Origin of the sequence: Bordetella petrii (assembly GCF_017356245.1) — a bacterium.
Classification (GTDB): Bacteria; Pseudomonadota; Gammaproteobacteria; order Burkholderiales; family Burkholderiaceae_B; genus Bordetella_A; species Bordetella_A petrii_D.
This window is the reverse complement of sequence record NZ_JAFMZZ010000004.1, coordinates 845,940-956,899: the sequence shown is the minus strand read 5'-3', so window position 1 is coordinate 956,899 and position 110,960 is coordinate 845,940. Positions and strand designations below refer to the sequence as shown.

Annotated in this window: 117 protein-coding genes and 1 tRNA gene (2 of these 118 cut by a window edge); 79 read left to right on the top strand and 39 right to left on the bottom strand. The window is 66.6% G+C overall.

The window, feature by feature from the left end:
- Positions 1-321, bottom strand: the beginning of a protein-coding gene (glmS, locus tag J2P76_RS22645; RefSeq protein WP_207410251.1) for a glutamine--fructose-6-phosphate transaminase (isomerizing). The gene continues 1,512 nt to the left of window position 1, outside the view; the window shows 321 of its 1,833 coding nt (coding positions 1-321); its start codon is at positions 319-321; its stop codon lies off the left edge, out of view.
- 149 nt (positions 322-470) lie between these two features.
- Between glmS and J2P76_RS22640 the strand changes: the two genes are divergently transcribed.
- Positions 471-962, top strand: a complete 492-nt coding sequence (locus J2P76_RS22640; RefSeq protein WP_207410249.1) for an Lrp/AsnC family transcriptional regulator — start codon at positions 471-473, stop codon at positions 960-962.
- Here J2P76_RS22640 and J2P76_RS22635 read toward each other — a convergent pair.
- From J2P76_RS22635 to J2P76_RS22605, 7 genes are all read right to left on the bottom strand, one after another.
- Positions 959-2,014, bottom strand: a complete 1,056-nt coding sequence (locus tag J2P76_RS22635) for a glycosyltransferase family 4 protein (protein WP_207410246.1) — start codon at positions 2,012-2,014, stop codon at positions 959-961. The two genes, J2P76_RS22640 and J2P76_RS22635, sit on opposite strands and share 4 nt — an antisense overlap.
- On the bottom strand, positions 2,011-3,333 hold the full coding sequence (locus tag J2P76_RS22630; protein ID WP_207410244.1) for a UDP-glucose dehydrogenase family protein: 1,323 nt from the start codon (positions 3,331-3,333) through the stop codon (positions 2,011-2,013). Before J2P76_RS22630 ends, J2P76_RS22635 begins: the two co-directional genes overlap by 4 nt.
- Positions 3,334-3,394: 61 nt before the next feature.
- Complete coding sequence (gene hpaH / locus J2P76_RS22625) at positions 3,395-4,177, bottom strand: 2-oxo-hept-4-ene-1,7-dioate hydratase (protein ID WP_207410242.1); 783 nt, start codon at positions 4,175-4,177, stop codon at positions 3,395-3,397.
- A complete protein-coding gene (locus J2P76_RS22620; RefSeq protein WP_207410241.1) occupies positions 4,177-5,046 on the bottom strand; it encodes a fumarylacetoacetate hydrolase family protein in 870 nt (289 codons plus the stop codon). Before J2P76_RS22620 ends, hpaH begins: the two co-directional genes overlap by 1 nt.
- The gene (locus tag J2P76_RS22615) at positions 5,043-5,915 is read right to left on the bottom strand and encodes an amidohydrolase family protein (protein WP_207410240.1); all 873 of its coding nucleotides are present in this window, start codon (positions 5,913-5,915) and stop codon (positions 5,043-5,045) included. The genes J2P76_RS22620 and J2P76_RS22615 overlap by 4 nt, the downstream gene beginning before the upstream one ends.
- 7 nt (positions 5,916-5,922) lie before the next feature.
- Positions 5,923-6,303, bottom strand: a complete 381-nt coding sequence (locus J2P76_RS22610) for a RidA family protein (RefSeq protein ID WP_207410239.1) — start codon at positions 6,301-6,303, stop codon at positions 5,923-5,925.
- Positions 6,304-6,333: 30 nt separating this feature from the next.
- On the bottom strand, positions 6,334-7,296 hold the full coding sequence (locus J2P76_RS22605) for a Bug family tripartite tricarboxylate transporter substrate binding protein (protein ID WP_207410238.1): 963 nt from the start codon (positions 7,294-7,296) through the stop codon (positions 6,334-6,336).
- Between the two features lie 264 nt (positions 7,297-7,560).
- Here J2P76_RS22605 and J2P76_RS22600 point away from each other — a divergent pair, with 264 nt between their 5' ends.
- Positions 7,561-8,205, top strand: a complete 645-nt coding sequence (locus tag J2P76_RS22600) for a flavin reductase family protein (RefSeq protein ID WP_207410237.1) — start codon at positions 7,561-7,563, stop codon at positions 8,203-8,205.
- Positions 8,202-9,023: an IclR family transcriptional regulator gene (locus J2P76_RS22595; protein WP_207410236.1), complete on the top strand. Its 822-nt coding sequence runs from the start codon at positions 8,202-8,204 to the stop codon at positions 9,021-9,023. Before J2P76_RS22600 ends, J2P76_RS22595 begins: the two co-directional genes overlap by 4 nt.
- A 9-nt stretch (positions 9,024-9,032) precedes the next feature.
- On the opposite strand, the gene J2P76_RS22590 is transcribed toward J2P76_RS22595, so the two are convergent.
- From J2P76_RS22590 to J2P76_RS22575, 4 genes are all read right to left on the bottom strand, one after another.
- Positions 9,033-10,424: an MFS transporter gene (locus J2P76_RS22590; RefSeq protein ID WP_207410234.1), complete on the bottom strand. Its 1,392-nt coding sequence runs from the start codon at positions 10,422-10,424 to the stop codon at positions 9,033-9,035.
- Positions 10,421-11,791 (bottom strand): bifunctional UDP-N-acetylglucosamine diphosphorylase/glucosamine-1-phosphate N-acetyltransferase GlmU, encoded by a 1,371-nt coding sequence (gene glmU, locus J2P76_RS22585; protein ID WP_207410232.1) that lies wholly within the window; start codon positions 11,789-11,791, stop codon positions 10,421-10,423. The genes J2P76_RS22590 and glmU overlap by 4 nt, the downstream gene beginning before the upstream one ends.
- Positions 11,792-11,853: 62 nt before the next feature.
- Positions 11,854-12,531, bottom strand: coding sequence for a PhaM family polyhydroxyalkanoate granule multifunctional regulatory protein (locus tag J2P76_RS22580; protein ID WP_207410230.1), 678 nt, complete (start codon positions 12,529-12,531; stop codon positions 11,854-11,856).
- Positions 12,532-12,561: 30 nt separating this feature from the next.
- Positions 12,562-13,206 carry a glycine zipper 2TM domain-containing protein gene (locus J2P76_RS22575; RefSeq protein ID WP_207410228.1) on the bottom strand — a complete coding sequence of 215 codons (645 nt, stop codon included), beginning with the start codon at positions 13,204-13,206 and terminating at the stop codon, positions 12,562-12,564.
- Positions 13,207-13,330: 124 nt separating this feature from the next.
- Between J2P76_RS22575 and J2P76_RS22570 the strand changes: the two genes are divergently transcribed.
- Positions 13,331-13,558, top strand: coding sequence for a DUF3717 domain-containing protein (locus tag J2P76_RS22570; protein ID WP_207410226.1), 228 nt, complete (start codon positions 13,331-13,333; stop codon positions 13,556-13,558).
- A gap of 53 nt (positions 13,559-13,611) precedes the next feature.
- Here the strand turns inward: J2P76_RS22570 and J2P76_RS22565 are convergent, their stop codons facing one another.
- From J2P76_RS22565 to J2P76_RS22545, 5 genes are read right to left on the bottom strand one after another with little or no spacing between them, the layout of a single operon-like run.
- Complete coding sequence (locus J2P76_RS22565) at positions 13,612-14,220, bottom strand: SCO family protein (RefSeq protein ID WP_207410224.1); 609 nt, start codon at positions 14,218-14,220, stop codon at positions 13,612-13,614.
- A gap of 18 nt (positions 14,221-14,238) precedes the next feature.
- On the bottom strand, positions 14,239-15,132 hold the full coding sequence (gene cyoE / locus J2P76_RS22560) for a heme o synthase (RefSeq protein WP_207410222.1): 894 nt from the start codon (positions 15,130-15,132) through the stop codon (positions 14,239-14,241).
- Between the two features lie 25 nt (positions 15,133-15,157).
- A complete protein-coding gene (locus J2P76_RS22555) occupies positions 15,158-16,168 on the bottom strand; it encodes a COX15/CtaA family protein (RefSeq protein ID WP_207410220.1) in 1,011 nt (336 codons plus the stop codon).
- Between the two features lie 2 nt (positions 16,169-16,170).
- Positions 16,171-16,800 carry a hypothetical protein gene (locus J2P76_RS22550; protein ID WP_207410218.1) on the bottom strand — a complete coding sequence of 210 codons (630 nt, stop codon included), beginning with the start codon at positions 16,798-16,800 and terminating at the stop codon, positions 16,171-16,173.
- Positions 16,801-16,832: 32 nt separating this feature from the next.
- On the bottom strand, positions 16,833-17,606 hold the full coding sequence (locus J2P76_RS22545; protein ID WP_207410216.1) for an SURF1 family protein: 774 nt from the start codon (positions 17,604-17,606) through the stop codon (positions 16,833-16,835).
- Positions 17,607-17,640: 34 nt separating this feature from the next.
- Between J2P76_RS22545 and J2P76_RS22540 the strand changes: the two genes are divergently transcribed.
- Positions 17,641-17,841 carry a twin transmembrane helix small protein gene (locus J2P76_RS22540; RefSeq protein ID WP_207410214.1) on the top strand — a complete coding sequence of 67 codons (201 nt, stop codon included), beginning with the start codon at positions 17,641-17,643 and terminating at the stop codon, positions 17,839-17,841.
- 171 nt (positions 17,842-18,012) lie between these two features.
- On the opposite strand, the gene J2P76_RS22535 is transcribed toward J2P76_RS22540, so the two are convergent.
- The 5 genes from J2P76_RS22535 to coxB all read right to left on the bottom strand — a co-directional run bounded on the left by J2P76_RS22535 (position 18,013) and on the right by coxB (position 22,182).
- Positions 18,013-18,888, bottom strand: a complete 876-nt coding sequence (locus tag J2P76_RS22535; RefSeq protein ID WP_207410212.1) for a cytochrome c oxidase subunit 3 — start codon at positions 18,886-18,888, stop codon at positions 18,013-18,015.
- Between the two features lie 40 nt (positions 18,889-18,928).
- Entirely contained in the window at positions 18,929-19,153 is a 225-nt protein-coding gene (locus tag J2P76_RS22530) for a DUF2970 domain-containing protein (RefSeq protein WP_207410210.1), read from the bottom strand.
- An 8-nt stretch (positions 19,154-19,161) separates the two neighbouring features.
- Positions 19,162-19,287, bottom strand: coding sequence for a cytochrome oxidase small assembly protein (locus J2P76_RS23710; protein ID WP_012247198.1), 126 nt, complete (start codon positions 19,285-19,287; stop codon positions 19,162-19,164).
- A gap of 30 nt (positions 19,288-19,317) precedes the next feature.
- The gene (gene ctaD / locus J2P76_RS22525) at positions 19,318-20,928 is read right to left on the bottom strand and encodes a cytochrome c oxidase subunit I (RefSeq protein ID WP_207410208.1); all 1,611 of its coding nucleotides are present in this window, start codon (positions 20,926-20,928) and stop codon (positions 19,318-19,320) included.
- A 96-nt stretch (positions 20,929-21,024) separates the two neighbouring features.
- Entirely contained in the window at positions 21,025-22,182 is a 1,158-nt protein-coding gene (coxB, locus tag J2P76_RS22520; RefSeq protein ID WP_207410206.1) for a cytochrome c oxidase subunit II, read from the bottom strand.
- A gap of 238 nt (positions 22,183-22,420) precedes the next feature.
- On the opposite strand from coxB, the gene J2P76_RS22515 reads away from it, so the two are divergent.
- Positions 22,421-23,251 carry an NUDIX hydrolase gene (locus J2P76_RS22515; protein ID WP_207410204.1) on the top strand — a complete coding sequence of 277 codons (831 nt, stop codon included), beginning with the start codon at positions 22,421-22,423 and terminating at the stop codon, positions 23,249-23,251.
- A gap of 94 nt (positions 23,252-23,345) precedes the next feature.
- On the opposite strand, the gene J2P76_RS22510 is transcribed toward J2P76_RS22515, so the two are convergent.
- From J2P76_RS22510 to J2P76_RS22495, 4 genes are all read right to left on the bottom strand, one after another.
- Positions 23,346-25,130: an IlvD/Edd family dehydratase gene (locus J2P76_RS22510; RefSeq protein ID WP_207410203.1), complete on the bottom strand. Its 1,785-nt coding sequence runs from the start codon at positions 25,128-25,130 to the stop codon at positions 23,346-23,348.
- Positions 25,131-25,196: 66 nt separating this feature from the next.
- Positions 25,197-26,213 (bottom strand): TRAP transporter substrate-binding protein, encoded by a 1,017-nt coding sequence (locus tag J2P76_RS22505; RefSeq protein WP_207410202.1) that lies wholly within the window; start codon positions 26,211-26,213, stop codon positions 25,197-25,199.
- A 52-nt stretch (positions 26,214-26,265) separates the two neighbouring features.
- The gene (locus J2P76_RS22500; protein ID WP_207410201.1) at positions 26,266-27,546 is read right to left on the bottom strand and encodes a TRAP transporter large permease; all 1,281 of its coding nucleotides are present in this window, start codon (positions 27,544-27,546) and stop codon (positions 26,266-26,268) included.
- Between the two features lie 31 nt (positions 27,547-27,577).
- Entirely contained in the window at positions 27,578-28,126 is a 549-nt protein-coding gene (locus J2P76_RS22495; protein WP_207410200.1) for a TRAP transporter small permease, read from the bottom strand.
- A gap of 110 nt (positions 28,127-28,236) precedes the next feature.
- Between J2P76_RS22495 and J2P76_RS22490 the strand changes: the two genes are divergently transcribed.
- Positions 28,237-29,265: a LacI family DNA-binding transcriptional regulator gene (locus J2P76_RS22490; protein ID WP_207410199.1), complete on the top strand. Its 1,029-nt coding sequence runs from the start codon at positions 28,237-28,239 to the stop codon at positions 29,263-29,265.
- Between the two features lie 21 nt (positions 29,266-29,286).
- On the opposite strand, the gene J2P76_RS22485 is transcribed toward J2P76_RS22490, so the two are convergent.
- Entirely contained in the window at positions 29,287-31,845 is a 2,559-nt protein-coding gene (locus tag J2P76_RS22485) for a cation:proton antiporter (protein ID WP_207410198.1), read from the bottom strand.
- 149 nt (positions 31,846-31,994) lie between these two features.
- Between J2P76_RS22485 and J2P76_RS22480 the strand changes: the two genes are divergently transcribed.
- Complete coding sequence (locus J2P76_RS22480; protein WP_207410197.1) at positions 31,995-32,816, top strand: phosphodiesterase; 822 nt, start codon at positions 31,995-31,997, stop codon at positions 32,814-32,816.
- A 272-nt stretch (positions 32,817-33,088) separates the two neighbouring features.
- Here J2P76_RS22480 and rpoH read toward each other — a convergent pair whose 3' ends face one another.
- On the bottom strand, positions 33,089-33,976 hold the full coding sequence (gene rpoH, locus J2P76_RS22475; protein WP_207410195.1) for an RNA polymerase sigma factor RpoH: 888 nt from the start codon (positions 33,974-33,976) through the stop codon (positions 33,089-33,091).
- A 224-nt stretch (positions 33,977-34,200) separates the two neighbouring features.
- Between rpoH and J2P76_RS22470 the strand changes: the two genes are divergently transcribed.
- A complete protein-coding gene (locus J2P76_RS22470; RefSeq protein WP_207410193.1) occupies positions 34,201-34,467 on the top strand; it encodes a DUF1488 family protein in 267 nt (88 codons plus the stop codon).
- A gap of 11 nt (positions 34,468-34,478) precedes the next feature.
- On the opposite strand, the gene J2P76_RS22465 is transcribed toward J2P76_RS22470, so the two are convergent.
- Genes J2P76_RS22465 through J2P76_RS22455 form a run of 3 tightly spaced genes read right to left on the bottom strand, consistent with a single transcriptional unit; the run spans position 34,479 to position 37,203 of the window.
- Positions 34,479-35,171 (bottom strand): hypothetical protein, encoded by a 693-nt coding sequence (locus J2P76_RS22465; RefSeq protein WP_207410191.1) that lies wholly within the window; start codon positions 35,169-35,171, stop codon positions 34,479-34,481.
- Between the two features lie 47 nt (positions 35,172-35,218).
- Positions 35,219-36,064 (bottom strand): S-formylglutathione hydrolase, encoded by an 846-nt coding sequence (gene fghA, locus J2P76_RS22460; protein ID WP_207410189.1) that lies wholly within the window; start codon positions 36,062-36,064, stop codon positions 35,219-35,221.
- A gap of 32 nt (positions 36,065-36,096) precedes the next feature.
- Positions 36,097-37,203, bottom strand: coding sequence for an S-(hydroxymethyl)glutathione dehydrogenase/class III alcohol dehydrogenase (locus J2P76_RS22455; protein ID WP_207410187.1), 1,107 nt, complete (start codon positions 37,201-37,203; stop codon positions 36,097-36,099).
- Between the two features lie 194 nt (positions 37,204-37,397).
- On the opposite strand from J2P76_RS22455, the gene J2P76_RS22450 reads away from it, so the two are divergent.
- The 4 genes from J2P76_RS22450 (at position 37,398) to J2P76_RS22435 (ending at position 45,552) form a co-directional block, all read left to right on the top strand.
- A complete protein-coding gene (locus J2P76_RS22450; RefSeq protein ID WP_207410185.1) occupies positions 37,398-38,138 on the top strand; it encodes a hypothetical protein in 741 nt (246 codons plus the stop codon).
- 394 nt (positions 38,139-38,532) lie between these two features.
- Positions 38,533-43,269, top strand: a complete 4,737-nt coding sequence (locus tag J2P76_RS22445) for a glutamate synthase-related protein (protein ID WP_207410183.1) — start codon at positions 38,533-38,535, stop codon at positions 43,267-43,269.
- Between the two features lie 9 nt (positions 43,270-43,278).
- Complete coding sequence (locus J2P76_RS22440) at positions 43,279-44,745, top strand: glutamate synthase subunit beta (RefSeq protein ID WP_207410181.1); 1,467 nt, start codon at positions 43,279-43,281, stop codon at positions 44,743-44,745.
- A gap of 180 nt (positions 44,746-44,925) precedes the next feature.
- Positions 44,926-45,552, top strand: a complete 627-nt coding sequence (locus J2P76_RS22435; protein WP_207410179.1) for an OmpW/AlkL family protein — start codon at positions 44,926-44,928, stop codon at positions 45,550-45,552.
- Here J2P76_RS22435 and J2P76_RS22430 read toward each other — a convergent pair.
- Positions 45,549-46,424 (bottom strand): LysR family transcriptional regulator, encoded by an 876-nt coding sequence (locus tag J2P76_RS22430; RefSeq protein ID WP_207410178.1) that lies wholly within the window; start codon positions 46,422-46,424, stop codon positions 45,549-45,551. The genes J2P76_RS22435 and J2P76_RS22430 overlap by 4 nt on opposite strands.
- 64 nt (positions 46,425-46,488) lie before the next feature.
- Here J2P76_RS22430 and J2P76_RS22425 point away from each other — a divergent pair, with 64 nt between their 5' ends.
- From J2P76_RS22425 to J2P76_RS22310, 24 genes are all read left to right on the top strand, one after another.
- On the top strand, positions 46,489-47,670 hold the full coding sequence (locus J2P76_RS22425; RefSeq protein ID WP_207410176.1) for a YbfB/YjiJ family MFS transporter: 1,182 nt from the start codon (positions 46,489-46,491) through the stop codon (positions 47,668-47,670).
- Between the two features lie 192 nt (positions 47,671-47,862).
- Positions 47,863-48,699, top strand: coding sequence for an ABC transporter ATP-binding protein (locus tag J2P76_RS22420; protein ID WP_207410174.1), 837 nt, complete (start codon positions 47,863-47,865; stop codon positions 48,697-48,699).
- A complete protein-coding gene (gene mlaE / locus J2P76_RS22415) occupies positions 48,696-49,475 on the top strand; it encodes a lipid asymmetry maintenance ABC transporter permease subunit MlaE (RefSeq protein WP_207410172.1) in 780 nt (259 codons plus the stop codon). The genes J2P76_RS22420 and mlaE overlap by 4 nt, the downstream gene beginning before the upstream one ends.
- A gap of 12 nt (positions 49,476-49,487) precedes the next feature.
- Positions 49,488-49,964 (top strand): outer membrane lipid asymmetry maintenance protein MlaD, encoded by a 477-nt coding sequence (gene mlaD / locus J2P76_RS22410; protein WP_207410170.1) that lies wholly within the window; start codon positions 49,488-49,490, stop codon positions 49,962-49,964.
- A 105-nt stretch (positions 49,965-50,069) separates the two neighbouring features.
- Positions 50,070-50,903, top strand: a complete 834-nt coding sequence (locus tag J2P76_RS22405; protein WP_207410168.1) for an MlaA family lipoprotein — start codon at positions 50,070-50,072, stop codon at positions 50,901-50,903.
- A 33-nt stretch (positions 50,904-50,936) separates the two neighbouring features.
- A complete protein-coding gene (locus J2P76_RS22400; protein ID WP_207410165.1) occupies positions 50,937-51,569 on the top strand; it encodes an MlaC/ttg2D family ABC transporter substrate-binding protein in 633 nt (210 codons plus the stop codon).
- An 81-nt stretch (positions 51,570-51,650) separates the two neighbouring features.
- A complete protein-coding gene (locus J2P76_RS22395) occupies positions 51,651-52,460 on the top strand; it encodes an ABC transporter ATP-binding protein (protein ID WP_207410163.1) in 810 nt (269 codons plus the stop codon).
- The gene (locus J2P76_RS22390) at positions 52,457-53,266 is read left to right on the top strand and encodes an ABC transporter permease (RefSeq protein WP_207410161.1); all 810 of its coding nucleotides are present in this window, start codon (positions 52,457-52,459) and stop codon (positions 53,264-53,266) included. The genes J2P76_RS22395 and J2P76_RS22390 overlap by 4 nt, the downstream gene beginning before the upstream one ends.
- 5 nt (positions 53,267-53,271) lie before the next feature.
- Entirely contained in the window at positions 53,272-53,517 is a 246-nt protein-coding gene (locus tag J2P76_RS22385) for a BolA family protein (protein ID WP_207410159.1), read from the top strand.
- Positions 53,517-54,785 carry a UDP-N-acetylglucosamine 1-carboxyvinyltransferase gene (murA, locus tag J2P76_RS22380; RefSeq protein WP_207410157.1) on the top strand — a complete coding sequence of 423 codons (1,269 nt, stop codon included), beginning with the start codon at positions 53,517-53,519 and terminating at the stop codon, positions 54,783-54,785. Before J2P76_RS22385 ends, murA begins: the two co-directional genes overlap by 1 nt.
- On the top strand, positions 54,782-55,462 hold the full coding sequence (hisG, locus tag J2P76_RS22375; protein ID WP_207410155.1) for an ATP phosphoribosyltransferase: 681 nt from the start codon (positions 54,782-54,784) through the stop codon (positions 55,460-55,462). The genes murA and hisG overlap by 4 nt, the downstream gene beginning before the upstream one ends.
- Before the next feature lie 105 nt (positions 55,463-55,567).
- The gene (hisD, locus tag J2P76_RS22370; protein WP_207410153.1) at positions 55,568-56,875 is read left to right on the top strand and encodes a histidinol dehydrogenase; all 1,308 of its coding nucleotides are present in this window, start codon (positions 55,568-55,570) and stop codon (positions 56,873-56,875) included.
- Positions 56,872-57,972: a histidinol-phosphate transaminase gene (hisC, locus tag J2P76_RS22365; RefSeq protein ID WP_207410151.1), complete on the top strand. Its 1,101-nt coding sequence runs from the start codon at positions 56,872-56,874 to the stop codon at positions 57,970-57,972. The genes hisD and hisC overlap by 4 nt, the downstream gene beginning before the upstream one ends.
- A 15-nt stretch (positions 57,973-57,987) precedes the next feature.
- A complete protein-coding gene (gene hisB, locus J2P76_RS22360) occupies positions 57,988-58,575 on the top strand; it encodes an imidazoleglycerol-phosphate dehydratase HisB (RefSeq protein ID WP_012247164.1) in 588 nt (195 codons plus the stop codon).
- Between the two features lie 21 nt (positions 58,576-58,596).
- Positions 58,597-59,250 carry an imidazole glycerol phosphate synthase subunit HisH gene (gene hisH, locus J2P76_RS22355; RefSeq protein ID WP_207410149.1) on the top strand — a complete coding sequence of 218 codons (654 nt, stop codon included), beginning with the start codon at positions 58,597-58,599 and terminating at the stop codon, positions 59,248-59,250.
- A 64-nt stretch (positions 59,251-59,314) separates the two neighbouring features.
- Positions 59,315-60,055, top strand: a complete 741-nt coding sequence (hisA, locus tag J2P76_RS22350; RefSeq protein WP_207410147.1) for a 1-(5-phosphoribosyl)-5-[(5-phosphoribosylamino)methylideneamino]imidazole-4-carboxamide isomerase — start codon at positions 59,315-59,317, stop codon at positions 60,053-60,055.
- Positions 60,052-60,879 carry an imidazole glycerol phosphate synthase subunit HisF gene (gene hisF / locus J2P76_RS22345; protein ID WP_207410145.1) on the top strand — a complete coding sequence of 276 codons (828 nt, stop codon included), beginning with the start codon at positions 60,052-60,054 and terminating at the stop codon, positions 60,877-60,879. Before hisA ends, hisF begins: the two co-directional genes overlap by 4 nt.
- Positions 60,880-60,888: 9 nt before the next feature.
- Complete coding sequence (gene hisI, locus J2P76_RS22340; RefSeq protein WP_207410143.1) at positions 60,889-61,293, top strand: phosphoribosyl-AMP cyclohydrolase; 405 nt, start codon at positions 60,889-60,891, stop codon at positions 61,291-61,293.
- On the top strand, positions 61,290-61,637 hold the full coding sequence (locus tag J2P76_RS22335) for a phosphoribosyl-ATP diphosphatase (RefSeq protein WP_207410142.1): 348 nt from the start codon (positions 61,290-61,292) through the stop codon (positions 61,635-61,637). The genes hisI and J2P76_RS22335 overlap by 4 nt, the downstream gene beginning before the upstream one ends.
- A 13-nt stretch (positions 61,638-61,650) precedes the next feature.
- Entirely contained in the window at positions 61,651-62,019 is a 369-nt protein-coding gene (locus tag J2P76_RS22330; protein WP_012247158.1) for a histidine triad nucleotide-binding protein, read from the top strand.
- A gap of 18 nt (positions 62,020-62,037) precedes the next feature.
- Positions 62,038-62,265 (top strand): Sec-independent protein translocase subunit TatA, encoded by a 228-nt coding sequence (gene tatA / locus J2P76_RS22325; protein ID WP_207410141.1) that lies wholly within the window; start codon positions 62,038-62,040, stop codon positions 62,263-62,265.
- A gap of 75 nt (positions 62,266-62,340) precedes the next feature.
- Entirely contained in the window at positions 62,341-62,784 is a 444-nt protein-coding gene (gene tatB / locus J2P76_RS22320; protein ID WP_207410140.1) for a Sec-independent protein translocase protein TatB, read from the top strand.
- Positions 62,781-63,587: a twin-arginine translocase subunit TatC gene (gene tatC, locus J2P76_RS22315; RefSeq protein ID WP_207410139.1), complete on the top strand. Its 807-nt coding sequence runs from the start codon at positions 62,781-62,783 to the stop codon at positions 63,585-63,587. The genes tatB and tatC overlap by 4 nt, the downstream gene beginning before the upstream one ends.
- A gap of 96 nt (positions 63,588-63,683) precedes the next feature.
- Positions 63,684-64,046, top strand: a complete 363-nt coding sequence (locus J2P76_RS22310) for a helix-turn-helix domain-containing protein (RefSeq protein ID WP_207410138.1) — start codon at positions 63,684-63,686, stop codon at positions 64,044-64,046.
- Positions 64,047-64,060: 14 nt separating this feature from the next.
- Here J2P76_RS22310 and J2P76_RS22305 read toward each other — a convergent pair whose 3' ends face one another.
- Positions 64,061-65,206, bottom strand: coding sequence for a S1C family serine protease (locus J2P76_RS22305; RefSeq protein ID WP_207410137.1), 1,146 nt, complete (start codon positions 65,204-65,206; stop codon positions 64,061-64,063).
- A gap of 19 nt (positions 65,207-65,225) precedes the next feature.
- Here J2P76_RS22305 and J2P76_RS22300 point away from each other — a divergent pair, with 19 nt between their 5' ends.
- Positions 65,226-66,002: a Nif3-like dinuclear metal center hexameric protein gene (locus J2P76_RS22300; RefSeq protein WP_207410136.1), complete on the top strand. Its 777-nt coding sequence runs from the start codon at positions 65,226-65,228 to the stop codon at positions 66,000-66,002.
- A gap of 22 nt (positions 66,003-66,024) precedes the next feature.
- On the opposite strand, the gene mscL is transcribed toward J2P76_RS22300, so the two are convergent.
- Entirely contained in the window at positions 66,025-66,471 is a 447-nt protein-coding gene (mscL, locus tag J2P76_RS22295) for a large conductance mechanosensitive channel protein MscL (RefSeq protein WP_207410131.1), read from the bottom strand.
- 139 nt (positions 66,472-66,610) lie between these two features.
- Here mscL and petA point away from each other — a divergent pair, with 139 nt between their 5' ends.
- The 14 genes from petA to J2P76_RS22225 all read left to right on the top strand — a co-directional run bounded on the left by petA (position 66,611) and on the right by J2P76_RS22225 (position 75,753).
- On the top strand, positions 66,611-67,252 hold the full coding sequence (gene petA, locus J2P76_RS22290; protein ID WP_207410130.1) for a ubiquinol-cytochrome c reductase iron-sulfur subunit: 642 nt from the start codon (positions 66,611-66,613) through the stop codon (positions 67,250-67,252).
- A gap of 63 nt (positions 67,253-67,315) precedes the next feature.
- Complete coding sequence (locus tag J2P76_RS22285; RefSeq protein WP_207410129.1) at positions 67,316-68,704, top strand: cytochrome b; 1,389 nt, start codon at positions 67,316-67,318, stop codon at positions 68,702-68,704.
- 19 nt (positions 68,705-68,723) lie between these two features.
- Entirely contained in the window at positions 68,724-69,578 is an 855-nt protein-coding gene (locus tag J2P76_RS22280; protein ID WP_207410128.1) for a cytochrome c1, read from the top strand.
- 143 nt (positions 69,579-69,721) lie between these two features.
- A complete protein-coding gene (locus J2P76_RS22275) occupies positions 69,722-70,333 on the top strand; it encodes a glutathione S-transferase N-terminal domain-containing protein (RefSeq protein WP_012247147.1) in 612 nt (203 codons plus the stop codon).
- A gap of 18 nt (positions 70,334-70,351) precedes the next feature.
- Entirely contained in the window at positions 70,352-70,795 is a 444-nt protein-coding gene (locus J2P76_RS22270; protein ID WP_207410126.1) for a ClpXP protease specificity-enhancing factor, read from the top strand.
- A 62-nt stretch (positions 70,796-70,857) separates the two neighbouring features.
- Positions 70,858-70,933 (top strand) — tRNA-Thr (locus J2P76_RS22265).
- 95 nt (positions 70,934-71,028) lie between these two features.
- On the top strand, positions 71,029-71,478 hold the full coding sequence (locus tag J2P76_RS23865; protein WP_207410666.1) for an Arm DNA-binding domain-containing protein: 450 nt from the start codon (positions 71,029-71,031) through the stop codon (positions 71,476-71,478).
- On the top strand, positions 71,466-71,972 hold the full coding sequence (locus J2P76_RS23860) for a phage integrase central domain-containing protein (RefSeq protein ID WP_207410124.1): 507 nt from the start codon (positions 71,466-71,468) through the stop codon (positions 71,970-71,972). The genes J2P76_RS23865 and J2P76_RS23860 overlap by 13 nt, the downstream gene beginning before the upstream one ends.
- Before the next feature lie 64 nt (positions 71,973-72,036).
- On the top strand, positions 72,037-72,267 hold the full coding sequence (locus J2P76_RS23855; protein WP_207410122.1) for a hypothetical protein: 231 nt from the start codon (positions 72,037-72,039) through the stop codon (positions 72,265-72,267).
- 77 nt (positions 72,268-72,344) lie between these two features.
- The gene (locus J2P76_RS22245) at positions 72,345-73,076 is read left to right on the top strand and encodes a hypothetical protein (protein ID WP_207410120.1); all 732 of its coding nucleotides are present in this window, start codon (positions 72,345-72,347) and stop codon (positions 73,074-73,076) included.
- 99 nt (positions 73,077-73,175) lie between these two features.
- Entirely contained in the window at positions 73,176-74,219 is a 1,044-nt protein-coding gene (locus J2P76_RS22240) for a hypothetical protein (protein ID WP_207410119.1), read from the top strand.
- Positions 74,220-74,315: 96 nt separating this feature from the next.
- Positions 74,316-74,603, top strand: coding sequence for an AlpA family phage regulatory protein (locus tag J2P76_RS23850; RefSeq protein WP_207410117.1), 288 nt, complete (start codon positions 74,316-74,318; stop codon positions 74,601-74,603).
- A gap of 2 nt (positions 74,604-74,605) precedes the next feature.
- Complete coding sequence (locus J2P76_RS22230; protein WP_207410115.1) at positions 74,606-74,941, top strand: helix-turn-helix domain-containing protein; 336 nt, start codon at positions 74,606-74,608, stop codon at positions 74,939-74,941.
- Positions 74,942-75,552: 611 nt separating this feature from the next.
- Positions 75,553-75,753 (top strand): hypothetical protein, encoded by a 201-nt coding sequence (locus J2P76_RS22225; protein WP_207410114.1) that lies wholly within the window; start codon positions 75,553-75,555, stop codon positions 75,751-75,753.
- 582 nt (positions 75,754-76,335) lie between these two features.
- Here J2P76_RS22225 and J2P76_RS22220 read toward each other — a convergent pair.
- Complete coding sequence (locus tag J2P76_RS22220) at positions 76,336-77,082, bottom strand: sulfite exporter TauE/SafE family protein (protein ID WP_207410113.1); 747 nt, start codon at positions 77,080-77,082, stop codon at positions 76,336-76,338.
- A gap of 168 nt (positions 77,083-77,250) precedes the next feature.
- Here J2P76_RS22220 and J2P76_RS22215 point away from each other — a divergent pair, with 168 nt between their 5' ends.
- Positions 77,251-78,693: an MmgE/PrpD family protein gene (locus J2P76_RS22215; RefSeq protein ID WP_207410112.1), complete on the top strand. Its 1,443-nt coding sequence runs from the start codon at positions 77,251-77,253 to the stop codon at positions 78,691-78,693.
- On the opposite strand, the gene J2P76_RS22210 is transcribed toward J2P76_RS22215, so the two are convergent.
- Positions 78,683-79,600, bottom strand: coding sequence for a LysR substrate-binding domain-containing protein (locus tag J2P76_RS22210; RefSeq protein ID WP_207410111.1), 918 nt, complete (start codon positions 79,598-79,600; stop codon positions 78,683-78,685). The genes J2P76_RS22215 and J2P76_RS22210 overlap by 11 nt on opposite strands.
- A gap of 227 nt (positions 79,601-79,827) precedes the next feature.
- Here J2P76_RS22210 and J2P76_RS22205 point away from each other — a divergent pair, with 227 nt between their 5' ends.
- The 26 genes from J2P76_RS22205 to J2P76_RS22080 all read left to right on the top strand — a co-directional run bounded on the left by J2P76_RS22205 (position 79,828) and on the right by J2P76_RS22080 (position 108,486).
- Positions 79,828-80,784 carry a tripartite tricarboxylate transporter substrate binding protein gene (locus tag J2P76_RS22205; protein ID WP_207410110.1) on the top strand — a complete coding sequence of 319 codons (957 nt, stop codon included), beginning with the start codon at positions 79,828-79,830 and terminating at the stop codon, positions 80,782-80,784.
- Positions 80,785-80,786: 2 nt separating this feature from the next.
- A complete protein-coding gene (locus tag J2P76_RS22200) occupies positions 80,787-82,166 on the top strand; it encodes an MmgE/PrpD family protein (RefSeq protein WP_207410109.1) in 1,380 nt (459 codons plus the stop codon).
- Positions 82,167-82,177: 11 nt separating this feature from the next.
- Positions 82,178-82,984 carry an N-acyl homoserine lactonase family protein gene (locus tag J2P76_RS22195; protein WP_207410108.1) on the top strand — a complete coding sequence of 269 codons (807 nt, stop codon included), beginning with the start codon at positions 82,178-82,180 and terminating at the stop codon, positions 82,982-82,984.
- A 45-nt stretch (positions 82,985-83,029) separates the two neighbouring features.
- Entirely contained in the window at positions 83,030-84,430 is a 1,401-nt protein-coding gene (locus J2P76_RS22190) for an MmgE/PrpD family protein (protein WP_207410107.1), read from the top strand.
- A 48-nt stretch (positions 84,431-84,478) separates the two neighbouring features.
- Entirely contained in the window at positions 84,479-85,831 is a 1,353-nt protein-coding gene (locus J2P76_RS22185; RefSeq protein WP_207410106.1) for an MmgE/PrpD family protein, read from the top strand.
- Position 85,832: 1 nt separating this feature from the next.
- Positions 85,833-86,654, top strand: coding sequence for an N-acyl homoserine lactonase family protein (locus tag J2P76_RS22180; protein ID WP_207410105.1), 822 nt, complete (start codon positions 85,833-85,835; stop codon positions 86,652-86,654).
- Between the two features lie 48 nt (positions 86,655-86,702).
- On the top strand, positions 86,703-87,665 hold the full coding sequence (locus tag J2P76_RS22175; RefSeq protein ID WP_207410103.1) for a Bug family tripartite tricarboxylate transporter substrate binding protein: 963 nt from the start codon (positions 86,703-86,705) through the stop codon (positions 87,663-87,665).
- Between the two features lie 37 nt (positions 87,666-87,702).
- Complete coding sequence (locus J2P76_RS22170) at positions 87,703-88,701, top strand: NAD-dependent epimerase/dehydratase family protein (protein WP_207410101.1); 999 nt, start codon at positions 87,703-87,705, stop codon at positions 88,699-88,701.
- Positions 88,698-89,594 (top strand): NAD(P)-dependent oxidoreductase, encoded by an 897-nt coding sequence (locus tag J2P76_RS22165; protein ID WP_207410099.1) that lies wholly within the window; start codon positions 88,698-88,700, stop codon positions 89,592-89,594. The genes J2P76_RS22170 and J2P76_RS22165 overlap by 4 nt, the downstream gene beginning before the upstream one ends.
- A 25-nt stretch (positions 89,595-89,619) precedes the next feature.
- Positions 89,620-90,387, top strand: coding sequence for an SDR family NAD(P)-dependent oxidoreductase (locus J2P76_RS22160; protein ID WP_207410097.1), 768 nt, complete (start codon positions 89,620-89,622; stop codon positions 90,385-90,387).
- 23 nt (positions 90,388-90,410) lie between these two features.
- Complete coding sequence (locus tag J2P76_RS22155; RefSeq protein WP_207410095.1) at positions 90,411-91,565, top strand: ABC transporter substrate-binding protein; 1,155 nt, start codon at positions 90,411-90,413, stop codon at positions 91,563-91,565.
- A gap of 24 nt (positions 91,566-91,589) precedes the next feature.
- Positions 91,590-92,750, top strand: coding sequence for an ABC transporter substrate-binding protein (locus tag J2P76_RS22150; protein WP_207410093.1), 1,161 nt, complete (start codon positions 91,590-91,592; stop codon positions 92,748-92,750).
- 13 nt (positions 92,751-92,763) lie between these two features.
- Positions 92,764-93,633 (top strand): ABC transporter permease subunit, encoded by an 870-nt coding sequence (locus J2P76_RS22145; RefSeq protein ID WP_207410092.1) that lies wholly within the window; start codon positions 92,764-92,766, stop codon positions 93,631-93,633.
- Between the two features lies 1 nt (position 93,634).
- The gene (locus tag J2P76_RS22140) at positions 93,635-94,630 is read left to right on the top strand and encodes a branched-chain amino acid ABC transporter permease (RefSeq protein WP_207410091.1); all 996 of its coding nucleotides are present in this window, start codon (positions 93,635-93,637) and stop codon (positions 94,628-94,630) included.
- Entirely contained in the window at positions 94,627-95,406 is a 780-nt protein-coding gene (locus tag J2P76_RS22135) for an ABC transporter ATP-binding protein (protein ID WP_207410090.1), read from the top strand. The genes J2P76_RS22140 and J2P76_RS22135 overlap by 4 nt, the downstream gene beginning before the upstream one ends.
- Positions 95,393-96,106: an ABC transporter ATP-binding protein gene (locus J2P76_RS22130; protein ID WP_207410088.1), complete on the top strand. Its 714-nt coding sequence runs from the start codon at positions 95,393-95,395 to the stop codon at positions 96,104-96,106. Before J2P76_RS22135 ends, J2P76_RS22130 begins: the two co-directional genes overlap by 14 nt.
- Positions 96,107-96,110: 4 nt before the next feature.
- Entirely contained in the window at positions 96,111-97,007 is an 897-nt protein-coding gene (locus J2P76_RS22125) for an NAD(P)-dependent oxidoreductase (protein WP_207410086.1), read from the top strand.
- Positions 97,008-97,018: 11 nt separating this feature from the next.
- Entirely contained in the window at positions 97,019-97,810 is a 792-nt protein-coding gene (locus J2P76_RS22120; RefSeq protein WP_207410085.1) for an N-acyl homoserine lactonase family protein, read from the top strand.
- A gap of 178 nt (positions 97,811-97,988) precedes the next feature.
- Positions 97,989-98,987 (top strand): Bug family tripartite tricarboxylate transporter substrate binding protein, encoded by a 999-nt coding sequence (locus J2P76_RS22115; RefSeq protein WP_207410084.1) that lies wholly within the window; start codon positions 97,989-97,991, stop codon positions 98,985-98,987.
- A complete protein-coding gene (locus tag J2P76_RS22110; protein WP_207410083.1) occupies positions 98,980-100,989 on the top strand; it encodes an NAD(P)/FAD-dependent oxidoreductase in 2,010 nt (669 codons plus the stop codon). The genes J2P76_RS22115 and J2P76_RS22110 overlap by 8 nt, the downstream gene beginning before the upstream one ends.
- Before the next feature lie 37 nt (positions 100,990-101,026).
- Complete coding sequence (locus J2P76_RS22105) at positions 101,027-101,998, top strand: tripartite tricarboxylate transporter substrate-binding protein (RefSeq protein ID WP_207410082.1); 972 nt, start codon at positions 101,027-101,029, stop codon at positions 101,996-101,998.
- Positions 101,999-102,032: 34 nt separating this feature from the next.
- Complete coding sequence (locus tag J2P76_RS22100; RefSeq protein WP_207410081.1) at positions 102,033-102,908, top strand: isocitrate lyase/PEP mutase family protein; 876 nt, start codon at positions 102,033-102,035, stop codon at positions 102,906-102,908.
- Positions 102,909-103,406: 498 nt separating this feature from the next.
- Complete coding sequence (locus tag J2P76_RS22095) at positions 103,407-103,925, top strand: fimbrial protein (protein ID WP_242697644.1); 519 nt, start codon at positions 103,407-103,409, stop codon at positions 103,923-103,925.
- A gap of 105 nt (positions 103,926-104,030) precedes the next feature.
- Positions 104,031-104,774: a fimbrial biogenesis chaperone gene (locus tag J2P76_RS22090; protein WP_207410072.1), complete on the top strand. Its 744-nt coding sequence runs from the start codon at positions 104,031-104,033 to the stop codon at positions 104,772-104,774.
- 20 nt (positions 104,775-104,794) lie between these two features.
- Positions 104,795-107,425, top strand: a complete 2,631-nt coding sequence (locus J2P76_RS22085) for a fimbria/pilus outer membrane usher protein (RefSeq protein WP_207410070.1) — start codon at positions 104,795-104,797, stop codon at positions 107,423-107,425.
- A 2-nt stretch (positions 107,426-107,427) separates the two neighbouring features.
- A complete protein-coding gene (locus tag J2P76_RS22080; protein ID WP_207410068.1) occupies positions 107,428-108,486 on the top strand; it encodes a fimbrial protein in 1,059 nt (352 codons plus the stop codon).
- 15 nt (positions 108,487-108,501) lie between these two features.
- On the opposite strand, the gene J2P76_RS22075 is transcribed toward J2P76_RS22080, so the two are convergent.
- The 3 genes from J2P76_RS22075 to J2P76_RS22065 all read right to left on the bottom strand — a co-directional run.
- Positions 108,502-109,392, bottom strand: a complete 891-nt coding sequence (locus J2P76_RS22075; RefSeq protein WP_207410066.1) for an amidohydrolase family protein — start codon at positions 109,390-109,392, stop codon at positions 108,502-108,504.
- Positions 109,393-109,400: 8 nt separating this feature from the next.
- Complete coding sequence (locus tag J2P76_RS22070) at positions 109,401-110,375, bottom strand: tripartite tricarboxylate transporter substrate binding protein (protein WP_207410064.1); 975 nt, start codon at positions 110,373-110,375, stop codon at positions 109,401-109,403.
- A gap of 152 nt (positions 110,376-110,527) precedes the next feature.
- Positions 110,528-110,960, bottom strand: partial view of an IclR family transcriptional regulator gene (locus J2P76_RS22065; protein ID WP_207410062.1) — the 3' portion only. Its footprint extends 392 nt past the window's final position; only the last 433 of its 825 coding nucleotides appear in the window; its start codon lies beyond the right edge, outside the window; the stop codon is at positions 110,528-110,530.

The window sequence follows — 110,960 nt, the reverse complement described above, 5'->3', positions numbered from 1 at the left end:
GATGATGCCGTTGTGCACCAGCGCAATGCGCGGCTCGTCTTTGCCCAGGCGCGAGAAATGCGGATGGGCGTTGTGGGTGGCGGGCACGCCATGGGTGGCCCAGCGGGTGTGGGCGATGCCGGTAAAGCCGGCCAGCTTGTCCTGGGCGATCTGGTCGGCCAGTTCGGCCACGCGCTGGGTGCTGCGCGTGCGGCGCAGGTGGCCGTCAATGTACAGCGCCACGCCGCACGAGTCGTAGCCGCGGTATTCCAGCCGCTTCAGGCCTTCGACCAGGATGGGGGTGATGTCGCGCTGGGCGACGGCGCCAACAATGCCGCACATAAGGCAATCTCCGATGATTTGCGTATCGGCGCATTGTGCGCTTGCTGGCTTGAAATTTGATTTCTTTATTTAGCCATTTATGAAAGCTGATTTTCTTACATAAACGTGATTAAATATATTTTCATTTCATACCGTTCAGTGAAATAAAAATGCATGATCAGCCCGCCCCGCCTGTCGAATTGGATGAACTCGATCGCCGCATCCTGGAACAGCTCCAGCACGACTGCGCGCTGACCAACCAGGAACTGGCGGCGCGGGTGCACGCCTCGCCGCCCACTTGCCTGCGGCGGGTACGGCGGCTGGTGGACACGGGCGTCATCGCGCGGCAAGTGGCGATCTTGGCGCCCGAGAAACTGGGCAGCACGCTGACGGCCATCGTGGAAATCACGCTGGACGTGCAGGCGGCGGAAAACCTGGACGCGTTCGAGCGCAGCCTGCTGGACGAGCCGGCGGTGCTGCAGTGCTACCGGGTGTCGCCAGGGCCCGACTTCCTGGTGGTGGCGCAGGTGCGCGACATGCCGGCCTATCATGCGCTGGCGCATCGAGCCTTTACCGCGCAGGCGAACGTGCGCAATGTGCGCACATTCTTTTCGGTGCACCGGGCGAAATTCGAAACGCGGATCGATGTGTCGGCGGGCTAGGCCAGCAGCCGCTCGAACAGGGCCAGGTAGCGGCGGCCCATTTCGGTAACGTCGTGTTCGGTGCGCACGTACTCGTAGGCGCGCCGGGTGCAGTCGGCGCGGAACGCCGCGTCGTCCAGGCAGCGGGCCATGCCCTGCGCCATGGCGGACGCGTCGCCCACGTGGCACAACACGCCGCGGCCATCGGCCAGGCTTTCTTTCAGCCCGCCGGCGTCGGTGGACACCACTGGCACGTGCTGCAGGAATGCGTCCAGCACGCTGCTGCCCAGGGCCTCTTCCTGCGAGCTCATGACGAACACGTCGAAGATGCTGTAGAAGTCTTCGATGCCCTTGCGAAAGCCCGCGAACAGATACACGTTCTGCAGCCCCAGCCGCTGCACTTCGGCGCGCGCCTCGGCTTCGCGGTCGCCGCCGGCGCCGAAGTGCACGAACACGAAGTCGCTGCGCGCGCGGGCCAGTTCGCCCACTGCGCGGATCAGGGTCAGGGGGTCTTTGTCGCGGATCAGCGCGGCGGATGTGGCCAGTACCTTCTTGCCCTGCAGGCCCAGTTCGGCGGCCAGGCGCTCGACATTGGCGCGATCGATGTCATGCGGCTCGACGGCGCTGCGGATGATGACCGGGTCGATGCCCAGCCGGCGCGGCTCGGCCGCCGCCATGTCGCTGATGGCCACGAAGCCGTCCACGCGGCGCCACTTGGCGCCGGTTTTCCATTCTTGGCCGGGCTCGACCACAAACGAGGTGCGTCGCGAAAACACCACCGGGCGGCGATGCAGGGCCTTGGTAAGCACGGCCCAGGTGACGGTGTTGGCCGTTTGCGCGTGGATGATGTCGTAGCCGCGTCCGGCGCGGGCCAGGAAGGCCAGTTGCGCCGGCACGTTGCGCACGCCGTGCGCCGTGAAGCCTTCTTCGCCGGCGCGGGCTTCCAGCGGGCCGCCGGCGCGGCACAGCAGCTCGACCTGATGGCCAGCGGCGCGGAACGCGCGCATGCAGTACAGCGTCTGGCGCTCGCCGCCGCGCCAGCCTTTTTCAAAGTTGAGCTGCAGGATCTTCATGCACGCCCGATGCCCTGGTACTCGAAGCCCTGGGCACGCATCTCGGCGGGCACGTACAGGTTGCGGCCGTCGATCACCAGCGGGGTTTTCAGCAGCGCGCGCACGCGGTCCAGGTCGGGCGCGCGGAACACCTTCCATTCGGTGGCGATCAGCAGGGCATCGGCGCCGTCCAGGGCCTGGTACATGTCGTCGGCGAATTCCACCGCCGGGTTGTCGGCCAGGATCTGGCGGGAATGCGGCATGGCGATGGGATCGTAGGCGCGCACGCGGGCACCGCGCTGCGTGAGTTCGGCAATGGCGGTCAGGCTGGGCGCCTCGCGCATGTCGTCGGTGTTGGGCTTGAAGGCCAGGCCCCACAGCGCGAAGGTACGGCCGGCCAGGTCTTCGCCGAAGCGCGCCACGATTTTCTGCGACAGGCGCAGCTTTTGCGCATGGTTGGCGTTTTCGGCGGCGGCCACCACGCGCATGGGCAACCCGTGTTCGGCGGCGGTCTGCACCAGCGCCTGCACGTCTTTGGGAAAGCACGAGCCGCCATAACCCACGCCGGGGTACAGGAAGTGGTAGCCGATGCGCGGATCGGCGCCGATGCCGCGCCGCACCTGTTCGACGTCGGCGCCCAGGGCCTCGGCCAGGTTGGCCATTTCGTTCATGAACGAAATGCGGGTGGCCAGCATGGCGTTGGCGGCGTACTTGGTAAGTTCGGCCGAGCGCACGTCCATGACCATCAGCCGTTCATGGGTGCGCTGGAACGGCGCATACAGGCGCCGCATGACGTCGACGGTGTAGTCGTCGTCGGCCCCGACGATGATGCGGTCGGGGCTCATGAAATCTTTGATGGCCGCGCCTTCTTTCAGGAATTCGGGGTTCGAGGCCACGCTGAAAGGCACATCGGCGCCGCGCTCGGCCAGCACCTCGGCCATGGCCTGGCGCACCTTGTCGGCCGTGCCCACCGGCACGGTGGATTTGTCGACCACCACCTTGCGGGCGGTCATGTGCCGCGCGATATTGCGGGCCGCGGCCAGCACGTGCTGCAGGTCGGCCGAGCCGTCTTCGCCGGGCGGCGTGCCCACGGCAATGAACTGCACGTCGCCGAAGGCCACGCTGGCGGCAACGTCGTCGGTGAACCGCAGGCGGCCGGCCTGGGCATTGCGCTTGACCAGCTCATCCAGCCCCGGCTCGTAGATGGGAATGCCGCCTTGCTGCAGGGTCCGGATCTTGGCCGCGTCGACGTCCAGGCACAGGACTTCGTTGCCCATGTCGGCCAGGCAGGCGCCCGAGACCAGTCCCACGTAGCCCGTGCCGATAACCGTGATTTTCATGCGCAACGCCTATAGGGGTCTATTCGGCCGCATTATAGAGGGACGCCGCCGCCCCCCGGTTTCAGACGAACTGCGCGCTGACGCTGCCCAGCGGACCGTAGTCGGCATGGATGGTGTCGTGCCGGGCCACGGGCACGGTGCGGGTGAAGGAACCGGCCAGCATCACGTGGCCGGCCTCCAGCGTGGTGCCGAAGGCGGCCAGCTTGTTGGCCAGCCAGGCTATGCCCATGGCCGGATGGCCCAGCACGGCCGCCGACACGCCGGATTCTTCGATGACGCCGTTCTTGTACAGCAGCGCCGCCACCCAGCGCAGATCCACGTCGAACGGCCGCACCGGGCGTCCGCCCAGGATGATGCCGGCGCAGGCGGCGTTGTCGGCGATGTTGTCGACGATCTTGCGCGGATACTTGCTGCGGCCGTCGATCAGTTCCAGCGCCGGCATGACCCAGTCGGTAGCGGCCAGCACGTCGGTCAGCGTAACGCCCGGGCCGCGCAGCGGGCGGCCCAGCACGAAGGCCAGCTCCACTTCCACGCGCGGCACGATGTAGCGGTCGACGGCGATCTTGCCGCCGTCTTCGTAGAACATGTCGTCCAGCAAGTGGCCATAGTCGGGCTCGTCGATACCGACCGTGCTCTGCATGGCCTTGGACGTCAGGCCGATCTTGTGCCCGCGCAGCCGCGCGCCGGCGGCGATGCGGGTGGCGATGGCGGCCTGCTGGATGGCATAGGCGTCGGCGATCTCGATACCGGGAAAAGTCTGGTCCAGCTGCGTGATGGGCACGGCGCTGCGCTCGGCCTCGAGCAGTAGGCGGGCGGCGGCCTGGCGGTCGGCTTGGCTGAGCATCAGGCGCTCCCGGGTTCGTCGGCCACGCCGTTGGACAGCACGCCCACGCCCGAGACCTCGACTTCGACCCGGTCGCCCGGCGCCAGAAAGCGCGGCGGATCGAAGCGCACGCCGGCCCCCACCGGCGTGCCGGTGGAGATGACATCGCCCGGCTGCAGGGTGGTCCAGGTCGAGATGTAGTGGATCAGCGTGCGAAACGGAAACATCAGATTGGCCGTGGTGTCGTGCTGGCGCACTTCGCCGTTGACGCGCGTGGTGACGGTCAGGGCGTCGTAGCCGTCGAATTCGTCGGCCGTGACGATCCAGGGGCCGAACGAGCCGCTGGCGTCGAAATTCTTGCCCTGGGTCACATTGAATTTGCCGTGCTTGACCCAGTCGCGCACGGTGCCTTCGTTCAGGCAGGTCAGCCCGGCGATGTGGGCCTCGGCCCGGTCTTCGGGAATGCGCCGGCCGCCCTGGCCGATGACGATGGCGATCTCTCCTTCGTAGTCCAGCTGCGCGGACTCGCGCGGCCGCACCAGCAGCTGGCCGTGCGCCACGAACGAAGCGGGAAAGCGCGGAAACACGCTGGGATACGCGGGCGGCGCGCTGCCGTCGCGGTATTCCTCGTTGCGCTTGCCGTAGTTCACGCCCACGCAGATGATCTTGCCGGGCTCGGGAATCGGCGGCAGCAGCGTCACGTCGGCCAGCGCGAAGTCGGCTCGCGCGCCGCTTGCCAGCTGCCGCATGCGGTCCAGCGCGCCGGCCGCCAGCGCAGCGCGCAAGGTGTCGATGCCGGGGCCCAGCCGGGCGGTCATGTCGACCACGCCCTGCCCGGCGGCCACGCCGAAGCGCGGGCGGCCGTGCGCCACGAAAGAAATCAGTTTCATTGCTCGAATCCAAACAGGCGGGCGGGATTGTCGACCAGGATCTTCTGCAGCGTGGCGTCGTCGCCCGCGTAGCGGAACAGCTGGTCGACCAGGCGCCCTTCATCGGGCGGCGCTTTCATCGATACCGGGTGCGGCCAGTCGCTGCCCCACACCACGCGGTCGGGGGCCGCCTGGATGCAGGCCTGCGCCACCGGCACCACGTCGTCCCAGGGGTAGCCCTGGCGCGACAGTTTTTCTGTCAGCGACAGCATGACCCAGAAATTGCCGCGGCCCAGCAGCTCGACCAGCTTGCGCAGCGTGGGATCGTCGCTGCCCAGCGACGGATCGGCGCGGCCCATGTGGTCGATCAGCACGGGGATGTCCAGCCCGTCGAACAGCGCCACCTGGCTCATGATGCCGTCGGGCTCGGGCTGGAACTTGGCATACCAGCCCAGTTCACGGATGCGCGCAATGGCGCGCCGGTAGTCGGCGGGCGCCATGACGATGCCCAGCGCCTGCCGGGTGAAGCGCGCGCCGCGCACGCCAGCGTCGTGCAGCCTGGCCAGGTAGGCGTCGTCGCGCTCGAGCAGCACGGCGGCATTGGCGCAGCCCCGGTAGCCCGGCCCGGCTGCCGCCAGGCCGTCCAGCACCACCTGGTGGTCGGCGCCGTAGGTGGTGGCCTGCACGATCACGCCGCGCTCGATGCCCAGGGTGCGGTGCAGGCGCAGCGCCACGTCGATGGTGGCCGACGGCATCTCGTAGGCGGCGCCGGGCCGCACGGGGTACTGTTCGGGCGGGCCGAACACGTGGAACTGGCTGTCGCAGCTGCGCGGCGGCGGCAGGCGGCGCGGCGCGGTGGGGTGGGAATGGAACGGCAGGTAATCCGGCATGGGGGTCTCAGTCGATGACGGCAATGAAATCGCACTCGATCAGCTTGCCGCCGTCCAGGGCGCCTTGCATGGTGTGGCGGGCCGGGCGCGACGCGGCGTCGGGAAACATCTTCAGCCACGGCACGTTCAGCGCCGCGCGCTGCGAACGGTCGTTCATCCACACGGTCATCTTGATGATGTGGCCCGGCGTGCCGCCGCCCGCCTCGACAATGCGCCTGACGTGCTCGAACATCAGTTCGCACTGCGCCTCGAGCGTGGCGCCATAGGCGCCGGTGGCCGGGTCGGTGCCCTGGATGCTGCCCGAATACAGCATGCCGCCGATACGGCAGCCTGCCGGAATGGGGTTCTTGTGGCTGAACCCCTCTGCATAGATGCTGGTGCGCTTCATGGTGTGGTGAGTCTTGTGGGCAATGGCGGCTCAGTTGGCCTTGATGCCGGCTTTCTTGATGATGGGAATCCAGCGCGCGTCTTCCTTGGACACGTAGGCCGCGAATTCCTGGGGCGTGCTGCCGCGCGCCTGGGCGCCCAGCGCGGCGAACTTGTCTTTCACGTCCTGCTGGTCCAGGATCTTCACCAACACCTGGCTGAGCTTGCCGGTGATATCGGCCGGCGTGCCCTTGGGGGCGACCATGCCGGTGAAGGTCGAGGCTTCCAGAGGCACGCCGGCCTCGGTGAACGTGGGCACGTCGGGCAGCGCGGCGACGCGCTCGGCGGTGGTGACGGCCAGGCCGCGCACCTTGCCTTCTTTGATGAAGGGCAGCGACACCGAGACCTGGTCGAAATTGAAATCCACCTGCCCGCCCAGCAGGTCGGTGGTGGCGGGCGCGTTGCCCTTGTAATGCACGGTGGTCCAGCGCGCGCCCGTCATCGACTGCAGCAGTTCGCTGACCAGGTGGTTGGTGGTGCCGGCGCCCGGCGAGGCCATGTTGAGCTTGCCCGGCTCTTTCTTGGCCAGGGCCAGCAGGTCGTTCAGGCTCTTCACGGGCAGCGACGGGCGCACCTGTAGCACCAGCGGCGTGAAAGACACCGAGCTGACGGGCTCGAATTCCTGGCTCCACTTGTAGTCGGCGCGCCCGAAGATGACGGGGCTGAACAGCAGCGGGCCGTTGGCGCCCAGGAACAGGGTATAGCCGTCGGGCGCCGAACGCGCCACGCTTTCGGCGGCAATGGTGCCGCCGGCGCCGGGCTTGTTGTCGATGATGAACGGCTGGCCGAAGGCGGCCTGCAGGCCGGGGGCGATGATGCGCGCCGCGACGTCGACATTGCCGCCGGGCGGGTACGGAACCACGATGCGCACCGGCTTGTCGGGCCAGGCGGCATGGGCGGGAATGGCGGCGCAGGCGGCCAGCATGGCCAGGCAGCGCAGGATGGTCGAGTTCATGGCGAAGTCTCCGGTGGGGTCTGTTTTTGTGGGCCGCCGCGGCGGCCTGCTTTGGGGTGCTGATGGGCCGCACTGTAGCCACGCCGCGCGGGGCGGACAATGAAAATCGCCTTAAAAAATCCAAATAATGGACTTCAACAGGAATTACCAAGAGACAATGGATACCGCTGATCAGTAATATTTCTGGATTTTCTCCGATATTCCGAACGCTATCGTTTTCCCTTACCCCTCAAACAAAGTCCGATTATTGGACTAATATTTTTCATGACCATGACCCTGATCCGCGCCACCGACCTGAATCCCGAACAAACGTACCGGCTGATGACCGGCGTGGTGGTGCCGCGCCCCATCGCCTGGATCACCACGCGCGGCGACGAGGGCGTGGTGAACCTGGCGCCGTTCAGCTGCTTTACCTTTGTTTCCAACAAGCCGCCCATGGTCGGCATCAACATCGGCCGCAAGGCCGGCGCGCGCAAGGACACGGCGCGCAACATCCACGCAACGCGCGAGTTCGTGGTGAATATCGGCGACGAAACCCTGATCGACGCCATCCACCAGAGCGCCGTCGAGTATCCGCCGCACGTCAGCGAACCCGACATGCTGGGGCTGGCCGTGCAGGCCAGCGACAGCGTGGCGCCCCCGCGCCTGCAGGCGGCGCCCATCAGCCTGGAATGCCGGCTGCATTCCATCATTCCGTTCGGCGAGACCGGCGCCGAGTTCGTGGTGGGCGAAGTCCTGGTGTTCCATGTGCGCGACGGCCTGCTGCACGACGGCAAGATCGACACCGCGCGCCTGCGCCCGGTGGCCCGGCTGGCAGGCCCGAATTACGCGGGGCTGGGCCCCATCGTGACCAAGGCCGCCATCGGCCAGACCCCCAAGACCGTTATCGCACCAGGAACCGAACCTTGACCACCACCCGCCGCGCTTCCGTTTCCGATTCCGACGACAGCGGCGGCAGCCAGACCGTGCGCCGCGCGCTGGCCCTGCTGCGGCTCGCGGCCTGCGGGCAGGAACGCGGCGTGCGCCTGACCGACCTGGTGCAGATGTCGGGCCTGAACCAGCCCACGGTGCACCGGCTGCTCAAGACCCTGGTGCAGGAAGGCGCCATGACGCAGGACCCGGAAACGCGCCACTACCTGATCGGGCCCGAAGTGGCCCTGCTGGGCCTGGCGCGCACGCGGCGCTTTCCGCTATTGACCCTGGCCGACCCCTACCTGGCGGACCTCGCGGAACAGGCGGGCGACACGGTGTTTCTCAGTGTGAGGCATGGGTCCGACTCGATCTGCATCGGCCGCAAGACGGGCCGCTATCCGATCCAGGTGCTGTCCATCGAAGTGGGCGTGCGGCGCCCGCTGGGCATCGGGGTATCGGGGGTGGCGCTGCTGTCGTGCCTGCCGCGCAAAGACAGCGACGCCCTGATCCGCTCGAACGAGCGGCGCCTGGAAGTGATGGGCGAAAGTCCGTTCGAACTGATGCGGCGGGTAGAGGCCGCCAGGGCCGAGGGCATCGCGCACGCGCCGCACGGCCTGATGCCCGGCACCAGCGCGGTGGCCGTGCCGGTGCGCACGGCTGGCGGCGCGCCGCTGGCGGCCGTTACCATCACCGCCATGGCCGATCGCTTGAATGCGCGCCGGCTGCCCCAGATCGTGGCCCTGATGCGCGAACGGGCGGCATTGATCGCGCGGCGCCACGCCGAAGTCGAACAGACGCCGGCCCGCCCGGCCTGAGGCCGCGGATCAGTCGACCCGCAGCTTGTTGACCCGCACGGCGTTTACCGCCACGGCGATGGCCGCGCACAACGTGGCCAGGATCAGCGCGAAAGTGGGCCCGGCGGCGCCGCTGACGCCGAAGGCGATGGCCACCAGCGCGGTGCCGAAGCTTTGGCCGAACACGCGCGTGGTGGCCTGCAGCCCGCCGGCCGCGCCGCTGCGCTGGCGCGGCGACGACGACAACATGGCGCGGTTGTTGGGCGTCTGGAAGAACCCGAACCCCATGCCCGTGACGAACATGGCGGCCATGATCCAGGGGTTGGTCACGTCCAGCGGCAGGAACGCCAGCGTGGCCAGCCCGACCACCATGGCGGCGGCGCCCGCGCCGCTGAGCGTGGCGGCCGAATAGCGGTCGGACATGCGGCCCGCCACCGGCGCCACGATGGCCGTGCCCACCGGCCAGGCCCCCATCAGCATGCCCACTTCCAGGTACGACCGGCCCAGCACCTGCTGGAAATAAAACGGCAGCGACACGTACGAGGCCATCTGCGCCGCGAAGGTGGATGCCGAGGCCGCGACCGCGAAGCCCACGGCACGGATGCGCAGCAGGTCCACCGGCACCAGCGGCGCGGGCTGGCTGCTGGCGCGGCGCACCAGCAGCCAGCCCGCCAGGCTGGCCAGCAGGATCATGACTACGCCCCGCGCCGGGCTCTGGCCCAGTGTGTCGACCCCCGAAATGAACACGCCCAGCGTCACCATGCACAGCAGCGCGCTAAGCCAGTCGAGCCGCACGCTGGTGCGCGGCACGACGGGCAGGTAGCGCAGGCCGAACATCACCGCCGCGCACACCGGCAGATTGATGGCGAAGATCCAGCGCCAATGGGCGATTTCGAGAATGACCGAGCCGAGCGTGGGACCCACCACCGACATCACCGCCACGGTCGTGGCGTTCAGGCTGATGCCGCGGCCCAGCTGGCGCAGCGGATAAATGTTGCGCACCAGCCCGCCGAACATGCACATCAGCGAAGCGGCGCCCACGCCCTGCACCACACGGGCCAGGGTCAGCTGCCATAGCGTCTGCGACAGGGCGCCGAACAGCGAAGCCAGCGCGAACAGCGCCAGCCCGACCGAGAACATGCGCTTGAAGCCGATGCGTTCGGCCAGGGCCGACAGCGGCAGCAGCAGCGCGACCACGGCCAGGTTATAGGCGTTGACGATCCATACCGCTTGCGACGGCAGGGCGTTCAGGTCGGTGGCGATGGTGGGCAGCGCCACGTTGGCGATGGTGGTGTCCAGCACCGACAGGCTGATGCCGGTAAGGACAGTGGCGGCCGCCCAGTAGCGGCGCGGCGTGGGCAGGCCGTCGGGCGGCGCCTGGCGGGCGCATGCCGCGGGCGAGGCCTTTGGGTCGGCGCTCACGATTTTTTCTGGGGACGCTGCCAGCCCTCGATGGTGGTCTGGCGCGCGCGCGAGACAGTCAGTTGGCCTGCCGGCGCATCGCGGGTCAGCGTGGTGCCGGCGCCCAGGGTGGCGCCGCGGCCGACGCGCACCGGTGCGACCAGCTGCGTGTCCGACCCGATGAAGGCGTCGTCTTCGATGACGGTGCGATGCTTGTTGGCGCCGTCGTAGTTGCAGGTGATGGTGCCGGCGCCCACGTTCACGCGCGCGCCGATGTCGGCGTCGCCCACGTAGGCCAGGTGGTTGGCCTTGCTGTCGGCATCCAGCACGCTGTTCTTGATTTCGACAAAGTTGCCGACATGGGTGCGGTCGCCCAGGCTGGCGCCGGGCCGCAGGCGGGCATACGGGCCGATGCGCGCGTCGCTGCCCACGGTGGCTTGCTGCACGTGGCTGTATGCCTCGATGTGCGTGCCCGCGCCGACCGACACATCGCGCAGCACGCAATGCGGGCCCACGCGCACGCCGTCGGCCAGTTCGACCTTGCCTTCGAAGACGCAGCCCACGTCGATGAACACGTCGCGCCCGCAGGCCAGCGTGCCGCGCAGATCGAAGCGCGCGGGGTCGGCCAGCGTAACGCCGGCCTCGAGCTGGCGGCGCGCCTGTTCATGCTGCCAGCGGCGCTCGAGTTCGGCCTGCTGCACGCGGCTGTTCACGCCCAGCGTTTCCCAGCCGGCCGACGGCTGCGCCGCGCCGACGGGCACGCCATCGGCCACGGCCAGGCCCACCACGTCGGTCAGGTAGTACTCGCCCTGGGCGTTGTTGTTGTCGATGCGGCCCAGCCAGTTTTTCAGCTGCGCGGTGGGCGCGGCCAGGATGCCGGTGTTCACTTCGCGGATGGCGCGTTCGGCCTCGCTGGCGTCTTTGTGTTCGACGATGCGCTGCACCTGGCCCTGCTCGTTGCGCACGATGCGGCCGTAGCCGGTGGCGTCGTCGAGCAGTTCGGTCAGCACGGCGGCGCCCTGGCCGCGCGCCTGCAGCAGCCGGCGCAGGGTATCGGGCTGCACCAGCGGCACGTCGCCGTACAGCACCAGGGTGACGTCGTCTTTGCCGTCTTCTTGCAGCAAGGGCACGGCCTGCTGCACGGCATGGCCGGTGCCCTGCTGCGGCTGCTGCAACGCGAAGCTGAGCCCCGCGCGGCCTTCGTAGGCGCCGCGCACGCGGTCGGCGCCATGGCCCACCACTACCACGATACGGCCGGGGTCGAGCTGGCTGGCGCTGTCGAGCACGTGTTCCAGCATGGGTTTGCCGGCCAGGGAATGCAGCACTTTGGGAAGATCGGACTGCATGCGTTTGCCCAGTCCGGCGGCAAGAATGACGACATTAAGCATAGGATTGAAAGCAGCGTAAGACGGCGGCGGGCGGCTGCCCGCCGCACGATTGAAGCGGAGGATTATGACTTGCGTGGTGCCGGCGCGCGCTTGGCGGCGGCCTTGCGGGGTGCGCGCCTGGGCGGGGCGGGGTCGTTCTGCCCCGCGGCGGGCGCCGCGGTGCGGGCGGCGTCTTGTGCCGCGGCGTCGGGCATGGTGGCGGCGGTGGCCGCGGCAAGCTGGTTGAATTGCTGCTGCAGCAGGTTCCACCATGCCTGCGAAGCCGACTGCGCGGCCTGGCTGACCTGGTCAGCCGCGCTGGCGTCGGGGTTGGCCGGCTCGGCCGGCGCATCGCCCCCGGCCGGCGCCGCGGGCCTTGGCGCGGCCGCGGCCGGCTTGAGGCCCAGGGCCACTTCCAGGGGCGAAGCCTCGCCGCTGGCGGCGGCGCCGCCCACGAACGAGCGCAGAGTGGCGATGGTGGCGCGCTGCACTTCCAGCCCCTGGATGGTGCTGGTCAGCATCGACAGGTTCATGCGCAGCCAGTTTTCAACGGTGCGCAGATCGGCGATGCGGCGTTCGAGGTCTTCGAGGTTCATGGGCGCAGCCATGGGCAGCGCCTGCGCCAGGCCGCCCGGGCCCGCCAGGCCTGCCCAGGCCTTGCGCATCATTTCCATGCTGGCCAGCAACGGGTTGCCGGCAAGGTCGCCGCCCTGCCCCAGGCCGGGCAGGACAAACGGGTTGGTATTCGAAGAATCGGACATTCAGTCTCCAGAAACGCGCGTCGTGAATGCCTAGCGCGGCAGCACTTTGCCATTTTCGACCCGCACGTGGTCGCCCGACGCATAGGCGAACGGTTGCGCGCTATTGAAGGTGCGGGTGCTGCCGTTGTCCATGCGCACGACCATCTCGTAGTGCGTCACAGTCTGTTGCTGTCTGATATTACGCTCGATTTCATGGCCTGCCAAAGCGCCGCCCACGGCACCCAGGACGGTCAGGGCGTCTTTGCCGTGGCCCCCGCCGAACTGGTGGCCGACCACGCCGCCCACCACGCCGCCGGCCACCGTGCCGACGACGTTATAGCCGTTGTTCTGCTGGGCCGGCACCTGAACCTGGCGGATGGTCTCGACCACGCCGCAATCGGCGCAGACGGCGGGCTTGGCGGCCGGCTTGGGCGCCGCCTGGGGGGCGGACGCCACCTTGGCGGGCGCCGGAGCAGCCGGAGGCTGCTGTCCGGTCTGGGCCTGCTGTTCAGCCTGGACCTGGGCCTCGTGCACGGGCTGTTCGCCGGAGGATTCGGCCCAGGGAGTGGGCAGCCAGCCGACCAGGGCCGCCACCGCCACGGCGCACAAAAGAATGATCGACACCGCGGCGGTGGCCACCAGGGGATGCAGGCCGCGGCGCGAGCCCTGGCCGGAAGCGGAAACGGGAGTATTCATGATGGTTCTCCATCGACAGTACGGCCCGTTGTATAGCATTTGGCCGCAGTATCGGCGTGTTGCGATAGTGACCCTTTGCAAGGCATGCCCGGACGATCGGCTCGGGTTCTGGGACAATGGCCGGATGGACAAGCCGATTCCCATGCCCGAGCTCGAACAGGCCATCAATTATTGGCGCAACCGCCTGCCCTCGCAAGGAGACGAATCGCGCCTGTGCGCCGAGGCGGCCGCGCTGGCCACGCCTTATGCGCTGATGATCATCGGCCACCGCCGCGAAATCACCCCCGCCGAACTCGGCCCGGCCGCCCTGGCGGCCTACCAGGGCTGGCGAGCCGCCCACGGGGCCGAATAAGGGGACAGATAAAGGTGTCTGACTCCGCAGGTGTCAGACACCTGCCACGGGGGTTACGACCCCAGCAACGCCTTGATATCGTGGGCCAGGGCGTCGGCGCCCAGGGTATTGTTGGCCAGCACGCGCGATTCGCCCTTGCCGTCGAGCAGGTAGAACGCCGCGGTGTGGTCCATGGTGTAGTTCTTGCCGCCGTCGGTGGGCACCTTGGCGTAGTAGGCCTTGAACGACGCCGCGGCCTGCTTGATCTGCTCGGGCGTGCCGGTCAGGCCCAGAAAGCGCGGATCGAACGTGGTTACATATTGCTTGAGGATTTCGGCCGTATCGCGTTCGGGGTCGACGGTAATCATCAGCACCTGCACGCGGTCGGCGTCGCCGCCGAGTTTTTCCATGACCTGCGACAGTTCCGCCAGCGAGGTGGGGCACACGTCGGGGCACTGGGTAAAGCCGAAGAACACTACCGTGACCTTGCCGGCGAAATCCTGCAGCGTGCGCGCCTGGCCATTGTGGTCGGTCAGGGCCAGGCCCTTGCCCAACTGCGTGCCGCTGATGTCGTTGCCCTTGAAGCTGGGCGCGGGATCGCCGCAGGCGGCCAGGGCGCCGGCCAGGGCAACCGCCGCCGCGCCGCGCAGCAGCGCGCGGCGATGGAAGGAAAACGCGGACATGAAGCAGGGTCTCCGAGATCAGGCCAGCAGGCCGGCCCAGTGGTCCACCAGCAGGGCGGCGAACAGCAGCGCCAGGTACAGGATGGAAAAGCGGAACAGGCGGCGGGCCAGCGCGTCGCTGTACTCGCGGTACAGGCGCCAGGCATAGGCCACGAACATGCCGCCCAGCACCAGCGCGCATGCCAGGTACAGCAGCCCGCTCATGCGGATGACATAGGGCAGCGTGGTGGTGGCCACCAGCGCCAGGCTGTACAGCAGGATATGCAGGCGGGTGAAGCGCTGCCCGTGCGTGACCGGCAGCATGGGCAGGCCGGCCTTGGCGTAATCGTGGTTGCGGTACAGCGCCAGCGCCCAGAAATGCGGCGGGGTCCAGATGAAGATGATCAGCACCAGCACCCAGGCCTCGGCCGGCACGGCGTCGGCCACGGCGGCCCAGCCCAGGGCCGGCGGCATGGCGCCCGACAGCCCGCCGATGACGATGTTCTGCGGCGTGCGCGGCTTGAGAATGACGGTATAGATGACCGCGTAGCCCACGAAGGTGGCGAAGGTCAGCCACATGGTCAGAGGGTTGACCAGGTGGTACAGCACCAGCATGCCGGCCCCGCCCAGCAGGCCCGACAGGGTGATGACCTGGGCGGCCGAGATGGTGCCGCGCGCCGTGGCGCGGCGCGCCGTGCGCAGCATGCGCGCGTCGATTTCCTGTTCGATCAGGCAGTTGATGGCGAAGGCGGCGGCGGCCAGCAGCCAGATGCCCAGCGTGCCGAACACCACCCGGCCCGGGTCGGGCAGGCCGGGCACGGCCAGGAACATGCCGATGATGGCGCAGAAAACGGCGAGCTGCGTCACGCGCGGCTTGGTCAGTACGAGGTACTGGCGCAGCAGTCCGGGTTGGGTAGCGGCAAGGCTGGTCATAAGGCTATTTTAAACGCGCTGGCGATCAGGTGGCCGACGGGGCGCGCCCGGCGGTGGACAGGCGCACCAGCATGACGACGCAGGCCAGGGTCAGGCCGGCCGCCCCGCCGTTGTGCAGCACGGCGATCAGCAGCGGCCACTGGAAGAAAATGGTGGTCAGGCCGGTAAACAGCTGCGCCGCCAGCAGCGCCAGGGCCAGGGTGGCCGGCCCGCGCAGCCCGGGCACGGCGCGCAGGCGCGCGGCCAGCACGCCCAGGTAGACCAGCACGATGAAGGCGAAATTGCGGTGCACCCAATGGATGGCCGTCAGGGCATTCTGCGAAATCATTTCTCCCGAGGGCAGCTCGCCCAGCCCGCGGATGACGGAAAACCCGCTGTGGAAATCCATGTCGGGCAGCCACTGGCCATGGCAGGTGGGAAAGTCCAGGCAGGCCAGCGCTGCGTAGTTGGTGCTGACCCAGCCGCCCAGCGTAATCTGCACCAGCAGCAGCACCATGCCCGCCACCAGCCAGGGCCGCCAGCGCGCCGCATGGGGCGGCAGCGCCAGGTGCGGGCGTTCGCGCGCCGACAGCCAGGTCATCAGCGCCAGCACCGACAGGCCGAACACCAGGTGCGCGGTGACCACGGCGGGCATCAGCCGGTGCGTGACCGTCCAGGCGCCGAAGGCGCCCTGCACGCACACGGCCACCAGCGCCGTGACCGCCAGCGCGGGCGAGCGGCCCAGTTCGCGGCGGTAGCGCCAGGCCATGAACACGATGGCGATGATCAGCATGCCCAGCAAAGCGCCGACGTAGCGGTGGATCATTTCGATCCAGGCCTTCGACAGGGTGACCGGCCCGAACGGCATGGCCTGCGATGCCTGGTGGATGTCGGCCATGGCGCCCAGCGGCGTGGCATTGCCATAGCAGCCCGGCCAGTCGGGGCAGCCCAGCCCGGAATCGGTCAGGCGCACGAAGGCGCCGAACATGATCAGGTCCAGCGTCAGGAACCAGGTAAAGAAAACCAGCTTGCGGTAGCGTTGCTTGATGCGTTCCATGGTCAGCCGATGCGCGAGTTGTAGACCAGCTTGCTGATGTCTTTGCGCACCTTGACGCCATCGGCGTTGGCGGGGAACTGCAGCATAAGGTTGCCCAGCGGATCGATGACCCAGATGGGGTCGAGCAGGCCGGGCTCGCCGGCCGCGGAATCGCGCGCCAGCAGGAAGCGCGCCAGCTGCTCGGGCCGCGCGCGCACCATTACCGTGCCCCGGTAGGCCTCGAGCACCTTGGCGGGCACCTCGGCGTCGTCGGTAATGAACCAGACGCGCGCCAGGCGATCGACGTTCTTGCCCTGGCTGGCATGCGAGTTGCGCGTGATGAACAGCTTGCGCGCGCAGGACTCGGGGCAGGCGGCCTCGCCCACGCTGAGCAGCAGCCACTTGCCCTGCAGGCTTTGCAGGTCGAAAGGCTGGCCGTCCAGCGTGGTCAGCTGCAGGTCCTGGGCGGGCGGGATGGGGCGCTGCGGATCGATCAGGGTGCCGTAGTTGCTGGACTCGTCGGGCCACCACTGCGGGTTGTTGTACAGCACGAAGGCGGCCAGGATGGGCGCCAGGGTGCACAGGAACACCAGCACCAGCGGCGTCAGCGACCGCTTCTTGGCAGGGACGGGAGTGGGGGTTTCGCGAGCCACGGTTGTTTTCCTGAGTTTTTGTATGGTGAAGGTCAAGGCCGGGCCGTCCGGCGGCCGCGCCGCAGCCCCCGCCAGGCCACCACCAGCCAGGCAACGGCGGCGATGGCGGCAAACGAGAACCACTGCAGGGCGTAGCCCTGGTTCTGGCTGTAGTCCACCGACGGCTGCGGCCAGTCGCGCACCAGCGCGTCGTCGCCGCGTGTCTGCATCAGCACCGCCGGCAGCAGCGCCAGGCCGGTGGCCCGCGCGTAGGCCGGCAGTTCCAGGTTCTGCACTTGCGGCACGGCGCCGCCGGCCACCGGCAGTGTAGCGGGCAACTGCCCCTGCGCCGCGCCGCCGAACGACCACAACTCGAACAGGCGCGGCACGCGCGCCGCCAGCTCGCCGGCCACGCTGCGCGGGCCGGCCGGCGCGGCGGGCGGTGTCGGGGCCGGCTGGCCGGGCCGCGCGCGCGGCAGCCAGCCGCGCAGCACCAGCACCGCGCTGCGGCTGGCCGGATCCAGCAGCAGCGGGGTGGCCAGCCAATAGCCGGGCTTGCCGTCCTGGTTGCGGTTGTCCAGCAGTACGCTGTATTGGTTCAGCCATTGCCCATGGGCCTGCGCCGGGCGCCAGGCGCCCAGATCGCCGGGCGAGGTGGCGGGCGTCAACGCCAGCGGCGGCTGGGCGCGGCCGGCCTGGATGGCCGCCAGGATGGCCCGCCGCTCGTCGGCGCGCCGCAGCTGCCACGCGCCCAGCGAGGCCAGTATCGCGACGGCCACCCCCAGCAGCGCCAGGGCTGCCAAGGTACGGCGAACTGAATGAGCCATGTCTGCAATAATTCCGTTTTAACCGGAGGCCAAAATGCGCGTCATCGTCGGCCTGGCTTTCATCGGCATTCTGGCCAGCCTGGCATCCGCCCTGGTCTACCTGATGAGAGACAAGGGCACCACCAACCGGACGGTCAATGCGCTGACCGTGCGTATCGGGCTATCAGTAGCCCTGTTCCTGTTCGTTCTGCTGGCCCATCACCTGGGCTGGATAGAAAGTACAGGCATTAGATAGGAACCGGGCCGGCCGGTTCCGGCGCCGCTGGACGCAGCTGCCAGCGTACGATGCCTCGTGGCGGCGTTTAGAACACCGGCCCGCCTGAAGCGGGGACGCGCGGATCCGGCTTTGCCGGTCCGCAGCGTCGCCCCCTGGGGGGTAGCGCGCAGCGCTTCGGGGGGGATATTCCTAGAACCAATAGACGAACAGGTACAGGCCCAGCCAGACCACGTCGACAAAGTGCCAGTACCAGGCCGCGCCTTCGAAACCGAAATGGTGCTCGGCGGTGAAGTGGCCGCGCGCCAGGCGGATCAGGATGACCGTCAGCATGGTGGCGCCCATGATGACGTGAAAGCCGTGGAAGCCGGTCAGCATGTAGAACAGCGAACCGTACACGCCCGAGCTGAACTTCAGGTTCAGTTCGGTGATGGCGTGGTGGTATTCGTAAGCCTGGCAGGCCACGAAGATGAAGCCCAGCAGCACGGTGGCGGCCAGCCAGAACATGGTCTTGCCGCGGTGGTTCTCGCGCAGCGCGTGGTGGGCGATGGTCAGCGTCACGCCCGACGACAGCAGCAGCGCGGTGTTGATGGTGGGCAGCCAGAACGGGCCGACGGTCTGGAAGTGCTCGACCACGCCGGCGGGGCCGAAGTTGGGCCACACCGCCTGGAAGTCGGGCCACAGCAGCAGCTGGTGGTCCAGGTCGCCCAGCCACGGCGTGGTGATGGTGCGCACGTACCACAGCGCGCCGAAGAAGCCCGCGAAGAACATGACTTCGGAAAAGATGAACCAGCTCATGCCCCAGCGGTACGACAGGTCGATGCGCTTGCTGTTCAGGCCGGTTTCGGATTCGTGGATGGCGTCGCCAAACCAGAAATACAGCACGGTGATCAGGCCGAGGACGCCGACCAGCACCAGCCACTTGCCCCAGCTGACATCGTTGACCCAGGCGGCCGCGCCCAGGCCCATGGCCAGCAGGGCCACGGCAGTGCGCACGGGGTGGCCGGAGTCCGCCGGCACATAGTAGTACGGTGCCTCTTTACCTTGAACCGAGTGGCTTGCACTCATGGTCTTCTCCCTGGTACTGATTTGTTGAAATGCTTGCTGCTTACGTCAGGCTGGCCACGGCCCAGCGCACGACGAGCACCAGCACCGTCACGAAAATGACTCCGGCCAGCACGCCCGCCACGATCAGGTGCACGGGGTTGAGCTTGCCGGCGTCTTCTTCGTAGCCGGCGCCCCGGCGCACGCCGAACATGCCCCACAGCACCGCCTTGAGCGTCTGCAGGAAGTTCAGCTTGCGGCGCGAGGCGTCGCGAATATCGTGGGTCATGCCTTGCCCTACTTGACGGCCGTGCCGGTCAGGATGGCCGAGCCGCGGAAGAATGTCCAGGCGAACAGGGCAATGACGATTGCCAGCAGGATCAGCCCGACGGTCTTGTTGCGGCGGCGTTGTTCAGGGGTCATGACTAACGATTACTTTACCTGGTCTGCCGATTACTTCACTTCGGGCGGCGTGGTGAAGGTATGGAACGGCGCCGGCGACGGCACGGTCCATTCCAGCCCTTCGGCGCCTTCCCACGGCTTGGCGGCCGCCGTTGCACCCTTGCCGCGGTAGCACTGCACGATGACGTACAGGAACAGCAGCTGCGACAGGCCGAACCAGAACGCGCCGATGGTGGCCACCTGGTGGAAGGTGGTGAACTGCGCGGCGTAGTCGGCGTAGCGGCGCGGCATGCCGGCCAGGCCCAGGAAGTGCATGGGGAAGAACGTGACGTTGAATGACAGCATGGTCGACCAGAAATGCAGTTTGCCCAGCTTTTCGTTGTACATGCGGCCGGTCCATTTGGGCACCCAGTAGTAGGCGCCGCCGAACAGCGCGAACAGCGAGCCGGCCACCAGCACGTAGTGGAAGTGCGCCACTACGTAGTAGGTGTCGTGCACCTGGATGTCGATCGGGGCGATGGCCAGGATCAGGCCGGTGAAGCCGCCCATGGTGAACACGAAGATGAAGCCGATGGCGAACAGCATGGGGGTCTCGAAGGTCAGCGAGCCGCGCCACATGGTGGCCACCCAGTTGAATACCTTCACCCCGGTGGGGATGGAGATCAGCATGGTGGCGTACATGAAGTACAGCTGGCCGGCAACGGGCATGCCGGTGGCGAACATGTGGTGCGCCCACACGATGAACGACAGCACCGCGATGGCCGAGGTGGCGTACACCATGGACGCATAGCCGAACAGCTTCTTGCGGGAAAACGTGGGCACGATCATGGACACGATGCCGAAGGCCGGCAGGATCATGATGTAGACCTCGGGGTGCCCGAAGAACCAGAATACGTGCTGGTACATCACCGGGTCGCCGCCCAGGGCGGCATTGAAAAAGCCGGTGCCGAAGTGGCGGTCGGTGAGCACCATGGTGACCGCCGCGGCCAGCACCGGCATGACCGCCAGCAACAGGAAGGCGGTGATCAGCCAGGTCCAGCAGAACATCGACATTTTCATCATCGTCATGCCGGGCGCGCGCATGTTCAGGATGGTGACGATGATGTTGATGGCGCCCATGATGGACGAGGCGCCCATGATGTGGATGGCGAAGATGGCCAGGTCCATGCCCGGGCCCATTTGCGCCGACAGCGGGGCGTACAGGGTCCAGCCGGCCGCGGTGGCGCCGCCGGGCACGAAGAACGAGGCGGTCAGCATGATGGCCGCCATGGGCAGCAGCCAGAAGCTGAAGTTGTTCATGCGCGCGAAAGCCATGTCCGCCGCGCCGATCTGCATCGGGATCAGCCAGTTGGCGAAACCCACCAGCGAAGGCATGATCGCGCCGAAGATCATGATCAGGCCGTGCATGGTGGTGAACTGGTTGAACAGCTGCGGCTGGAAGAACTGCAGGCCGGGCTCGAACAGCTCGGTGCGCAGCAGCAGGGCCAGCGTGCCGCCTTCCAGCAGCATGATGAACGAGAAGATGAGGTACATCGTCCCGATATCTTTGTGGTTGGTGGCAAATAGCCAGCGACGCCAGCCGGTGGGCGTGGCGTGGTGGTCATCGTGCTCATGACCGTGGCTGTGGCCAGGCGACACGTGGTCTACAGTGACGCTGCTCATGATGGACTCCTTCCTGCTGTTTGCCGGCCTCGGTCCAGGAGGCCGGCAGGTGTGTCTCGACGTTACGGGTTCTGGTTACCGGAGCGGGCGGCGCGATCAGCGCGCGGCCACGACATCCTTCGGCTGTACCACGGGGTCTTGCCCCTTGCCCGCATTGCTCCAGGCGTGGCGCGTGTACGTAATGACCGAGGCGATCTCGACGTCGTTGAGCTGCCCGCCGAAGGCCGCCATGGCGGTGCCGGGCCGGCCGTGCAGCACGGTCTGTATTTGCGCGTCTTTCGGGCCCAGCACGGTCTTGTCGCCGTCGAGGGCGGGGAACGAACCCGGCACGCCCTTGCCGTTGGCCTGGTGACAGGCCACGCAGTTGGCGCCGAAGACCTTTTCGCCACGGGCGAGCAGTTCTTCTTTGGTCCATTCCTTGTTGGGATCGTCGGCGTTGGCCGCCATTTTCTTTTTCTGTTCGTCGACCCACTTGTCGTAGTCGGCCTGCGACTTCACTTCGACCACGATGGGCATGAAGGCGTGGTCTTTGCCGCACAGTTCGGCGCACTGGCCGCGGTAGGTGCCGGTTTTCTCGGCGCGGAACCAGGTGTCGCGCAGGAAGCCCGGGATGGCGTCCTGCTTGACGCCGAAGTCGGGCACCATCCACGAGTGGATGACGTCGGCCGCGGTAAGCACGATGCGGACTTTCTTGTCGACCGGCACCACCAGGTGGTTGTCGACTTCCATCAGGTAGAACTCGCCCTTGGGCTCGCGGCCTTCGATCTGGGCGCGCGGCGTGGCCAGCGTGGACAGGAACTTCACGCCGGCGGCGGGGCCGTCGAGGTATTCGTAGCCCCACTTCCACTGGTAGCCGGTGACCTTCACGGTGAGGTCGGCGCTGGAAGTGTCTTTCATGGCGACCACGGTCTTGGTGGCCGGCAGCGCCATGGCGATGACGATGATGAAGGGGATGACGGTCCAGGCGACTTCCACGCCCAGGTGCTCATGGAAGGTGGCGGCCTTGTGCCCGCGCGACTTCCGGTGCGCCCAGATGGAATAGAACATGACGCCGAACACGCCGATGAAGATCACGCCACAGATGATCAGCAGCAGCCAGTGCAGCCACATGACGTCGTGCGCGATCTGCGTGACGCCTTCGTGCAGATTGAGCTGATCGACTTTCGGGCCGCCGGGCATGTCTTGAACCTGCGCGTTGACGGCACTGCCCGAAAGCAATGCACAGGCGCCCAGTATCCCTCTCCACTTCTTCATGCTTACCTCGAAACACGGCGCGGGCGTTTCCACGCCTGCCAGCGGCAGGACAGGAATACACGCAATTTATTAGACGGCAGGTTCAAGCCCGACCTATGGCCGGTCTATCCCACTCGAATCACAAAGAAACCGCAGAATTATAGCGGACGCGCAACCCAATGTAATTTGGCCCTCTTGAATCGCGTCCGGATGCCCCCATTTGGCGGCGCCCAAAGGGCGCTGCACTAAAATCGCCGCCATGCCGAAGAAGCTTTCCCACGACGATCCGGCGCGCCTGGCCGCGCTGTACACGCAGCTGGCGCAGCGCGTGCAGGAACACCCGCCCGAACTCGCCCTGCCGCTGTACGTGGCCGACCGCTGCTGCGGCTGGGCCACCCATGCGGCCTGCGACGCGCTCGGCCGCCTGCCCCAGGTGCGCGTGCAGCCCGACGCGCTGCGCATCGGCACGGGGCTGGCGGCGGGGCCGCAGCTGGACGCGCTGCTGGCCAGCGTGGCGCGGGCGCTGCGCGATGCCGATTGCCTGCGCGGCTGGCGCGACGAACTGCTGGACGTGACTGCCGCCGACGAGCACCTGGGCGCCATCGAACGCGCCGCCATGCGTCCGCTGGGGCTGCTGACCCGGGCGGTGCACCTGAATGCCTGGACGCCCGACGGCCGGCTGTGGATCGCCCGCCGGGCGCTCAGCAAATCCACCGACCCCGGCATGTGGGACACCCTGGTGGGCGGCCTGGCCGGCAGCCGCGAAGACCTGGAACAGGCGCTGCTGCGCGAATGCGCCGAAGAAGCCGGACTGGAACCGGCGCAGCTGGCCGGCCGCTCGCCGCTGCGCACGATATTGCGCATGCACCGCCGCCTGCCCGAGGGCTACCAGGTAGAAGACTTGCTGACCAGCACCTGCGTGCTGCCGGCCGGCACGCAGCCGGCCAACCGCGACGGCGAGGTCATGGAAATCGCCCATGTCGCCGTCGGCGAAGCCGTGCGCCGCATCGACGAAGGCGAGTTCACCGTGGAAGCGGCGCTGGTGATCCTGGAAGACATCACGCAGCGCCGCGCGCGCGGCGAGATCTGACGGCGCGGGCGCGGCGGGTATCGCGGCGCGGCCAGGTGTCTGGCTCCGTAGGTGCCAGACACCTGGCCCGGCCCCGCCGCGCCAGCTTCGCCCCTCAGTGCGAATGGCGCGGGTCGCCGCGAGTCTCGACCACCCGCAGGTATAGCGTGGCCGGCTCCAGGCAGCCGCCGGTGGACAGCTGCCCCACCATCTGCCGGTAGATTTCCTGCCAGGGCGTCTGCGACGGCGGAATCGGCACGGGCTTGGCATTGGCCTTGCGCCGCGCCATTTCGCCGGCGTCCACCAGCAGGGTGACTGAACGCTGATTCAGGTCGACGCGCAGGCGGTCGCCGGTCTGCAGCAGGCTCAGGCCGCCCCCCACCGCCGCCTCGGGCGACATGTTCAGGATGGACGGGCTGGCCGACGTGCCGCTCTGGCGCCCGTCGCCCAGGCACGGCAGCGAATCGATGCCGCGCTTGAGCAGATGTGAGGGCGGCGCCATGTTCACCACCTCGGCGCTGCCCGGATAGCCCACGTCGCCGCAGCCGCGGATCACCAGAATGCAATGTTCGTCGATGTTCAAGGCCGGGTCTTCGATGCGGGCATGGTAGTCCTCGGGCCCGTCGAACACGATGGCGCGCGCCTCGAAGGCGTTTTCATCGCCCGGCGTTTCCAGGTACGACTGCCGGAACGCCTCGCCCACCACCGACATCTTCATGATGGCGCTGTCGAAGAAATTGCCCGACAGCACGATGAACCCGGCGCGATGCCGCAGCGGCGCTTGGTAGCTGCGGATCACGTCGCGGTCGTGGGCGGCCGAGGCCGCGGCGATGTCGCCCACGGTGCGGCCCGACACCGTCACACAGCCGCCGTGCAGGCGGCCCGCCGCGTGCAGTTCGTGCTGCACGGCCGGCACGCCGCCGGCGCGGTGGAAGCTTTCGCCCAGGTATTCGCCGGCCGGCACGCAATTCACCAGCAGCGGCACGTCTTCGCCCAGGCGCTGCCAGTCGTCCAGCGACAGCTCCACCCCGGCATGGCGCGCAATGGCGATCAGGTGCGGCGGGCAGTTGCTGGACGCGCCCAGGGCGGAGGCCACCACGATGGCGTTCTCGAAAGCCTGGCGGGTCAGGATGTGCGACGGACGTATGTCGTCGCGCACCATGTCGCAGATGCGCATGCCGGTGGCGTACGCCATCTGCCCGCGTTCGCGATACGGCGCCGGAATGCTGGCGCAGCCCGGCAGCGACATGCCCAGCGCCTCGGCCAGCGAGTTCATCGACAGGGCCGTGCCCATGGTGTTGCAGTGGCCCACCGACGGCGACGAGGCGGTGGCCAGCGTCATGAAGCCTTCGTAGTCGATCTTGCCCGCGGCCATCAGGTTGCGCGCGTGCCAGATCACGGTGCCCGACCCCACCCGCTTGCCCTCGTGCCAGCCGTCGAGCATGGGGCCGCCCGACAGCACGATGGCCGGAATGTCGACCGTGGCCGCGGCCATCAGGCAGGCCGGCGTGGTCTTGTCGCAGCCGGTGGTCAGCACCACGCCGTCCAGCGGATAGCCGTGCAGGATCTCGACCAGGCCCAGGTAGGCCAGGTTGCGGTCCAGGGCGGCGGTGGGCCGGCGGCCCTGCTCGGCCAGCGGATGCACCGGGAATTCCATGGGAATGCCGCCCGCGTCGCGGATGCCGGCCTTGATCCGGTCAGCCAGCTGCAGGTGGTGCCGGTTGCAGGGCGTCAGGTCGTTGCCGGTCTGGGCGATGCCGATGATCGGCCGGCCCGATTGCAGCTCGGCGCGCGTGATGCCGGAATTCAGGTAGCGCTCGACATAGATGGCGGTCATGTCGGCGTGGGAAGGGTCGTCGAACCATTTCTGGCTGCGCAACTTGCGGGGCGTGTGGGGCATGGCGATCACTACGATGCAACGGTGGGCGGTATGGCCGGGCCCGCGCGGGCCCGGCCTGGCGCGCGATCAGCCGCGCGCTTTCTGGATTTCGTCTTGCAGCTCTTTGACCAAGTCCGGGCCCAGTTCCTGGGTGTACTTGTCCACAACGGGCTGCACCTTCTGGCGCATGCGGGCGATTTCCTCGTCGGACACGACATTGATCTTCATGCCGTGCTCTTTGAGGGTGTCCATCGCCTTCTTGGAATCGGCGCGGCTGTCTTTGCGCTCGAAGTCGCGCGAGGCCACGGCGGCCTGGCGGATCAGCTTCTGCTCGTCGGGCGAGAGCGTGTCCCACCATTTCTTGGACGCCAGCACCACCCAGGGGGTGTACACGTGGCGCGTAATGGTCAGGTACGGCTGCACTTCATAGAATTTACTACTTTGGATGGTGGTCACGGGATTTTCCTGGCCATCCACCGTGCGGGTTTCCAGCGCCGTGAACAGTTCCGAGAACGGCATGGGCACGGCATTTGCGCCCAGGGCGTTGAACACGCCCAGGGCCACCTGGTTCTGCATCACGCGCAGCTTGATGCCTTCCAGGTCTTCGGCCTTGACCACCGGGTGCTTGGAATTGGTCAGGTTGCGGAAACCGTTTTCCCAGTACACCAGGCCCACCAGGCCCTTGGCTTCCAGCTTCTTCAGCAGGCTCTCGCCCAGCTGGCCGTCGAGCACCGCATCGGCCTCGCGGTCGCTATTGAACAGGAACGGCAGGTCGAACACGCCGAATTCCTTCACCATGGTGGCCAGCGGCGCGGTCGAGCCCACCATCATTTCCTGCACGCCGCCGACCAGCGCGCTTTGCATCTGCTCGTCCGAACCCAGGCTGGCCGAACCGAACGTCTTCATCTTCATCTTGCCGCCGCTGAGTTTTTCCAGCTCTTGCGCCAGCTGGCGCGCGGCGCGGCCCTGCACGCTGTCGTCGTTCAGGCCGTAGCCGAAGCGGATCAGGCGCGGCTTGATGTCCTGGGCGCCGGCCACGCCGGCGGCCGCGCAGGACACGGCCAGGGTGACGGCCAGCAGGGTGTACTTGCAGGTCTTGAACATGGTGTTGCTCCTCCTTGGTTGCTGAATGGCGCAGGCGGCGGTCGCTGCCGTTTCAATAGAGCCAGCGCGCGGGTACGGTGATCAGCTGCGGGAAGATCACCAGAATGACGATCAGGGCCGTATAGGCGGCCACGTAGCGCCACACGCCCCTGCAGATGGTTTCCATGTTGATGCGCGCCACGCCGCACACCACGTTGAGCACGGTGCCTACCGGCGGCGTCAGCAGACCCACGCAGCCCACCAGCACGAACATCACCCCGAAATACACCGGGTCGATGCCCGCCTTGGTGATCACCGGCATCAGCACCGGCGCCAGGATCAGGATGGTGGGCGTCAGGTCCATGACGGTGCCGATCAGGGTCAGCAGCACCATCAGCGAGAACATCAGCATCCTGGGCTGGTCCAGCACCGGGGTCAGCAGGTTGATCAGGTCCTGCGGCATGTCGGCCAGGGTGATCATGTACGACGACACCATGGCCGCGGCCACCAGGAACATCACGACGGCCGTGGTGCGCGCCGCATTGATGAACAGGCGGCCCAGGTCGCGCACGGTGATCTCGCGGTAGACGAACAGGCTGACCGCCAGCGCATACACGGCGGCCACCACCGCGGCCTCGGTGGGCGTGAAAATGCCGCCGCGCAGGCCGCCGATGATGATCACGGGCAGCATCAGCGCCCACACCGCCTGGCGCAGCGCGCGCAGGCGGGCGCCCCAGGATTCGCGCGGCGTGGGCGTCAGCGCGCCATGCTTGCGCGCCACCCAGGTCCACACGGCCACCAGGGTCAGGCCCATCAGCAGGCCGGGCGCGATGCCGGCGAAGAACAGCTTGGTAATGGACACATTGGTGGCCACGCCGAAGATGATGAACGAGATCGACGGCGGGATGATGGGCGCCACGATGCCGCCGGCGGCGATCAGGCCCGAGGCCTGTTCGGCGCTGTAGCCCTTGTCGCGCAGCATGGGGATCAGCAGCGTGCCCAGCGCGGCCGCGTCGGCCACGGCCGAGCCCGACAGCGCCGCCAGCAGCACGCTGGCGAAGATGGCCACGTAGCCCAGGCCGCCGCGGATGTGGCCCACGAACATGCTGGCCAGGTCGACAATGCGGCGCGACAGGCCGCCGGCGTTCATGACTTCGCCGGCCAGCATGAACAGCGGCACGGCCATCAGCGTGAAGCTGTTGGCGCCCGACAGCATGTTCTGCGCAAGTATCTGGGAATCGAAGAAATTCAGCTGGAACATCAGGGCGACCGCGCTGAGCAGCAGCGCGAACGCGATCGGCATGCCCAGGGCGATCAGCCCCAGCAGCACCGCCAGGAATAGGGTCAGGGTCATGGTCAGGCAGGCGTAGGAAGCGGATCGGCGCTCAGGCGAGCGGGTCTTCGGGGCTGGCGTCCAGCGGCGGCTCGCCGCCGGCCAGCACGCGGGCCAGGTCGACGAGCACCAGCAGCCCCATCGCCACGGCGGCGTACAGCACGGCCGCGTCGAACACGGCCATGGGCAGTCCGGTAACGGGCAGGCGGGTATCCAGGCCGATCACGGTCTGTTTCCAGCTGCCGTCGGCCATCAGCCACAGCACCCACAGCGTCAGCAGCTGGCAGGCAATGTGGGTAAGCTTGCGCGCCCCGGGCCCGAAACGCTGCACCAGCATGGTCACGCCGATGTGCTGGTGCTCGCGCAGCGCCAGCACCGAACCCAGGAAGATCAGCCACACGAACGCCAGCCGCGACAGTTCGTCAGACACGTTGATGCCGGAATTGAACAGGTAGCGCAGCGCGACATTGCCGAACAGCAACACCACCATGACGGCCAGGCAGGCCACCATCAGCCAGGTCTGGAGCCGGCTGCAGGCGTCGGCGGCACGCGCCAGCCACGCACGCGCGCCCTGGGCAGGGCGCTGGGGAGCAGGCTGCATATCTTGTCTCCGATTGATCTTTTTTAAATGTTGTGCGATGTTAGCGCTAACATATGGCGACTGTAAAGCCCTTCCGGCAGACTACGCAATTTCCCTGACACCTATTCGACATGTCGGCACGCAAGCCCCGCAGTACCCGTGATGGCCGCGTCACCATGCAGCAGGTGGCGCGCCGCGCCGGCGTCAGCGCCATCACCGTGTCGCGCGCGCTGCGGCTGCCCGACAAGGTGGCGCCCGCGCTGCGCGAACGCATCCTGCGCATCTGCCACGAGCTCGGCTATGTGCCCAACCATGCCGCCAGCGCCCTGGCCTCGTCGCGCTCGCGCATCGTGGTGGCGCTGATTCCTTCGCTGAGCAATGTGGTGTTCGTGGACATCATCGCCGGCATCAAAGAAACCCTGGACGCCCAGGGCTACCACATGCTGGTGGGGGTCACCGGGTATTCGCTGGACGCCGAAGAAGCCCAGCTGCGCACCTATCTGCAGCATTCGCCCGACGGGGTCATCCTGACCGGCATCGACCACAACCCCGGGGTTTGGCAGCTGCTGCGCACGGCCGCCATTCCGGCCGTGCACACCATCGAGACCCTGCCGGCCGAATCCCCCGATCTCAGCGTGGGCTTCTCGCAGTTCGATTCGGGGCTGGCCGCCTGCCGCCACCTGGCCGAACGCGGCTACCGCCGCATCGGCATCGTGGGCGCCCAGCTCGACCCGCGCTCGCTGCGGCGCTGCGAAGGCGGCCGCCAGGCACTGCGCGAGGCGGGCCTGTACGACCCGGCGCTGGAAATCATGACGCCGCAGAAATCCTCCATCGGGCTGGGCGCGGAACTGCTCGACCAGGTGCTCGACAGCCACCCCGATTGCGACGGGCTGTTTTTCTGCAACGACGACCTGGCGCAAGGGGCCGTGTTCCAGTGCGCGCGGCGCGGCATCGCCGTGCCCGGGCGCATGGGGCTGGTGGGGTTCCATGATTTCGCCGGCACGGCCTGGACCACGCCGCCGCTGTCCTCCATTGCCACGCCGCGCTACCAGATCGGCCTGACGGCAGCCGACCTGCTGCTGCAGCAAATGGCCGGCCAGCCGCCGGCGCAGCGCCACGTCGACCTGGGCTTCAACCTGGTGCGGCGCGAAACCACCTGACCGGCGGGCGGCCCCGCCCGATCACGCGTCGGCGGGAGCGGCGCCGGCCGCCGGCGGGCCGGGCGGCGCGGGCGGCGTGGTGGTGCCGGTTTGCGAAAACTGCTTCCATACCTCGATGGCGCGCAGCCGCTGCTTGGCCACGACCTGAATGCGCTCGCGCAGGTTCGGGTCGCGCGCCAGCAGCGCCTCGAAGTCGCGCAGCGACAGCATCAGCAGTTTGCTGTAGCCCAGCGAATGCACATCCGGGTTGATCTGCTGTTCGCCCAGCAGCGCCAGCTCGCCGAAGAATTCGCCGCTGCCCAGCTCGATGGCGGTGCCGTCGGGCAACTGCACCGACACGGCGCCCGATGCCACGAAGCACATTTCCTGTCCGTGCCGGCCGCGCGTCAGCACCGGCTGGTCGGGCAGCGCCAGGCGCGGCTTGAGCAGCTTGCTGATGGCGCGCAGCGAATCCGCGCTCAGGCCTTCGAACAGCGGCACGCGGGTGATCAGCTCGGCCGCGCCCAGCTCCATGTCCAGCGGCGGATGGCGGTCGATGTGGCGCCAGCGGCTTTTCAGCTGTCCCATCAGGTCGGCGTAGACCTCGCCGCTGATCAGCGACTGCTCCAGCATGTCGTGGTAGCGGATGCGTTCGAGTTCGCGCGCGGTGCGGCCCAGGTGGCTTTCCTGCAGCCACAATGAATACGACGGATATTGCAGGTTGAGCGCCTGCAGGGCGTGTTCGATCAGGTCCAGGCGGCGCTGGTGCGCGGCCACGATCTGCTGGGCCGCGGCCTCGCCCAGCAGCGGCGCGATCTGTTCGCGCGCGAACGAGATCAGGCGCTGCGCCACCGAACGCTTGGTCATCAGGTTGGCGAAGCGCTGCCCCAGTTCGCGCGCCAGCCAGCCCTGGAAGCCGAACATATAGTGCATGCGCAGCGCCAGCCGGAAGGCTTTCGAATGGCGCACGTCGGCTTCGATGCCGCGCTCGAAGCCGGCCAGGCCGCCGGTGCGCACGGCGTCTTCCAGGCGTTCGGAACGCGCCAGCAGCGATTCGGCCATGCGCCAGTCAACGATCTGCGCCTTCAGGATGCCGAAAAACATTTCCTGTTCGCGCTGCGCCACGATGGCCAGGCCCACCGCCACGCGCTGCTCGTCGGTCATCTGGCCGAGCTGGCTGTCATGCACGCTGGCCAGGCTGCCGTCGAACACCGCGTGGATGCGCTCGCTGGCCTCGGCACTGATGTGGTCGGCCTTGGCCACTTCGTCGGTCTTGTCCTGCAGGTCTTCCAGGGCCACCACCAGCGCCTGGTTGCGTATCGTGCGCTCCACGGGCGACAGCTGGTTCAGGCCCAGCATGCGGATCAGGGGCCGCAGGGTGATGCCGTTGATGAACAGCGTGGCCAGCACGTAGCCGGTGGTGACCACGGCAATGAACTGGCGCGCCTCTTCCGGCACCGCATCCTGCTCGGTCACGGCCAGCGCCAGGGCCAGCGACACGGCGCCCCGCAGGCCGCCCCACAGCATCACGGTCTTGTAGGGGGTGCTGACCTTGGTGCCCAGGGGCGTCAGCCCCAGCAGCGGCAGCAGGCCGAACACCACGATGGCGCGGGCCGCCAGCGTTACCACGAACACCACGGCCACCAGCAGCAGTTCCTCGGGGTCGGCGGCCGCCATCAGCTTCGGTATCAGCATGGCCGCGAACAGGAAGATGAGCGAATTGGCCCAGAATCCGAACTGTTCCCACGAACTTGCCAGGTGCTCGAAAGTGACCGGCGACATGCGCGTGCGCCCGGCCGAGCCCACCACCAGGCCGGCAATGACGGTGGCCACCACGCCCGATACGCCCAGGTAGTGTTCCGAAATGAAGAACGACAGGTAGGCCAGCGTCAGCGTCAGCGTGATCTCGGCGGTGGGAAAGCCGCGCAGCCAGGCGAACAGCACGCACGCGCCGCGCCCCATGACGTAGCCCGCGATGCCGCCGCCCACGAAATGGAAAACGAAATCGTTGAACACGCCGCCCACCGACAGCGTGCCCTTGCCCCCCAGCACCGCCAGCAGCACGGAATACAGGGCGATCGACGCCGCGTCGTTGAACAGGCTTTCGCCTTCGACCAGCGTGGTCAGGCGCCGGGGCGCGCCCACTTCGCGAAAGATGCCCACCACCGCCACCGGATCCGTGGTGGCCACGATGGCGCCCAGCAGCAGGCAGGCCACCAGTCCGTACGACGACACGGCGCTGACCGCGAAGCCCACCACCACGGTGCACACCACCACCGCCACGATGGCCATCATCAGGATGGGGCCGATGTCGTCCATCAGCCGCCGCACGTTCATGGCCAATGCGGTTTCGAACAGCAGCACCGGCAGGAACACCATCAGGAAGGTTTCTGACGAAATCTCGAAGCGTTCGATGGTGTCGAACAAGTCGCCCAGCACCGGCGGCGCCCAGCCATGCAGGTGCAGGCCAATGCCCAGCAGGCAGCCCACGATGGCCAGCAGCACCGAATAGGGAAGCTTGACCCGTCCAGCAAGCGGCGGCATGAAGCACACCAGCGTCAGCAGGCCGGACAGGCCAAATACGATGAAACCAATATCCATGAAGTGCGATCAGATGAAGCACGCGAGTACGGAACGCCAAGAATAGCGTTTTTGCCGACAGGCCGAGACATCCACGTTTCGTTACGCGTCCCCGGCCGCGCGATGCCCGGCCCCGGCGCTTTTTTGGGTAAGGTACTGACGTTTCAGCTATGCGGGAGAGCCCTTTGCCGGCCTCGAATTCCAGCGCCGGCCGCGCCGACGCACCGATCCTGGTGGTTCAGCTCACCGACACGCACCTGCTGGCCGAGCCGGAAAGCGTGATGTGCCACGTGAACACCGACGCCAGCCTGCGCGCCGTTCTGGACCAGGTGCGCGCCAATGGCCACCGGCCCGACCTGCTGCTGGCCACGGGCGACCTGTCGCAGGACGGCTCGCCGGCTTCTTACCAGCGGCTGCGCCATTTGCTGGAACAGACCGACTGGCCGGTGCGCTGCCTGCCCGGCAACCACGACGACCCGCACGCGCTGCGCCACGCCCTGGGGCTGTGGACGCAGCCGGTCACCGACATCGGCGCCTGGCGCATCATCCTGCTGGATTCCAGCGTGCCGGGCTCGAACGGCGGCCACATTGACGATGCGCAGTTCGAGTTGCTGGAACGCGCGGCCGCCCTGGCGGGCGACCGCCACATTCTGGTCGCGCTGCATCACAACCCGGTGCAGATGGACAGCAAGTGGCATGACGACATGATGGTCGACAATGCCCAGGCTCTGTTCCAGCAGCTGGCCTGCCTGCCGCGCACGCGGGTGCTGTTGTGGGGCCATGTACACCAGGCGTTCGACCGCCGCCGCCACCATCTGCGCATGCTGGCCACGCCGTCGACCTGTTTCCAGTTCGCCATCCGCGACGGCCGGCACGTGCTGGACGAGGCCGCCCCGGGCTACCGCTGGCTGAAGCTGTATCGCGATGGTTCGCTGGCGACCGGCGTGCGCCGCGTCGATGCGGTCACGTGGCGCGAAGCGCAGGCGGCCTGAGGGCCGGGCCGCGGCGCGCGGGCCGGAAGCCGCCGGCGCCGCAAAAACGACGGGCAAAAAAAATGGGGCACCGATATGCAAGGTGCCCCGCAAGCATCCGTTTCATAGGGGAGGGGAAAGAGGAGAAGCCGAAACGGATGACAAGACTGCGTACCGGGTACCGGTAATGCGGTCTACAAGTGTTAGGCGCCCGGGCGAAGATTAAGTTTCCAGGCCTGTGGAATTGGGCGGCGCGAATTTGAATCAGGATGTTACCGCGCCGCCGGGCACGATCAGGCGGGCGCCAGCGCGCCGCGCATTTTCTTCAGGGCCGCGGATTCGATCTGGCGGATGCGCTCGGCCGAGACGCCGAATTCCTGGGCCAGTTCCTGCAGCGTGATGCCGCCGTCGTCTTGCAGCCAGCGGGCTTCGATGATGCGGCGCGAACGCGGATCGAGCGCCTGCAGGGCGTGGGCCAGGCCGGCGCCCTGCAGTTCGTCGTGGTCGCGCCGGTCGAGCACGCGGGTGGGTTCCTGGCGGCCTTCGTCGGACAGGTAGGCGATGGGGGCAAAGGCCTCGTCGTCGTCGTCCTGCTTTTCCAGCGACAGGTCGCGGCCGGACAGGCGCACTTCCATTTCGCTGACGTCTTCGCGCCGCACGTTCAGTTCCTGGGCGATGCGGTCGACCTGTTCGGGGTCGAGCGTCTGGCCGTCGGGCCGCATGCTGCGCAGGTTGAAGAACAGCTTGCGCTGCGCCTTGGTGGTAGCCACCTTGACCATGCGCCAGTTGCGGATGATGAATTCGTGGATTTCGGCCTTGATCCAGTGCACGGCGAACGACACCAGGCGCACGCCACGTTCGGGATCGAAGCGCTTGACGGCTTTCATCAGGCCGACATTGCCTTCCTGGATGAGGTCGGCATGGGGCAGGCCGTAGCCGAGGTATTGGCGGGCCACCGACACCACCAGGCGCAGGTGCGACAGCACCAGTTCGCGGGCGGCGTCGAGGTCGTCGCGGTCGCGCAGGCGGCGGCCCAGTTCGGTTTCACGCTCGGCCGTCAGCACCGGCAGGCGGTTGACGGCCGAAATGTAGGCTTCAATAGTGCCAAGCGAGCCTGGATTGGCGATGGCCAACGCCAGGGCGTTGCCGGACAGGGCCAACGAGCTGCTGGGTTGTTTCATGGCGACGGTCTCCAGGAAAGGGGGAATGACGGTATTGGATTGATGTTAGCACTCTCTATATACGAGTGCTAATTCGACTGCTGCAACGCATCAGAGTTCCCCGGGGCCGGGCCTTAGTGCGTCCCCATTAGTTCACCGCGGCGGCCGGGGCGCCGCCGTGCCTGGCACGCGGCTTGCCGCGCGGCGGCTTCCGGGCCTTGCGCCCTGCCATCCAAGGAGCCTGCATGAGTGCATTCGCCAAAGCCACCCGCGCCCGGGCCCAGGGCGATGACGTAGTCTTCGAACTGGAGACCGGCGGCGTCACCCGGCCGTTCGAGATCTCCGGAGATGCGCTGCGCCGCTATTTCGGCGCTGCCGACGGCACCGGCAGCGAACTGCTGCGCGCCTTCGAGCATGCCGAGGAAAAAATCCAGGCACTTGCAAAAAAGACGCAATGGGTGCCCTCGGACGGCCCCATCAAGCTGGGCGCCGGGGATTTCGACGATGGCTGAGGCCGCCCCCGCTACCAGCCGGCGCGGCGCAGCGCCTCTTCGGTGGCCTGTCCGTCGGGGCGGATGACGACCGCGCCGCGCGCGTCCATGAACACGGTATAGCGCGCGCCGTCCAGCATGGGCATGTAGGCCGCGCTGCCGTACTGCACGTCGACAAAGGGCAGCCAGTTGGGAAACACCCGTTTCAGGACGGCCAGGTCGGGCACCGGCCAGTCGCTCAGCGCATGCACGCTGCGCGGTTCGCTTTGTTCGCGCGCCACGTCGCTGTAGCGGCCCGATACCCGCTCGAACGCGTACAGCGGCGGCACCCCGGCCAGCAGCGCGGGCAGGCGCCAGCGCACCACTTTGGCATCGATTTGCCACTGGTCGCCCGCCAAGGGATACATGCGCGGCGCCGCCCCGGGGGGCGCCTGGGCCGTCAGCAGGAACCGGCCCGGCGCCTGCTCGTGGATCTGCACGCTGGCCACCGGCGCGTCGATGGTCAGGCGCAGGAACTGCACCAGGGTCAGCGCCAGCATGGCCGACACGCCCGCCAGGGCGATCAGCAGGGCGCCGCACAGGCGCCGCACAGGCCGCAGCCGGAACACCCGCCGCCCGGCGGCATCGCGCGGCCCGCCCCGGCCGAACAACAGCGCCAGGCCGGGCAGCAGCACCACCAGGGCCGCCAGGGCCATCCAGACAAAGGGGGCGAAACCGTTGATCACTGGGCGATCCTCATGGATGCGGGCGCCGGCCGGGTGCCGCGGCGCCCCTAAAGTTGATCGGCGTGGAAACGAAGATGGTCGTGCATGAACGTGGCGATGAAGTAGTAGCCGTGGTCGTAGTCGGCGTGGCGGCGCAGCGTCAGGGGCTGGCCGGCCTGCCGGCAGGCCTGTTCGAAGGCTTCGGGGTACAGCTGCTCGGCCAGAAAGCCGTCGGCCAGGCCCTGGTCGACCAGGATGCCGCGCGGAAACGGCTGCCGCGCGCGGGCCATGAGCTCGCTGGCGTCATGGGCCTTCCAGGCTTCGGTATCGGCCCCCAGGTAGCCGTTGAAGGCCTTCTGCCCCCACGGGCAGCGCATGGGCGCCGCAATGGGCGCAAAAGCCGACACCGAGCGGAATTTCCGCGGATGGCGCAGCGCCAGCACCAGCGCGCCGTGCCCGCCCATCGAATGGCCGAAGATGCCGGTGCGCTGCGCGTCGCCGGGCAGCTGGCTGGTGGCGATGCCGTACAGTTCGTCGGCCACATAGCTTTCCATGCGGTAATGGGCGCGCCACGGCTCGGCGGTGGCGTCCAGGTAGAAGCCCGCGCCGGTGCCGAAATCCCAGTCCTGGTCTTCGCCGGCGATGCCCGCGCCGCGCGGGCTGGTGTCGGGCGCCACCAGCATCAGGCCGAGTTCGGCGGCCAGCCGCTGCGCCCCGCCCTTGATCATGAAGGTTTCTTCGGTGCTGGTCAGGCCGGCCAGGTAGAACAGGACCGGCACGCGGCCCTGCCCGGCCTGCGGCGGCACATACACCGAGAACCGCATGGGCAGGCCGATCTGCGCCGAGGCATGGCGATAGTAGCGTTGCCAGCCGCCGAAACAGCGGTGCTGCGAAATCAGTTCCAGGTCTGCCATGCTTGCTTCCTTGCTCATGGGCTGCGGCGCGCTCAGTACAGCACCACCGAACGGATCGATTCGCCGCGCTTCATCAGGTCGAAGCCTTCGTTGATGCGTTCGAGCGGCAGGGTGTGGGTAATGAGGTCGTCGATATTGATCTTGCCTTCCATGTACCAGTCGACGATCTTGGGCACATCGGTGCGGCCGCGCGCGCCGCCGAAGGCCGAACCCTTCCATTGGCGGCCGGTCACCAGCTGGAATGGCCGGGTGCTGATCTCGGCGCCGGCCTCGGCCACGCCAATAATGATGGACTGGCCCCAGCCCTTGTGGCAGCACTCGAGCGCCTGGCGCATGACCTGCGTATTGCCGATGCATTCGAACGAGTAATCGGCCCCACCGTCCGTCAGCTGGACAATATGGTCAACCACGTTGTCGACCTCTTTGGGGTTGACGAAATGGGTCATGCCGAACTTGCGGGCCATGGCCTCGCGCTCGGGGTTCAGGTCGACGCCGATGATCTTGTCGGCGCCCACCATCCGGGCGCCCTGGATCACGTTCAGGCCGATGCCGCCCAGGCCGAACACCACCACGTTGGCGCCCGCCTCGACCTTGGCGGTGTACACCACGGCGCCCACGCCCGTGGTCACGCCGCAGCCGATGTAGCAGATCTTGTCGAAGGGGGCGTCTTCGCGCACCTTGGCCACGGCGATCTCGGGCACCACGATGTGGTTGGCGAAGGTGGACGTGCCCATGTAGTGGAACAGCGGCTTGCCGTCGAGCGAAAAGCGCGAGGTGGCATCCGGCATCAGGCCCTTGCCCTGGGTGGCGCGAATGGCCTGGCACAGGTTGGTCTTGCGCGACAGGCAGAACTTGCACTGGCGGCATTCAGGCGTATACAGGGGAATGACGTGGTCGCCCTTTTTCAGGGACGTAACGCCAGCCCCCACGTCCACCACGATGCCCGCGCCCTCGTGGCCCAGGATGGCCGGGAACAGGCCTTCCGGGTCGGCGCCCGACAGGGTGTAGTAATCGGTGTGACAGATGCCGGTGGCTTTCACTTCGATCAGTACTTCGCCGGCGCGCGGGCCTTCCAGGTCGACTTCTTCGATGGTGAGCGGGGCTCCGGCTTTCCAGGCGACGGCGGCTTTGGTCTTCATGCGAGGCTCCTGTCCAGGTATTTCCGCAACTGCTGCGTTTCAACGCCCGATGTTAACCTGCACAGGCGCACCGGCTTGCGGGGGTTGGGTGCAAATGTTTGCTGGCGGTGCTTGACCCCTCGACGGTTATGGCACTATTTATATATAGTTGATCGACCCTAACGTTCTTTCGGCCGCGCACGCCCCCAAACCCTATGGCCCGTCTGCCCCGTTTGTACGCCCCCGGGCTGCCCCAGCTGGTGCAGGCCAACTTCGTCCAGCCGCTGGCCGCCCCGTCGCAGCCGGCGCCGCAAGACGTCCTGAACCAGCTGGCGGCCTGGCTGGGCGATTCCGCCCAACGGCATCGCGTCGCGGTGCACGGCTGGGTGCTGGCCAACGACCGCATCCTGCTGCTGGCCACGCCCGCCGACGAAGAAGGCCTGCCGCGCCTGATGCAGACGCTGGGCCGCAACCTGGCGGCCCGCCTGCGCGGGGGCCGCGTGTTCGCCGGGCGCTACCGCTCGGCCCTGCTGGAACCCGGCGTATGGGTGCTGCCCGCGCTGGTCTGGCTGGAAACCTATCCGGTGCGCAGCGGCAGCGCCCACGATCCCGATTCCTGGCCCTGGTCGTCGGCCGGCAGCCATACCGGCAATACCGCCGCCGCCACGCCGCCTTCGCCCTGGCAGTCCGACCACGCCGATTACTGGGCCTGCGGCAATACGCCGTTCGACCGGCAGGCCAATTACCGGCGCCGCCTGCAAGAGGGCCTGTCGCGCGAACAAAGCCAGCGCATCGACCAGGCTGTGTCCGGCCAGTGGGCGCTGGGCGGCCCCAACTTCATCGCCAGCCTGGCCCATACCGCCAGCCGCCGCGTGGCGCCCGGCCAGCGCGGCCGCCCCCGCAAGAAGCCGGCCGAGGCCACCGGCCCCGGCGGCAACGGCACCCCCAGCACCTGATTTTTGCAGCGCACCATTCAGGTGTCAGGCTCCGCCAGGTGCCTGACTCCGCTGTATGCCGCAGTCGTCTCAGTCGTACGGTGTCAGGCGCCTGGCGGAGCCTGACACCTGAGTTGCCTGTGCGCATGCCGCGCATTCACTACAAAATTATGGGGACAAAACATCGGCTTTCACGGTTGAAACCCAGTGGAATTCACTACGATGGTTTTACCCTTCCATTCAACCCATTGATTTGGATGAAATAATAATACGTCCCTTTATATTTACATCAGAGACTTGATACTTATTATTAAGGGACACACCCTATTTATTCTTATTGCGCCCCCTGCCGTGCCGCAGTATCGTCGTGCCCTTGCACTGCAACATTCCGACGCAGATCCCTGCGGAGCGCGCCATGTCACCTACTTCCCAAGATACTTCCTGTCGCCCGGCGGAAACGCCCATCGATGCCCGCCGCATCGGCATTCCGGCGCCGCAGGGCCTGTACAGTCCCGAGCACGAACATGACGCCTGTGGCGTCGGTTTCGTCGCCCATATCAAGGGGCGCAAAAGCCACGCCATCATCCAGCAGGGCCTGAAGATCCTGGAAAACCTCGACCACCGCGGCGCGGTGGGGGCCGACAAGCTCATGGGCGACGGCGCGGGCATCCTGATCCAGATCCCCGACGCGCTGTACCGCGACGAAATGGGCCAGCAGGGCGTGGTGCTGCCGCCGCCGGGCGAATACGGCGTGGCCATGGTGTTCCTGCCCAAGGAAACGGCCTCGCGCCTGGCCTGCGAACAGGAACTCGAGCGCGCCGTGCGGGCCGAGGGCCAGATCGTGCTGGGCTGGCGCGACGTGCCGGTGGATGTCGACATGCCCATGTCGCCCACGGTGCGCTCGGTCGAGCCGGTGATCCGCCAGCTGTTCATCGGCCGCGGCGCCGACGTCATGGTGCCCGACGCGCTGGAACGCAAGCTGTACGTCATCCGCAAGACGGCCAGCCACGCCATTCAGGCCATGCGCCTGGCGCACGGCAAAGAATATTTCGTGCCCTCGGCCTCGGTGCGCACCGTGGTCTACAAGGGCCTGCTGCTGGCCGACCAGGTGGGCCGCTACTACCGCGACCTGGCCGACCCGCGCACCGTATCGGCGGTGGCCCTGGTGCACCAGCGCTTTTCCACCAATACCTTCCCGGCCTGGCCGCTGGCCCACCCCTACCGCATGATCGCGCACAACGGCGAGATCAACACCGTCAAGGGCAATTTCAACTGGCTGCGCGCCCGCGAAGGCATGATGCAGTCGGCCGTGCTGGGCGACGATCTGAAAAAGCTGTACCCCATCGTCTACGAAGGCCAGTCCGACACCGCCACGTTCGACAACTGCCTCGAACTGCTGGTGAACTCGGGCTATTCGCTGGCCCACGCCATGATGATGATGATCCCGGAAGCCTGGGAACAGCATACGCAAATGGACGAAAGCCGCCGCGCGTTCTATGAATACCACGCGGCCATGATGGAACCCTGGGACGGCCCGGCGGCCGTGGCCTTCACCGACGGCCGCCAGATCGGCGCCACGCTCGACCGCAACGGCCTGCGCCCGGCGCGCTACCTGATCACCGACGACGACATGGTCATCATGGCGTCCGAGGCCGGCACGCTGTCCATCCCCGAAAACCGCATCATCAAGAAATGGCGCCTGCAGCCGGGCAAGATGTTCCTCATCGACCTGGAGCAGGGGCGCATCATCGACGACGCCGAAATCAAGCTGCAGCTGGCCAACAACCGCCCGTACCGCCAATGGATCGAGCGCCTGCAGATCAAGCTGGAATCGCTGCCCGCGCCCAAGCCGGCCGCCCCGGCCACGCAGCCGGCCGTGTCGCTGCTCGACCGGCAGCAGGCCTTCGGCTGGACCCAGGAAGACTACAAGTTCATTCTCGAGCCCATGGCCGCCACCGGCGAAGAAGTCATCGGCTCGATGGGCAACGACGCGCCGCTGGCCGTGCTGTCGAACCGCGCCAAGCCGTTCTACAACTACTTCCGCCAGTTGTTCGCGCAGGTTACCAACCCGCCCATCGACCCCATCCGCGAACAGATGGTGATGTCGCTGGTGTCGTTCATCGGCCCCAAGCCCAACCTGCTGGACATCAACAACGTCAACCCGCCGCTGCGCCTGGAAGTGTCGCAGCCGGTGCTCGATTTCGCCGCCATGGCGCAGATCCGCGACATCGAACAGGCCACGGGCAAGAAATTCCGCAGCTATGAGCTCGACATCACCTATCCGGCGGCCTGGGGCTCGGAAGGCATCGAGGCGCGCGTGGCGGCGCTGTGCGCGCGCGCCGTCGACGCGGTGCAAAGCGGCTACAACATCCTGATCGTGTCCGACCGCCTGGTCGACAGCGAACGCGTCGCCATCCCGGCCCTGCTGGCCACCTCGGCGGTGCACCAGCACCTGATCCGCGCCGGCCTGCGCACCGCCACCGGCCTGGTAGTGGAAACCGGCTCAGCCCGCGAAGTGCACCATTTCGCGCTGCTGGGCGGCTATGGCGCCGAGGCCATCCACCCGTACCTGGCGCTGGAATCGCTGAGCCGCATGGCCAATCCCGAAAAGGCCGCCAAGAACTTCATCAAGGCGATCGGCAAGGGGCTGAACAAGGTCATGTCCAAGATGGGCATCTCGACCTACATGTCGTACACCGGCGCGCAGATCTTCGAAGCCGTGGGCCTGCAACGCGCCCTGGTCGACAAGTACTTCACCGGCACGGCCTCCAACGTCGAAGGCATCGGCATCTTCCAGGTGGCCGAAGAAGCGCTGCGCCAGCATCGCGCCGCCTTCAGCACCGACCCGGTGCTGGCCAACGACCTGGACGCGGGCGGCGAATACGCCTTCCGCGTGCGCGGCGAAGAGCACATGTGGACCCCCGACTCCATCGCCAAGCTGCAGCATGCCTCGCGCGCCAACAACTACCGCACGTACAAAGAGTACGCGCAGATCATCAACGACCAGAGCCGCCGCCACATGACGCTGCGCGGCCTGTTCGAGTTCCGCTTCGACCCGGCGCGCGCCATTGCGCTCGACGAAGTCGAGCCGGCCAAGGAAATCGTCAAGCGCTTCGCCACCGGCGCCATGTCGCTGGGCTCCATTTCCACTGAAGCCCACACGGTGCTGGCGGTGGCCATGAACCGCATCGGCGGCAAGTCGAACACCGGCGAGGGCGGCGAAGACGAACTGCGCTACCGCGCCGAAATGCGCGACGGCAAGAGCACCGTCAAAGACGGCGACACCCTGGCGTCGCTGCTGGGCGGCGAACGCATCGAGGCCGACGTGGCCCTGAAGGCCGGCGACTCGCTGCGTTCGCGCATCAAGCAGGTGGCGTCGGGCCGCTTCGGCGTCACCGCCGAATACCTGGCCAGCGCCGACCAGATCCAGATCAAGATGGCGCAGGGCGCCAAGCCCGGCGAAGGCGGCCAGCTGCCCGGCCACAAGGTGTCCGACTACATCGCCAAGCTGCGCTATTCGGTGCCGGGCGTGGGTCTGATCTCGCCCCCGCCGCACCACGACATCTATTCCATCGAAGACCTGGCCCAGCTCATCCACGACCTGAAAAACGTCAACAGCAAGTCGTCGATCTCGGTCAAGCTGGTGTCGGAAGTGGGCGTGGGCACCGTGGCGGCCGGCGTGGCCAAGGCCAAGGCCGACCACGTCGTGATCGCCGGCCACGACGGCGGCACCGGCGCGTCGCCCGTGTCGTCGATCAAGCACGTGGGCACGCCCTGGGAACTGGGCCTGGCCGAAACCCAGCAGACGCTGGTGCTGAACCGCCTGCGCAGCCGCATCCGCGTGCAGGCCGACGGCCAGATGAAAACCGGCCGCGACGTCGTCATCGGCGCGCTGCTGGGCGCCGATGAATTCGGCTTCGCCACCGCGCCGCTGGTGGTCGAGGGCTGCATCATGATGCGCAAGTGCCACCTGAACACCTGCCCGGTGGGCGTGGCCACGCAAGACCCGGTGCTGCGCCGCAAGTTCCAGGGCAAGCCCGAGCACGTGGTGAACTTCTTCTTCTTCATCGCCGAAGAAGTGCGCGAAATCATGGCGCAGCTGGGCATCCGCAAGTTCGACGACCTGATCGGCCGCGCCGATCTGCTCGACATGCGCGCCAGCATCGACCACTGGAAAGCGCAGGGCCTGGACTTCAGCCGCGTGTTCTACCAGCCCCAGGTCGATACCGAAAAGCGCCAGACCGAAGCGCAAGACCACGGCCTGGCCGGTGCGCTGGACCACCTGCTCATCGAACGCAGCAAGCCCGCCCTGGAGCGCGGCGAAAAAGTGTCGTTCATCACGCCGGTGCGCAACCGCAACCGCACCGTGGGCGCCATGCTGTCGGGCGCGCTGGCGGCGCGCTACGGCCACGAAGGGCTGCCCGACGACACCATCCATATCCAGTGCAACGGCACCGCGGGGCAAAGCTTCGGCGCGTTCCTGGCGCACGGCATCACGCTGGACCTGGTGGGCGAAGGCAATGACTACGTCGGCAAGGGCCTGTCGGGCGGCCGCATCATCGTGCGCTCGCCCAACGACTTCCGCGGCTTCGGCCCCGACCACATCATCGTCGGCAACACCGTGCTGTACGGCGCGCTGGCCGGCGAGGCCTTCTTCAATGGCGTGGCCGGCGAGCGCTTCGCCGTGCGCAACTCGGGCGCGGCCGCCGTGGTGGAAGGCACCGGCGACCACGGCTGCGAGTACATGACCGGCGGCACGGTAGTGGTGCTGGGCTCCACGGGCCGCAACTTCGCCGCCGGCATGTCGGGCGGCGTGGCCTACGTGTGGGATCCGGACCGCAGCTTCAAGCACCGCTGCAACCTGTCCATGGTCGAGCTCGAAGCCATCGCCCCGCACGCCGAGCAGCAGGCGCAGAACAGCCGCGAAGACTGGCACAGCGCGCAGCGCGGCGGCGAACGCGAAACCGACGAAACCATCCTGCGCCGGCTTATCGAAGACCACTTCCGCTACACCGGCAGTTTCCGCGCCCGCGAAATCCTGGGCGACTGGGAAGCCTCGCGCGGCAAGTTCATCAAGGTCATGCCGACCGACTACCGCCGTGCATTGGGCGAAATGTGGCGCGCAGCCAATCCGGAACAACTGGCTGCCTAAGGATCAACCATGGGAAAAATCACTGGCTTTATGGAATTTCAGCGGCTGCAGGAAGCCTCTGAAGCGCCGCAGAAGCGCCTGAAGAACTGGCGCGAATTCGTCCTGCACCTGAACGACGAACAGTCCAAGCAGCAGGCGGCCCGCTGCATGGACTGCGGCATCCCGTTCTGCAACAACGGCTGCCCGGTCAACAACATCATCCCCGACTGGAACGACCTGGTGTACCGGCAAGAGTGGCGCCGCGCGCTCGACGTGCTGCATTCCACCAACAACTTCCCCGAGTTCACCGGCCGCATCTGCCCGGCGCCGTGCGAAGCGGCCTGTACCCTCAACATCAACAGCGACGCGGTCGGCATCAAGTCCATCGAGCACGCCATCATCGACAAGGGCTGGGCCGAAGGCTGGGTGGTGCCGCAGATGCCGGCGCGCAAGACGGGCAAGAAAGTCGCCGTGGTGGGCTCCGGCCCGGCCGGCCTGGCCGCGGCGCAGCAGCTGGCGCGCGCCGGCCATTCGGTCACGGTGTTCGACAAGAGCGACCGCATCGGCGGCCTGCTGCGCTACGGCATTCCCGACTTCAAGCTGGAAAAATCGCAGATCGACCGCCGCATCGCCCAAATGGAAGCCGAGGGCGTGGAGTTCGCGCCGTCCACCTATATCGGCAACCCGGCCGACCCGGTGGCCGACGGCCTGACGGTGCGCACGCCCGACTCGCTGCTGGCCGATTTCGACGCCGTGGTCATGAGCGGCGGCTCGGAAACCCCGCGCGACCTGCCGGTGCCCGGCCGCGAACTCGATGGCGTGTATTTCGCCATGGATTTCCTGCGCCAGCAGAACAAGGCCGTGGCGGGCGACCGCCTTACCGGCCAGACGCTGGCCAAGGGCAAGCATGTGGTGGTGATCGGCGGCGGCGATACCGGCTCGGACTGCGTAGGCACCAGCAACCGCCAGGGCGCGGCCTCGGTCACTCAGTTCGAACTGATGCCGCAGCCGCCCGAATCCGAAAACAAACCGCTGGTCTGGCCGTACTGGCCCCTGAAGCTGCGCACCTCGTCGTCGCACGAAGAGGGCTGCGAGCGCGATTGGGCGGTGACCACCAAGCTGCTCAAGGGCAGCGACGGCAAGGTCGAAAAGCTGGTGGGCTCACGCGTCGAATGGTTCAAGGACGAAGCCACCGGCCAGATGAAAATGCGCGAGGCCGAAGGCTCGGAATTCGAAATCCAGGCCGACCTGGTGCTGCTGGCCATGGGCTTCGTGTCGCCCGTGCAGAACGTGCTGGACGCCTTTGGCGTGGACCGCGACGCGCGCGGCAACGTGCGCGCCAACACCGACGACTACCGTACCAGCGTCGACAAGGTCTTCGCGGCCGGCGACATGCGCCGCGGCCAGTCGCTGGTGGTGTGGGCCATTCGCGAAGGCCGGCAGTGCGCCCGCGCGGTCGACGAATACCTGATGGGTTCCAGCGAACTGCCGCGCTAAAGCCCCAGCCCGCCCGCAAGCCTCAACAGCAAGGTGTCTGGCCTCCCGACGGGGGCCAGACACCTTTTCTATTGCGGCCCCAATTAATAACCCTATTACTGACATGGATCAAGCCGGCCTTCGCGGCGGCCTGACACCCTCTCTATTGCCGAGAAACATCGGCTTCTTACGGAGAGCTTCATGTCATTACGTACCCTCCTGGCTACCACCCTGTGCACGGCCGGACTGGCCGCTGTCCCCGCATCCGCCCACGAAGCGGGCGACTGGCTGTTCAAGCTGGGCGTGACGCAAGTCAGCCCGAAATCCGGCAACGGCAGCGTGCTGGATGGCGCTGTCGACCTGGATATCAGCAGCAATGTGCGTCCCAGCTTCACCATCGGCTACATGGCCACGCGGCATATCGGCATCGAACTGCTGGGCGCCTGGCCGTTCCAGCACGATATCCGCGGCAGCGGCGGCCTGGGCAAGATCGGCGCCACGAAACACTTGCCGCCCACCCTCAGCCTGCAGTGGCATTTCCTGCCCGACAGCACAGTGCAGCCCTATGTGGGCGTGGGCCTGAACTACACACATTTCTTCGACACCCAGGCCCGCGGCGCGCTGGCCGGTTCCGACCTGAAGCTGGGCGATTCGTGGGGCCTGGCCGGGCAACTGGGCGTGGACATCAAGCTCGACGACCGCTGGTTCCTGAACGCCGACCTGCGCTATATCGACATCTCGTCGAAAGTGAAGCTGGACGGCCGGCGCATCGGCACGGCGCGCATCGACCCGTGGGTGGCCACGCTGGGCGTGGGGTACCGCTTCTAGCCGGCCGCCTCGCCGGGCAGCCCGGCGCGCAAGGCGTCCAGCGCGGGCGACTGGTGCCCGCGGCGCCACACCAGCATGGTGCGCGCCTGGGCAAAAGGCTGCGGCAGGGCGCGCACCCGCAGCGTGGCCCCGGCCTGCAGCACGCCCAGCACCGAGCGCGGCACAATGGCCACGCCCGTGCCGGCGGCCACGCAGGCCACGATGGCGTGATACGAGGCGAACTCCATGATGTTGCCGGGCGCCACGTTTTCCCGGGCCAGCCAGGCTTCCAGGATGCGGCGGTACGAACATCCGGTGCTGAAAGCGATGAGCGTGGCGCCGCGCAAGTCTTGCGCCCGCGCCACCGGCGGACGGGCCAGGGGAGAAATCAGCGCCAGGTCTTCGGTGAAAGCGGGCACGGCATCCAGGCCGTCTTCGGCGTAGGGCCGGGCCACGAACGCGGCTTCGATATCGCCGCGGTGCACCTGGTTGACCAGCGCGCCGCTGGTGCCCGACACCAGTTCAATGCGCACCTGGGGCCAGGCGCCGTGATAGGCCGCCAGAATGGGCGGCAACCGCGCCGCCGCCGTGCTTTCCATGGTGCCCACGCGCAGCAGGCCGCCCGGCGCGCCGGCGCGCAAAGCCGCCTGCGCTTCGTCCGACAGCTGCAGCAGGCGCTCGGCGTAATCCAGCAGCACACGGCCCTGCGCCGACAGCACCAGGCGCCGGTTCTGGCGCTGGAACAGCGTGGCGCCCAGCGCGCTTTCAAGCTGGCGCAGCCGGGTAGACACATTGGATTGCACCCGGTTCAGGTGCGCGGCAGCGCGCGCCACCCCGCCGCGCTCGGCCACGGCCTTGAATATCTGCAGCGCATCGAGATCCAAGTTTCTCATTTCAAGAACTTATATTCTCTATTATTCACTTTTCATGATAATCATACTCGCCTAGACTGGCCGCATGCCAGCCGCCTCGATCCCCCGCTCATCCTTCCCTCTGCTTCTGGCCTGGCCCGGCCTGGCCGCCCTGGCGGTCGCCATGGGCATCGGCCGGTTCGCCTTCACCCCGTTGTGGCCGCTGATGGCCCAGGACGCCGGCCTCAGCCTGGCGCAGGGCGGCTGGCTGGCCTCGGCCAACTATGCCGGCTACCTGCTGGGCGCCCTGGCGGCGGTGGCGTTTCCCATCCGGCGCCTGCGCGCGGGCCTGCTGGGCAGCCTGGCCGCCGCCGGCCTGCTGACGCTGGCCATGGGCCAGCTCGACGGCATGGCGGCCTGGCTGGCGCTGCGCCTGGCGGCCGGCTATGCCAGCGCCTGCACCTTCATCTGCGTGGCCGCCTGGCGCCCCGTGCCGGCCGGCGACCCGCGCGAAGGGCCGGTCATGAACTGGACTTACGCCGGCGTGGGCATCGGCATCGCCGCCAGCGGGCTGGCCTGTCTGGCGCTGATGCGGCAGGGCGCGGGGGCGGACGCCAGCTGGCGGGCGCTGGGCGTGCTGGCGTTGGCGGCCAGCGCCCTGGTGGCGATCGCCTTGGCGCGCTCGCCCGGCCCCGCTTCGGCCCCGGCCGCCGCGCCGGCCGCCCCGGACCAGCCGGCGCCGGCCGCCCCTGGCGACCGCGGCGCGCGCTGGCTGGTGCCGCATTACGGGCTGTTCGGCATGGGCTATATCGTGCCGGCCACGTTCCTGCCCGCCATGGCCAAGGCGCAGGTGCCCGACCCCGCCGTGTTCGGCTGGGTATGGCCCTGCTTCGGCGCCGCGGCCGCCGTGTCCTGCCTGCTGGCGCCGCGCCTGGCGCGCGGCCGCGACGAACGGCGCATCTGGCGCGCCGCCCAATTGCTGATGGCCGCCGGCATGGCGGCGCCGGCCCTGCTGGATTCGCTGGGCGCCATCGCCCTGGCGGCGCTGCTGGTGGGCGGCACGTTCGTGGTCATCACCCAGGCCGGCATGCAGGCCGCCCGGCGCGGCGCCGGCGCCAACGCCGCCCGCGCCGCGGCCGCCATGACGGCCGCCTTCGCCCTGGGCCAGATCCTGGGCCCGCTGGCCGCGGCATGGGCGGCCCGCCATGGCATCGGGCTGCCGGCCGTGCTGGCGGCCAGCGCGGCGCTGCTGGCGGCCGGGGCGCTGGCGCTGCCGCAGCGGGCGTAGTGGCCCGCCGGGCAAGCAGCGCGGGGCGATCACCGCGTGCAACCCGAAAATGGGCGCAAGTGACCAAAAATGGCAACATAAGGCTGCAATAAGGTCACCATTGGGCACACAAGCGGCGGCACAAGGGCACGTTACAATGGTCGCCGCCGCCGGGGCCCACCTTTGCCGGCCCCGGCCCACTTGCCATTGCCCATGCCCGAAACCACTACCAATAGCCCGGACCTCGCCCTGTCGCTCGACGGGGTGGCGCTGGGCTATGGCGACTTCACGGTATTGCAGGACATCAACATGGCCGTCCAGGCAGGCCAGGTGGTGGCCGTCATGGGCGGCTCGGGCTCGGGCAAGACCACGCTGCTGCGCGCGGCCACCGGCCAGTTGCCGGCGCTGCGCGGCCAGGTGCGGGTATTCGGCACCGATATCGGCCAGGCCGGCGGCGACGGCGTGCAGGCCCTGCGCAAGCGCATGGGCGTGCTGTTCCAGCAGGGCGCGCTGTTCACCGACCTGAACGTCTTCGAAAACGTCGCCTTCCCGCTGCGCGAGCACACCCGCCTGCCCGAACCCGAAGTCACCGCGCGGGTGCTCGACAAACTCGACGCGGTCGGCCTGCGGGCCGCCGCGCACCTGCGGGTGGCCGAGATCTCCGGCGGCATGTCGCGGCGCGTGGCGCTGGCCCGCGCCGTGGTGCTGGAACCCGAACTCATCCTGTACGACGAGCCCTTCGCCGGCCTGGACCCGATCTCCATGGGCATCACCGCCCGCCTGATCCGCGACCTGGCCGACCGCCTGCACTGCGCCTCGGTGCTGATCACGCACGACGTGCAAGAATCCTTCGCCATCGCCGACCAGGTCTATTTAGTGGGGCAAGGGCGGCTGGTGGCCGCCGGCACGCCGCAAACGCTGTCCGACTCGCAAGACCCGTACGTCAGGCAGTTCCTGCGCGGCGAACCCGACGGGCCGGTGGCCTTCCAGTACCCCGACACGCCGGCCTTCCAGGCCTGGCTGGCGCAACAAGAAGGACGCAAACCATGAGCGGGCCGATACAGGCGCTGGGCGGCTGGGTGCGCGCGCAGGTCAGCGGCGTGGGGTTCTTCACCCGGTTCCTGGGCGCCATGCTGGCGCGCAGCGGCATCGCCGTGTCGCGCCCGCGGCTGGTGTCTCAGCAAGTCCATTTCATCGGCAACTATTCGCTGCTGATCATCATCGTATCCGGCATGTTCGTGGGCTTCGTGCTCGGGCTGCAGGGCTACTACACGCTGAACCGCTACGGGTCCGAAGAGGCCCTGGGCCTGCTGGTGGCGCTGTCGCTGGTGCGCGAACTGGGCCCGGTAGTCACCGCCCTGCTGTTCGCCGGGCGGGCCGGCACCTCGCTGACCGCCGAAATCGGCCTCATGAAAGCCGGCGAGCAGCTTGCCGCCATGGAAGTCATGGCGGTCGACCCCATGCGGCGCGTGCTGGTGCCGCGCTTCTGGGGCGGCATCATCGCCATGCCGGTGCTGGCCGCCGTGTTTTCCATGGTGGGCATCCTGGGCGGCTGGGTGGTGGGCGTGCTGCTCATCGGCGTCGACGCCGGCGCGTTCTGGTCGCAGATGCAGAACGGCGTCGATGTCTGGAACGACGTAGCCAACGGCGTGCTGAAAAGCCTGGTGTTCGGCGTTACCGTCACCCTGGTGGCGCTTTACGAAGGCTGGCAGGCGCGGCCCACGCCCGAAGGCGTGGCGCGCGCCACCACGCGCACCGTGGTGGTGGGCTCGCTGGCGGTGCTGGGCCTCGACTTCCTACTTACCGCCCTGATGTTTGGCAATTGATACGGATTCATCATGTCACGCGAAAAAACCGATTTCTGGGTAGGGCTCTTCGTGCTGCTGGGCGCCGCCGCGCTGGTGTTCCTGGCCCTGCGGGCCGGCAATCTCAGCAGCTTTTCGTTTGCCCCCACCTACACCCTGACCGCCAACTTCGACAACATCGGGGGCCTGAAGGCCCGCGCCCCGGTCAAGAGCGCCGGCGTGGTGGTGGGCCGGGTCGGCAAGATCAGCTTCGACGACAAGGTCTTCCAGGCCGTGGTCACGCTGAACCTGGAAGAAGGCTACCAATTCCCCAAAGATTCCTCCGCGTCCATCCTGACTTCGGGCCTGCTGGGCGAACAATACGTGGGGCTGTCGGCCGGCAGCGAAGAAGACAACTTCGCCGACGGCGGAAAAATCCGCTACACCCAGAGCGCTGTCGTGCTGGAACAGCTGATCAGCAAGTTCCTGTACGGCACCGCCGAAAAACAGGGCTCTGCGCCGGGGAATTGACGTCTTTTCCCGCCGCGCCCTACATAATTGCCCGTCAACCGCGCATGGCTGCCACGCCGGCACACTGAGAACCGACCCGAACTTTCTCCCGGGGCCCGTCCGATCATGAATATGCCTACTTACGCCCGCTTTGCCTCCGCCCTGGCCGCATGCGCCCTGACGGCGGGCTGCGCCACGCCCGGCAACCCCGACCCGCGCGACCCCTGGGAAGGCTTCAACCGCGGCGTGTACAAGTTCAACGACACGGTCGACCGCGCGCTGCTCAAGCCCGTGGCGCAGGCCTATACCTACGTCACTCCGCAGCCCGTGCGCAGCTGCATCCACAACATATTCAGCAACGTGGGCGACCTCTGGGGCGCCACCAACAGCTTCCTGCAGGGCCGCGGCCACGACTTCGTCAACACCCTGGGGCGCTTCCTGTTCAACACCACCATGGGCATCGGCGGCTGCTTCGACGTGGCCTCGGCCAACGGGGCGCGCAAGATCCCCAACGATTTCGGCACCACGCTGGGCGTGTGGGGCTTCGGCCAGGGCCCGTACCTGGTGCTGCCGCTGCTGGGCGCCAGCTCGGTGCGTGACGGCGTGGGCCTGATCGGAGACTGGCAGGGCGGCATCGTCACCTATTCCAACCCGGGCGCCATTGAAAACACCCGCTGGCGCAACTCGCTGTGGGGCCTCGACATCGTCGACACCCGCGCCAGCCTGCTCGACACCACCGACATGGTCGACCGGGTCGCGCTCGACCCGTACAGCTTCGTGCGCGACGCGTACCTGCAGCGCCGTGCCGCCATGGTGCGCGGCACCGCCACCGGCGAAGGCAGCCTGCCCGATTACAGCGACGACAGCCTGCCCGACTACAGTGACGATGGCGACGACGCGGCAGCGCCCACCTCCGCGCCGGCTGCGGCCCAGCCGGCCGCGCCCGCGCCCAAGCCGTAACGGCGCGGCGCCCCCTTCCAGCAAGGAGTTCTCATGCGGTTTCCTGTCTATTCCCTGTTGCAGCGCCTGTTCCTGGCAGGCGTGCTCGGCCTGCTGGCCGCCACCGCCGCCCAGGCCAAGCCCGACCCCCATGGCGCGCCCGACAAGTTCGTGCTGGATGCGGCCAACGAAGCCCTGGACGCGCTCAAGGGCGACAGCCAGCTGCGTTCGGGCGACCTGGCCCGCGTCAATCAGGCGGTCGACACGTACATCCTGCCCTACGTCGATTTCCGCAAGACCACCCGGCTGGCCGCCGGCCGCTACTGGCGCCAGGCCACCCCCGAACAGCAGACGGCGCTGGCCGACGCGTTCCGGGGCACCCTGATCCGCACCTACAGCGGCGCCCTGACCGGGGTTACCCAGGCCACCACCATCAAGCTGCTGCCGTTTCGCGGCGACCCCAACGCCGACGACGTGGTGGTGCGCAGCCTGATCACCCAGGCCAACGGGCAGCCGGTGGGCGTGGACTACCGGCTGGAAAAAGACCCCCAGCAGGGCTGGCGCATCTACGACATGAACGTCGAAGGCATCTGGCTGATCCAGAACTACCGCAACCAGTTCGCCCAGCAGATCAACCAGTCCGGCATCGACGGCCTGATCAAGGCCCTGAACCAGCGCAACCAGTAAGCCGCGCGCCGGCCGCGGCCGGGCCGCGGCCGCCATTTATAATGGGCGATTCGCTCTTTCCAGGGCTATCCCGCCGCTGTCATGTCCGCCGTCAGTCTAGACCACGTCTCCAAGATCTACCCGCCGCGCTCGCCGGGCTGGAAAAAGCTGCTTGGGCACACCGCCGGCCCCGGCTTCCAGGCCCTGAACGACGTCAGCCTCACCATCGAGCCGGGTGAATTCTTCGGCCTGCTGGGCCCCAACGGCGCCGGCAAGACCACCCTGATTTCCATCCTGGCCGGCCTGGCCCGCGCCACCGGCGGCCGCGCCAGCGTGTGCGGCTACGATGTCGCCGCCGACTACAAATCGGCCCGCCGCGCCCTGGGCGTGGTGCCGCAAGAGCTGGTCTACGACCCGTTCTTCACCGTGCGCGAAACCCTGCGCATCCAGTCCGGCTATTTCGGCCTGCGCAAAAACGACGACTGGATCGACGAAATCCTGTTCAACCTGGGGCTGGCCGACAAGGCCAACGCCAACATGCGCGCGCTGTCGGGCGGCATGAAGCGGCGCGTGCTGGTGGCCCAGGCGCTGGTGCACCGGCCGCCCGTCATCGTGCTCGACGAGCCCACCGCGGGCGTCGACGTCGACCTGCGACGCACCCTGTGGGAATTCATCTCGCGCCTGAACAAGGCCGGCCACACCATCATGCTTACCACGCACTACCTGGAAGAAGCCGAGGCGCTGTGCGGGCGCATCGCCATGCTCAAGGGCGGCCGCATCGTGGCGCTGGACACCACCCAGGCGCTGCTGGCGCGCGTGGGCGGCGTCGACCTCGAAGACGCCTTCGTGCGCATCATGCACCGCGACGACGCCCCCGTGGCCGACCTCGAACCCGAAGAGATCGCCTCGTGACCCCGCCGCTTACTCCCGCCGCGCCGCTGGTGCAGCCCCGCCTGGATGCCGGCTCGGGCTTTCCCACCCTGTTGCGCAAAGAACTGCTGCGCTTCTGGAAAGTCGCCTTCCAGACCATCGCCGCCCCGGTGGTCACGGCCTTGCTGTACCTGCTGGTGTTCGCCCACGTGCTGGAAGGGCGCGTCATGGTGTACGGCACCGTGCCGTACACCTCGTTCCTGATCCCCGGGCTGATGATGATGAGCATGCTGCAGAATGCCTTCGCCAACCCGTCGTCGTCGCTGATCCAGAGCCGCATCACCGGCAACCTGGTGTTCGTGCTGCTGCCGCCGCTGTCGCACCGCGAGATCTTCTCGGCCTACCTGCTGGCGGCCATGGCGCGCGGCCTGGCGGTGGGCGCCTGTGTGTGGCTGGTGGCCATATGCTTCACGCCGCTGCCGCCGGCCCATCCGGTCTGGATCGTGGTCTTCGCCATCCTGGCCAGCGGCATCATGGGCACGCTGGGCCTGGTGGCCGGGCTGTGGTCCGAGAAATTCGACCAGCTGGCGGTTTTCCAGAACTTCCTGATCATGCCGGCCACGTTCTTGTCCGGCGTGTTCTATTCCATCCACACGCTGCCGCCGTTCTGGCAGGCGGTGTCGCACTGGAACCCCATCTTCTACACTATCGACGGCTTCCGCTACGGGTTTTTCTCGATGTCGGATGTCTCGCCGTGGCACAGCCTGGCCGTGGTATCGGGAGTCTTCGCCGTGCTGGCGATCTTCACGATGCGGCTGCTGGCCAGCGGCTACAAACTCAGGAACTGACGTCCATGCTACCCACCCCCGAGCAGGTCCGCCAATACATCGCCGACGGCCTGCCCTGCGACCACCTGGACGTGCAGGGCGACGGCTCGCACTTCGACGCGGTCATCGTCAGCCCGGCCTTCGAAGGCAAGCGCCTGATCGCGCGGCACCAGTTGGTGTACGCCGCGCTGGGCGAACGCATGAAGGCCGAAATCCACGCGCTGTCCATGCGCACCATGACTCCCGAAGAATACGCCAAGGCAGGCAACTGATGGACAAGCTACGCATCACCGGCGGCGCGCAACTGCGCGGCGAAATCGCCATCTCGGGCGCCAAGAACTCGGCCCTGCCCATCCTGTGCGCCGGCCTGCTCACCGCCGACCCGGTGGTGCTGGCCAACGTGCCCGACCTGAACGACACCTCTACCATGCTGCGCCTGCTGGCCCGCATGGGTGTGCGGGCCGAGCGCGGCGCCGACGGCATCGTCACCCTGCAGGCCAGCCAGCTCGACAAGCTCGAGGCCCCCTACGACCTGGTCAAGACCATGCGCGCGTCCATCCTGGTGCTGGGGCCGCTGCTGGCGCGCTTCGGCCAGGCGCGCGTCAGCCTGCCGGGCGGCTGCACCATCGGCCAGCGGCCGGTCGACCAGCACATCAAGGGCATGGCGGCCCTGGGCGCCGATATCCGCATCGAACACGGCTTCGTGGTGGCGCAGGCCACGCGCCTGAAGGGCGCCTCCATCCGCACCGACATGGTCACCGTGACGGGCACCGAAAACCTGCTGATGGCCGCCGTGCTGGCCGAAGGGCAGACCGTGCTCGAAAACGCCGCTCGCGAGCCCGAAATCGTCGACCTGGCCGAACTGCTCATCAAGATGGGCGCCCGCATCCAGGGCCAGGGCACCGACCGCATCGTCATCGACGGCGTGGCCAGCCTGCACGGCGCCGAACACAGCGTCATCCCCGACCGCATCGAGGCCGGCACGTTCCTGTGCGCCGTGGGCGCGGCCGGCGGTGACATCACGCTGCGCAATGCCGCCCCCGATACCCTGGGCGCCACGCTCGACAAGCTGGTCGAGGCGGGCCTCACCATCGAAACCGGCCCCGACTGGATCCGCGGCGCCATGCAGGGCCGGCCGCGCGCGGTGGGCGCGCGCACCCACGAATACCCCGGCTTCGCCACCGACATGCAGGCCCAGCTGATGGCGCTGGACACCGTGGCGCAGGGCACCGCCGTCATCGTCGAGAACATCTTCGAGAACCGCTACATGCACGTGCAGGAACTGCGCCGCATGGGCGCCGATATCGACATCGACGGCCACACCGCCGTGGTGCGCGGCGTGGCCCGCCTGTCGGGCGCCGCCGTCATGGCCACCGACCTGCGCGCCTCGGCGAGCCTGGTCATCGCCGGCCTGGCCGCCGAAGGCCAGACCCAGGTCGACCGCATCTACCACCTGGACCGCGGCTACGACAAAATGGAAGTCAAACTGCGCGCCCTGGGCGCCGACATCCAGCGCCTGACGGGCAAGGAATCCGCATGAGCCCCGCATCCGCCGCGCCCATCACCCTGGCGCTGTCCAAGGGCCGCATTTTCGAAGAAACCCTGCCGCTGCTGGCCGAAGCCGGCATCGAGGTCGCCGAGAACCCCGAAAGCTCGCGCAAGCTGATCCTGCCCACCAGCGATCCGGCCCTGCGGCTGATCATCGTGCGCGCCTCCGATGTGCCCACCTATGTGCAGTACGGCGCGGCCGACCTGGGCATCGCCGGCAAAGACGTGCTGATCGAGCACGCCGCCCAGCACCCGGGCGGGCTGTACCAGCCCATCGACCTCGACATCGCCAAGTGCCGGCTGTGCGTGGCGGTGCGCAACGGCTTCGACTACCAGGCCGCGGTGCACCAGGGCGCGCGCCTGCGCGTGGCCACCAAATACGTCCAGTCGGCCCGCGAGCACTTCGCCGCCAAGGGCGTGTACGTCGACATCATCAAGCTGTACGGCTCCATGGAGCTCGCCCCCCTGGTCGGGCTGGCCGACTGCATCGTCGACCTGGTGTCGTCGGGCGGCACCCTGCGCGCCAACGACCTGGTCGCCGTCGAAGACATCATGGCCATTTCGTCGCGCCTGATCGTCAACCAGGCCTCGCTCAAGACCCGCGGCGCCCGCCTGCAGCCCCTGCTGCAGGCGTTCCAGCGGGCCGCCTCGGGAGCCGCCCGCCCCTGAAGCGGCCGCCGGCGCGCCGCGCCCGCTACACTATGTCTTTGCCTGCGGCGGCGGCCACCCGCAATAGCGCCGTCGCGGGTGTATTTTCTGTTCTTCCGTAACGCCATGGCCGCCCTGATCAACCGCCTCGATTCCCGCCAGCCGGGCTTTGCTTCCGCACTGTCCAAACTGCTGGCCTTCGAGGCCGCCGAAGACGAATCCATCGACCGCGCCGCCGCCGGCATCCTGGCCGACATACGCGGCCGCGGCGATGCCGCGCTGCTCGAATACACCCAGCGCTTCGACCGGGTGGCCGCCGCCACGGCGGAAGCGCTGGAAATCCCCAAGGCCGACTGGCATGCCGCGCTGGCCGCGCTGCCGGCCGCGCAGCGCAACGCGCTGGAAATCGCCGCCGAGCGCGTGCGCGCCTATCACGAGCACCAGCGCGGCGAAACCTGGACCTACACCGACTCCGAAGGCAATCTGCTGGGCCAGCAGATCACGCCGCTGGACCGCGTGGGCCTGTACGTGCCCGGCGGCAAGGCGGCCTATCCGTCGTCGGTGCTGATGAACGCCATCCCCGCCAAGGTGGCCGGGGTGCCCGAGCTCGTCATGGTCACGCCCACCCCCGACGGGGTGCGCAATCCCATCGTGCTGGCCGCCGCCGCCATTGCCGGCGTGGACCGCGCCTTCGCCATCGGCGGCGCGCAGGCCATCGGCGCGCTGGCCTACGGCACCGCCACCGTACCGGCGGTCGACAAGATCGTCGGCCCGGGCAACGCCTACGTGGCCGCCGCCAAGCGGCGGGTGTTCGGCACCGTGGGCATCGACATGATCGCCGGCCCCAGCGAAATCCTGGTCATCTGCGACGGCAAGACGCCGGCCGACTGGATCGCCATGGACCTGTTTTCCCAGGCCGAGCACGACGAGCTGGCCCAGTCCATCCTGCTGTGCCCCGACGCCGCCTTCATCGATGAAGTCGAGGCCGCCATCGCCCGCCTGCTGCCCACCATGCCGCGCGCCGACATCCTGCGCGTCAGCCTGGCCAACCGCGGCGCCCTGATTCTGGTGCGCGACCTGGAAGAAGCCTGCGCCATCGCCAACGACATCGCCCCCGAGCACCTCGAAATCTCCACCGAGCAGCCCGAGCACTGGACCTCCCGCATCCGCCACGCGGGCGCCATCTTCATGGGCCGGTTCAGTTCCGAATCGCTGGGCGACTACTGCGCCGGCCCCAATCACGTGCTGCCCACGTCGCGCACGGCGCGCTTTTCGTCGCCGCTGGGTGTCTACGACTTCCAGAAGCGGTCCAGCCTGATCCAGGTATCGCGGCAGGGCGCGCAGACGCTGGGCCGCATCGCCGCCGAACTGGCCCTGGGCGAAGGCCTGCCGGCGCACGCCGCCAGCGCGCAGTACCGGCTGGACACCCAATGAACGCCGACACCGCGGCCGGCCGCGTCGCCGCCACGGTCCGGGACGACATCCGCGCGCTGACGGCCTATCCGGTGCCGCCGGCGGCCGACGGCATCAAGCTCGATGCCATGGAATGCCCCTACGCGCTGCCCGATGCCGTGCGCAATGACATCGCCCGCGCGGTGCGCGATACCGCCCTGAACCGCTACCCGCCCGGCGACACCGCCGCGCTGGCCAATGACGTCCGGCAGGCCTTCGGCATCCCGCCCCAGGCCGGCCTGCTGTTCGGCAACGGCTCGGACGAGCTCATCCACCTGATCGTGCAGGCCTGTTGCCAGCCCGGCGACACGGTGCTGTCGCCCTGGCCGTCGTTCGTGTACTTCGACATGGCGGCGCGCTTCGACCACGCCCGCTTCGTGGGCGTGCCGCTGACGGCCGACCTGCAGCTCGACCTGCCCGCCATGCTGCAGGCCATCGAGCGCCACCGCCCCAAGGTGGTGTTCCTGGCGCTGCCCAACAACCCCACCGGCGGGCTGTGGCCCGACGCGGCCGTGCAGGCCATCCTGGACGCCGCCCCCGGCCTGGTGGTGCTGGACGAGGCCTACCAGCCCTTTGCCGGCCACACCTGGATGCCGCGCCTGCCCGGGCTGCCGCAGGCCGTGGTGCTGCGCACCGTGTCCAAGATCGGCCTGGCCGGCCTGCGCTTCGGCTACCTGGCCGGCCACCCCGACTGGATCGCGCAGTTCGACAAGGTGCGTCCGCCGTACAACCTGAACGTGCTCACCCAGGCCGCCCTGCGCGCCGTGCTGCGCCACAAGCCGGTGCTCGACGGGCAGGCCGCGCGGCTGCGCGCCGACCGCGAGCCCCTGGCGGCCGGCCTGGCGGCCCTGCCCGGGGTCACTGTCTACAGCAGCGCCGGCAACTTCCTGCTTGCGCGCTTTTCCGGCCAGCCGGACGGCAACGCCGTGCATCTTGCCCTGAAAACGCGCAAAATACTGGTCAAGAACTTCTCGGGCGCCCACCCGCTGCTGGCCGACTGCCTGCGCATCTCGGTAGGCACGCCCGACGAAAACCGCGCGCTGCTGCGCGCCCTGCAAGATATCCTCAGTTCCAATTAGGCTCGCCTTCCTTTTATGCGTACCGCCGAAATCACCCGCAACACCAACGAAACGCGCATCCGCGTGGCCGTCAACCTCGACGGCACCGGCAAGCAGACGCTCGACACCGGCGTGCCGTTCCTCGACCACATGCTCGACCAGATCGCCCGGCATGGCCTGATCGACCTCGACATCAAGGCCGAAGGCGACCTGCACATCGACGCCCACCACACGGTCGAAGACGTGGGCATCACCCTGGGCATGGCCATCGCCAAGGCCGTCGGCGACAAGGCCGGCCTGCGCCGCTACGGGCATGCCTACGTGCCGCTCGACGAAGCCCTGTCGCGCGTGGTCATCGACTTCTCGGGCCGCCCGGGCCTCGAATACCACATCCCGTTCACCCGCGCGCGCATCGGCGACTTCGACGTCGACCTCACCCGCGAATTCTTCCAGGGCCTGGTCAACCACGCCCTGGTCACCCTGCACATCGACAATCTGCGCGGCGTCAACGCCCACCACCAGTGCGAAACGGTCTTCAAGGCCTTCGGCCGCGCGCTGCGCATGGCCCTCGAGCTCGACCCCCGCATGGGCGGCGCGGTGCCGTCCACCAAAGGCGTTCTGTAACACCCCGCCAGGCAGACCCCAGTGACCACCATTGCCATCGTCGACTACGGAATGGGCAACTTCCATTCCGTGGCGCGCGCGCTGCGCTACGCCGCGCCCGACGCCGACATCCGCATCTGCAGCCGCGCCGCCGACATCGACGCGGCCGATCGCGTCGTGTTTCCCGGCCAGGGCGCCATGGCCGACTGCATGCGCACCCTGAATGAATCCGGGCTGCGCGAAGCCGTAGTGCGCGCCGCCCGCGCCAAGCCGCTGCTGGGCGTATGCGTGGGCGAGCAAATGCTGTTCGAGTCCAGCGAAGAAGGCGACACTCCCTGCCTGGGCGTGTTCCCGGGCACGGTGCGCCGCTTCGCGGGCGCGCAGTTCGCCGGCGCCCCCGGCGCCGACGCGGGGGCCGAACGCCTGAAAGTGCCCCACATGGGCTGGAACCAAGTCCGCCAGACCCGCTCTCATGCCTTGTGGGCGGGCATTCCCGACCACACGCATTTCTATTTCGTGCACAGCTACTATGCCGCGCCGGCCGATCCCGCCCTTACCATAGGGGAAACCGACTACGGCGTTACATTTACCTGCGCCGTGGCAGCCGCTAACATTTTCGCGGTGCAGTTCCACCCCGAGAAAAGCGCGGCCCATGGTTTGCGCCTGTACCGCAATTTTGTAGACTGGAACCCATAGCCGCCCCCGTACGAGCTTCGGCCGGCCTTTTTTCAACCGATTTTTTCAACGCTCGCTATCCACCATGCTGCTGATCCCCGCCATCGATCTCAAAGACGGGCGCTGCGTACGCCTGCGCCAGGGAGACCTCGACGAGGCAACGGTATTCTCTGAAGACCCCGCCGCCATGGCCACCCACTGGCTCGACCTGGGCGCGCGCCGCCTGCACCTGGTCGACCTGAACGGCGCCGTGGCGGGCAAGCCCAAGAACGACGCGCCCATCAAGGCCATTCTCGACGCCGTCGGCGACGACATTCCGGTCCAGATCGGCGGCGGCATCCGCGATCTCGACACCATCGAGTCCTATCTCGACGCCGGCATCTCGTACGTCATCATCGGCACGGCCGCGGTCAAGAACCCGGGCTTCCTGCAAGACGCCTGCGGCGCCTTCCCCGGCCACATCATCGTCGGCCTGGACGCGCGCGACGGCAAGATCGCCACCGACGGCTGGAGCAAGCTCACCCGCCACGACGTGCTCGACCTGGCCAAGAAGTTCGAAGACTACGGCTGCGAAGCCATCATCTACACCGACATCAGCCGCGACGGCATGCTGTCGGGGGTGAACGTCGACGCCACCGTGCGGCTGGCGCAGCATGTGCGCATCCCGGTGTACGCCTCGGGCGGCATCGCCGGCCTGCCCGACATCGAAGCGCTGTGCGCGGTCGAAGAAGAAGGCGTCGAAGGCGCCATCCTGGGCCGCAGCATCTACGAAGGCGCGCTCGACTTCCAGGCCGCCCAGGCCCGCGCCGACGAACTCAGCCAATGAACGCCGCCACTGCGCAAGGCGCCACGGGGCAGGGCGCGGGCGCCGCCACGGCGCTCACCCGCCGCATCATTCCCTGCCTGGACGTCACCGCGGGCCGGGTGGTCAAGGGCGTCAATTTCGTGAACCTGGCCGACGCCGGCGATCCGGTCGAGATCGCCCGCCGCTACGATGAACAGGGCGCCGACGAACTCACCTTCCTGGACATCACCGCCACCAGCGACGGCCGCGACCTGATCCTGCCCATCATCGAGCAGGTGGCCTCGCAGGTGTTCATTCCCCTTACCGTGGGCGGCGGGGTGCGCCAGGTGTCCGACATCCAGCGCCTGCTCAACGCCGGCGCCGACAAAATCAGCATCAACAGCGCCGCCGTGGCCAACCCCGAACTGGTGCGCGCGGCCTCCGGCTACCACGGCTCGCAGTGCATCGTGGTGGCCATCGATGCGCGGCGCGTGTCGCAGCCGGGCGAGCCGGCCCGCTGGGAAGTCTTCACCCACGGCGGCCGCAAGCCCACCGGCCTGGACGCCGTGCAATGGGCCGGCCGCATGGCCGCCTATGGCGCCGGCGAAATCCTGCTCACCAGCATGGACCGCGACGGCACCAAGGCCGGCTTCGACCTCGAACTCACCCGCGCGGTGTCCGACGCCGTGCCGGTGCCGGTCATCGCCTCGGGCGGTGTGGGCAGCCTGCAGCACCTGGCCGATGGCGTCACCACCGGGCGCGCCAGCGCCGTGCTGGCGGCCAGCATCTTCCATTTCGGCCAGCACACCGTGCGCGAGTGCAAAGCCTTCATGGCCGATCAAGGCATCGCCGTCAGACTGGATTAGACTGTCTCCATGGATACCGACCCCGCCTGGATGGCCGACGTCGTCTTCGACGACAACGGCCTGATTCCCGCCATTGCTCAAGACGCCGAAAACGGCCAGATCCTGATGGTGGCCTGGATGAACCGCGACGCCCTGGCCGAAACCGCCGCCACCGGCCGCGCGGTGTACTGGTCACGCTCGCGCCGGCGCCTGTGGCGCAAGGGCGAAGAATCCGGCCACACCCAGACCGTGCACGACCTGCGCCTGGACTGCGACGGCGACGTCATCCTGCTCAAGGTGCACCAGGAAGGCGGCATCGCCTGCCACACCGGCCGCGCCAGCTGCTTCTTCCGCCGGCTCGAAGGCCCGGCCGGCAGCGCGTCGTGGGTCACCGTCGACCCCGTCCTGAAAGACCCGGACCACATCTACAAATGAGCACCGCCCCGTCCACCACCGACACGCTGGCGCGCCTCGCCGACACCCTGGCCACCCGCCGCCCCGACCGCGGCGGCGACCCGCAAAGCTCGTACACCGCCAAGCTGCTGGCCAAGGGGCCCGACGCCTTCCTGAAGAAAATCGGCGAAGAAGCCACCGAACTGGTCATGGCCGCCAAAGACGGCGTGCCCGAACGCATCATCAGCGAAACCGCCGACCTGTGGTTTCATTGCCTCGTCACCTTGACTCACTACAATCTGCGGCCCGAAGACGTGCTGGCCGAACTGGCACGCCGGGAAGGCCTGTCGGGCCTGGAAGAAAAAGCACGGCGCCCCGCGTCCTGAGCACGGAAACCCTATGAGCGACAACTGTATTTTCTGCAAGATCGCCCGCGGCGAGATCCCTTCGAAAAAGGTCCACGAAGACGAAGAATTCGTCGCCTTCCACGACATCAACCCGGCCGCGCCGGTGCACCTGCTGCTGATCCCGCGGCGCCACGTCGTCTCGCTGCAGGACATCGGCCCCGAAGACGCCGGCTGGTTGGGTAGAATGGTTACTTTGGCATCCCGCCTGGCGGCCGACAACGGCTGCCGCCCGGGTCCGGAAGGGGGCTTCCGCCTGATGGCCAATTCCGGCGTAGAAGGCGGCCAGGAAGTCCCCCACCTGCATTTCCATATCATCGGAGGTCAGCGTCCCTGGAAAGGGCGCATGGCTCCCAACGCATAATCACGGAGAACCGTCATCATGGGTAGCTTCAGCATCTGGCATTGGTTGATCGTCCTGGTCATCGTTGCCCTGGTATTCGGCACCAAGAAACTGCGCAACATCGGCAGCGATCTTGGCGGCGCCGTCAAAGGCTTCAAAGAGGGCATGAAAGACGCCAACGGCGACAAACCGGCCGAGCAGGTCACGCAGCAGAAAGTGGCCGACGACACCATCGACGTCCAGGCCAAAGAAAAAACCAACTCCTGACTTCCGTCACCATCCTCTCCCGAAGCAATGCCCGGCGGCACTGCTTCCGTGCCCTTTTGAGCGAGCAGATGTCGCATGTTTGATGTCAGTTTCACTGAGCTGATGGTGATCGGCGTCATCGCGCTGATCGTCATCGGGCCCGAACGGCTGCCCAAGGTCGCGCGCACCGTCGGGCACCTGCTCGGCCGCGCGCAGCGCTACGTCAACGACGTCAAAACCGACATCCAGCGCGAAATCGAGCTCGACGAGCTGCGCAAGTTCAAAAGCGAGATGGACGACGCCGCCAACAGCATGCAGTCGTCGCTGCGCGACACCGAAAACTCGCTGCGCAGCGACCTGAACGACACCGCGCGCGAGGCCAGGCAGGCCGTCTCGGGCAGCCCGGCCGCCGAGCCGGCCGCGCCAGCCCCGGCAACCCTCGACACCCCGGCACCCGCGCCGGCCCCGGCCCCGGCCGAAAACGCCGCGCCGGACCAGCCCACCCCCGCCGCCCAACCGAAAACCGGTGCCACCCCGTGACCCAGGACGCCAAGCCCGACGAGCTGGACCAGGAACAGCCGCAAGAAACCTTCATCTCGCACCTGGTCGAGCTGCGCAGCCGCCTCATGAAGGCGGCCATGGCCGTGATCGGCGTCTTCGTGGTGCTGTTCATCTATCCCGGCGCCTCGGTCATCTACGACATCCTGGCCCAGCCCATGCTGGCCTCGCTGCCCGAGGGCACCCGCATGATCGCCACGGGCGTCATCACGCCCTTCATGGTGCCGGTCAAGGTCACCCTGATGGCCGCCTTCGTGGTCGCGCTGCCGGTCGTGCTGTACCAGGCGTGGGCCTTCGTGGCCCCCGGCCTGTACCGGCACGAAAAACGCCTGGCCCTGCCGCTTATCGTGTCCAGCACGCTGCTGTTCATCCTGGGCATGGCGTTCTGCTATTTCTTCGTCTTCCGTACGGTCTTCCACTTCATCGCGACGTTCGCGCCGCAATCCATCACGCCCGCGCCCGACATCGAAGCCTATCTCAGCTTCGTCATGACCATGTTCATGGCCTTCGGCATTACCTTCGAAGTCCCGGTTGCCGTGGTGCTGCTGGTCAAGACCGGCATCGTCGAGCTGTCCAAGCTGCGCGGGGCGCGCGGCTACGTGGTGGTGGGCGCCTTCATCATCGCCGCGGTGGTCACGCCGCCCGACGTGGTCAGCCAGTTCATGCTGGCCGTGCCGCTGGTGCTGCTGTACGAAGTGGGCCTGATCTGCGCCCGCATGGTCACGCCCGAAAAGAAAAACCAGGACGCCGACGACGCGGCCGGCAGCCTGACCGAACATCACTGAAGCCCGGCGCCCGCCCGGCCGCCATGTGATCGAACGCAATAAACCGGATCCGGCCACTCTTGCCGGGTCCGGGCCGGCGCTCGTAAATTGTCTGGCATGACACTCGCACACCGCCTGCGCGCCCGGATGCAGGGGCGCGGCATCAAAAGCCAGAACCAGCTGGCGCGCATATCAGGGGTGCCGCAATCTTCCATCCACCGCATCCTGACGCGCGACGACACCTATTCGCCCACCCGCGGCACCCTGCAGCGCCTGGCCGCGGCGCTGGGCACCACGGTGCCCTGGCTGACCGACGGCATCGACGGCGCCGCGCCCGCCGGGCGCTCGCACGGCCCGGCCTCCGCCGCCGCGCCGGCCGACGGCTATAGCGCCGAACTGCAGGCCCTGATGAGCAAGCTGCCCGCCGGCACACGCAAGAAAATCGTGGCCGTCGTGCGCCTTATCGCCAACGGCGCCTGACCCCTGGCCCGGCCCTAGCGCGGCCGGGCCGGCCGCGTGCCCACCGACACCGTTACATCGCGCGCCTTGCCGCCGCGCAGGATGCCCACGGTGGCTTTTTCGCCGGGCGGCAGCGCCGCGATCAGGCGCAGCATCGACACGGTATCCAGCACTTGCGCCCCATTCACGGTTTGCACAATGTCGCCCACGCGCAGGCCGGCCTTGCCGGCCGGGCCCTCGCGCATCACCCCGGCGATCACCACGCCGCGCGTATCGGCCGGCAGGCCGAAGGCCCGCGCCAGTTCCGGCGTGATGTCCTGCGGCTCGATGCCCAGCCAGCCGCGCCGCACCGAGCCGGTCTTGACGATGTCGTCCATGACCTTGCGCGCGGCGTCGATGGGAATGGCGAAGCCGATGCCCAGCGAGCCGCCCGACTCGGAATAGATGGCGGTGTTGATGCCCACCAGGTTGCCCTGCGAGTCGATCAGCGCGCCGCCGGAATTGCCGGGGTTGATGGCCGCATCGGTCTGGATGAAGTTCTCGTAGGTGTTGATGCCGAGCCCATTGCGGCCCAGCGCCGAGACAATGCCCTGGGTGGTGGTCTGCCCCACGCCGAAGGGGTTGCCGATGGCCAGCACCACGTCGCCCACGCGCAGGCTGCGGTCGGCCGCCAGCGCCGCCACGGGCAGCGGCCGGGTGCCGGCATCCAGCTTCAGCACCGCCAGGTCGGTGTCGGGGTCGGCTCCCACCACCTTGGCGCTGCCGCGCCGGCCGTCGGCCAGCGCCACCTCGATGGCGTCAGCCGCCTCGACCACGTGGTAGTTGGTCAGCACGTAGCCCTCGGCGCTGACGATCACCCCCGAGCCCAGGCTGGTGGACGATTGGCGCCGGCTCAGGCCCGGCACCTGGCCGAACAGCTGGCGCAGGATCGGATCGTCGGGCAGCGGCACCACCGGCACGTTCACGTGCTTGGACGTGAAAACGTTGACCACCGCCGGCGCCGCCTTGGCCACCGCGGCCGCGTACGACGACGCGCCGGCCGCCGGCGCGGCGGGCTGCCCGGCCGCTCCGGGCGCCGGGGCCGACAGGCGCAGCCAATCGGGCCGCAGGGTAGTCACCACGAATAAAATGGCCAGACACACCGTGACGGCCTGAGCGAATATCAGCCAATAGCGACGCATGATCCTGACAAGGTAGGCAATGAAAACAATCGACACCCGCGAACTGGCGGCCTGGCTGGATGCCACGCTGCAAGCGCCGCGATTCAAAGATTACTGTCCCAACGGCCTGCAGGTCGAAGGCAAGCCGCGCGTAGGCCACATTATCACCGGCGTCACCGCATCCGAGGCGCTGCTGCGCGCGGCCATCGAGCGCGGCGCCGATGCCGTGCTGGTGCACCATGGCTGGTTCTGGAAAAACGAAGACCCGCGCGTGCGCGGCCCGCGCCGCACCCGCCTGGCCCTGACGCTGGCGCACGACCTGAACCTGTTCGCCTACCACCTGCCGCTGGACGCCCACCCGCAATGGGGCAACAACGCCCAGCTGGCGCGCGTGCTGGGCCTGGCGCCCGAGCTCGACGCGGCCGGCGCGCCGCTGACCTGCGGCCCCGACAACCTGATCTGGCTGGGCACGGCGCCGGGCCTGGACACCCTGGACGCGCTGGCCCGGCGCGTGCAGCAGCGCCTGGGGCGCGCGCCGCTGGTGGTGGGCGAACCCGGCCGCCCGCTGGGGCGGGTGGCCTGGTGCACCGGCGCGGCGCAGGGCATGCTGGCCGACGCGGTACAGGCCGGCGCAGACGCCTACATCACGGGTGAAGCCTCCGAACCCACCGTGCACCTGGCCCGCGAAACCGGCACCGGTTTCATCGGCGCCGGCCACCACGCCACCGAACGCTACGGCGTGCAGGCGCTGGGCCAGGCCGTGGCGCAGCAATTCGGCATACGGGTCGAGTTCGTCGACATCGACAACCCGGTGTAGGGCCGGCACCGCGCGCGGCGCGCTATTTCTTGAGCAGGTCGCGGATTTCGCGCAGCACCACCACGTCTTCGGGCGGCGCGGCGGGCGCGGCCGGCGCTTCTTCATCTTTGCGGCGCGCCGAGTTGATGGCCTTGACGATGATGAACACCACCAGGGCCAGCAGGATGAAATTGATCAGGATGGTAAGGAAATTGCCCCAGGCCAGCACGTTGGCGCCCGCCTTGGTCAAATCGGCGTAGGTCATGGGGCCGGCATAGCCGTCGGGCATCGACAGCACCAGGAATTTGTTGGAAAAATCCACCGAGCCCCCCAGGATGAAATTCACGAGAGGCATGACGAGATCTTTGACCACGGAATCGACGATCTTGCCGAACGCAGCCCCGATGATCACGCCAACAGCAAGGTCCATCGCGTTGCCCTTGACGGCGAAATCGCGAAATTCCTTGAGAAAACCAGATGCTTTGCTCATGAATGCTCCTTACGTCGTTCGCCCCGGACTGGGCAGGCGCTATAATACGCGGTTGCTATGTTGTTACATATCTCCGCAAAACGGATGTTGCAAGCCTGATGCTACGGTAGTGCGGGCGCATCAACAAGGATAGGAAGAGATGAGTCAGGATACGCTGGTGCATGATGATGACGGTGCGGTTGATCCCAACCTCCCGCCGGATCCTTCGCGCCGTTTCTGGGTAACGACCGCCTGTGCGGTGGGCGGTGTCGCCGGTGTGGCCACTGCCGTCCCTTTTGTCAGCACCTTCGCCCCCTCTGAAAAGGCCCGCGCCGCCGGCGCGCCCGTCGAAGTCGACGTCGCCGACCTGGCTCCCGGCCAGATGCGCACCGTCGAATGGCGCGGCAAGCCGGTCTGGGTCATCCACCGGTCCAAAGACCAGCTCTCCGGCATCAAAGACCAAGACCCCTACCTGGCCGATCCCAATTCCGAACGCCCCGGTTTCACGCCCGAATACGCCAAGAACGAATACCGCTCGCGCAAGCCCGAGCTGTTCGTGTGCGTGGGCATCTGCACGCACCTGGGCTGCTCGCCCACCGCGCACTTCGAAACCGGCGGCGGCGGCGGCCTGCCGTCTTCCTGGGAAGGCGGCTTCCTGTGCCCCTGCCACGGCTCCACCTTCGACCTGGCCGGCCGCGTGTACAAGAACAAGCCCGCGCCCGACAACCTCGAAGTCCCGCCGTATCAATACCTGAGCGACACCCGCATCATCGTCGGGGTTGACGAAGACAACAAGGCCTGACGCGCCAACGCGTCGCCTTTCCCCGACCTTAGCAAAATACGCCTCGTATAGAAGGAGCCATTGATGGCTGGCGAAAAAACCGTCGAGACAACAGGCCTGCTGGGCTGGCTGGACCGGCGCTTCCCGGTAACCTCTACCTGGAAGGCGCACCTGTCCGAGTACTACGCGCCCAAGAATTTCAACTTCTGGTACTTCTTCGGATCCCTGGCCCTGCTGGTCCTGGTCATCCAGATCGTCACCGGCATCTTCCTGGTCATGCACTACAAGCCCGACGCCGAACGCGCGTTCCTGTCGGTCGAGTACATCATGCGCGAAGTGCCATGGGGCTGGCTGGTGCGCTACATGCACTCCACCGGCGCCTCGATGTTCTTCGTGGTGGTCTACCTGCACATGCTGCGCGGGCTGTTCTACGGCTCGTACCGCAAGCCGCGCGAGCTGGTCTGGATCTTCGGCGTGGCCATCTTCCTGTGCCTGATGGGCGAAGCCTTCTTCGGCTACCTGCTGCCCTGGGGCCAGATGTCCTACTGGGGCGCGCAGGTCATCGTGAACCTGTTCTCGGCCATCCCGTTCATCGGCCCTGAACTGTCCATCTGGATCCGCGGCGACTACGTCGTGTCCGACGCCACCCTGAACCGCTTCTTCTCGTTCCACGTCATCGCCATCCCGCTCGTGCTGATTGGCCTGGTGGCCGCGCACATCGTGGCGCTGCATGAAGTCGGCTCGAACAACCCCGACGGCATCGAGATCAAGCAGGGCCCGAAAGACAAGCACGGCCGGCCGAAAGACGCCATCCCGTTCCACCCGTTCTACACGGTGCACGACATCATGGGCGTGGCGGGCTTTCTGATCATCTTCGCGGCCATCGTGTTCTTCGGCCCCGAAATGGGCGGGTACTTCCTGGAATACAACAACTTCATCCCGGCCGACCCGCTGAAGACGCCCCCGCACATCGCGCCGGTGTGGTACTTCACGCCGTTCTACTCCATGCTGCGCGCCACCACCAACGAATTCACGTGGGTGCTGGCCGGGGCCGCCGTACTGGGCGCCATCGCGCTGCTGGTCAAGAGCAATCTGAAAGGCTTCCTGCGCATCGCCGTGCCGGGCCTGCTGATCGTGGTGGCCGTGCTGCTGCGCGTCATCGACGCCAAGTTCTGGGGCGTGGTGGCCATGGGCGGCGCGGTCGTCATCCTGTTCTTCCTGCCGTGGCTCGACCACTCGCCGGTCAAGTCGATCCGCTACCGCCCCACGTGGCACAAGTGGTTCTACGGCATTTTCATCGTCAATTTCCTGGTGCTGGGCTTCCTGGGCACGCAGCCGCCCAACGATGCGTACAACCTCATGTCGCAGATCGGCACGCTGATCTACCTGGGCTTCTTCTTCCTGATGCCCGTCTGGAGCCGTCTGGGCACGTTCAAGCCGGTCCCCGACCGCGTGACGTTCCATGCCCACTGAGCCACGTACCCATATCGGAATGACCATGATCAAGAAGCTGATTGGCGCCGTCGCATTCACACTCGCGTGCACGGCCGCGTACGCCTCCGAGGGCGGCTACCCCCTGGACGCCGCCCCCAACCGCGTCAACGACGTCGCCGCCCTGCAAAACGGCGCCAAACTGTTCGTCAACTACTGCCTTAACTGCCACAGCGCGTCCGCCATGCGCTACAACAAGCTGCAGGACATCGGCCTGACCGACGAGCAGATCAAGGAAAACCTGTTGTTCACGGGCGAAAAGGTCGGCGACCTGATGCACGTGGCCATGCGCCCGGAAGACGCCAAGCGCTGGTTCGGCACCACCCCGCCCGACCTGTCCGTCATGGCGCGCGCCAAGTCGATCAACGCCGGCCCCTCGGGCGCCGACTACATCTACACCTACCTGCGCACGTTCTACCGCGACACCGCGCGCGCCACCGGCTGGAACAACCTGGTGTTCCCCAACGTGGGCATGCCGCACGTGCTGTGGGAACTGCAGGGCCCGCGCGAGCTCACCACGGTGGCCATGCACGAGGTCGAAGGCAAAGACGGCGCGCACAGCTGGCAGCGCGTCACCACCACCTACGACCCGCAGGGCTATGCCACCGTCAAGACCGAGCCCGTCGCCGAATTCCACGGCCACGCCTCGGTCGAGGCCCGGTTCAAGGCGCTGGACCCGGCCAAGGCGGCGGCCTACGATAACGATGTAGCCGACCTGACGGCGTTCCTGGCCTGGATGGCCGAGCCCGGCCAGCTGTTCCGCAAGCAACTGGGCGTGTGGGTGCTGCTGTTCCTGGGCCTGTTCCTGGTCGTGGCCTGGCGCCTGAACGCCTCTTACTGGAAGCACGTGCGCTGATCTTCCGCCCCGCCAGGTTGCCGGCTCCGGCCGGCAACATCTACCCGATAGGGCGGCACGCCTGCCCCACCCTGGCAATCGGGGCCAGCGTTTGCTAGATTAGCAGCGCTGGCCTTTCGCTTTTCATACAAGGACTTACCGCCATGATGGTGCTCTATTCCGGAACCACCTGCCCCTTTTCGCAACGCTGCCGCTTCGTGCTGTTCGAAAAAGGCATGGATTTCGAAATCCGCGACATCGACCTGTACAACAAGCCCGAAGACATTTCGGTCATGAACCCGTACGGCCAGGTGCCCATCCTGGTCGAGCGCGATCTGGTGCTGTACGAATCGAACATCATCAACGAGTACATCGACGAGCGCTTCCCGCATCCCCAGCTGATGCCGGCCGATCCGGTGATGCGCGCGCGCACCCGGCTGTTCCTGTACAACTTCGAAAAAGAGCTGTTCGTCCACGTTTCCACGCTGGAAGACCGCAGCGCCAAGCCCGACGAGAAAAAGCTGGCCACCGCGCGGCAGAACATCCGCGACCGGCTGGCCCAATTGGCGCCGCTGCTGCTCAAGAACAAGTACATGCTGGGCGACGAGTTCTCGATGCTGGACGTGGCCGTGGCCCCGCTGCTGTGGCGCCTGGACCACTACGGCATCGAACTGCCCAAGAACGCCGCGCCGCTGCAAAAGTACGCCGAACGCATCTTCTCGCGTCCCGCCTACATCGAGGCGCTGACGCCGTCCGAAAAAGTGATGCGTCGCTAAGCGCGAGGGTTGTGCAATATGGGTGAAACTTCCACCAAGCCGTATCTGCTGCGCGCACTGCACGAATGGTGCACCGATAACGGCTACACGCCGTACATCACCGTGCAGGTCGACGAGCACACCCTGGTGCCCGTGGCCCATGTGCGCGACGGCCAGATCACGCTGAACGTGGGCACGCTGGCCACCAACAAACTGGTGCTGGGCAACGAATTCATCGAGTTCCAGGCCCGTTTCAGCGGCGTCACCGAAAACGTGCTGGTGCCGGTGGCATCCGTCAGCGCCATCTACGCGCGCGAAACCGGCGCCGGCATGGGTTTCGAAGTCCAGCCCTACGAAGCGCCCAGCCGCGAAGAAACCGCCGCCGACCCGGCCGCCCCCGACGCCGCCGGCGATACCTCCACGGCCCCAGCCGATGGCGGCGACGACGAACCCAAGCGCCCGCACCTGACCATCGTCAAATAAGGGCCGGGCGCCCGCTTTATTTACAATACAGTCCCCGCCCGCCACGCCGTGGCGGCGCATCCGCCGGTGTAGCTCAGTTGGTAGAGCAGCTCACTTGTAATGAGAAGGTCGAGGGTTCGATTCCTTTCACCGGCACCATTTACCTGTTCAAGCAAGATCAACTCCAAGCAGAAACCCGCAAAAATCAACAATTTGCGGGTTTTTTGTTGCTCAAAGCAGTCTAAGCCTGGGTACTGCCATACCCCCATTCTCGGTGGTATCTTTTTGGGTATCAGACACTTGCCCCCAGATTTTCTGGACGGAGATACCCTCAAATACCCCTGACCGATACCGCCATCCGGCAAACCAAGCCCGGCCCCAAACCCGTCAAGCTGGCCGGCGGCGACGGGCCATACCTGCTGGTGACCTCGGCGGAGCGCGATACTGGCGCTGGAAGTACCGCTATGCTGGCAAGGCTGGGCGTCTACCCCGACGTGACCCTGGCCAAAGCCCGAGATAGGCACCAGGAAGCCCGCAAACTGCTGGCCGAGGGGGCAAGACCGCAGCGAGTCCAAGAAAGCCGACAAGCGGGCGGCAAAGCTGGCGGCGGCAAACTCGTTCCGGGCCGTGGCGCGGGCCTGGATGGAAGAACACTGCCCCCAAGATATCGGACAGCACCCATGCCCATACCGTGGCCCGGATAGAAAACGATGTTTTCCCCTGGACGGACAAACGGCCAATCACTGAAATCGACGCTTCCGAAATCCTGGCCGTGCTGAAACGCGTAGACGGACGGGGGGCGCGGCATACCGCCCATAAGATCCGCAGCAAGATCAGCATGGTCTTTCGCTACGGCATCAAGGAGGGCCACTGCAAAACCGACCCGGCCAAGGTGGGAAAGATGCTGCGGGCCTTTGAGGGGTTCTCTGGGACGTTCATCGTCCAATGCGCTCGGCGGCTCGCCCCCATGCTCTTTGTACGCCGTGGCGAGCCACGGCAGGCGGAATGGGGACATATCGACCTGGGCAAAGCCGAGTGGCGCTATACCGTGTCGAAGACCGGCACTGCGCACCTTGTCTCGCTGGCGCGCCAAGCCGTGAATGTGCTGCGCCAGCTTCACGCCTTGACCGGGCACGGCCGATATGTGTTCCCAGGGGCGCGCAGCTATGACCGGCCCATGAGCCATGGCGGCACTTAATGCTCCCCTGCGTCGCAGGGGCTACGATACCAAGATCGAAATTACCGGCCACGGCTCCCGCGCGATGGCCCGCATCATCTTGCATGAGGAATTGGAGCAGAAGCCCGAGATCATCGAGCATCAGCTTGCCCATAGCGTGCCTGACACCCTGGGGCTGGCCTATAACTGGACGAGGTTCATCAAAGAGCGTAGCTATGATGCAGGCCTGGGCGAACTACTTGGATGCGCTGGAAGCCAGTGGGATGTCATCCCGCTGGCGCGCCCCCACGCAGCATGGAGTTTTACCGCTGCCTGACGGTTTCGGGCAAAGCGATGGCCAGAGTGTTACAGCACAAAGACCGCCTGACTCGCATATGATCCATGGAGGATCAAATGAAAGCTGATCAAGATAGTAGCTTGGATGCTGAATATCGACAGTATGACTGGGGTGATTGTATTGACGGAACGAAAGAGCAACTGCAAGCGTTCGGTATCGGCGTAGGCCTCACCTTCCCCGGGGAGCCCGAAGGCCCAAAGCGAGTATTGCGGGCACGCGATCCACGCGGTTACTTAGTTGTAATCAAGAATTGCTATACCCAAGAAGGCAGATTCACGGCGCATATTTATTTTCCGAATTGGCCTAAGCGGCCTAGCCCGGCATGGGAGCCGGCATTCCTTGGTGTTGAAAAACGCGAGGGATTTTGGGCTGATGAATATCGTGGTCATGACGATGCCTTGAGCGCTGCAGGCTTGATTTGCGCGCATCAATTTCCGGGCAGGCCTGGAATGAGAAAGACATGCGTGACCATACTTCCAAATGGTCAAGTGTTAGACACTCACCCCCAATCGAGTCAACCCACAGAAGCTAAAGCAACTGGCGCAAAGTGTATATTTCGCGGTTCTGGAAAGATGTTTCATGTCTGGATTTATATCTCTGCCGAAGAGAACGATCGCCGCCGGGCCTTGTGGGACGCTGCTGAAACGAAATGGCGATATGAGGTCCAATCGTTGCTTCGCCCCGCCCGTCTCCGTACTGGAATAGCTTTCCCCCGTGTTCCTCAATCATTCCAGGCTACTCGTAGTCATCTTCGTCTTGTTTGGTCTACTGGCCTACTGGAGAATTAACCTTTTGTCGCCCGCACCTAGCCCGACGGGGCAAAAAGCCGGAACGCCTACTGGTCCGATGCTGGCACTTACTCGACTAGGCGGCGCAAAGGTGAGCGCATGGGAAAGCTATTTAGCTTGAAAGAGTGGGTCACGGTAGCCGATGCCGCCAAGTACCTTTCTGTCTCTCTTGGTGAGGAAGTCAACGAGGCCGATGTATTGCGACTGGCACTAGATGGGCACATCACTTTATCTATCTACCTACCAAATGGAGCAACGGTTAAGCGCGGCAAGATTGTGACCCACCGCCTTGATGATGTGGTCGATGCTCTCAAAAACAATAGGATTCCCGAGGGCCTCGATTGGATGCACGTCCCGAAGTCAATGGTTCAAAAAAATCTAGCGAGCCTGACGGCTATTGATGATGACTCCGAAGAAGTGCCGTTCATTACTTCATTGCGGTTGAATGATACGCAGTGGATTACCCTGGAACGGGAGACAATCTCCACAGTTTGGGGACTATGGGATTTACCAATGTTTGGCGGTGAAAGGCTTGATGTAGAACATGAGTGCTTAAGCATTACAGGCGGCCCATCGATAACAGCGGAAACCATGGAAGGTGCGTTCATCTGGCATAGTGAAGACTCCATATGTCAGATTCAAGCAGATTTTGACGATAACGAATATCAAAGAGGATCAAAAGCTGAGGGGCTAGAACTGGAGAGGCGCATTGTTGAGGATGGCATTCCAGCGGACGAAGCCGACAAGCAGCGAGCCGCTTTTGAAACGAGGCGCAAAGAGTACAAGAAAAGGAGGAAGGAAAAGCCGTATCACGAAAACTTCTACCCCTCCGAGGCATTGCCCAATGATTCAATGATCGTTGTTAGAACATCCGCATTGCGAGATTTTGAAAAATCACTTGGTGGCCCTCCTAGCGGCGAAGAAAAGCCCCTCAGCGCCCGCGAGCGCGAAACCCTGCTAACCCTGATAGCAGCTATGGCGAAAGAGGGTTACAAACACGACCCGGCGAATAAGGCCAAATCTGCCGTATCCGAAATTCTGGCCGATGCTCAACGGGCGGGCCTATCAATTTCCGATCAGACTATTCGCGACAAGCTGAAAGATGCTTGGAAACTACTGCCAGGAAACCCGCATAAAATCTAGCTCCAATCCCAAATTTGACTTGCCGAAACCAAGTTTGGCCTCAAGCCGGGGGCACATCATCAAACTTGATTCCGTTATCTATCAACGGAGTCTTAAATGCGTACCAGCACGGCCCAATCCAAGGTCACGGCCCTTCGCCCGTTCGCCCCCAACACCAAACCCGTTCCCATGCCACCCGATGTTGGCGCGGCATCCTTCATGCGCCTACCTGCCGTAGTGGTCGCCACTGGCGTCAGCAAAGGCACAGCCTGGAACTGGAGCCGCAAAGGCAAATTTCCCCAACCTGTCCGATTCGAAGCTATCACGGCCTGGCGCTCTGCTGACGTGCTGACATGGCTGAATGACCCTAACGTATGGCACGCTTCCCAGCGTGCGGAGGGCTGATCATGGCAAACATGAAAAAGCCCGCCACGGGGGACCGAAACGACAGCCGGGGGGCGCATCGTGGCCAATATTCTACCGCCACGGAAGCGCAACACGCCCGCATCTTGAGAGCCCTACGCCAGCGTCCCCACACGTCTTACGAGCTGCGGCGCTTAGGCTGCTACCAAGCAAACACCCGCGTACTAGAGCTGCGGCGCAAAGGTTACGTCATCATCACCGAGCGCGTGAGCATTTGGGACGAAGAGGGTTACCAGCATGACGGCGTGGCACTTTACTCGCTCATGGATGAACCGGCCGGCCCCGCTAATAACGAACGCCCGGTGCTGGTGCCGGTGTAATGGCGAACGGGCGAAACAGAAGGCGTAAGCGCGACACACAACGCGGCGGTACAGGCTTTATAGCCTTGCCCATCGTGGTGTTAGGTAGCGCGACATAGTCGGTTTGGATCATCCTGCCAAAGCGCTGCTGGTCAAACTGGCCCGCCAGCTTGGCCGCGACAACAACGGGCGGTTACTGGCAACCACCCCCAGCCCTTCGCGAGTTGCTGACCATCGGCCTGATTCACTAGACCGTCAAAGGCCAACGGCCCCATCGGGCGAGCTGGTATGCGGCAACTTGGTATGCCCTGGCCGATCTGCTGGCAGATGGTAGAACGCGCCTGGATCGGCTGGCTTGACCGGAGGGCGAGATGCCCGTTGGTCATGCTGACACTACGGTGGGGGTGACATTGAGGGCCGTCATGCTATACCTCCAACTGCGTGCGCAGTGGATGCGCTTTGGGGACCGTGATACATGGGCGGCGTGATTATTCGGACGGGGGTGAATAATGAAGATCTCTAGGCATGGAACGAACCGCCGGGAAGGGCCCGGAGGCCATGTATACACTCAAGATCCAATTCGGTTTGATCGAGGTCGGCGAGCGGATGGGCAGCCTGAGGTTAGCCTGCTTATGAACAATTGTCTCGACACAGCTTTGAGTGGCCGGTATCAATACTATATAAACCTCGATCTGGCTGATGTGGGGGTGCTATTAGCCGGACTTGCTAAAATGGCCGAGCATTGGCAGCCTGACCTTCAGGAAGCCATTGGTGAGCATGCGGGCGACTTGCATCGCCTGCTCGGCGCGGTGACCGGTTGGAGTAAGACTTAATCCGCGGACTATCTCATGCCGCATCACCTCAGCACACGGCCACGCCGCCCCAGGCAAGGAACGGACGAAAGTGGTTGATGTCGGTGATCATGCTACTGCTCCAAGGTTCGGGTACGATTGGCCGAGCACAAGCCTTCGTGCAAAGGACGCGCTATGAAACCTGGCCACATTGACGTCGACGTTTTCGTAAATGGCACTCAAATCGTCTGCCAGGTTCCAACCCGCGTACTCGATCAACTGGCCAGCATGGACGATCTGCATAGCTGTGACGCTTACTATCAAATTGCCATGGCAAATATCCGTCTGATTGAGGCGGCGGTCGCAAAGAAGTTGCCGACTTGTGTCGACGGAATGCCGCTCCGATTGGAGCGGACTGACTTTCCCAATCGTCTGTAAGGGCGTCATTGACGCTCCTCTATCTCAGCCTTGATCTGCGTCTGGCGCAGCAAATCAATCCAATCTTGACCCTCCAAGTTCGCCAGCGCTCTCCGTCTGGCGGTATTTGGGGGTATCTGAAAGACCGCTAAATCTCAGAGCTAGCGCTAATACGGTTTTCCGGCAACAGTTTCGCTCCTTTCACCTTCAGAAAGCCTGCCAGATCATGTGCAGGCTGGCCGCGGTCATGACGATCTTGAAGCCCAGCCGGAATGTGGCCTCGGGCAGGTTGTCCAGGGTGCGCGTGCCCACCCAGGTGCCGGCCACGCCGCTGGCGATCATTGTTGCGATCAGCGGGCTCCATTGTGCGTAGGCAAAGCCCAGCGTGCCGAAGACCAGGATCTTCATGCCGTGCTGGATCACCATGCACGCCGCGTGCGTGGCCACCAGCGGCTGCTTGATCAGGCCGGTGCGGGCCAGCAGCGCGGCCACCAGCGGGCCGGTGGCGCCCACCAGCATGGTGCAGAAACTGGATACCGCCCCGCCCAGCACGAAATAGGCCTTGCCGTGGCGCCGGGCCGTGGCGCTGGGCTTCTTGCGGTACACCGACCACAAAATGAACAGCGCCAGCGCCCCCTTGGCCAGCGCGTCGGGGATGCTGACCACCACCGAGGCACCCAGCGCGACGCCGGCCGCGCTGCCCAAGGCGAACCACAGCAGCACCGGGGCCACCAGGTGGCGGCGCTGGATGATGACGCGCCCGCTGTTCGAGCCCATTTGCACCACGCCATGTACGGGCAGCACGCTGGTCACCGGCAGGCCCAGGCTGAGCACGGCCAGCATGGCCACGCCCCCGCCCAGGCCCATCGCGGCCGTCAACGCCGAGGTCAGAAAACTGGTGATCACCAGGATGGCGGCAAAGACGGGCGTGATCTCGGGTGGAACAAAGGCCATGGCGCTCTCGCATGAACGGACGGCAGTGTAGCGTGAAGACTGCTGAATGCCGTTCACAACTGATCTGATCCACGGCCGATAGATGCCCGCGCGCGCCGCTCCTATCATCGACCTGGCGAGGCCGAAGCCGGCAGGCGGGCCCGCACGTCTTAACAAGGAGCGGCAAGCGTGGACGATCTGGAAACCTGGAAGAAACTGGCGCGCGAGCATCGCGGCGTGACCCAGGAACTGGCGGCTTTCATCGCGGGGATCAGGCCCGGCGACATTCCCGGCAAGACCCGGAATATTCTGGACGATGCCCTGGTGGATGCGCTGGGCTGCGGCCTGTACGGGCTGACCACGCCATGGGGCCGCATCATGGCCGAGTTCGCCCGCGAGCAGCAGGGCCCGGCCGAGGCCGCCCTGTGGGGCGGCGGCGCGCGGGTAAGCGCGGTCAACACCGTGCTGGCCGGCGGCACCGCCATTCACAGCTTCGACTTTGACGACCACAGCCGCGCCAAGATCCATCCGGGCGCGCTGGTGGTGCCCGTGGTACTGGCGCTGGCCGAACGCCAGGGCGCCGGCGGCGGCCTGGTGCTGGCGGGCATGGCCGCCGGCTACGAAGCCATGAACCGCGTCAGCCAGGCGTTCAACCCGAGCCGTACGCGCATGCGCGGCTGGCACCTGACCGGCACGGCGGGCACCTTCGCCGCCGCCGCCGCCGCGTGCGTGATGCTCGGGCTCGATGCCGGCACCACGGCCAGCGCGCTGGGCCTGGCCGGCACGCAGTCGGCGGGCACCTGGGCCTTCACGGCCGACGGCGGGATGAGCAAGCGCATGCATCCCGGCCGGTCAGCACAGGCGGGCCTGATGGCCGCGCTGCTGGCGCAGCGCGGTTTCGCCGGCCCGCGCTACATTCTGGAAGCCGAGGACGGCGGATTGATGTTCGGCATGTCCGACACGCCGCGTCCGGCCATGCTGGTCGAGGGCCTGGGCCGCCGCTGGCATTCCGACGAGACCTGCTTCAAGCCGCACGCCTGCTGCGGCAGCAACCACGCCTGCGTCGACGCGGTGCTGGACCTGATGCGCGAGCATGGGCTGACGCCCGCCGACATCGAGCGCGTAGTGGCCGGCGTGGCCAATGTGGTCAACACGCAAACGGGCTTCGAATACCGGGCCGATTCGGTGCTGAACGCCCAGATGAGCCTGCGCTACAACATTGCCGTGGCCATGTTCGACGGCCAGGCCTACCTGGAGCAGTTCACCCCGCAGCGCATTGCCGAGCCGCAGGTGGTGGCCTTGTCCCGGCGCGTGGAAATCGAGATCGATCCGGAGATCGACCGCGCCTATCCGGAGATCTACGGCGGCAAGGTCTCACTGGTTACCAGACAGGGCACGACGCTGACCCGCAAGGTCGACTATTCGCGCGGCATGCCGGAAAACCCCATGTCGCGCGGCGAGATCGACGGCAAGTTCATGTCGCTGGCCTCGGCCGCCGTGGGCGCCGATTCGGCCGCCGCCGTGCTGGAGGCCGCGCGCGGCATGTTCGATGCCGGCTCGGCAACGCCGCTGGCCGACCTGCTGGCGCGCGCGCGCGTGGGCGGCACGGCCGACTTGCCTGTCACGGCGTGATCTTGTCCCAGTCGGGATTGCCGGAGATCTCTTCGAGCAGGAAGTTCACGAAGGCGCGGACCTTGGGTGAAAGATTCCGGCTGGGCAGGTACACCACCGACACCGCCGGGCCTTCGCCGACGTAATCGGTCAGGATCGGGCGCAGCCGCCCCGCGCGTATGGTGTCGGCGGCGGTGAAGTTGCTGATCATGGCGATGCCCAGGCCCGACGAGGCCGCCTCCAGCAGCGTTTCCGCGTTGTTGACGTTGAGCTGGCCCGACACGGTCTTGGGGCAGGGCACGCCGTTCTTGCTGAACGGCCACTCGCGATAGCGGCCGGTGTGCATCAGCACGTAGGCCATGCAGTGGTGCTGGTCGAGTTCATCGGGCGTGCGGGGCTCGCCGTGTTCCGCCAGGTATTGCGGCGAGGCGCAGGCCATGAAGCGCAGGTGGCACAGCTTGCGGGCGATCAGCCGCGCGTCGGCCAGTTCGCCGATCTGCACGGCGACGTCGATGCCTTCGTAGGCCAGGTCCACGTTGCGGTCGCTGAGCTCAGCGTCCAGCACCAGATCAGGGTGCTGCTTGAGAAAGCGCGGCACCATCGGCATGATGACGCGCCGTCCGAAACCCACCGGCAGATGCACGCGCAGCCGCCCGTGCGGGCTGGAAGTGGCCTGGCCCAGCAGGTTCTCGGCGTCTTCGATCTGCCCCAGGATCTGCAGGCAGTGCTCGAAGAAACTGGCGCCGTCGTTGGTCAGGCCCACCGAGCGGGTCGTGCGGTGCAGCAGCCGCACATTGAGCTCCTGCTCGAGCCGGGTGATGGCCTTGCTGACAGCCGAGGATGTGAGCCCCAGCCGCTTGGCGGCCTGGGTGAAGCTGCGCGTTTCCGCCACGCGAACGAACACGCGCAGGGCGTTGAGATTTTCCACGCCGGGTCTCCCGATTTTTATCGTGCATCTATTTAGTGAAATTCATTCACTAGTATTTTGAATTTCGAGTCATTGATCCGTTTTTATAGCGTAATTAGACTGCCCACATCAATACTCGACCAGACACGCGCCGCAGACGCGGCGCGCATCAGGAGACAAAAGCTGTGGATGCATGTGAAACCGGGACCGCCGGCCACCTGGCGCGGACGGCGCGGATAGCCGCCGTTTTGGCCGCGCTGTGCCTGGGCGGCGGCGCCGCGCAGGCGGCGGGCGAATCCGCCGGGCCCTTTCCCGGCCGCCCCGTCAAGCTGATCGTGCCGTTTCCGCCGGGCGGCGGCACCGACACCCTGGCGCGGCCGCTGGCGCAGCGGCTGGGCGAGTACTGGGGCCAGTCGGTGGTGGTCGAAAACCGCGGTGGCGCGGGCGGCAACGTCGGCGCCGCGGCCACGGCAAGGTCGGCGCCCGACGGCTACACCCTGCTGTTCACCCCGGTGATCACGCTGGCGGCCAACCAGGCCCTGTACAAGTCGGCCGGTTATGACGCCGAGCGCGACTTCACCGCCGTCACGATGCTGGTCAGCACCCCGAACATCCTGGCGGTGCCTGCGTCCCTGCCGGTGAAAACCGTCCAGGAATTCCTGGACTACGCCCGGGCCAAGCCGGGCCAGCTGAATTTCGCCTCGCCGGGCAACGGCACGCCGCCCCACCTGGCCATGGCCATTCTTGAACGCATGGCCGGCGTGAAGATGACGCATGTGCCCTACAAGGGCACCGGCCCGGCCGTCACCGACCTGATCGCCGGCCGGGTGCAGGCGATGATGGTCAACGCTCCGGTGGCGCTGCCGTATATGAAATCCGGCCAGTTGCGCGGCCTGGCCACGACCAGCGCAAGGCGGCCTGCTTCGGTGCGCGACCTGCCCACGCTGGACGAAAGCGGCCTGAAGGGCTACGAGGCCGACACCTGGTACGGCCTGTTCGCGCCGGCGGGCACGCCCAAGGCGGTCATTGCCAAGATCAACGCCGACGTAGCCCGCGCGTTGAATTCACCCGACATCAAACAGCTGTTCGCCGGACAGGGCGCCGAGGTGGTAGGCGACAGCCCCGAGTCGGCCGCGGCCCGGGTGAGCGCCGACGTGGTCAAGTGGCGCGATGTCATCAATGACATCGGCCTCAAGGTGGACTGACCATGGCGGCAACCCCTGTAGCTTCCAGCCGCGCCGGCACGCCGCCGCTGGCCGCCCGCCTGGGCCGGTTCATCGCCGGCGCATGGGCCGGGCGTCTGCCCGCGGAAGTGGAGCAGGCCGTGGCACTGCGCATGCTGGACACCCTGGCCGCGTCCGCCAGCGGCGTGCGGCAGGGCGCCCATCGGGGGCTGCTGGCGCTGCTGCCCGGCGACGGCCCCATCTCCGTGTGGGGCACCGCGGCCCGGCGCGGCTTGCGCGACGCGGTCATCATCAACAGCGCGGTATCGCATTCCACGTACTTCGAGGACGGCTGCCGCTACACCGGCGGGCACCCCTCGTCGGCGCTGATCCCCGCGGCGTTCGTCCTGGCCGTCGAGCGCGGCGCCAGCGGCGCGGAACTGGCCGCCGCCATTGCCGCGGGATATGAGGTGTTCTTGCGCCTGGGACGCGCCATTTACCCGTCGACAGTGCGGCGCGGCTTCCAGAGCACGGCCATCCTGGCGGCGCCGGCCACCGCGGCGGCCGCCGCGGTGCTGCTGCGCCTGCCCGCCGAGCGGGCCGCGCATGCCGTCGCCATCGCCTGCAGCCACGGCGCCGGGCTGAAAGAAGCGCTGAAGAATGCCGGCAGCCAGCCTCTGCAGGTGGGCCGCAGCAGCGAAGGCGGCCTGCTGGCCGCGCTGTATGCCGCCCAGGGGGCCGACGGCGCGCCCGGAGTGATCGAGCAGGGGTTCTTCAAGGCCTACGCCGAGGGCGCGCGGCCCGACGCAGTCACTCGCGGCCTGGGGCAGCAGTGGGGCATCGGGCAAACCTATCTGAAGATGCATGGCGGCTGCCGCGGCAACCACGCGCCGGTAGATGCGGCGGCCGCCCTGGCGCGCGAATACAGTCTTGCGCCGCGCGACATCGCCTCGATGGAGGTGTGCGTGGACAGCGTGACGCTGGCCGCCGAGGTGGCGGAGCCGGCCAACGCCGACCAGGCCAAGTTCTCGATCGCGTTTTCCATCGCGGCAAAGCTGCTCAAGGGCGACGCCATGCCGGTGCGCTACACCGACGCCATGCTGGCCGACCCCGGCATGCGCGCGCTGATGTCGCGCATCCGGGTACGCGCCGACGCCGCGCTGGATGAAGGCTACCCGGACCGGCGCGGCGCCGTGATCCGTGTGCGCACCGAAGACGGGCGGGACCTGAAGTACGCCCTGGACCGTGCGCTGGGCGAGCCCGAGCAGCCCTACACGCGGGCTGACATCGAACGCAAATTCGACCTGACCGCCGGCGCCCTGTACGGCGCGCGCGCGGGCCGGATCAAAGAGCTGGCGATGGCGCTGCCGTCGTTGCCGGACGTGAAGGCACTGAACGACCTGCTGCAAGCCAACCCCTCCTGACGAAACCATAGATGAGCCACACGACACTGCCCGACTACGAGGTCTACGCCATCCGCTACGGCACGCGCGACGCCAGGCGTGCCAACAACTTTATCGGCGGCGATCCGCATGATGCGCCGATGCCCATGGACTATTACGTGTGGCTGGTGCGCGGCGACGGCCGGGAATTCGTGGTTGACACGGGCTTCGGCCCCGAAGTCGCGAACAGGCGCGGCCGCACGCTGCTGCGCCATCCATCCGAAGGCCTGGCGCTGCTGGGCGTGGACGTGGGCAAGGTAGAAGACGTGATCATCACGCACCTGCATTACGACCACGTCGGCACGTTCGACTGCTTTCCGGTGGCGCGATTCCACCTGCAGGACGACGAAATGGCATACGCCACCGGGCGGCACATGTGCTATCGGCAGTTCAACCACGGCTACGAAGCCGAGGAAGTGATCGGCATGGTGCGCCTCGTCTACAAGGACCGGGTGCGTTTTCACAAAGGCAGCGCCGAGCTGGCTCCCGGCCTGAGCATCCACCGCATCGGCGGACACACCCACGGCCTGCAGTGCGTGCGCGTGCACACCAGGCGCGGCTGGATCGTGCTGGCGTCCGACTGCAGCCACTACTACGAGCATTTCGAGAAGAAGCGCGCCTTCACCACCGTGTTCCACGTGGGCGAATTGATCGATGGATACAACAAGCTGGACATGCTGGCCGACAGCCCGAGGCACATCGTGCCCGGCCACGATCCGCTGGTCATGCAGCGTTATCCGGCGGCCTCCGGCCCGCTCGAGGGCATCGCCGTCCGCCTGGATGCAGAGCCCCGCGATTGACACATTTCCGGCCCGCACATTTGTTCACCCCGCAGAGACATGCCAATGAGTAGTTCACAACCCCCGCTTCTGGAAAACGCCACCCGCGACCTGGCGCGCTTCGCGGCGCAATTCCGCTATGAGGACATTCCCGCCGAGGCGGTGGACCGCATGAAGACCAGCCTGCTCGACAGCATCGGCTGCTGCCTGTATGGCGCGACGCTGCCGTGGACGCAGCGCGTGCAGGCCATGGCAGAAGCCGAACAGGCGGCGCCGGTGGCCGGCTTGTGGGGCAGCGGCCGCAAGACCTCGATCGCCGGCGCCGTGATGGTCAACGGCACGGCGGGGCATGCTTTCGAGCTGGACGATATCCATAAAGAATCCATCGTGCACGCGGGCTCGATCGCCGTGCCCGTGGCGCTGGCCTATGCCGAACGCGACGGCGATTGGAGCGGGCGCGACCTGGTCACCGCCCTGGTGGCCGGCTACGAGATCGGCACGCGCGTAGGCAACGCCGCCACCATGAGCCTGTTCTACCGCGGCTTTCATCCGCAGGGCACGTCGGGCGTGTTCGTGGCGGCGGCCACGGCGGGCAAGGCGCTGAAGCTCGACGCGAACCGCATGCAGCACGCCCTGGGCATCGCCGGCTCGCAGGCGGGCGGCCTGATGGCCGCGCAGGAAGGCGCGATGGTCAAGCGGTTCCACGCCGGCCGCGCCGCGCATAGCGGGGTGTACGCAGCTGAGCTTGCGCGGCGCGATTTCACCGGCATTGTCGACGTGCTGGAAGCGAGCTACGGCGGCTACCTGTCTTCGTACTCTGACAAGCCCAACGCCGCGCGCCTGACCGACGACCTGGGCAAAACCTGGGAAACCGCCAAGGTCGGCTACAAGCCGCACGCCAGCGTCACCAGCATCCACGCCGCGCTGGACGCGCTGGCGCACATCATGCAGTCCAACAACCTGCGGGCGGCCGATATTGCCTCGATACGGGCCGGGGTCAGCCACATGACCTACGTGCATTGCGCCTGGGAATACAAGGCGCAGGGCGTGACAGCCGCGCAAATGAACCTGTACTACGGCCTGGCGGTGATCGCGCACGACGGCGTGGCCTTCGTCGACCAGTACGACGAGCAGCGCCTGGCCGATCCGGCGCTGCTGGACCTGATCAAGCGCACCGAGGCCTTTGAAGACGCGGAAATCGAGGCCATGGGCCCGGCGTTCCGCCACGCCGCCACCGTCACGGTGCGCACCCGCGACGGTCGCGAGCTGACGCACCGCATCCTGAACCGGCGCGGCAGCCCCGAGAACCCGATTTCGGCCGGCGACGTGGAATACAAGTTCCGCAACGTGGCCCGTTCCTGCCTGCCTGCGGACCGGCTCGAGCGCCTGGTCGAATTGTGCAGGCAGCTGGACACGCTGGCCAGCCTGGACGAACTGATTTCCATTGTGGGCGCCTCGCGCGCCTGACGCTTTCCTTTTCCCGACCCGGCCTTTCAACGCATCCACGACACCACCATGGCACAAACCATCGCTGAACAACTCGCCTCGCACTTCGCCAAATTCAACTACGACGCGCTGACGCCGGCCACCCGCAAGGCCGTCAAGCGCCTGCTGCTGGACTACCTGGGCGTGGGCGTGGCCGGCAGCCAGACCGGCAGCGGCAAGGTCGCGCGCGAATTCGCCGCCTGCGCCGGCGGCTTTGAACAGGCTACCCTGATCGGCGACGGACGGCGCGTGCCGGCCATGCAGGCCGCGCTGGCCAATGCGATTTCTTCCCACAGCGTCGAACTGGACGATATCGACGTGTTGGCGCTGTTCCACTTCAGTCCGCCCGTGTATTCGGCGGCACTGGCCACGGCCGAGCAGACAGGCCAGGGCGGCCGCGCCCTGCTGGCCGCCCTGGCGGCCGGCTGCGAAATGATGGAACGCCTGAGCAAGGCGGCCAATAATTCTCTGCGCAATCGCGCCTACCACACCACGCCCGCTTGCGGCATCTTCGGCGCCACGGTCGCCTCGGGCCTGCTGCTGGGCAACACAGAAGAGCAGATCGTGTCGTCGCTGGGCCTGGCCGGCGCGCAGTCGGGCGGCCTGATGGAAATGTACGGCCCCTCGATGCAGAAGCGCTTCAACCCTGGCCCGGCCGCGCGCAGCGGCGTCACCGCCGCCGTCATGGCCAACCTGGGTTTCACGGGCGCGGCCACCATCTTCGAGGGCGAGCGTGGCTGGCTGAAAGCCTTTACCGATACCAACGACCCCGCCCAGCTGATACTGGGCCTGGACCGGCCCTACCAGCTGGACATCGAGTTCAAGCCCTATTCGTGCGCCCGCCCGATCCACAACGCCATCGACTGCGCGCTGGATATCCGCAAGAAGTACGCGCCCGACCTGGCCCGCATCAAGAGCATGACCATGGCGCGCCATTCCGACTGGGCGCTGTACCACCAGAACGCCCGGCCCAAGACCTATCACGAAGCGCAGGTCAGCCTGCCGTATTCGGTGGCGGTTGCCTTTACCGACGGCCAGGCATTGTTTGCGCAGTACAACAATGCGCGCCTGAAAGAGCCCATGCTGGCAAGGCTTTCGGAAATGCTGCAGATCACGGTGGACGACACCCTGCCGCGCGGCGTGTCGTGCAGGCTGACGGTGGAAATGGAAGACGGCGCCCGCTACGTGTCGCAGATCGACTACCCCAAGGGGTCTATCCAGAACTCCATGTCCGACGACGAACTGCGCGCCAAGTTCGACAGCCTGGCCATTCCGGTGATCGGCGCGTCGCGCGCGGCCGAAGCGGCCGAGATGGTGGCGGACATCGAACAATGCCAGGACATCGGCCTGCTGATGCGCCTGCTGGCGCCGGCGGGAAACTGACATGGCCATGATCCAGACGGCCGCCGAGCTGCCCGTGTACGAGGTGTACGCGCTGAAGTACGCGACGCGCCCGGCCCGGCGTTCGGCCAACTTCGTGGGAGGCGACCCCCATGATGCGCCCATGCCGCTGGATTACTACGTCTGGGTCGTGCGCAACCGCGACCGCCTGGTGCTGGTGGACACCGGTTTCTTCCAGGACATGGCCGACAAGCGCCACCGCACCCTGCTGCGCACCCCCGTCCAGGCCCTGGCGCTGATCGGCATCCAGGCGGCCGATGTGCGCAACATCGTCATCACCCACATGCACAACGACCACGTCGGCACATTCGACGCCTGGCCCAATGCACGCTTCCATTTGCAAGACGCCGAGATGGACTACGCAACCGGCCGGCACATGGCCTGCGCGGCGCACAACCGGGCATACGAACCCGACCACGTGGCGGGCCTGATCCGGCTGGCCTACGGCAACCGGGTCGCGTTTCACGACGGCGACGCGGAAATCGCGCCGGGCATCAGTGTGCACCGCGTGGGCGGCCACACGGCCGGGATGCAGGTGGTGCGCGTGCACACGGCGCGCGGCTGGATGGTGCTGGCGTCCGACGCCAGCCACTTCTACGAGCATATCCGCCAGCGCCGCGGCTTCACGCTGGTGTTCCACATGGGCGACCTGTTCCAGGGCTACGCGCGCATCGAGGCGCTGGCCCGGTCGCCCGACCACATCATCCCCGGCCATGACCCGCTGGTGATGGACAAGTACCCGCCCGCAAGCCGGGAACTGGCCGGAATCGTGGCAAGGCTGGATGTGCCGCCCAAGCCACAGTAGCCGCCGCGTCCGGATGGACCATCAACCATAAGAATCAGGAGACATGCGATGAAAAAGTTGGCTTTTGCGCTTTGCTGCACCCTGGCATTGGCTTTGCCTTTGGCCGCCCGGGCGGACTATCCCGATCGTCCCATCAAGCTCATTGTTCCTTTCCCCGCGGGCAGCGGCACGGATACCGTGGCAAGGGAACTGGCGGAAGAAATGGCGAAAGACCTGCGCCAGCCCATCGTGGTGGACAACAAGCCCGGCGCGCAGGGCATCATCGGCGTCAAGGCGGCCGTGGACGCGCCGCCGGACGGCTACACCCTGGTCATGCTGGGCGTGACCACCGGCGCCAGCAATGTCACGCTGTTCAAGAAGCTGCCCTATGACCCGCTGCGCGACCTGACCCCCATCGGCATGATCGCGGAGTCGCCCATCGTGCTGGTGGCGGCCCCTCAGTTCGAACCGAACAATACGAAAGAACTGTATGAACTCGGGCGCAAAGAGCCGGGCAAGCTGACCTATGCCTACGGCTCGGGAAGCGCGCAGGTCGCGGCCGCGAAACTGGTGGACATGGGAGGCATCGAGACGATCGGCGTGGCGTACAAGGGGTCGCCGCAAGCCCTGACGGACGTGATGTCCCGGCAAGTGGATTTCATGTTCGTCGACCTGTCCCTGGCCGTGCCGCAGATCCAGGGCGGAAAACTGAAGGCGCTGGGGGTCACGACGGCGTCGCGGTTCCCGATAGTGCCCGACATTCCGGCCATCAATGAATCCGGCGCGCCTGGCTATCAGCTGGTGGTCTGGTTCGCCATGGGCGGCCCCGCGGGCATGCCGAAGCCGGTGGTCGAGCGGCTTTCGACATCGCTGAAACACGCGCTGGCCAGCAAGAAGCTGCAAGGCAAATACGCAAGCCACGGCCTGCAAGTGAAGCTGTCCACGCCAGACGAGTTCGGGGAATTTCTCAAGAGCGAAATCGCCAATTGGGGCGCAATGATCCGCAAGGCCGGGATCACTCCCCAGGGCTGAGGCCGCTGCCGGAAACCACGAAAACAGGATCAAGGCCATGAAAATTTCTGGAAGCCGGTTCGTCATCACCGGCGGAGTCAGCCTGATTGGCTCGCACATTACCGAAGTGCTGCTGTCGCGCGGCGCGCAACATGTCACCCTGTTCGACAACTATTCCCTGAGCACGCCGGAAACAGTCGGAGATCTGCTCAAGGATTCCCGGATCGAGGTGGTGCGGGGAGACATTCTTCGAGTCGGCGAACTTTATGACGCCTTCGAGGGCGCGCAAGGCGTGTTTTCCGTTGCGGCTTTCCTTACCTTGCCGCTGTCGCAAAACCCCGCGCTGGGCCTCACGGTGAATGTGCAAGGCCAGAACAACGTCCTGGAGGCCTGCCGCTACCAAGGAGTGCAGAAGACGGTTTTCTCGTCATCTACCGCAGTCTATGGCGAACCCGTTCCGGGCGTTATGGACGAAACCACGGCGTCCAATCTGGCGCCGTTCCAGCCCGCGGCGGCGCTGTACTCGGCATCCAAGCTGATCGGCGAGCACCTGGGCAGGCATTACCACCAGAAGCACGGGCTGCAGACGGTTTCGCTGCGCTATGCCACGGTCTACGGCGAACGCCAGCATTACCGCGGCGTCAACGCCCTGTACATCGTCGAGAACTACGACAGGATCAAGCGGGGAGAACGCCCCGTCATTCCGGACGACGGCAGGGAGGTCCACGACTACATCCACGTTGCGGATGTGGCTCGGGCCAACGTGCTGGCCATGGAGTCCGGCGTGTCCGGCGAAAGCATGAACGTGTGCACCGGCGTCGCCACAAGCTTGAACGATGTGGTGGCCACGCTGCTGAAGGTCATGAAATCCGACCTGAAGCCTGAATACCGCACGCCGACGGCGGCGGTACGCGCCTCGGTGGGTACGCACCTGGCCTTCAGCCGGGAAAAAATCGGCCGCCTGCTGGGATGGGAACCCGAGGTGTCGCTTGAAGAAGGCATTCGCCGCCTGGTGGCCTGGTGCGAACAGCGGGATGCGGCCAAGAGGGGCGGATGATGGGCAAGCAGACCGTGGCGGTGGTCGGCCTGGGCCAGATGGGCTCGGCCATGGCACTCAACCTGCGGGAAAAGGGATTCGATGTCATGGGTTGGGACATCGATCCGGCCACGCGCAAGCGGCTCGCGTCGCAAGGCGTGACGGCCGGGTCGACGCTGGCCGAGGCGCTGCAGGGGCGCGCCTATGTGCTGAGCAGCCTGCCGAACGGGGCCTGCGTCAGGCAAAGCTGGCTGGGCAAAGAAGGAATGATCGAGCTGGCGGACGCCGGCGCGACCCTGATCGACCTGAGCACGATAGAGCCGTCCGCGATGCGGGAAGTCGCCAGCCGCGCCGTGCAGCGCGGGCTGAAGGTGCTGGACTGTCCAGTCAGCGGCGGCCCCGTCGAGGCGCGCGCGGGCAGGCTCATTGTCATGGCGGGCGGCGAGGCCGCGGTGCTGGCGCAGGCGCGCCCCCTGCTGGAGGCCTTGGGCCCGACGATCCGGCACACGGGAGAGGTGGGAACGGCCAAGGTGGTCAAAGTCATCAATAACACCATGGCGATGGGCAACCTGCTGGTGGCCTGCGAGGCCTTCTCGCTGGGCGAAGCCCTGGGCGTGGACTCGGCGACCCTGTTCGACGTGCTGTCGGAAAGCGGCGGCCGCTCGATGACTTTTACCAAGCGCTTTCCGCCCGCGCTGATGGGAGATTTCGAGCCTCGTTTCAAGCTGGAATTGGCGGAAAAGGATCTGGCGCTGGGGTTGTCGATGGCCCGGGAACTGGGTGTGCAGGTTCCCGCGGCCACCTTGGTGCGCAGCCTCTTCGGCCAGGCCCTGGAAGAAGGGTACGGGGGAAAAGACGCGGTGGCGCTACTGGCCATGTACCGGGACAGGGTGCGGCGGCAGGCCGGGAAATAAACATGGCAACCAGGAGATGACGGCAATGGGCAAGCATGCGGTGGTCACGGGCGCCGCCTCGGGCATCGGGGCGGATTGCTGCCGGGATTTGTTCGAGCGCGGCTATACGGTCTTCGGGCTGGACCGGGACGAGCAGAGATTGCGGCGGATGGCGGAAAGCGCCAAAGGCGCTTCGGGCAAATTCGTGCCGATTGCGTGCGATGCTTCGAGCAGCGCTTCCATGACCCGGGCCTTTGAACACGTCAGCGCCGCGACGGCAGCGGTGGACGTGCTGGTGTGTTCGGCCGGCGTATTCCGGACCGGCGCCTTGATGGAACTTTCAGAGGCCGATTACGACGCGTTGTTCGACATCAACACCAAGGGATGCTGGCTGGCGGCAAAAGCCGCCTATCCCCTGCTGAAGAGCGCAGCAACGCAGGATGCGCCGGCCCGGGTGGTGTTCGTGGCCTCTGCCGCGGCGCTGCGGCCCAAGACGGGCGGCGGCGCCTATGCGGCGTCGAAAGTCGCATTGACCTACCTCGCCAGGGTGCTTGCCGTGGAGCTGGCGAGCCAGTCCATCCTGGTGAATGCCGTGGCCCCGGCAACCGTGAATACCCCGCTGGTGCACAAATTGATAGCCGACGCGGCCACCAGCGGCTATCGGGTGTCGGGCGTTTCGCCCCTGGGCCGCGTGGCGCAGCCGTCCGATGTGACCTCGGTGATCCGCTTCCTGCTTGGCGACGAGTCGCGCTATGTGACGGGCACGGTCATTCCCGTCGATGGAGGTTCAGTCGCGGCGGTTTTATCAAACTAGAAGAAGGGAAGGAGACGGAGACAATGAAAAAACTGATATTTGTGATTCTGGCCGGCGCGGCGTTTTCCGCGCATGCGCAGGACACCTTGAAAATCGGCGTGCTGGCGAGCCTTTCCGGCCCGGGCGCGCCCTGGGGGCAGGCCATTCTGTACGGGACGCAATTCGCGGCGGACGACGTCAACGCCAAGGGCGGCCTGAAGGTGGCCGGCAAGTCCTACAAGATCGAGCTGGTCGCCTATGACGACAAGTACCAGGCCAGCGAAGCCGTGACCGCCGCCAACCGGCTGATCTTCGAGGACAAGGTCAAGTTCATCATGGGGCCGATGGGCGGGGCGACCGCCCTGGCAATCGGGCCTACTGTCGAGAAGCACGGTGTATTGACCACCACCATGGCCTTTACGCCCCTGGCGCTGGGGCCGGACAAGCCCCTGACGTTCCGGCCGGTGCTTACGACATCCGAAACGGCCGGGGTGCAGGTCGCCTGGGCCGTCAAGAAATACGGCCTGAAGAAGGTGGGCGGCCTGTTCCCGAACGACGAAACGGGCCAGAAGATCGTTGTCGACCTCGAGAACGCCTATACCAAGGCCGGCGTGCCCTTGGCGGCCAAGGAAATGTTCGAGCGCGACCGGCTGGATATGGTTCCGCTGCTGACCCGGCTGATGGCGCAAGGCGTGGATGCGATCGATCTGGACGGCAACGCGCCGGCGACGGCCGGCCTGATCGTCAAGCAGGCCCGGGAACTCGGATTCAAGGGGCTGATCATCCGCAGCGGCGGCCCCGCCACGCCCGAAATCGTCAAGGTCGCGGGAACGCAGGCTACCGAGGGCATGGTGGTCTACGCGCCGATCGATCCATCGAACCAGGCGGTTGCCGACTACGCGCAACGCTACCGCAAGGCCCACAACAAACCCATGAACGGGTTCAGCCCCTCGTACTACGACAGCGCCAACATGCTGTTCCAGGCAATTTCCCGGGCGGGAACCATAACCGACACGAAAAAAGTGGCCGACGCGCTGGCCGCGATGCACGACTATCCGGGCATTCTCGGCACGCTCAACTGGACCGGAAAAGAGGCCTACGGCATCGACCGGCAGGTGAACATGCCCTTCTACGTGGCGGAAGTCCACCAGGGCAAGGAAGTCATCGTTGCGAAGTGCACGCTGGCCGCCTGCAAATAACTAGAAGCATGAAAGGAGACAACCATGTTGCGTGAATCTTTGATTCTGGCCGGCTTGCTGGCCATGACGGGAACGGCCAACGCCCAGGAAACGCTGAAGATCGGCGCAGTGCTGGCCTTGTCCGGCCCCGGCGCCGCCTGGGGCCAGGGCATGCAGTACGCCGCGCAATTCGCGGCGGATGATGTCAACGCCAAGGGCGGGCTAGAGGTCGGCGGCAAAAAGTACCGCGTGGAAATCGTCGCCTATGACGACAAGTACCAGGCCAACGAAGCCGTGACGGCGGTGAACCGCCTGATCTTCGAGGACAAGGTGCGATACATCATCGGCCCGACAGGGTCCGCCCCGGCGCTGGCCATACAGCCGATTACGGAAAAGAACAAAGTCATCATCATGACCCTGGCCTTTACGGCCAAGGCGATGGGCGCCGACAAACCCTACACCTTCCGTCCGGTGCTTACCACCGTGGAAACAGCTGGCCCGCAGGTCGCATGGATTTCACGCGCCCTTGGCATCAAGAAGGTCGGCGGCCTGTTCGTCAGCGACGAATCCGGGCAGCAGCAGCATGAATGGCTCACCAAGGCCTACAGCGGCGCGGGCATCCCCCTGGCCGCCAGCGAATTCTTCGATCGGGACCGCGTCGACATGATGCCGCTGATCACCCGGCTGATGGCCAAGGGCGTGGAAGCCATCGAATTGAACGGAATTTCGCCGACCACGGCCGGCCTGATCGCCAAGCAGGCGCGCGAACTGGGGTTCAAGGGCAGGTTCATACGCAGCGGCGGCCCGGCTACCGCGGAAATCGTCAATGTGGCGGGCGCCAAGGCGGTCGAGGGCATGATCGTCTATACCCAGTTCGATCCGGACGACCCCAAGGTAAAGGCGTATTCCAGGCGTTATGCCGACAAGTACCACAAGCCGATGAACGGCTTCAGCCCGTCTTTCTACGACGGCACCCACATGCTGTTCCAGGCCATGGCAAAAGCGGGAACGGTGGCCGATACCGACAAGGTGCGCGCGGCGCTCGAATCGCTGAAGGATTATCCGGGCATATTGGGCAACACCAGCTGGACCGGGCAGCAGATGTACGGAATCAATCACCAGGCCGATACGCCGTTCTACCTTTCCGAAGTCGTCGGCGGCCAGGAAGTCATCCGGGCGCGCTGCACGATGGCGGGATGCCAATAAAAAGGGGCGCGCCGTGGATATCTCCTTTCTGCTGGGCCAGGCGCTGACCAACGGGCTGATCATCGGGCTGCTTTATTTGCTGATGGCCATCGGCTTCACGCTGGTGTTCGGCGTGATGCGCATCGCCAACTTCGCGCACGGCGAGTTCTACATGCTGGGAGCCTTTATTGCGTTCATCTGCGTGACGCAATGGGGGCTGCCCTATATGTTGTCCGTGCTGGCCGCGTTTGTCCTGACTCTGGCGCTGGGCTGGATTCTGGAAGTGGCGATTCTGAAGCCCTTCCGCGGCGACGAGCTGAACGGGCTGATTGCGACACTGGGGCTGGGAATGGTCATACAGAATGTAGCGCTGATGGCCTTCGGCCCGGATCCGCAATCCATGCCCCCGGCCGCCGAAGGCGTCGTCACGCTGGGAAAAATCGTCATGCCGCTGTCCCGGCTGTACGTGGTGGCGTTCTCTGCCGCGGTCCTGGTGGCGCTTTATGTGTTCCTGATGCACAGCAGGGCCGGACGAGCCCTGCGGGCCGTTGTCCAGGACATGGAGATCGCGTCGTCGTATGGCATCCGTTCCAGCGCGGCCTACCCCTTGGGGTTCGCCCTGGGCGTCGCCCTGGCGGCGATCGCGGGCGCATTGATGGCGCCGGTGTTCGCTGTATCGCCGTTCATTGGCGGCGCGCCGCTTTTCAAGGCTTTCATTGTGGTCGTGCTGGGTGGCCTGGGCAGCATCGGCGGGGCCGTGCTGGCCAGCCTGCTACTGGGAATATCGGAAAGCCTGGGCAGCACGTTCTTCGACGGCAGCACGGCCGATATGCTGATATTCGCCCTGGTGATCCTGGTTCTGGTGGTCAGGCCTACGGGCCTGCTCGGACGCGCGGAGCATTGAGATGATGCGCAACTCCCTTTTCACACTCGCCAATCCGGCGTCCGGCGCAAAGGCGCGGCATTCACCGGGTTCGCCGCTGCTGGCCTGCATGCTGCTCGCCGCGCTCATGATCGTGCCATTGGGCTTCGACAGCGCCTTTTATGTGCACCTGGCGATCCTGATCTGCCTGAACATCTTTATCGTCAGCGGCCTGGCCCTGTTGACCCGGACCGGGCAGCTGTCGCTGTGCCATGCGGCCTTCGTCGGCATCGGCGCCTATGTCTCGGTGCTGGCGGAGATGCGCCTCGGGCTGCCGTTCCTGGCGGCGGCGGCCCTGGGAACCATCGCCGCGTCGCTGACCGCGTTCTTGCTGGGCTCGGCGATACTGCGGTTGCGCGGGGTGTATTTCGTGCTGATCACCTTCGCGTTCGGCGAGTTGTTCCGTCTTCTTATGCTGGATGCGGCATCGGTGACCGGCGGGGCGAACGGGATTTCGAAAATTCCGGCGGCGAACTTGCTGGGCTTCGCGCTCGACACCCGCAAGGCGTTCTATTGCCTGGCGGCGCTGCTGGCCATTGCCTCGATCGGATTCCTGGTCGCGTTTTTCAGGACGCCGAAAGGGCATGCCCTGGATGCCGTGGGCGAGCATCCCGGCCTTGCGGAATCGTCCGGCATCAGCGTGCGCAAGTCCCAGTTGTTCGCGTTTACCGTGGGCAGCGGCATGGCGGGCCTGGGCGGTGTGCTGCTGTCGCGCTACGTGGGCTACATATCGCCCGAATCGTTTTCCGCGCAAGTGTCGATCGCCGCCATCATCATGCTGGTGGTAGGCGGCCGGATGTCGGTTGCCGGCCCGCTGATCGGCGCGCTGATCATGACGCCCCTGCCCGAACTGTTCCGGGGCGCGGTGCAATCCCAGAACATTTTCTACGGCGTGAGCCTGATTCTTATCCTGCGGTTCCTGCCCAGGGGAATCGCCAGCCTGGGCCTGGTGCGGCGCCTGACGGGAGAACGGCCATGACGGCGCTGCTGCGGGTAAAGAACCTGTCCAAGACGTACGGCGGGCTGAAGGCGGTGCGCGACCTGAGCTTTGACGTCGACGAGGGCGCGATCGTCGGGCTGATAGGCCCGAACGGCGCGGGGAAAAGCACGGCTTTCAATCTGATCACCAGCACCCAGCCGGCCACTTCCGGAAGCGTGTGCTTCGACGGCAGGGAGATGCTGGGCCTGACGCCCAGCCAGGTAGTCCGGCATGGCCTGGCGCGGACCTTTCAATCGGCCTCGGTCTACGGCCGCGCGACCGTGCGTGAAAACGTCTTCCGCGGCGCGATTTCCAAGCTCGGCGTGCCGTTCTTCAATCAGCTGTTCGGCACGCGGGCCTGCCGCGAACGGCTGCGCGAAATCGATGCCGAGATCGACGCGATTCTGGATATCGCGGGCCTGGGCGCCGTCCAGGACCTGCCGGCAGGCGGCCTGGCATATGGGTACCAGAAGCGGCTGGGGGTGGCCATCGGCCTGGCCACCAGGCCTCGGCTGCTCTTGCTGGATGAACCGGCGGCCGGCCTGAATCCCGAGGAATGCGCCGAGTTCGGCCGGTTCCTGCAACGCGTGCGTGCCCACTACCGGCTGACGCTGCTGTTCGTGGAACACCACATGGCGCTGGTCATGGGAACCTGCGAACGCATCGTCGTCCTGGTGCAGGGGCAGAAGATCGCCGAGGGCACGCCGGAAGAAATCCAGGCCAATCCGGCGGTGATAGAGGCCTACCTGGGAGAAACGGAACATGCCGGCGCTTGAAGCAAAGGACATCGTGGTGCGATATGGGCCGCTGGAAGCCGTGCGCAAAGCCTCGTTCACGATCGGCAGCGGGGAAATCGTCGCGCTGATCGGGTCGAACGGCGCCGGCAAGAGCACCACCCTGAAATCGTTAATGGGCCTGGTGCGGCTGGCATCAGGCGAGCTGACGCTGGACGGCCGGCCAATTTCCCGCAGCGGCCCTGCACAGCGTGTCCGCATGGGCATTGCGTTGTCGCCAGAGGGGCGGCGGCTGTTCCCGCGCATGACGGTATGGGAAAACCTGCAGATCGGCGCCCATACGGTCGGCGACGCCGTCCGTCGGCGCACCGCGCAGGAACTGGTGTGTTCGCTGTTTCCCATCGTTGCGCAGCGGCGGCGCCAGCAGGCCGGATCGCTGTCCGGCGGGGAACAGCAAATGGTTGCCATCGGCCGCGCGCTGATGGCCTGCCCGGCCATCCTGATGCTGGACGAACCCTCGCTGGGCATCGCGCCCAAGATCGTGTCGGAAATCGGCGCGTCCATCGAGCGCCTGAACCGTGAAACCGGCATCTCTGTCCTGCTGGTCGAGCAAAACGCAGGCCTGGCGCTGCGCCTGGCCAGGCGGGCCTACGTGTTCGAGCAGGGGGAAATCATCCGTTCGGGCGCCGGACCGGACTTGTTGAACGATCCATTTGTGCGAAAAGCTTATTTGGGGGTGTAGCGTCATGAGTCAGACATTGGGATTTATCGGCGTTGGCGTGATGGGCGAGCCCATGTGCCGGCATCTGGCGGAAAAAAGCGGCGCCCGGGTGCTGGCCTGCGACCGCGATGCCGAGCCGCTGCGCCGGCTGGCGCCGGCCGGCGTGCAATCCGCCGGCATCGCGGAAATTGCCCGCGACGCGGAAATCATTTTCCTGTCCCTGCCTTCCGGAGAGGTGGTCGAACAGGTCGTCCTGGGCGCGAACGGCCTGTTGCCGAAACTGCGGGCCGGGCAGACGCTGGTCGACCTGAGCACCTCTCCGCATGAAACCGCAATCAAGCTGTCCGAGGCGCTGCGCGGGGCCGGCGTGGATTTTGCCGATGCGCCAGTGATGAGAACCCGTGCGGCCGCCCAGGCGGGCACGCTGGCGGTGCCGGTTGGCGCCGACGGCCCCACGTTCGCGAAAATCGAACCGCTGATCAGCTGCTTCGCCACGGACGTCATGCATGCCGGCCCCGTCGGCTGCGGCCAGGTCGTGAAGATCCTGAACAACATGGTGGTCTACGAAACCGTGCTGGCCCTGGCAGAGGCGCGCGCGGTGGCGGTCCGTGTCGGCATGGACCCCGAGCGGCTTTTCAACGCCTTCGCCACCGGTTCGGCGGACAGCTTCGCATTGCGCAACCAGGGGTTCAAGGCGATCTTGCCGCAGCAGTTTCCGGAAAAGGCATTTCCGGTCACCTACGCGCGCAAAGATCTGTTGTATGCCGTCAGGCTGGCGCAACAGGTCGGCGTGGACGCCACCGGCGCGAAGAATCTGATCGCCAGCTTCGACCAGGCAATCGAGGCGGGCTACGGGGAAATGTACGCACCGGCGATCAGCCTGGTGTTCGAAGGCGCCACGGCAAGCGGAGGCCAGCGGTGAGCCCGGAGACTTTGCCCACGTACGAAATCTACGCGCTGCGGTATGCCTCGGTGCGCCGGCAGCGGTCGGACAATTTCATACGCCACGATGGCCATGACGGCCCCATGCCACTGGATTTCTTTGTCTGGCTGCTCAAGGGCAAGGACCGGAATATCCTGGTCGATACGGGATTCGGCGCCGAATCCGCGCGCGAGCGCCCGCGCGACCTGGAGTGCTGTCCCGTTGAAACGCTGAAGGTGCTGGGGGTAAGCCCTGAAGACATCGGCGATGTGATTCTCACGCACCTGCATTACGACCATGCGGGCAATCTCGACAAAACGCCCAATGCGGTGTTCCACATCCAGGATGACGAGGTTGAATACGCCACGGGCCGCTGCATGTGCCACCACGTCTTGCGGCATCCGTTCCGGATCGATGACGTCGCTCTGCTGATCCGCCATGTCTATGCCGACCGCGTGACATTTCATCGCGGCGACGACACCGTGGCGCCGGGGGTCGAACTGCTGTTTATCGGCGGACACACCAAGGGGCTGCAGGCCGTCAGGGTCCATACGGCGCGAGGCTGGGTCGTGCTGGCTTCCGATGCCAGCCACTACTACGCCAATATGCAGGACGCCAACCCTTTCCCCGCGGTGCATGACGTCGCCGCGATGCTGGATGGCCACCAGATATGCCTGCGGCATGCGGACACGCCGGACCACGTCGTGCCGGGACATGATCCGCTGGTCCTGAAGCGTTATCCCAGGGTCGATGGCGTGGAGGTCGACGTGGCCTGTCTGCATCTCCCCCCTTCCGATCCATGATCCGCATGCCGGACAAGCCGGGCCCATGGGCCCGGCTGGCAGCACACATCCGCCCCGGCCCTGGCAAGGCCGGGACGCCGATGCAATTGAAGACCAACACCATCACCAACGGAGGCTGATCGTCGACAGAGTGCGGGGCACGCCCTTGCAGGCTGGAAGATGGTCGTACAGACAAACCATGTTCATCAAGAATGCTGAAATCTCGCGCCGTGGCGCCCTGAAGGCCCTGTTCGCCTGCGCCCTGGCGGCTACCGCGGCGCCGGCCGCCGCGGCCGACCCCTATCCGTCCAAGCCGATCACCATGGTGGTGGGCTTCCCGCCGGGCGGCTCGAACGATATCGTGGCCCGCATCATCGCGCCCAAGCTGGGCGAGCTGCTGGGCGTGTCGGTGGTGGTGGAGAACAAGCCCGGCGCCAACGCCACGATCGGCACCGAGTACGTGGCGCGCGCCAAGCCCGACGGCTACACGATCACCCTGGGCAGCGTAAGCCCCTTGCTGCTCAGTTACTACGCCTATCCCAACCTGCCGTACGACCCTTACAAGGATCTGTCGGGCATCACCACGGTGGCGTCCACGCCCGAACTGCTGGCGATCAACCCCGGCGTGCCGGCCAAGAATCTGGCCGAGCTGGTGGCGTTGTCGAAGAAGCAGGACATCACGCTGGCTTCGGCCGGTAACGGCGGCCTGCCGCACCTGGCGATCGAACTGTTCAAGGCGGAATCGAAGGGCCGCATCGTGCACGTGCCGTACAAGGGCGCCGGCCCGGGCATGGTGGACGCCGTGGGCGGCCACGTCAACGGCATCATCGTCGACCTGCCGGCGCTGCACAAGCTGGTGATGGACGGCCGGCTGCGTCCGATCGCGGTGACCGACACCAAGCGTTCGCCCGTCATGCCCGATGTGCCGACCACGGTTGAAAGCGGCCTGCCGTCGGTGATCGCGTTCAACTGGTTCGCGGTGATGGGCCCCAAGGGCCTGCCCATGGACGTGCGCGAGAAGCTGCACGCAGCCCTGGTCAAGACGGTGAACGACGCCGACACCAAGAGCAAGCTGGAAAAACTTGGCATCGGCCCGTTTACGCAGAAGTCTCCTGAAGCGTTCGACGCTTTCATGAAGAAAGAGGGCGAGCGCTGGAGCAAGCTGATCAAGGACGCCGGCGTCAAGGCGAATGGCTGACCGGGGAACCATGGACATGCTGCTGGCACAGCCGGGGCAGGTGGGCCGCCTGCGCCTGAAGAACCGCGTGGTGATGGCGCCCATGGGCACCAACTACAGCACGACGGACGGCCTTTCGACCGAGCGCGACAAGCGCTATTACGAAGAACGCGCCAAGGGCGGCGTGGGCATGATCATGACCGAGGCCATGGTCGTGACCGAGCACGCCCGGCCGCACCACAACTCGCTGTGCTGTTATCACGATCGGTTCATTCCGGGCCTGGCCAGCATTGTCGAGGCGATCAAGAAGCACGACTGCCACGTATTCGGCCAGCTTAACCATCGCGGCGGGCTGCTGCGCCGCGCGGTGCTGAACATGGAGCCCGTGGGGCCGTCGCCGTGGGTCAACCCGAACACGGGCGACAGGGTGCGGGCCCTGGCGGTGGACGAAATCGTCGAGATCCAGAAGCTGTTCGTAGCCAGCGCGCGCCGCCTGTGGCGGGCCGGCTACGACGGCGTCGAGATCCACGCGGCCAACGGCTACCTGTTCCAGCAGTTTTTCAGTCCGCGCGTGAACCAGCGTACCGATGCCTACGGCGGCTCGCTGGAGAACCGCATGCGGCTGCTGCTGGAAACCATCGCCCGCATGCGCGACGCACTGCCGGACCTGTGCCTGGTGGTGCGGCTGTCGGCCAGCGAATTCGCCGAAGGCGGCTACAGCAGCGCAGACATCATCGCGCTGGCGCAGGCGGTGGAACGCGCCGGGGTCGACGCCATCGACCTTTCCGGCGGCAGCAACGAAAGCCCGCAACTATCGAAGTTCTGCATCCAGCCGCCGTCGTTTCCCCGCGGCTGCCTGGCGCCGTACGCCAGGCCGATCAAGCAGCAGGTGCGGATTCCCGTCTTCGCGGCCGGCCGCATGGTCGAGCCGCGGGATGCCGAACACATGCTGGCGTCGGGCAGCGCCGACTTCGTGTCGATCGGCCGCGCACTGTACGCCGACCCGCACTGGTGCGACAAGGCGTTCGGCAAGATCCCGGCACCGATCCGCCAATGCATCGCGTGCAACGTCTGCTTCGAGCGCCTGACGCTGGAAAAGGACGTTTCCTGTGTGCAGAACCCGATGATCGGCACCGAGTTCGAAGCCCTGGAGTACGCCGAGCCGCAGTTGTTTCCGGCCCCGAAGCAAAGGCGGCTGCGTGTGCTGGTGCTGGGCGCGGGCGTGGCGGGCATGGAGGCCGCGCGCGTGCTCGGGGGCCGCGGCCATGAGGTCGAAGTCTGGGAAAAGCGCGCGCAGCCCGGCGGCCAGATGCCGCTGGCGGTGGCCTCGCCCGACAAGGCTGAAGTCGAACCCGTCTGGACCTACCGCCACCAGACCGTGCAGACCCTGGGCGTGCCGGTGCGCCTGGGCGTGCAGACCGACGCCGCGCGCATCCGTGCATTCGCGCCGGACCACGTCATCGTCGCTACTGGTTCGCGTCCGGCCAGGCCGCCGCTGGATCTGTCGGCGCTGGATGCGGACGTGCGCGTGCTGCATGCCTGGGACGTGCTGGCCGACCTTGGCGCCGTGCGGCCCGGGCTGCGGGTCACCCTTGTAGGCGGCGGCATGGTGGGCGCCGAAACGGCCGATGCGCTGCGGGTGCGGGGCGTGAAGGTCACCGTGCTGGACCGCCTGCCCATCATTGCCACCGGTATGGCGCGCAACAACCGGCTCGAACTGGTCGAGCGCCTGGCGGCCGCCGGCGTCGCCATGATCACCGCTTGCCGCATCCTGGGCGTGCAGGGCCGGCAGATCGAGATCCAGCGCGACGGCCAGCCCGCCGAACACCTGCCCATCGGCGACTGGCTGGTGTTCGCCACCGGCCCCAGGCCGGAACTGGACGTGCTGGCCGAAGTCGAGGCCAGCGGCGTTTCCTGCACCCGCATCGGCGACTGCAATGCGCCCGGCGACTTCCTGGCCGCCATCCGCGACGGCTGGATGACGGCGCTGCTGATGGACCACATAACCCCGAACGATGGGTGAGGCATCCACCTCGACCCGCCCAAAAGGAGACAACATCATGAAAAAGACATTCCAATCGTTGTTCGCCGGCCTGCTGACGGCCGCCGCGCTGACGCCGGCGGCCCAGGCGGCCGGCAAATACCCCGACCGGCCGATCCGCGTGGTGATCATGTTTCCGGCCGGCGGCAGCGCCGACATCGTCAGCCGCCTTGTGACCCAGAAGGTCGGCGAGATGTCGGGCTTCAATTTCGTGGTGGAAAATCGCCCCGGCGCGGGCGGCAACCTGGCGCTGGACGCCGTGGCTACCGCGCCGGCCGACGGCTACACCGTGGTCTTCGCCACGCCGGGCATCGCCATCAATCCCAGCCTGTACGCCAAGGTTCCATACAAGCTGGCGGATTTCAAGGCGATCTCGCTGGTCGGCGAGGCGCCCCTGATGCTTCTGGCGCGGCCCTCGCTGGGCGTGAAATCGATGGCCGACCTGGTGAAAATGAGCAAGAAGGCTCCGGATGCCATCCGCTTCGGCAGTTCGGGCAATGGCAGTTCCTCGCACCTGGCCGCCGAAGTGCTGCGCTCCATGACGGGCCTGCAGTACCTGCATGTACCCTACAAGGGCGGCGGCCCCGCCATGACCGATGTGGTGGGCGGCCAGACCGATATCACCATGCAGCCGATCGCCGAAAGCCTGCCCTTCATCCGCGACCAGCGGCTGCAGGCCATGGGCCAGACGGGGCGAGTGCGCTCGCCCATCGCTCCAGACATTCCCACCATCGCGGAAGGCGGCGTGCAGGGCTACGCCTGCACCACCTGGTACATGCTGGCCGCGCCCGCCAAAGTGCCCCAGGAAGTGGTCGACACGCTGGCCGAGAAGTTCGACGAGGCCCTGCGCCAACCCGATCTGCGCCAGAAGCTGCAAAATATCGGTGTCACGACGATCAACGATGGCCCCAGGCAGGCCGGCGAATTCCTGATGAGCGAAGCCGCCCGCTGGAACAAGCTGATCACGGCCGCCAAGATCCGGCTCGAATGACGCGGTGTCAACATACTCAATGAAGGAGGCCCCGATGGGGAAATCGACGAAGCAAGTCCTGCGTGAAAAAGTGGCCCGGCGCAACGGCCTGGTCGTGGCCGGAGCATTCAACGCCATGAGCGCCAGGGTGGTTGCCGACCAGGGGTTCGAGGCCGTCTACCTGACGGGCGCCGGCCTGACCAATATGCATTACGGCGTGCCCGACCTGGGCATCATCGGCCTGCGCGACGTGGCCGATGCCACCTTGCGCATCCGCGAGGCGGTGGAAGACCTGCCGCTGATCGTCGACATCGATACGGGGTTCGGCAACGCGGTCAATGCCTGGCACACCGTGCGCGCGCTGGAGCGCGCCGGGGCCGACGCCGTCCAGATCGAAGACCAGGTTTTCCCGAAACGCTGCGGCCACTTCGCCGGCAAGGCGGTGGCGCCGCTGCCGGAAATGCTCGACAAGATCCGCGCGGCCGCCGACGCGCGCCACGATCCGGACTTCCAGATCATCGCGCGCACCGACGCCCGGGCGGTGGAAGGCTTCGAAGGGGCGATCGAGCGGGCGCAGAAATTCGCCGAGGCGGGCGCCGACATTCTGTTCGTCGAGGCCATGACCAGCCTGGAAGAAATCCGCAAGATTCCCCAGTTGCTGAAAGAGCCGCTGCTGATCAATATCGTGGTGGGCGGCAAGACGCCCACGCTGACTTCTCAGGAACTGGGCAGCATGGGCTACAGCCTGGTGCTGTATGCCAACGCGGCGCTGCAGGGCGCCGTGCTGGGCATGCAGAAGGCGCTGTCGGCGCTCAAGCGCGACGGCAAGCTGGACGAAGACCCCGCGCTGCTCGCCCCTTTCAACGAGCGACAGCGCCTGGTCAACAAGCCTTTGTACGACGAGCTGGAACAGCGCTACGCCGAGCGCTGAATGAACAGAGCACACCCTTGACCAAGCCAGAGCAGGCGCGGGCCGCATAGCGCCCGCCACTGCGCTGCCGTTGCCCCGGACCCCTGCCGCCAGGCAGGCCCGGGGCATTTTTGTGCCTGGGGTTCTTACATCAAGACACTTGGCGAATGATTGCACTTATATCGAAACATTTTCTACGCCGAAATATCGATTGATTATTGCAAATAAAAATCATGATGCGCCTTTATTAATTATCGATGCGTCAGCAGAAATATAAGAACTGAAAATTGACTTTTCTTGATGACAGAAAACGTAGCGTTTTGTTATCGCGTCGATATTCTGTGCACGAGCCTGTTATGTGCGGTTTGGTTCGGCATTATTCATTTGAAGTAGGGCATTAGTTTTGCAAGGCTCATTGCAATTAATTCGAATATTTGCCGCTGCTACGAAACAACCCGCCATCCCTCCATTGCCCGCTTCCGTTTATTTATTTCGGGACTTTTTTTCATGAACTCAAGCATGGCTTTTATTTTCAAGCGGACCGCCCTGGGGCTGGCTCTGGCGGGTGCATTGCCCATGGCTGCCCAGGCGGCATCGGGCACGGTTGAATTCCAGGGCGAAATCATCCAGTCGACCTGCGACGTGACCACCGCGACCAAGGACCAGACCGTGGTTATCGGCACCTACCCGACGTCGCTGTTCAAGAACGTGGGCGATGTGTCGGCGTCGAAGGGCTTCACCATCGACCTGGAAAACTGCGACCCGGGCGACTACACGATCCGCTTCGACGGCCAGGCCCCCGCCGGGCAGCCGCAACTGCTGGCCGTCAGCGTGGCCACGGGCGTGGGCATCGAAATCCTGGACAACAACGACAAGGTGTTCCCGCTGAACCAGGACATCACCGAGCCGGCCATCGTCAACGTCGGCACCGACGGGACGGCCACGGTCAACCTGAAGGCCCGCTACAAGTCGTTCGAGCAGACCGTGGGCGCCGGCGAAGCCAACGCTACCTCGACCTTCTCGATCGAGTACCGCTGATCCACGGGCAGCAACACCGGCCGGCGCAGCATCCGGCCGGCATGCCCGGCAAGCCGCGCGGCGCCCCCGCGTCGCGCGGCGAGCCCTACAAGAAAAAGCATCGTCATGAATATCTTCACGTATCCCTCGCACCGCGGCACAGCGTGGCTGAAGCGCCTGGCGGCCAGCCTGGCGCTGGGCCTGGCGGCTCACGGCGGCGCGCAGGCGGCCATTCACGTGCAGGCCACGCGCGTCGTCTACAACGGCAAGGCGGCTTCGGCCTCGGTGGCCATCTCGAACAAGAGCACCATGCCCTACATGGTGCAGACGTGGCTGGATACGGGCGATTCCACCGCCATGCCAGAAAACCTGCCCATGGCGATCACGCCGCCGCTGATGCGGCTGGGCCCGGGCGAAGAGGCGCTGGTGCGCACCATTTACGCCGGTCAGGGTCTGCCGGCCGACCGCGAATCGCTGTTCTGGATCAACATCCAGGAAATTCCGCCCAGTTCGGACGCGGCCAATGCCCTGCAAGTGGCCATCCGCACGCGCATCAAGCTGTTCTACCGGCCGCCGCAGCTCAAGACCACGCTGGACGAGGCGGCCCGCGCACTGCAATGGCGCATCAGCGGCCAGGCGCTGCAGGTGACCAACCCCGGCCCGCTGCACATCACGTTTGCCCATATCCAGGGCCGCGACGCCGGCGGCGGCGCGAAGAACATCGATGCCGACATGATCGCGCCGGGGCAGACCCTGACCGTGCCGCTGCGGCAGCTGAACCTGGCCGGCGGCGCCTCGTCGCTGCGCTTTGGCTACATCAATGACTATGGCGGCGTCTCGGAAGTAGCGGACGCGCCTTTGCGGCGCTGACGGCCCGCCCGGCGAATACCATGCACACCTTGCTGAACAGATTCCGCGCAACTGCGCGGCGGGGGCTTGTCGTCCCGCGACTGGCGCCGCTGGCCGCCGCCCTGTGCGCCCTGGGCGCCAGCCTGCCCGCCGCGGCCCAGCCGGAATTCAACCTGGATTTCCTGCGCGGCAGCGCGCGCGAGGCGGATGTCTCGGCGCTGGCCAGCCCTGGCGCCATCCTGCCCGGCACGTATCCGTTCAGCATCTACCTGAACGGCACCGAGACCGCGCGCGAGGACATCGTGTTCACCAAGACGTCCGCCGGGCGGGTCGAACCCTGCCTGAGCCGACCGCAACTGGCCGCCTGGGGCGTGCTGCTGCCCGATGCGGCCACAGACGGCCCCCCGCCCGCCTGCGTGGACCTCGCGGCCGCGATTCCCGACGCACATGCCAGCTACAACGGCAACCAGCAGCGCCTGGACCTGAGCGTGCCGCAGCGCTACCTGGTGGCGGTGCCGCGCGGCTATATCGCGCCTTCGCTGCGCGACCAGGGCATTACCGCCGCGTTCCTGAACTACAACCTGAGCGGCACGCACAACCACCAGAAGCAATACGGCAATTCGGATTATTTTTTCGCCTCGTTCAACAGCGGCATCAACCTGGGCGCCTGGCGCCTGCGCCACAACGCCACGGTCAGCCATGAAAGCCGCGGCACCGGCACCCATTGGAATAACCAGAACACCTGGCTGGAGCGCGACCTGCAATCCATTCGCAGCCGCGTGCTGCTGGGCGACAGCTACACCAGCAGCAACGTCTTCGACAGCGTGCAGTTCCGCGGCGCGCAGCTGGCCAGCGACGACGAGATGCTGCCCTACAGCCAGCGCAGCTATGCGCCGGTGGTGCGCGGGGTGGCCGCCAGCAATGCGCGGGTCGAGATCCGCCAGGACGGCAACCTGATCTACGCCGTGAACGTGGCGCCCGGCCCGTTCCTGATCAACGATATCGTGCCTAACCGCATGAGCGGCGACCTGGAAGTGGCCGTGATCGAAGCCGACGGCACGGTGCAGCGCTACCGCCAGGCATTCTCGGCGGTAGAGACCATGCTGCGGCCCGGCCTGTGGCGCTACGAATTGAACGCGGGCGAACTGCGCAACGGCGATTCGAGCTATCGCCCGGTCTTCCTGCAAGGTTCGGTGGCGCGCGGGCTGGAAAGCAACACCACGCCCTACGGCGGCCTGCTGCTGGCCGAGCATTACGCGGCGGCGGCCGTGGGCGTGGCACAGAGCCTGGGGGAATTCGGCTCGATATCGGTGGACGTGACGGCGGCGCGCACCAAGCTGGCCAACGGCGACACCAAGACGGGCCAGAGCTACCGCTTTCTGTACGCTAAGTCGCTCAACGACTGGGGCACCGAGTTCCGCCTGGTGGGCCACCGCTACTCGACCTCGGGCTACTACGATTTCACCGACGCCGCCGCCGAGCGCGAGCGCTGGCGCAATGGCTACTACGAATCCACTTACTGGGACCCGCGCGAAACCTTCGACGGCACGCCGGGCTGGGCGTCCTCGCGCGAGAGGCACGCCATCAGCAACCGCTATTACAACAAGCGCAACCGCCTGGAAGCGGCCGTGAACCAGCAGCTGACGCGCAACATGTCGCTGTACGCGAGCTATAACAACCAGACCTACTGGGGCTCGAAAGACAAGGAACGCAATATCCAGATCGGCCTGAACGGCCGCGTCAAGTCGGTGAGCTACGGGTTGTTCCTGCGCGATACCCGCAGCCAGTACGGCTACAGCGACCGCATGGTGGGCCTGAATGTGTCGATTCCGCTCGGCCGGCCGGAGACCTCGCGCATCAGCTCTAATTCGTCGTACACCCATTCCCGCGAATCGGGCAGCAGCTATCGCACCGGCGTCAGCGGCGTGGCGCTGGACGACAACCGCCTGGCCTATGGCGTGGATGTGGGCCATTCGGATGGCGCGGGCGCGTCGGGATCTGCCAATGTGGACTATCAGGGCAGCAAGGCCGCCGTCAGCGCCGGCGTGATGTCGTCGGAGAAGTACAGCCAGTTCAACTGGGGCCTGCGCGGCGGCGTGCTGGCGCATGGCGGCGGCGTCACGCTGAGCCAGCCGCTGCAGCGCACCGCGGTGCTGGTGCACGCGCCGGACGGCGCCGGCATCGGCGTCGAGAACCAGTCCGGCGTGCGCGTGGACGACAACGGCTACGCCGTGATTTCCGGCATGAGCCCGTACCGCTTCAACCGCGTAGCGCTGCGCACCGACGACCTGGGCGGCGATATCGACGCCAGCAAGGTCGCCGCGAACGTGGTGCCCACGCGCGGGGCCATCGTCCAGGTCGATTTCGACACCCGCCGCGGCAACAGCCTGCTGATCCGCAGCAGCCGGCCCGACGGCAGGCAGATCCCCCTGGGCGCCAACGTGTTCAATGCCGAAGGGCTGAACCGCGGCGTGGCGGGCCCGCGCGGCCAGATCTTCGTCAGCGGCGTGCAGCCGCGCGAGGTGCTGTCCGTGCAATGGGGCGACGCGCCCGGCGACCGCTGCCTGCTGGACCTGGGCCAGTTGCCCGCCGCCCAGGCCGGCGCGTCCGCCGCGGGCTATCAACGTGTCGATCTGCAATGCCGCCCCGACGGGCGGCCACAAGGAAGCTAGTCATGTATCAGCATTGGATCAAACTGCTCGTCGTGCTGGGGGCGCTGCTGTCGCTGCCGCAGGCGGCGCTGGCGCTGTCGTGCAAAGACGCGCAGACCCAGTCAGTCAGGCGGGTGATTTCCCTGACCGAAGACATCTACGTGTCCACCGGCGACCTCACGCCGGGCCAGCTGCTGTGGCGCTCGGAAAACTACACCGTGACCTTCCGCTGTGTGGACGACTACAACAACCCGGGCGGCGAAAGCAGCTACCTGTACTGGGATCCGGCCCAGATGATGAACCAGATCGACCCGTCGATCGCGGTGGGCATCACGTACAAGTCGGTGAACTACCAGCTCGTGAAAGGCGAACGCCAGCTGGCCGGCGCGGGCACCAGCCCGCCCGCCAACAAGGCCAACTGCACGCGGTACTGGAACCGCTCGTCGGCATCGCAGTGCGCCACCTCGCAGCAGGTCACCGTGACATTCTCGGTGTACATCGTGGCCACCGGCGCGCCGCCGCCGGCAAGCGGCCAGGTCAACAGCCAGGGCACCTACGACCTGTTCCAGGTCGACGGCGTGGGCGGGCTGAACGACCGGCCCGGTGCGAACTACCGCGCCGCGATCTCGGGCCTGGGCCGCATCCACTTCATTTCGTGCAACCCCGATATCCGGGTACGGGCCAACGCCGGCAATGCCATCGATTTCGGCCGCATTGCGTCGAACCGGGCGCGCGCCGGCACCATCGAGCGCTCGGTGCCGTTCGTCGTCGAAATCAACATGACCGGGCCGAACTCGGGCAACCAGTGCAACAACCGCGCGCTGGTGGGCAGCTTCAGCACTTCGCACCCGGTGCAGGACGGCACCGTGATACTGCCCCGCAGCGACAGCGGCTTCGGCATCGTGCTGGTCGACGCGGCCCGCCCCACCAGCGAGATCGCCATGAACACGGCGGTGCCGCTGGGCGTGATCAACAGCACGGTGGTGCAGCACGATTTCATCGCGTCGCTGAAGTGGCTGAGCGACACGCCGCGCATCGGGCCTTTCCGGGCCACCGCCACCATCGACGTATCGTTCCGGTAACGGCTGCGCGGCCGCCTACGCGGTAAAGCCGTACAGCCGCGCGGGGTTGTCCACCAGTACGCGCTGCCTGACCTCGGGCGAGGCCCAGCGCGCCAGCAGGTTGCACAGCGCGCCGTCGTCCGGCACCTGGGCGGGCTGGTAGTAGTTGATGTGCGGCCAGTCGGTGCCCCATACGACCTGCTCGCTGTTGGCCCGCAGGATGGCCTGCGCGAACGGGTCGACGTCGTGGTAGGGCGGCCCGCCGCTGGTGTTGCGGTCAGCCCCGGATATCTTGGCCCACAGCGCGCCATCGGCCAGCTGCCGGCACAGGAACTGGAACCCCGGGTCGTCGACGCCGCGCCGCGTGCTCATGCGCCCCATGTGGTCGATGACCAGCGGCAGCTTCAGGGCCTTGAGCGCCGGCATGAGTTCCGGCAGGTCGGGGGCGTGCACCCAGATCTGCGCGTGCCAGCCGCGCGCCGCCAGGCGCGGCGCCAGCGCCTGCAGCACGTCCAGCCCCACGCCGTTGCGGTACACCGCCTTGCCCTCGAGCCGGTACAGGTTGGCGCGCACGCCGCGCACGCCGGCGGCGGCGCAGCGGTCGAGTTCGGCGTCGTCCATGTCCAGGCGGGGCACGATCACCCCGCGCAGGCGTTGCGGATAGCGCGCCAGCGCGTCCAGCACGATGTCGTTGGCGGTGCCCGAGGCGCTGCCGGTGACCAGCACGCCGCGCGCCAGGCCGAGTTCGTCCAGGTGGGCGATGAATGTCTCGGCGGGATAGGGCGGCGGCGTGTAGCTGCGTTCGTCGTCGAGCGGGAAGCGGTCGTACGGCCCGAAGACGTGCGCGTGCGCGTCGCAGCTGCCGGGCGGCGGCGTAAAGGCCAGCGCCTGGTGTCCGGTGCGCGCGGGCAGGCAGGGTGTGGTCATGGCGGTCCTCAGTGGGCGGCGAGCTTGCCCTGTGCATGCAGCGCGCGCGCGGTTTCGAGTTCGGCGGCAAGCAGCTGCTGCCATTGGGCGGGCGTAGTCACCAGGGCCACGCTGCCCGAATTGTGCAGGCGGTCGCGCACCGTGGCGGCCTGCAGCGCCTGGTTCAGCGCCGCGTTCAACTGCTTGATGATGCCGTCCGGCGTGCCGGCCGGCGCCACCAGGCCCGACTGCGTCATGGACGTGAAGCCGCTTACGCCGGCTTCGGCCAGGGTGGGCACGTCCGGCAGGAAGCGGTCGCGCTCGGCCGACAGCACCACCAGCCCGCGCAGCTTGCCCGCCTTGATATTGGCGTACGAACTCGTGACCTGGTCGACCATGGCGTCGATCTGGCTGCCCAGCAGGGCCGCGATGGCCGGCGCCGACCCCTTGAACGGCACGGCCGTGAACTGGCAGCCCGCCGCCTCTTCGAGCTTGAGCAGCGCGATATGGTTGGTGGTGCCCAGGCCCGAGTGCCCCATCGTGACGGCGCCGGGCTGCTGCCGCGCCTGGTCGAGCAATTGCGCCATGGTCTGGAAACGGCCCTTGGGATTCACTTCCACGACCTGCGAGGCCGAGCCCAGGCCGCCCACGGCGGCGAAATTCTTCAGGGTGTAATCGGTGCTGACCATGAAGGGCGCCACGGTGATGGCATTGGGCGTGGTGACCAGCAGGGTGTGGCCGTCGGGCGCGGCCCGCGCCACCTGGCTGGCGCCGATCACGCCGCCCGCCCCCGGCTTGTTTTCAACGACCACCGACATGCCCAGCGCGGCGCCCAGTTCGGGCGCGACGGCGCGCGCGACGGTATCGAGATTGCCGCCCGGCGAAAAGGGCACTACCAGGACGATGGGCTGGCCGTTCTTCAGGCCCTGGGCGCGCGCTTGCGTCGCGGCCGCAAACAGGGCCGGCGCCAGGCCGGCCGCCGCACAGAATTGTCTTCTATCCATGCTGCTCTCCTTTGTTATAGGTATTTTCTTTACGGGGCCGGCATGGCCCTTTTTTCAGCATAAGTAGCCCGGCCGGCCGCCGGTAGTTGCCAAAGCCTCAAGAGGTGTTCATGTTTTGTGAAGTGCGCGCGGCACTTCGAGGCCGGGCCTGCTCAAGCCCAGCCCAGGCGGCATGCGAGCGCCGCCACCGATTCGCGCAGCAGCGCCACCCAGCCGGGCACCTTGGCGGGATCGAAGCGGAAATCGGGCACGGTCAGCGTCAGGTTGCCCCTGACCTGGCCCTGGCTGTCGAAGAATGGCACAGCGATGCCGTGGGCTTCGGGCGCACGCTCTGCGTGGCTGACCGCATACCCCTGCTGGCGTATCTGCGCCAGCGCCGCGCGCAGTTCGTCGGGGCGCAGCGGCCGGCCGTTCAGCGGCGAAGGCTCCGCGCGCTGGATGACGTCGTCGATTTCCTGCGGAGAAAGAAACGCCAGCAAAGAACGCGCCGTGGCGCCCCAGCTCAGCGGCTGCAGGCGATTGTGCTGGATGGTGTAGCGCAGCGGGTGCGCGGGCGAGGCTGACAGCGAGAAATACATTTGCAGC

Bases quoted from the DNA above. Each gene is read 5' to 3' on its own strand.
- J2P76_RS22245 (WP_207410120.1), top strand. From the start codon at position 72,345: ATGAAAGCTGATCAAGATAGTAGCTTGGATGCTGAATATCGACAGTAT.
- hisB (WP_012247164.1), top strand. From the start codon at position 57,988: ATGCGTACCGCCGAAATCACCCGCAACACCAACGAAACGCGCATCCGC.
- J2P76_RS22510 (WP_207410203.1), bottom strand. From the start codon at position 25,130: ATGCCCCACACGCCCCGCAAGTTGCGCAGCCAGAAATGGTTCGACGAC.
- J2P76_RS22305 (WP_207410137.1), bottom strand. From the start codon at position 65,206: ATGCGTCGCTATTGGCTGATATTCGCTCAGGCCGTCACGGTGTGTCTG.
- J2P76_RS22170 (WP_207410101.1), top strand. From the start codon at position 87,703: ATGAAAATTTCTGGAAGCCGGTTCGTCATCACCGGCGGAGTCAGCCTG.
- J2P76_RS22165 (WP_207410099.1), top strand. From the start codon at position 88,698: ATGATGGGCAAGCAGACCGTGGCGGTGGTCGGCCTGGGCCAGATGGGC.
- J2P76_RS22450 (WP_207410185.1), top strand. From the start codon at position 37,398: ATGGCCCGTCTGCCCCGTTTGTACGCCCCCGGGCTGCCCCAGCTGGTG.
- J2P76_RS22420 (WP_207410174.1), top strand. From the start codon at position 47,863: ATGCCCGAAACCACTACCAATAGCCCGGACCTCGCCCTGTCGCTCGAC.
- J2P76_RS22495 (WP_207410200.1), bottom strand. From the start codon at position 28,126: ATGCAGCCTGCTCCCCAGCGCCCTGCCCAGGGCGCGCGTGCGTGGCTG.
- J2P76_RS22530 (WP_207410210.1), bottom strand. From the start codon at position 19,153: ATGACCCACGATATTCGCGACGCCTCGCGCCGCAAGCTGAACTTCCTG.
- J2P76_RS22430 (WP_207410178.1), bottom strand. From the start codon at position 46,424: ATGAGAAACTTGGATCTCGATGCGCTGCAGATATTCAAGGCCGTGGCC.
- glmU (WP_207410232.1), bottom strand. From the start codon at position 11,791: ATGCTTAATGTCGTCATTCTTGCCGCCGGACTGGGCAAACGCATGCAG.
- fghA (WP_207410189.1), bottom strand. From the start codon at position 36,064: ATGGCAGACCTGGAACTGATTTCGCAGCACCGCTGTTTCGGCGGCTGG.
- hisI (WP_207410143.1), top strand. From the start codon at position 60,889: ATGGATACCGACCCCGCCTGGATGGCCGACGTCGTCTTCGACGACAAC.
- J2P76_RS22395 (WP_207410163.1), top strand. From the start codon at position 51,651: ATGTCCGCCGTCAGTCTAGACCACGTCTCCAAGATCTACCCGCCGCGC.
- J2P76_RS22500 (WP_207410201.1), bottom strand. From the start codon at position 27,546: ATGACCCTGACCCTATTCCTGGCGGTGCTGCTGGGGCTGATCGCCCTG.
- hisG (WP_207410155.1), top strand. From the start codon at position 54,782: ATGAGCCCCGCATCCGCCGCGCCCATCACCCTGGCGCTGTCCAAGGGC.
- J2P76_RS22445 (WP_207410183.1), top strand. From the start codon at position 38,533: ATGTCACCTACTTCCCAAGATACTTCCTGTCGCCCGGCGGAAACGCCC.
- J2P76_RS23850 (WP_207410117.1), top strand. From the start codon at position 74,316: ATGCGTACCAGCACGGCCCAATCCAAGGTCACGGCCCTTCGCCCGTTC.
- J2P76_RS22635 (WP_207410246.1), bottom strand. From the start codon at position 2,014: ATGAAGATCCTGCAGCTCAACTTTGAAAAAGGCTGGCGCGGCGGCGAG.
- J2P76_RS22230 (WP_207410115.1), top strand. From the start codon at position 74,606: ATGGCAAACATGAAAAAGCCCGCCACGGGGGACCGAAACGACAGCCGG.
- J2P76_RS22090 (WP_207410072.1), top strand. From the start codon at position 104,031: ATGAATATCTTCACGTATCCCTCGCACCGCGGCACAGCGTGGCTGAAG.
- J2P76_RS22095 (WP_242697644.1), top strand. From the start codon at position 103,407: ATGGCTTTTATTTTCAAGCGGACCGCCCTGGGGCTGGCTCTGGCGGGT.
- J2P76_RS22630 (WP_207410244.1), bottom strand. From the start codon at position 3,333: ATGAAAATCACGGTTATCGGCACGGGCTACGTGGGACTGGTCTCGGGC.
- J2P76_RS22285 (WP_207410129.1), top strand. From the start codon at position 67,316: ATGGCTGGCGAAAAAACCGTCGAGACAACAGGCCTGCTGGGCTGGCTG.
- J2P76_RS22100 (WP_207410081.1), top strand. From the start codon at position 102,033: ATGGGGAAATCGACGAAGCAAGTCCTGCGTGAAAAAGTGGCCCGGCGC.
- J2P76_RS22555 (WP_207410220.1), bottom strand. From the start codon at position 16,168: ATGGAACGCATCAAGCAACGCTACCGCAAGCTGGTTTTCTTTACCTGG.
- hpaH (WP_207410242.1), bottom strand. From the start codon at position 4,177: ATGCTCAGCCAAGCCGACCGCCAGGCCGCCGCCCGCCTACTGCTCGAG.
- mlaD (WP_207410170.1), top strand. From the start codon at position 49,488: ATGTCACGCGAAAAAACCGATTTCTGGGTAGGGCTCTTCGTGCTGCTG.
- J2P76_RS22405 (WP_207410168.1), top strand. From the start codon at position 50,070: ATGAATATGCCTACTTACGCCCGCTTTGCCTCCGCCCTGGCCGCATGC.
- murA (WP_207410157.1), top strand. From the start codon at position 53,517: ATGGACAAGCTACGCATCACCGGCGGCGCGCAACTGCGCGGCGAAATC.
- J2P76_RS22190 (WP_207410107.1), top strand. From the start codon at position 83,030: ATGAGTAGTTCACAACCCCCGCTTCTGGAAAACGCCACCCGCGACCTG.
- J2P76_RS22085 (WP_207410070.1), top strand. From the start codon at position 104,795: ATGCACACCTTGCTGAACAGATTCCGCGCAACTGCGCGGCGGGGGCTT.
- J2P76_RS22130 (WP_207410088.1), top strand. From the start codon at position 95,393: ATGCCGGCGCTTGAAGCAAAGGACATCGTGGTGCGATATGGGCCGCTG.
- J2P76_RS22240 (WP_207410119.1), top strand. From the start codon at position 73,176: ATGGGAAAGCTATTTAGCTTGAAAGAGTGGGTCACGGTAGCCGATGCC.
- J2P76_RS22275 (WP_012247147.1), top strand. From the start codon at position 69,722: ATGATGGTGCTCTATTCCGGAACCACCTGCCCCTTTTCGCAACGCTGC.
- rpoH (WP_207410195.1), bottom strand. From the start codon at position 33,976: ATGAAACAACCCAGCAGCTCGTTGGCCCTGTCCGGCAACGCCCTGGCG.
- J2P76_RS22605 (WP_207410238.1), bottom strand. From the start codon at position 7,296: ATGAACTCGACCATCCTGCGCTGCCTGGCCATGCTGGCCGCCTGCGCC.
- J2P76_RS22115 (WP_207410084.1), top strand. From the start codon at position 97,989: ATGTTCATCAAGAATGCTGAAATCTCGCGCCGTGGCGCCCTGAAGGCC.
- ctaD (WP_207410208.1), bottom strand. From the start codon at position 20,928: ATGAGCAGCGTCACTGTAGACCACGTGTCGCCTGGCCACAGCCACGGT.
- J2P76_RS22490 (WP_207410199.1), top strand. From the start codon at position 28,237: ATGTCGGCACGCAAGCCCCGCAGTACCCGTGATGGCCGCGTCACCATG.
- J2P76_RS22125 (WP_207410086.1), top strand. From the start codon at position 96,111: ATGAGTCAGACATTGGGATTTATCGGCGTTGGCGTGATGGGCGAGCCC.
- tatA (WP_207410141.1), top strand. From the start codon at position 62,038: ATGGGTAGCTTCAGCATCTGGCATTGGTTGATCGTCCTGGTCATCGTT.
- J2P76_RS22185 (WP_207410106.1), top strand. From the start codon at position 84,479: ATGGCACAAACCATCGCTGAACAACTCGCCTCGCACTTCGCCAAATTC.
- J2P76_RS22110 (WP_207410083.1), top strand. From the start codon at position 98,980: ATGGCTGACCGGGGAACCATGGACATGCTGCTGGCACAGCCGGGGCAG.
- J2P76_RS22220 (WP_207410113.1), bottom strand. From the start codon at position 77,082: ATGGCCTTTGTTCCACCCGAGATCACGCCCGTCTTTGCCGCCATCCTG.
- J2P76_RS22425 (WP_207410176.1), top strand. From the start codon at position 46,489: ATGCCAGCCGCCTCGATCCCCCGCTCATCCTTCCCTCTGCTTCTGGCC.
- J2P76_RS22105 (WP_207410082.1), top strand. From the start codon at position 101,027: ATGAAAAAGACATTCCAATCGTTGTTCGCCGGCCTGCTGACGGCCGCC.
- J2P76_RS22310 (WP_207410138.1), top strand. From the start codon at position 63,684: ATGACACTCGCACACCGCCTGCGCGCCCGGATGCAGGGGCGCGGCATC.
- J2P76_RS22440 (WP_207410181.1), top strand. From the start codon at position 43,279: ATGGGAAAAATCACTGGCTTTATGGAATTTCAGCGGCTGCAGGAAGCC.
- J2P76_RS22195 (WP_207410108.1), top strand. From the start codon at position 82,178: ATGAGCCACACGACACTGCCCGACTACGAGGTCTACGCCATCCGCTAC.
- J2P76_RS22535 (WP_207410212.1), bottom strand. From the start codon at position 18,888: ATGAGTGCAAGCCACTCGGTTCAAGGTAAAGAGGCACCGTACTACTAT.
- hisF (WP_207410145.1), top strand. From the start codon at position 60,052: ATGAACGCCGCCACTGCGCAAGGCGCCACGGGGCAGGGCGCGGGCGCC.
- J2P76_RS22615 (WP_207410240.1), bottom strand. From the start codon at position 5,915: ATGCCGGATTACCTGCCGTTCCATTCCCACCCCACCGCGCCGCGCCGC.
- J2P76_RS22515 (WP_207410204.1), top strand. From the start codon at position 22,421: ATGCCGAAGAAGCTTTCCCACGACGATCCGGCGCGCCTGGCCGCGCTG.
- J2P76_RS22575 (WP_207410228.1), bottom strand. From the start codon at position 13,206: ATGAATACTCCCGTTTCCGCTTCCGGCCAGGGCTCGCGCCGCGGCCTG.
- J2P76_RS22175 (WP_207410103.1), top strand. From the start codon at position 86,703: ATGAAAAAGTTGGCTTTTGCGCTTTGCTGCACCCTGGCATTGGCTTTG.
- J2P76_RS22385 (WP_207410159.1), top strand. From the start codon at position 53,272: ATGCTACCCACCCCCGAGCAGGTCCGCCAATACATCGCCGACGGCCTG.
- J2P76_RS22545 (WP_207410216.1), bottom strand. From the start codon at position 17,606: ATGGCTCATTCAGTTCGCCGTACCTTGGCAGCCCTGGCGCTGCTGGGG.
- hisC (WP_207410151.1), top strand. From the start codon at position 56,872: ATGAACGCCGACACCGCGGCCGGCCGCGTCGCCGCCACGGTCCGGGAC.
- J2P76_RS22640 (WP_207410249.1), top strand. From the start codon at position 471: ATGCATGATCAGCCCGCCCCGCCTGTCGAATTGGATGAACTCGATCGC.
- hisA (WP_207410147.1), top strand. From the start codon at position 59,315: ATGCTGCTGATCCCCGCCATCGATCTCAAAGACGGGCGCTGCGTACGC.
- J2P76_RS22335 (WP_207410142.1), top strand. From the start codon at position 61,290: ATGAGCACCGCCCCGTCCACCACCGACACGCTGGCGCGCCTCGCCGAC.
- mscL (WP_207410131.1), bottom strand. From the start codon at position 66,471: ATGAGCAAAGCATCTGGTTTTCTCAAGGAATTTCGCGATTTCGCCGTC.
- J2P76_RS22270 (WP_207410126.1), top strand. From the start codon at position 70,352: ATGGGTGAAACTTCCACCAAGCCGTATCTGCTGCGCGCACTGCACGAA.
- J2P76_RS22455 (WP_207410187.1), bottom strand. From the start codon at position 37,203: ATGAAGACCAAAGCCGCCGTCGCCTGGAAAGCCGGAGCCCCGCTCACC.
- J2P76_RS22600 (WP_207410237.1), top strand. From the start codon at position 7,561: ATGACCATGACCCTGATCCGCGCCACCGACCTGAATCCCGAACAAACG.
- J2P76_RS22280 (WP_207410128.1), top strand. From the start codon at position 68,724: ATGACCATGATCAAGAAGCTGATTGGCGCCGTCGCATTCACACTCGCG.
- J2P76_RS22470 (WP_207410193.1), top strand. From the start codon at position 34,201: ATGAGTGCATTCGCCAAAGCCACCCGCGCCCGGGCCCAGGGCGATGAC.
- J2P76_RS22485 (WP_207410198.1), bottom strand. From the start codon at position 31,845: ATGGATATTGGTTTCATCGTATTTGGCCTGTCCGGCCTGCTGACGCTG.
- J2P76_RS22155 (WP_207410095.1), top strand. From the start codon at position 90,411: ATGAAAAAACTGATATTTGTGATTCTGGCCGGCGCGGCGTTTTCCGCG.
- J2P76_RS22300 (WP_207410136.1), top strand. From the start codon at position 65,226: ATGAAAACAATCGACACCCGCGAACTGGCGGCCTGGCTGGATGCCACG.
- J2P76_RS22580 (WP_207410230.1), bottom strand. From the start codon at position 12,531: ATGTCCGATTCTTCGAATACCAACCCGTTTGTCCTGCCCGGCCTGGGG.
- J2P76_RS22070 (WP_207410064.1), bottom strand. From the start codon at position 110,375: ATGGATAGAAGACAATTCTGTGCGGCGGCCGGCCTGGCGCCGGCCCTG.
- J2P76_RS22180 (WP_207410105.1), top strand. From the start codon at position 85,833: ATGGCCATGATCCAGACGGCCGCCGAGCTGCCCGTGTACGAGGTGTAC.
- J2P76_RS22080 (WP_207410068.1), top strand. From the start codon at position 107,428: ATGTATCAGCATTGGATCAAACTGCTCGTCGTGCTGGGGGCGCTGCTG.
- J2P76_RS22225 (WP_207410114.1), top strand. From the start codon at position 75,553: ATGAACAATTGTCTCGACACAGCTTTGAGTGGCCGGTATCAATACTAT.
- tatB (WP_207410140.1), top strand. From the start codon at position 62,341: ATGTTTGATGTCAGTTTCACTGAGCTGATGGTGATCGGCGTCATCGCG.
- J2P76_RS22565 (WP_207410224.1), bottom strand. From the start codon at position 14,220: ATGTCCGCGTTTTCCTTCCATCGCCGCGCGCTGCTGCGCGGCGCGGCG.
- J2P76_RS22140 (WP_207410091.1), top strand. From the start codon at position 93,635: ATGATGCGCAACTCCCTTTTCACACTCGCCAATCCGGCGTCCGGCGCA.
- J2P76_RS22505 (WP_207410202.1), bottom strand. From the start codon at position 26,213: ATGTTCAAGACCTGCAAGTACACCCTGCTGGCCGTCACCCTGGCCGTG.
- hisD (WP_207410153.1), top strand. From the start codon at position 55,568: ATGGCCGCCCTGATCAACCGCCTCGATTCCCGCCAGCCGGGCTTTGCT.
- cyoE (WP_207410222.1), bottom strand. From the start codon at position 15,132: ATGACCAGCCTTGCCGCTACCCAACCCGGACTGCTGCGCCAGTACCTC.
- J2P76_RS23855 (WP_207410122.1), top strand. From the start codon at position 72,037: ATGGCCCGCATCATCTTGCATGAGGAATTGGAGCAGAAGCCCGAGATC.
- coxB (WP_207410206.1), bottom strand. From the start codon at position 22,182: ATGAAGAAGTGGAGAGGGATACTGGGCGCCTGTGCATTGCTTTCGGGC.
- J2P76_RS22075 (WP_207410066.1), bottom strand. From the start codon at position 109,392: ATGACCACACCCTGCCTGCCCGCGCGCACCGGACACCAGGCGCTGGCC.
- petA (WP_207410130.1), top strand. From the start codon at position 66,611: ATGAGTCAGGATACGCTGGTGCATGATGATGACGGTGCGGTTGATCCC.
- J2P76_RS22150 (WP_207410093.1), top strand. From the start codon at position 91,590: ATGTTGCGTGAATCTTTGATTCTGGCCGGCTTGCTGGCCATGACGGGA.
- J2P76_RS22540 (WP_207410214.1), top strand. From the start codon at position 17,641: ATGCGCGTCATCGTCGGCCTGGCTTTCATCGGCATTCTGGCCAGCCTG.
- J2P76_RS22480 (WP_207410197.1), top strand. From the start codon at position 31,995: ATGCGGGAGAGCCCTTTGCCGGCCTCGAATTCCAGCGCCGGCCGCGCC.
- J2P76_RS22160 (WP_207410097.1), top strand. From the start codon at position 89,620: ATGGGCAAGCATGCGGTGGTCACGGGCGCCGCCTCGGGCATCGGGGCG.
- J2P76_RS22135 (WP_207410090.1), top strand. From the start codon at position 94,627: ATGACGGCGCTGCTGCGGGTAAAGAACCTGTCCAAGACGTACGGCGGG.
- J2P76_RS22570 (WP_207410226.1), top strand. From the start codon at position 13,331: ATGGACAAGCCGATTCCCATGCCCGAGCTCGAACAGGCCATCAATTAT.
- J2P76_RS22330 (WP_012247158.1), top strand. From the start codon at position 61,651: ATGAGCGACAACTGTATTTTCTGCAAGATCGCCCGCGGCGAGATCCCT.
- J2P76_RS23710 (WP_012247198.1), bottom strand. From the start codon at position 19,287: ATGACCCCTGAACAACGCCGCCGCAACAAGACCGTCGGGCTGATCCTG.
- J2P76_RS22610 (WP_207410239.1), bottom strand. From the start codon at position 6,303: ATGAAGCGCACCAGCATCTATGCAGAGGGGTTCAGCCACAAGAACCCC.
- J2P76_RS22620 (WP_207410241.1), bottom strand. From the start codon at position 5,046: ATGAAACTGATTTCTTTCGTGGCGCACGGCCGCCCGCGCTTCGGCGTG.
- J2P76_RS22400 (WP_207410165.1), top strand. From the start codon at position 50,937: ATGCGGTTTCCTGTCTATTCCCTGTTGCAGCGCCTGTTCCTGGCAGGC.
- J2P76_RS22435 (WP_207410179.1), top strand. From the start codon at position 44,926: ATGTCATTACGTACCCTCCTGGCTACCACCCTGTGCACGGCCGGACTG.
- mlaE (WP_207410172.1), top strand. From the start codon at position 48,696: ATGAGCGGGCCGATACAGGCGCTGGGCGGCTGGGTGCGCGCGCAGGTC.
- J2P76_RS22200 (WP_207410109.1), top strand. From the start codon at position 80,787: ATGGCGGCAACCCCTGTAGCTTCCAGCCGCGCCGGCACGCCGCCGCTG.